At 54.3% G+C, this 115,343-nt stretch carries 103 protein-coding genes and 6 tRNA genes (2 of these 109 running past the window's edge); 57 read left to right on the forward strand and 52 right to left on the reverse strand.

Annotated features, from left to right (window positions below):
• Nucleotides 1-233, reverse strand: partial view of a LysE family translocator gene (locus HCH_RS24560; RefSeq protein WP_238384927.1) — the beginning only. 406 nt of this gene lie to the left of the window's left edge; 233 of the gene's 639 nt are visible here — the first part of the coding sequence; it begins with the start codon at nucleotides 231-233; its stop codon lies off the left edge, out of view.
• 319 nt (nucleotides 234-552) lie between these two features.
• Between HCH_RS24560 and HCH_RS24565 the strand changes: the two genes are divergently transcribed.
• The 3 genes from HCH_RS24565 to HCH_RS24575 are packed head-to-tail and all read left to right on the forward strand — an operon-like array spanning nucleotide 553 to nucleotide 2,044.
• The gene (locus HCH_RS24565; RefSeq protein ID WP_011399199.1) at nucleotides 553-1,200 is read left to right on the forward strand and encodes an SMI1/KNR4 family protein; all 648 of its coding nucleotides are present in this window, start codon (nucleotides 553-555) and stop codon (nucleotides 1,198-1,200) included.
• A gap of 59 nt (nucleotides 1,201-1,259) precedes the next feature.
• Nucleotides 1,260-1,670 (forward strand): GFA family protein, encoded by a 411-nt coding sequence (locus HCH_RS24570; RefSeq protein ID WP_011399200.1) that lies wholly within the window; start codon nucleotides 1,260-1,262, stop codon nucleotides 1,668-1,670.
• 14 nt (nucleotides 1,671-1,684) lie between these two features.
• Complete coding sequence (locus HCH_RS24575) at nucleotides 1,685-2,044, forward strand: hypothetical protein (protein WP_011399201.1); 360 nt, start codon at nucleotides 1,685-1,687, stop codon at nucleotides 2,042-2,044.
• Between the two features lie 54 nt (nucleotides 2,045-2,098).
• Here the strand turns inward: HCH_RS24575 and HCH_RS33960 are convergent, their stop codons facing one another.
• Nucleotides 2,099-2,506: a M35 family metallo-endopeptidase gene (locus tag HCH_RS33960; protein ID WP_148212654.1), complete on the reverse strand. Its 408-nt coding sequence runs from the start codon at nucleotides 2,504-2,506 to the stop codon at nucleotides 2,099-2,101.
• A 158-nt stretch (nucleotides 2,507-2,664) separates the two neighbouring features.
• On the opposite strand from HCH_RS33960, the gene HCH_RS33290 reads away from it, so the two are divergent.
• A protein-coding gene (locus HCH_RS33290; RefSeq protein ID WP_085944396.1) for an IS5-like element ISHch3 family transposase occupies nucleotides 2,665-3,487 on the forward strand; the annotation gives its coding sequence in 2 pieces (ribosomal slippage) (nucleotides 2,665-2,990 and nucleotides 2,989-3,487; 825 coding nt in all).
• Here the strand turns inward: HCH_RS33290 and HCH_RS24590 are convergent.
• From HCH_RS24590 to HCH_RS24615, 6 genes are all read right to left on the reverse strand, one after another.
• Nucleotides 3,470-3,808: a hypothetical protein gene (locus tag HCH_RS24590; protein ID WP_041598909.1), complete on the reverse strand. Its 339-nt coding sequence runs from the start codon at nucleotides 3,806-3,808 to the stop codon at nucleotides 3,470-3,472. The genes HCH_RS33290 and HCH_RS24590 overlap by 18 nt on opposite strands.
• A gap of 243 nt (nucleotides 3,809-4,051) precedes the next feature.
• On the reverse strand, nucleotides 4,052-4,531 hold the full coding sequence (locus tag HCH_RS24595; RefSeq protein WP_011399204.1) for a nuclear transport factor 2 family protein: 480 nt from the start codon (nucleotides 4,529-4,531) through the stop codon (nucleotides 4,052-4,054).
• A gap of 13 nt (nucleotides 4,532-4,544) precedes the next feature.
• Complete coding sequence (locus tag HCH_RS24600; RefSeq protein WP_011399205.1) at nucleotides 4,545-7,688, reverse strand: efflux RND transporter permease subunit; 3,144 nt, start codon at nucleotides 7,686-7,688, stop codon at nucleotides 4,545-4,547.
• The gene (locus HCH_RS24605) at nucleotides 7,685-9,076 is read right to left on the reverse strand and encodes an efflux RND transporter periplasmic adaptor subunit (RefSeq protein ID WP_011399206.1); all 1,392 of its coding nucleotides are present in this window, start codon (nucleotides 9,074-9,076) and stop codon (nucleotides 7,685-7,687) included. The genes HCH_RS24600 and HCH_RS24605 overlap by 4 nt, the downstream gene beginning before the upstream one ends.
• 27 nt (nucleotides 9,077-9,103) lie before the next feature.
• The gene (locus tag HCH_RS32715; RefSeq protein WP_011399207.1) at nucleotides 9,104-9,802 is read right to left on the reverse strand and encodes a TetR/AcrR family transcriptional regulator; all 699 of its coding nucleotides are present in this window, start codon (nucleotides 9,800-9,802) and stop codon (nucleotides 9,104-9,106) included.
• Between the two features lie 125 nt (nucleotides 9,803-9,927).
• Nucleotides 9,928-10,626 (reverse strand): DMT family transporter, encoded by a 699-nt coding sequence (locus HCH_RS24615; RefSeq protein ID WP_337998595.1) that lies wholly within the window; start codon nucleotides 10,624-10,626, stop codon nucleotides 9,928-9,930.
• A gap of 363 nt (nucleotides 10,627-10,989) precedes the next feature.
• Between HCH_RS24615 and HCH_RS24620 the strand changes: the two genes are divergently transcribed.
• Nucleotides 10,990-11,898 (forward strand): LysR family transcriptional regulator, encoded by a 909-nt coding sequence (locus HCH_RS24620; protein ID WP_011399209.1) that lies wholly within the window; start codon nucleotides 10,990-10,992, stop codon nucleotides 11,896-11,898.
• Between the two features lie 98 nt (nucleotides 11,899-11,996).
• Here the strand turns inward: HCH_RS24620 and HCH_RS24625 are convergent, their stop codons facing one another.
• The 3 genes from HCH_RS24625 to HCH_RS24635 all read right to left on the reverse strand — a co-directional run bounded on the left by HCH_RS24625 (nucleotide 11,997) and on the right by HCH_RS24635 (nucleotide 13,556).
• Nucleotides 11,997-12,305, reverse strand: coding sequence for a putative quinol monooxygenase (locus tag HCH_RS24625; protein WP_011399210.1), 309 nt, complete (start codon nucleotides 12,303-12,305; stop codon nucleotides 11,997-11,999).
• Between the two features lie 118 nt (nucleotides 12,306-12,423).
• The gene (locus tag HCH_RS24630) at nucleotides 12,424-12,855 is read right to left on the reverse strand and encodes a hypothetical protein (RefSeq protein ID WP_041598911.1); all 432 of its coding nucleotides are present in this window, start codon (nucleotides 12,853-12,855) and stop codon (nucleotides 12,424-12,426) included.
• 134 nt (nucleotides 12,856-12,989) lie between these two features.
• A complete protein-coding gene (locus HCH_RS24635; protein ID WP_011399212.1) occupies nucleotides 12,990-13,556 on the reverse strand; it encodes a DUF4875 domain-containing protein in 567 nt (188 codons plus the stop codon).
• A gap of 363 nt (nucleotides 13,557-13,919) precedes the next feature.
• Here HCH_RS24635 and HCH_RS24640 point away from each other — a divergent pair, with 363 nt between their 5' ends.
• Complete coding sequence (locus HCH_RS24640) at nucleotides 13,920-14,672, forward strand: substrate-binding periplasmic protein (RefSeq protein ID WP_011399213.1); 753 nt, start codon at nucleotides 13,920-13,922, stop codon at nucleotides 14,670-14,672.
• A gap of 32 nt (nucleotides 14,673-14,704) precedes the next feature.
• On the opposite strand, the gene arcC is transcribed toward HCH_RS24640, so the two are convergent.
• The 6 genes from arcC to HCH_RS24670 form a co-directional block, all read right to left on the reverse strand.
• Nucleotides 14,705-15,634 carry a carbamate kinase gene (arcC, locus tag HCH_RS24645; RefSeq protein WP_011399214.1) on the reverse strand — a complete coding sequence of 310 codons (930 nt, stop codon included), beginning with the start codon at nucleotides 15,632-15,634 and terminating at the stop codon, nucleotides 14,705-14,707.
• A gap of 15 nt (nucleotides 15,635-15,649) precedes the next feature.
• Nucleotides 15,650-16,657: an ornithine carbamoyltransferase gene (locus tag HCH_RS24650; protein WP_011399215.1), complete on the reverse strand. Its 1,008-nt coding sequence runs from the start codon at nucleotides 16,655-16,657 to the stop codon at nucleotides 15,650-15,652.
• A gap of 33 nt (nucleotides 16,658-16,690) precedes the next feature.
• Nucleotides 16,691-17,941 carry an arginine deiminase gene (gene arcA, locus HCH_RS24655; protein WP_011399216.1) on the reverse strand — a complete coding sequence of 417 codons (1,251 nt, stop codon included), beginning with the start codon at nucleotides 17,939-17,941 and terminating at the stop codon, nucleotides 16,691-16,693.
• A gap of 60 nt (nucleotides 17,942-18,001) precedes the next feature.
• Nucleotides 18,002-19,438 (reverse strand): arginine-ornithine antiporter, encoded by a 1,437-nt coding sequence (arcD, locus tag HCH_RS24660; protein WP_085944402.1) that lies wholly within the window; start codon nucleotides 19,436-19,438, stop codon nucleotides 18,002-18,004.
• A 249-nt stretch (nucleotides 19,439-19,687) separates the two neighbouring features.
• A complete protein-coding gene (locus HCH_RS24665; protein WP_011399218.1) occupies nucleotides 19,688-19,885 on the reverse strand; it encodes a CsbD family protein in 198 nt (65 codons plus the stop codon).
• 372 nt (nucleotides 19,886-20,257) lie between these two features.
• Nucleotides 20,258-20,719 (reverse strand): hypothetical protein, encoded by a 462-nt coding sequence (locus HCH_RS24670; protein ID WP_011399220.1) that lies wholly within the window; start codon nucleotides 20,717-20,719, stop codon nucleotides 20,258-20,260.
• Nucleotides 20,720-21,231: 512 nt separating this feature from the next.
• Between HCH_RS24670 and HCH_RS24675 the strand changes: the two genes are divergently transcribed.
• Genes HCH_RS24675 through HCH_RS24685 form a run of 3 tightly spaced genes read left to right on the forward strand, consistent with a single transcriptional unit; the run spans nucleotide 21,232 to nucleotide 30,084 of the window.
• Nucleotides 21,232-24,537: an AAA family ATPase gene (locus HCH_RS24675; protein WP_011399222.1), complete on the forward strand. Its 3,306-nt coding sequence runs from the start codon at nucleotides 21,232-21,234 to the stop codon at nucleotides 24,535-24,537.
• Nucleotides 24,534-27,815 (forward strand): AAA family ATPase, encoded by a 3,282-nt coding sequence (locus HCH_RS24680; RefSeq protein ID WP_011399223.1) that lies wholly within the window; start codon nucleotides 24,534-24,536, stop codon nucleotides 27,813-27,815. Before HCH_RS24675 ends, HCH_RS24680 begins: the two co-directional genes overlap by 4 nt.
• A gap of 4 nt (nucleotides 27,816-27,819) precedes the next feature.
• Nucleotides 27,820-30,084: an AAA family ATPase gene (locus HCH_RS24685; RefSeq protein ID WP_011399224.1), complete on the forward strand. Its 2,265-nt coding sequence runs from the start codon at nucleotides 27,820-27,822 to the stop codon at nucleotides 30,082-30,084.
• 12 nt (nucleotides 30,085-30,096) lie between these two features.
• On the opposite strand, the gene HCH_RS24690 is transcribed toward HCH_RS24685, so the two are convergent.
• Together HCH_RS24690 and rtcR are read right to left on the reverse strand one after the other, a co-directional pair.
• Nucleotides 30,097-32,577, reverse strand: a complete 2,481-nt coding sequence (locus HCH_RS24690; protein ID WP_011399225.1) for an acylase — start codon at nucleotides 32,575-32,577, stop codon at nucleotides 30,097-30,099.
• A 143-nt stretch (nucleotides 32,578-32,720) separates the two neighbouring features.
• A complete protein-coding gene (gene rtcR / locus HCH_RS24695) occupies nucleotides 32,721-34,355 on the reverse strand; it encodes an RNA repair transcriptional activator RtcR (RefSeq protein WP_011399226.1) in 1,635 nt (544 codons plus the stop codon).
• Between the two features lie 209 nt (nucleotides 34,356-34,564).
• Between rtcR and HCH_RS33965 the strand changes: the two genes are divergently transcribed.
• From HCH_RS33965 to HCH_RS24755, 13 genes are all read left to right on the forward strand, one after another.
• Complete coding sequence (locus tag HCH_RS33965; RefSeq protein ID WP_148212656.1) at nucleotides 34,565-34,789, forward strand: hypothetical protein; 225 nt, start codon at nucleotides 34,565-34,567, stop codon at nucleotides 34,787-34,789.
• A 277-nt stretch (nucleotides 34,790-35,066) separates the two neighbouring features.
• A tRNA-Ser gene (locus HCH_RS24700) sits at nucleotides 35,067-35,154 on the forward strand.
• Between the two features lie 28 nt (nucleotides 35,155-35,182).
• Nucleotides 35,183-35,269: transfer RNA gene (locus HCH_RS24705), tRNA-Ser, on the forward strand.
• Between the two features lie 28 nt (nucleotides 35,270-35,297).
• Nucleotides 35,298-35,372: transfer RNA gene (locus tag HCH_RS24710), tRNA-Asp, on the forward strand.
• Nucleotides 35,373-35,393: 21 nt separating this feature from the next.
• Entirely contained in the window at nucleotides 35,394-35,612 is a 219-nt protein-coding gene (locus tag HCH_RS24715; RefSeq protein WP_011399229.1) for a hypothetical protein, read from the forward strand.
• An 8-nt stretch (nucleotides 35,613-35,620) separates the two neighbouring features.
• Nucleotides 35,621-35,707, forward strand: a tRNA-Leu gene (locus HCH_RS24720).
• A gap of 46 nt (nucleotides 35,708-35,753) precedes the next feature.
• A tRNA-Trp gene (locus HCH_RS24725) sits at nucleotides 35,754-35,829 on the forward strand.
• 146 nt (nucleotides 35,830-35,975) lie between these two features.
• Nucleotides 35,976-36,050, forward strand: a tRNA-Gln gene (locus HCH_RS24730).
• Nucleotides 36,051-36,110: 60 nt separating this feature from the next.
• Nucleotides 36,111-36,671 carry an HNH endonuclease gene (locus HCH_RS24735; RefSeq protein WP_011399230.1) on the forward strand — a complete coding sequence of 187 codons (561 nt, stop codon included), beginning with the start codon at nucleotides 36,111-36,113 and terminating at the stop codon, nucleotides 36,669-36,671.
• A gap of 283 nt (nucleotides 36,672-36,954) precedes the next feature.
• Nucleotides 36,955-37,476, forward strand: a complete 522-nt coding sequence (locus HCH_RS24740) for a hypothetical protein (RefSeq protein ID WP_011399231.1) — start codon at nucleotides 36,955-36,957, stop codon at nucleotides 37,474-37,476.
• 383 nt (nucleotides 37,477-37,859) lie between these two features.
• On the forward strand, nucleotides 37,860-40,148 hold the full coding sequence (locus HCH_RS24745) for a PEP/pyruvate-binding domain-containing protein (protein WP_011399233.1): 2,289 nt from the start codon (nucleotides 37,860-37,862) through the stop codon (nucleotides 40,146-40,148).
• Nucleotides 40,105-41,508, forward strand: a complete 1,404-nt coding sequence (locus tag HCH_RS24750) for a PQQ-binding-like beta-propeller repeat protein (protein WP_011399234.1) — start codon at nucleotides 40,105-40,107, stop codon at nucleotides 41,506-41,508. Before HCH_RS24745 ends, HCH_RS24750 begins: the two co-directional genes overlap by 44 nt.
• A gap of 118 nt (nucleotides 41,509-41,626) precedes the next feature.
• Entirely contained in the window at nucleotides 41,627-42,541 is a 915-nt protein-coding gene (locus HCH_RS24755; protein WP_011399235.1) for a pirin family protein, read from the forward strand.
• 22 nt (nucleotides 42,542-42,563) lie between these two features.
• On the opposite strand, the gene HCH_RS24760 is transcribed toward HCH_RS24755, so the two are convergent.
• Both HCH_RS24760 and HCH_RS24765 read right to left on the reverse strand, forming a co-directional pair.
• Nucleotides 42,564-42,983, reverse strand: a complete 420-nt coding sequence (locus HCH_RS24760; RefSeq protein ID WP_011399236.1) for a DUF4274 domain-containing protein — start codon at nucleotides 42,981-42,983, stop codon at nucleotides 42,564-42,566.
• Nucleotides 42,984-43,000: 17 nt separating this feature from the next.
• Nucleotides 43,001-43,735, reverse strand: a complete 735-nt coding sequence (locus HCH_RS24765; protein WP_011399237.1) for a 4'-phosphopantetheinyl transferase family protein — start codon at nucleotides 43,733-43,735, stop codon at nucleotides 43,001-43,003.
• A gap of 281 nt (nucleotides 43,736-44,016) precedes the next feature.
• Here HCH_RS24765 and HCH_RS24770 point away from each other — a divergent pair, with 281 nt between their 5' ends.
• The 11 genes from HCH_RS24770 (at nucleotide 44,017) to HCH_RS24820 (ending at nucleotide 55,060) form a co-directional block, all read left to right on the forward strand.
• Entirely contained in the window at nucleotides 44,017-45,201 is a 1,185-nt protein-coding gene (locus HCH_RS24770; protein WP_041598912.1) for a hypothetical protein, read from the forward strand.
• Nucleotides 45,195-45,887, forward strand: coding sequence for a hypothetical protein (locus HCH_RS24775; RefSeq protein ID WP_011399240.1), 693 nt, complete (start codon nucleotides 45,195-45,197; stop codon nucleotides 45,885-45,887). Before HCH_RS24770 ends, HCH_RS24775 begins: the two co-directional genes overlap by 7 nt.
• Before the next feature lie 235 nt (nucleotides 45,888-46,122).
• The gene (locus HCH_RS24780) at nucleotides 46,123-46,611 is read left to right on the forward strand and encodes an acyl-CoA thioesterase (RefSeq protein ID WP_011399241.1); all 489 of its coding nucleotides are present in this window, start codon (nucleotides 46,123-46,125) and stop codon (nucleotides 46,609-46,611) included.
• A 436-nt stretch (nucleotides 46,612-47,047) separates the two neighbouring features.
• Nucleotides 47,048-48,034, forward strand: coding sequence for a 3-oxoacyl-[acyl-carrier-protein] synthase III C-terminal domain-containing protein (locus HCH_RS24785; RefSeq protein WP_011399244.1), 987 nt, complete (start codon nucleotides 47,048-47,050; stop codon nucleotides 48,032-48,034).
• Nucleotides 48,031-49,011 carry an NAD-dependent epimerase/dehydratase family protein gene (locus tag HCH_RS24790; RefSeq protein ID WP_011399245.1) on the forward strand — a complete coding sequence of 327 codons (981 nt, stop codon included), beginning with the start codon at nucleotides 48,031-48,033 and terminating at the stop codon, nucleotides 49,009-49,011. The genes HCH_RS24785 and HCH_RS24790 overlap by 4 nt, the downstream gene beginning before the upstream one ends.
• Nucleotides 48,980-49,846 (forward strand): MBL fold metallo-hydrolase, encoded by an 867-nt coding sequence (locus HCH_RS24795; protein WP_011399246.1) that lies wholly within the window; start codon nucleotides 48,980-48,982, stop codon nucleotides 49,844-49,846. The genes HCH_RS24790 and HCH_RS24795 overlap by 32 nt, the downstream gene beginning before the upstream one ends.
• A gap of 10 nt (nucleotides 49,847-49,856) precedes the next feature.
• Nucleotides 49,857-51,107 carry a F390 synthetase-related protein gene (locus tag HCH_RS24800; RefSeq protein ID WP_011399247.1) on the forward strand — a complete coding sequence of 417 codons (1,251 nt, stop codon included), beginning with the start codon at nucleotides 49,857-49,859 and terminating at the stop codon, nucleotides 51,105-51,107.
• Nucleotides 51,095-52,255, forward strand: a complete 1,161-nt coding sequence (locus HCH_RS24805; protein WP_011399248.1) for an ATP-grasp domain-containing protein — start codon at nucleotides 51,095-51,097, stop codon at nucleotides 52,253-52,255. The genes HCH_RS24800 and HCH_RS24805 overlap by 13 nt, the downstream gene beginning before the upstream one ends.
• The gene (locus tag HCH_RS24810; protein ID WP_011399249.1) at nucleotides 52,249-53,328 is read left to right on the forward strand and encodes a GNAT family N-acetyltransferase; all 1,080 of its coding nucleotides are present in this window, start codon (nucleotides 52,249-52,251) and stop codon (nucleotides 53,326-53,328) included. Before HCH_RS24805 ends, HCH_RS24810 begins: the two co-directional genes overlap by 7 nt.
• Nucleotides 53,325-54,332: a Rieske 2Fe-2S domain-containing protein gene (locus HCH_RS24815; protein WP_011399250.1), complete on the forward strand. Its 1,008-nt coding sequence runs from the start codon at nucleotides 53,325-53,327 to the stop codon at nucleotides 54,330-54,332. Before HCH_RS24810 ends, HCH_RS24815 begins: the two co-directional genes overlap by 4 nt.
• Nucleotides 54,333-54,448: 116 nt before the next feature.
• Nucleotides 54,449-55,060, forward strand: coding sequence for a C80 family cysteine peptidase (locus HCH_RS24820; RefSeq protein ID WP_011399252.1), 612 nt, complete (start codon nucleotides 54,449-54,451; stop codon nucleotides 55,058-55,060).
• A 20-nt stretch (nucleotides 55,061-55,080) separates the two neighbouring features.
• On the opposite strand, the gene HCH_RS24825 is transcribed toward HCH_RS24820, so the two are convergent.
• The 4 genes from HCH_RS24825 to HCH_RS24840 all read right to left on the reverse strand — a co-directional run bounded on the left by HCH_RS24825 (nucleotide 55,081) and on the right by HCH_RS24840 (nucleotide 57,564).
• Entirely contained in the window at nucleotides 55,081-55,806 is a 726-nt protein-coding gene (locus tag HCH_RS24825) for an SOS response-associated peptidase (RefSeq protein ID WP_011399253.1), read from the reverse strand.
• Nucleotides 55,807-55,896: 90 nt separating this feature from the next.
• Nucleotides 55,897-56,307, reverse strand: a complete 411-nt coding sequence (locus HCH_RS24830; protein ID WP_041598913.1) for a hypothetical protein — start codon at nucleotides 56,305-56,307, stop codon at nucleotides 55,897-55,899.
• Nucleotides 56,308-56,328: 21 nt separating this feature from the next.
• Nucleotides 56,329-56,622, reverse strand: a complete 294-nt coding sequence (locus HCH_RS24835) for a hypothetical protein (RefSeq protein WP_011399254.1) — start codon at nucleotides 56,620-56,622, stop codon at nucleotides 56,329-56,331.
• A 51-nt stretch (nucleotides 56,623-56,673) separates the two neighbouring features.
• Nucleotides 56,674-57,564, reverse strand: a complete 891-nt coding sequence (locus HCH_RS24840; protein ID WP_011399255.1) for a LysR substrate-binding domain-containing protein — start codon at nucleotides 57,562-57,564, stop codon at nucleotides 56,674-56,676.
• Nucleotides 57,565-57,732: 168 nt separating this feature from the next.
• Between HCH_RS24840 and HCH_RS24845 the strand changes: the two genes are divergently transcribed.
• Both HCH_RS24845 and HCH_RS24850 read left to right on the forward strand, forming a co-directional pair.
• Nucleotides 57,733-58,590 carry a PhzF family phenazine biosynthesis protein gene (locus tag HCH_RS24845; protein ID WP_011399256.1) on the forward strand — a complete coding sequence of 286 codons (858 nt, stop codon included), beginning with the start codon at nucleotides 57,733-57,735 and terminating at the stop codon, nucleotides 58,588-58,590.
• Between the two features lie 3 nt (nucleotides 58,591-58,593).
• Nucleotides 58,594-59,226 carry a LysE family translocator gene (locus HCH_RS24850; RefSeq protein WP_011399257.1) on the forward strand — a complete coding sequence of 211 codons (633 nt, stop codon included), beginning with the start codon at nucleotides 58,594-58,596 and terminating at the stop codon, nucleotides 59,224-59,226.
• A gap of 10 nt (nucleotides 59,227-59,236) precedes the next feature.
• Here the strand turns inward: HCH_RS24850 and HCH_RS24855 are convergent, their stop codons facing one another.
• Nucleotides 59,237-59,584, reverse strand: coding sequence for an antibiotic biosynthesis monooxygenase family protein (locus tag HCH_RS24855; protein WP_011399258.1), 348 nt, complete (start codon nucleotides 59,582-59,584; stop codon nucleotides 59,237-59,239).
• Nucleotides 59,585-59,935: an NIPSNAP family protein gene (locus tag HCH_RS24860; RefSeq protein ID WP_011399259.1), complete on the reverse strand. Its 351-nt coding sequence runs from the start codon at nucleotides 59,933-59,935 to the stop codon at nucleotides 59,585-59,587.
• Nucleotides 59,936-60,022: 87 nt separating this feature from the next.
• Between HCH_RS24860 and HCH_RS24865 the strand changes: the two genes are divergently transcribed.
• Together HCH_RS24865 and HCH_RS24870 are read left to right on the forward strand one after the other, a co-directional pair.
• Nucleotides 60,023-60,772, forward strand: coding sequence for an ArsR/SmtB family transcription factor (locus HCH_RS24865; RefSeq protein ID WP_011399260.1), 750 nt, complete (start codon nucleotides 60,023-60,025; stop codon nucleotides 60,770-60,772).
• 74 nt (nucleotides 60,773-60,846) lie between these two features.
• Complete coding sequence (locus HCH_RS24870; RefSeq protein ID WP_011399261.1) at nucleotides 60,847-61,104, forward strand: hypothetical protein; 258 nt, start codon at nucleotides 60,847-60,849, stop codon at nucleotides 61,102-61,104.
• A gap of 123 nt (nucleotides 61,105-61,227) precedes the next feature.
• Here the strand turns inward: HCH_RS24870 and HCH_RS24875 are convergent, their stop codons facing one another.
• From HCH_RS24875 to HCH_RS24885, 3 genes are all read right to left on the reverse strand, one after another.
• Nucleotides 61,228-62,289, reverse strand: a complete 1,062-nt coding sequence (locus tag HCH_RS24875; RefSeq protein WP_011399262.1) for a matrixin family metalloprotease — start codon at nucleotides 62,287-62,289, stop codon at nucleotides 61,228-61,230.
• Nucleotides 62,290-62,360: 71 nt separating this feature from the next.
• Nucleotides 62,361-63,221 carry a hypothetical protein gene (locus HCH_RS24880; protein WP_011399263.1) on the reverse strand — a complete coding sequence of 287 codons (861 nt, stop codon included), beginning with the start codon at nucleotides 63,219-63,221 and terminating at the stop codon, nucleotides 62,361-62,363.
• A 148-nt stretch (nucleotides 63,222-63,369) separates the two neighbouring features.
• Nucleotides 63,370-63,957 (reverse strand): response regulator, encoded by a 588-nt coding sequence (locus HCH_RS24885; RefSeq protein ID WP_011399264.1) that lies wholly within the window; start codon nucleotides 63,955-63,957, stop codon nucleotides 63,370-63,372.
• 394 nt (nucleotides 63,958-64,351) lie between these two features.
• Between HCH_RS24885 and HCH_RS24890 the strand changes: the two genes are divergently transcribed.
• The 4 genes from HCH_RS24890 to HCH_RS32720 all read left to right on the forward strand — a co-directional run bounded on the left by HCH_RS24890 (nucleotide 64,352) and on the right by HCH_RS32720 (nucleotide 71,465).
• Nucleotides 64,352-66,055, forward strand: coding sequence for a molecular chaperone HscC (locus tag HCH_RS24890; RefSeq protein ID WP_011399266.1), 1,704 nt, complete (start codon nucleotides 64,352-64,354; stop codon nucleotides 66,053-66,055).
• Nucleotides 66,052-66,867, forward strand: coding sequence for a molecular chaperone DnaJ (locus HCH_RS24895; protein WP_011399267.1), 816 nt, complete (start codon nucleotides 66,052-66,054; stop codon nucleotides 66,865-66,867). Before HCH_RS24890 ends, HCH_RS24895 begins: the two co-directional genes overlap by 4 nt.
• A gap of 287 nt (nucleotides 66,868-67,154) precedes the next feature.
• Nucleotides 67,155-69,290, forward strand: coding sequence for an RCC1 domain-containing protein (locus HCH_RS24900; protein WP_011399268.1), 2,136 nt, complete (start codon nucleotides 67,155-67,157; stop codon nucleotides 69,288-69,290).
• An 87-nt stretch (nucleotides 69,291-69,377) separates the two neighbouring features.
• On the forward strand, nucleotides 69,378-71,465 hold the full coding sequence (locus HCH_RS32720; RefSeq protein ID WP_202945272.1) for an AbfB domain-containing protein: 2,088 nt from the start codon (nucleotides 69,378-69,380) through the stop codon (nucleotides 71,463-71,465).
• A 76-nt stretch (nucleotides 71,466-71,541) separates the two neighbouring features.
• On the opposite strand, the gene HCH_RS24910 is transcribed toward HCH_RS32720, so the two are convergent.
• The 10 genes from HCH_RS24910 to HCH_RS24955 all read right to left on the reverse strand — a co-directional run bounded on the left by HCH_RS24910 (nucleotide 71,542) and on the right by HCH_RS24955 (nucleotide 80,816).
• Entirely contained in the window at nucleotides 71,542-72,612 is a 1,071-nt protein-coding gene (locus HCH_RS24910; RefSeq protein WP_011399270.1) for an ABC transporter substrate-binding protein, read from the reverse strand.
• 189 nt (nucleotides 72,613-72,801) lie between these two features.
• Nucleotides 72,802-73,407, reverse strand: a complete 606-nt coding sequence (locus HCH_RS24915) for a response regulator transcription factor (protein WP_011399271.1) — start codon at nucleotides 73,405-73,407, stop codon at nucleotides 72,802-72,804.
• A 202-nt stretch (nucleotides 73,408-73,609) separates the two neighbouring features.
• On the reverse strand, nucleotides 73,610-76,012 hold the full coding sequence (locus HCH_RS32725) for an ATP-binding protein (RefSeq protein WP_011399273.1): 2,403 nt from the start codon (nucleotides 76,010-76,012) through the stop codon (nucleotides 73,610-73,612).
• Between the two features lie 381 nt (nucleotides 76,013-76,393).
• Nucleotides 76,394-77,506, reverse strand: coding sequence for a hypothetical protein (locus tag HCH_RS24925; RefSeq protein ID WP_011399275.1), 1,113 nt, complete (start codon nucleotides 77,504-77,506; stop codon nucleotides 76,394-76,396).
• 29 nt (nucleotides 77,507-77,535) lie between these two features.
• Entirely contained in the window at nucleotides 77,536-77,841 is a 306-nt protein-coding gene (locus HCH_RS24930) for a transcriptional regulator (protein ID WP_011399276.1), read from the reverse strand.
• 112 nt (nucleotides 77,842-77,953) lie between these two features.
• Nucleotides 77,954-78,421: a hypothetical protein gene (locus HCH_RS24935; protein ID WP_011399277.1), complete on the reverse strand. Its 468-nt coding sequence runs from the start codon at nucleotides 78,419-78,421 to the stop codon at nucleotides 77,954-77,956.
• Nucleotides 78,422-78,468: 47 nt separating this feature from the next.
• Nucleotides 78,469-79,317, reverse strand: a complete 849-nt coding sequence (locus tag HCH_RS24940) for a hypothetical protein (RefSeq protein ID WP_148212657.1) — start codon at nucleotides 79,315-79,317, stop codon at nucleotides 78,469-78,471.
• A gap of 218 nt (nucleotides 79,318-79,535) precedes the next feature.
• A complete protein-coding gene (locus HCH_RS24945) occupies nucleotides 79,536-79,886 on the reverse strand; it encodes a hypothetical protein (protein WP_041598915.1) in 351 nt (116 codons plus the stop codon).
• A gap of 18 nt (nucleotides 79,887-79,904) precedes the next feature.
• Entirely contained in the window at nucleotides 79,905-80,264 is a 360-nt protein-coding gene (locus HCH_RS24950) for a DUF6559 family protein (RefSeq protein WP_011399281.1), read from the reverse strand.
• Nucleotides 80,265-80,375: 111 nt separating this feature from the next.
• The gene (locus tag HCH_RS24955; RefSeq protein WP_083769822.1) at nucleotides 80,376-80,816 is read right to left on the reverse strand and encodes a type II toxin-antitoxin system RatA family toxin; all 441 of its coding nucleotides are present in this window, start codon (nucleotides 80,814-80,816) and stop codon (nucleotides 80,376-80,378) included.
• Nucleotides 80,817-81,086: 270 nt separating this feature from the next.
• On the opposite strand from HCH_RS24955, the gene HCH_RS24960 reads away from it, so the two are divergent.
• Nucleotides 81,087-81,992, forward strand: coding sequence for an alpha/beta fold hydrolase (locus HCH_RS24960; protein ID WP_011399283.1), 906 nt, complete (start codon nucleotides 81,087-81,089; stop codon nucleotides 81,990-81,992).
• A gap of 42 nt (nucleotides 81,993-82,034) precedes the next feature.
• Here HCH_RS24960 and pap read toward each other — a convergent pair whose 3' ends face one another.
• From pap to HCH_RS24995, 7 genes are all read right to left on the reverse strand, one after another.
• Nucleotides 82,035-83,534, reverse strand: a complete 1,500-nt coding sequence (pap, locus tag HCH_RS24965; RefSeq protein WP_011399284.1) for a polyphosphate:AMP phosphotransferase — start codon at nucleotides 83,532-83,534, stop codon at nucleotides 82,035-82,037.
• A 129-nt stretch (nucleotides 83,535-83,663) separates the two neighbouring features.
• The gene (locus HCH_RS24970; protein WP_011399285.1) at nucleotides 83,664-84,554 is read right to left on the reverse strand and encodes a sterol desaturase family protein; all 891 of its coding nucleotides are present in this window, start codon (nucleotides 84,552-84,554) and stop codon (nucleotides 83,664-83,666) included.
• Nucleotides 84,555-84,725: 171 nt separating this feature from the next.
• Nucleotides 84,726-85,877, reverse strand: coding sequence for a VWA domain-containing protein (locus HCH_RS24975; RefSeq protein WP_011399286.1), 1,152 nt, complete (start codon nucleotides 85,875-85,877; stop codon nucleotides 84,726-84,728).
• Nucleotides 85,874-88,309: a DUF5682 family protein gene (locus tag HCH_RS24980; protein WP_011399287.1), complete on the reverse strand. Its 2,436-nt coding sequence runs from the start codon at nucleotides 88,307-88,309 to the stop codon at nucleotides 85,874-85,876. The genes HCH_RS24975 and HCH_RS24980 overlap by 4 nt, the downstream gene beginning before the upstream one ends.
• Nucleotides 88,310-88,406: 97 nt before the next feature.
• Nucleotides 88,407-89,492: an ATP-binding protein gene (locus HCH_RS24985; RefSeq protein ID WP_011399288.1), complete on the reverse strand. Its 1,086-nt coding sequence runs from the start codon at nucleotides 89,490-89,492 to the stop codon at nucleotides 88,407-88,409.
• On the reverse strand, nucleotides 89,489-90,994 hold the full coding sequence (locus tag HCH_RS24990) for a DUF5691 domain-containing protein (protein ID WP_011399289.1): 1,506 nt from the start codon (nucleotides 90,992-90,994) through the stop codon (nucleotides 89,489-89,491). The genes HCH_RS24985 and HCH_RS24990 overlap by 4 nt, the downstream gene beginning before the upstream one ends.
• 56 nt (nucleotides 90,995-91,050) lie before the next feature.
• Nucleotides 91,051-92,403 carry an SWIM zinc finger family protein gene (locus HCH_RS24995; protein ID WP_041598916.1) on the reverse strand — a complete coding sequence of 451 codons (1,353 nt, stop codon included), beginning with the start codon at nucleotides 92,401-92,403 and terminating at the stop codon, nucleotides 91,051-91,053.
• A gap of 197 nt (nucleotides 92,404-92,600) precedes the next feature.
• Between HCH_RS24995 and HCH_RS25000 the strand changes: the two genes are divergently transcribed.
• Nucleotides 92,601-93,617 (forward strand): AraC family transcriptional regulator, encoded by a 1,017-nt coding sequence (locus HCH_RS25000; RefSeq protein ID WP_011399291.1) that lies wholly within the window; start codon nucleotides 92,601-92,603, stop codon nucleotides 93,615-93,617.
• Nucleotides 93,618-93,629: 12 nt separating this feature from the next.
• Here HCH_RS25000 and HCH_RS25005 read toward each other — a convergent pair whose 3' ends face one another.
• Together HCH_RS25005 and HCH_RS25010 are read right to left on the reverse strand one after the other, a co-directional pair.
• Nucleotides 93,630-93,956 carry a DUF3301 domain-containing protein gene (locus HCH_RS25005; RefSeq protein ID WP_011399292.1) on the reverse strand — a complete coding sequence of 109 codons (327 nt, stop codon included), beginning with the start codon at nucleotides 93,954-93,956 and terminating at the stop codon, nucleotides 93,630-93,632.
• A gap of 134 nt (nucleotides 93,957-94,090) precedes the next feature.
• A complete protein-coding gene (locus HCH_RS25010) occupies nucleotides 94,091-94,534 on the reverse strand; it encodes a GNAT family N-acetyltransferase (RefSeq protein WP_011399293.1) in 444 nt (147 codons plus the stop codon).
• Nucleotides 94,535-94,921: 387 nt separating this feature from the next.
• Between HCH_RS25010 and HCH_RS25015 the strand changes: the two genes are divergently transcribed.
• From HCH_RS25015 to HCH_RS25050, 8 genes are all read left to right on the forward strand, one after another.
• Nucleotides 94,922-95,131 (forward strand): cold-shock protein, encoded by a 210-nt coding sequence (locus HCH_RS25015; RefSeq protein ID WP_011399294.1) that lies wholly within the window; start codon nucleotides 94,922-94,924, stop codon nucleotides 95,129-95,131.
• Nucleotides 95,132-95,449: 318 nt separating this feature from the next.
• Nucleotides 95,450-97,864, forward strand: coding sequence for a ribonuclease R (gene rnr / locus HCH_RS25020; RefSeq protein WP_011399296.1), 2,415 nt, complete (start codon nucleotides 95,450-95,452; stop codon nucleotides 97,862-97,864).
• A 71-nt stretch (nucleotides 97,865-97,935) separates the two neighbouring features.
• On the forward strand, nucleotides 97,936-98,751 hold the full coding sequence (locus tag HCH_RS25025) for an arylamine N-acetyltransferase family protein (RefSeq protein ID WP_011399297.1): 816 nt from the start codon (nucleotides 97,936-97,938) through the stop codon (nucleotides 98,749-98,751).
• A gap of 73 nt (nucleotides 98,752-98,824) precedes the next feature.
• Entirely contained in the window at nucleotides 98,825-99,742 is a 918-nt protein-coding gene (locus tag HCH_RS25030) for a DMT family transporter (RefSeq protein WP_011399298.1), read from the forward strand.
• Between the two features lie 20 nt (nucleotides 99,743-99,762).
• A complete protein-coding gene (locus tag HCH_RS25035) occupies nucleotides 99,763-100,359 on the forward strand; it encodes a Crp/Fnr family transcriptional regulator (protein ID WP_011399299.1) in 597 nt (198 codons plus the stop codon).
• A gap of 125 nt (nucleotides 100,360-100,484) precedes the next feature.
• On the forward strand, nucleotides 100,485-101,561 hold the full coding sequence (gene ada / locus HCH_RS25040; protein ID WP_011399301.1) for a bifunctional DNA-binding transcriptional regulator/O6-methylguanine-DNA methyltransferase Ada: 1,077 nt from the start codon (nucleotides 100,485-100,487) through the stop codon (nucleotides 101,559-101,561).
• Nucleotides 101,558-102,307, forward strand: a complete 750-nt coding sequence (locus tag HCH_RS25045; RefSeq protein WP_011399302.1) for a 2OG-Fe(II) oxygenase — start codon at nucleotides 101,558-101,560, stop codon at nucleotides 102,305-102,307. Before ada ends, HCH_RS25045 begins: the two co-directional genes overlap by 4 nt.
• A gap of 535 nt (nucleotides 102,308-102,842) precedes the next feature.
• Nucleotides 102,843-103,253 carry a hypothetical protein gene (locus HCH_RS25050; protein ID WP_148212658.1) on the forward strand — a complete coding sequence of 137 codons (411 nt, stop codon included), beginning with the start codon at nucleotides 102,843-102,845 and terminating at the stop codon, nucleotides 103,251-103,253.
• A 488-nt stretch (nucleotides 103,254-103,741) separates the two neighbouring features.
• Here the strand turns inward: HCH_RS25050 and HCH_RS25055 are convergent, their stop codons facing one another.
• On the reverse strand, nucleotides 103,742-104,296 hold the full coding sequence (locus tag HCH_RS25055) for a hypothetical protein (RefSeq protein WP_011399306.1): 555 nt from the start codon (nucleotides 104,294-104,296) through the stop codon (nucleotides 103,742-103,744).
• Between the two features lie 177 nt (nucleotides 104,297-104,473).
• Between HCH_RS25055 and HCH_RS25060 the strand changes: the two genes are divergently transcribed.
• Nucleotides 104,474-104,959: a globin gene (locus tag HCH_RS25060; protein ID WP_041598917.1), complete on the forward strand. Its 486-nt coding sequence runs from the start codon at nucleotides 104,474-104,476 to the stop codon at nucleotides 104,957-104,959.
• Between the two features lie 7 nt (nucleotides 104,960-104,966).
• Here the strand turns inward: HCH_RS25060 and HCH_RS25065 are convergent, their stop codons facing one another.
• Nucleotides 104,967-105,617, reverse strand: a complete 651-nt coding sequence (locus HCH_RS25065) for a TetR/AcrR family transcriptional regulator (protein ID WP_011399309.1) — start codon at nucleotides 105,615-105,617, stop codon at nucleotides 104,967-104,969.
• 161 nt (nucleotides 105,618-105,778) lie between these two features.
• On the opposite strand from HCH_RS25065, the gene HCH_RS32730 reads away from it, so the two are divergent.
• The 5 genes from HCH_RS32730 (at nucleotide 105,779) to HCH_RS25090 (ending at nucleotide 113,735) form a co-directional block, all read left to right on the forward strand.
• A complete protein-coding gene (locus HCH_RS32730) occupies nucleotides 105,779-107,296 on the forward strand; it encodes a 2OG-Fe(II) oxygenase (protein WP_011399310.1) in 1,518 nt (505 codons plus the stop codon).
• Between the two features lie 476 nt (nucleotides 107,297-107,772).
• Nucleotides 107,773-110,217 (forward strand): poly-beta-1,6 N-acetyl-D-glucosamine export porin PgaA, encoded by a 2,445-nt coding sequence (pgaA, locus tag HCH_RS25075; protein WP_011399311.1) that lies wholly within the window; start codon nucleotides 107,773-107,775, stop codon nucleotides 110,215-110,217.
• Nucleotides 110,214-112,166 carry a poly-beta-1,6-N-acetyl-D-glucosamine N-deacetylase PgaB gene (gene pgaB / locus HCH_RS25080; protein ID WP_011399312.1) on the forward strand — a complete coding sequence of 651 codons (1,953 nt, stop codon included), beginning with the start codon at nucleotides 110,214-110,216 and terminating at the stop codon, nucleotides 112,164-112,166. The genes pgaA and pgaB overlap by 4 nt, the downstream gene beginning before the upstream one ends.
• Nucleotides 112,163-113,407 (forward strand): poly-beta-1,6-N-acetyl-D-glucosamine synthase, encoded by a 1,245-nt coding sequence (pgaC, locus tag HCH_RS25085; RefSeq protein ID WP_011399313.1) that lies wholly within the window; start codon nucleotides 112,163-112,165, stop codon nucleotides 113,405-113,407. Before pgaB ends, pgaC begins: the two co-directional genes overlap by 4 nt.
• 82 nt (nucleotides 113,408-113,489) lie before the next feature.
• On the forward strand, nucleotides 113,490-113,735 hold the full coding sequence (locus HCH_RS25090) for a hypothetical protein (protein WP_238384928.1): 246 nt from the start codon (nucleotides 113,490-113,492) through the stop codon (nucleotides 113,733-113,735).
• Between the two features lie 122 nt (nucleotides 113,736-113,857).
• Here HCH_RS25090 and HCH_RS25095 read toward each other — a convergent pair whose 3' ends face one another.
• Nucleotides 113,858-115,343: the 3' portion of an alanine/glycine:cation symporter family protein gene (locus HCH_RS25095; RefSeq protein WP_011399315.1), read on the reverse strand. 62 nt of this gene lie beyond the right edge of the window; only the last 1,486 of its 1,548 coding nucleotides appear in the window; the start codon falls outside the window, past its right edge; its stop codon occupies nucleotides 113,858-113,860.

A 115,343-nucleotide genomic window follows, 5' to 3' on the forward strand; every position in this document is an offset into this window, starting at 1 on the left:
ACTTTCATTACGGTGAACCATATCGGAAGCTGCTCAAGGAGCTCTCCTACGCCAATTGCGACAAGGCATACGATCACAAACTGGCAGGATAGATTTCCCAGCACCGTCACAAACGCCGACTGCCATCCATACTGGAAACTGTTCTTAACCACCAGCAGAACATTCGGCCCGGGTGATAATGTAGTGACCAAATAGGCCAACGAAAACATAAGCCAGACATCCAACCCCATCATTCACTCCTTTATCACGCCATCATAGACGTACAACCTAAAAAAACAGGGCGAATCCACGCCGCCGGTCGATCAAGATAGTAGTTATTTCAATTAACTGAATCCAATTGAGTTTTTAGCCTGTATAAATAAAAAAGGCGGCCCTCAAGCTATCGTTTTGAGAAGGAAACTCGCTGTTCTGGTTTGGCCGACAGTAGCCTTGCGGTTAAACTAAAGCTCGCGTTAGCAACTGCTACACATCTAATCAAAAGGCAATCCATCTGTAAATCATTGCTATGCAATACATGACGGCGCCTCCAAGCAAATCTAATAAGTCCTATCAATGCATGACATCTTAAACAAACTAGACAAGCTAAAAGAGCGCGACGCCAGCCTCAACGTGTTTGGAAGCAGCGCCCATAAGTACCTCTTAAATCCACCGCTAGCACTAGCGGATTTTGAATCAATTGAGAGGAAGTATCAGGTTACCTTTCCAGACGACTATAAAAACTTCATCACAACTATTGGAAATGGCGGCGCAGGCCCTTTTTATGGGCTCTTTCCAATAGAAATGCAGGATAAAGGCTTCGACCTTTGTAACTGGGAAGTTGGAGGACTGATTGGGGACCTTCGTCAGCCTTTCCCTCATAGTGAAGCGTGGAATTTGCCACCTTCTTTCTGGGAGGGTGAACCCAATCCAGAGGAGGGGGACAGTGAGGAAATGGAAGATGAGCTATGGGAAGCGTGGGACCAGAAACTCGAAGAGCAGTATTGGGCGGAGGCAATAATGAATGGCGCAATCCCTATCTGCCATGAGGGGTGCGCTATTCGCAACTGGATGGTCATAACCGGGGAACTCAAGGGAACTATTTGGGAAGATCTCAGGTGCGATAACCAAGGGATACGCCCACTAAAAGATGATGAAGGGAATTTTGTTACATTCACAGACTGGTATTTAGGTTGGCTCGAACAGTCATTAGCCGAATGCTGATCACTTAATCGCCCCTAACAAATATCAGCGCTTAACAGCCCAAAAAATCAGGAAACAATATGTACAAAGGAAGCTGCCTTTGCGGTCAGGTAAAAATTGAAATACAGGGGCCGATAGAGTCGATTATTCATTGCCATTGTTCCAAGTGCAGGAAGAGCAGCGGTACGGCTTACGCCACTAATGGGTTTGTGAATACGGCTGATTTGATAGTTCAGGAGGGAGCGGAACACTTGGCCTTTTTTGAAATGGCGCCGGGCCGCAAACGCCACTTTTGCCGGACCTGCGCCTGCCCGGTACTCAGCTCAAATGATGCCGCGCCTGACCGGGTGAGACTACGCTTGGGGATTCTGGATTCAGACATCCTCGAACGCCCTCTCTCCCACAATTTCGTCACATCCAAAGCAAACTGGGACGACCTGGACGCCCAGCTTCCCCGGTATGAAGCGCATGAGCCCGGGCGGGGCGGCTAGCTCAGGTATAGAGAATGGTAAATGATAGTAATGTAGACAATCTAAAAACCGGCTTTATTGTGAGAGAAAAGCCTGAGCTAATAGAGTGGCTAAAAAGTCACTCTATTTCTGAATCAGACTATCACTTTATTCCAATAGTTTTGACTTCGGATATTCTAAACCAGCCGTTAACACCGGGATCAACAATATTTATCCATCAAGACTTAAAAGCCTTTTTCATTCAGCATGAACTACCAACCTTAGTATTTGGACATGAGAACATAGAAAAAATATTTGGCTCATTCGAATGCGAGCTTGATCTGTTTGACCGCTTTTGGAAGCTAGATGAAGTATTGTGTGTTGACGTACCTATAGAATACGAGATCAATCACTAAGCCGAAAAAATAAAAGGGAGCAAAAAGCACTCCCTTTCCGTTAAAATTTATTATTTAATTCGGCAAAGCTCTTAAATTACGGAACTTGTATAAATCCGCCAGAAATAATCCCCAGTTATCCGCATTATTGAGTGGCGTCCGTTTATCAGATCCGAATGTCAGTTTGACGCACTCATACTCGCCATATGCAGTATCTATGGTATCCAGGATTCGGTGGCTAAGTTCGTGGGCGACGCAACGGAATTTGAACCAGAGTTCGTCATTTCTATCATTCAAATCAAAGTTACCACTCAAATAGCCTGGCGTCATGTAAATTCGCAGCCCGCTTTGAACATTGACGTAACCGCAGTTAGCTCTAAACGTGTCGGTAGTTTCTTTGACTGTATACTTCTTGCTTTGCGGCGCGTTGTTATTGAGACGATGAAAGAAGTTATCATTGTTTCTATGGGAAGATTGTCCCAGTTGATTATCAAAGTCGGAATCGTAGGGATTTAGTAACTATCTCATAACCCCCACTTGAATTTTTTAACCTTTGCCGGTTCACTGAGGCGCCACTTCTCTGATAAGGAAACGTCATGTCACAAAAGGACTCAAGCGCCCCGTCCAGTAAATCGAAACCCCTGGACACTCTATGGGAAGTACCGGACGAGCTATGGCTACGAATCGAACCCATTTTAAAAGAAGACTGGCAACCCAGCGCCAAGGGTGGCCGCCCCATCGGCAACTGGAGGGGCTATTTGAACGGGATTATTTTTCGGATGCGTTCAGGCTGTCAGTGGAACCAGTTGCCCCGCCGATTTGGGGATGACGCCACGGTCCATCGCTGGTTTCAGCGCTGGAGTAAAAACGGCGTGATGGAGAAGATCTGGGCGAGTCTATTGCGAGACTGCCAGGAACTGGAAGGGGTGGACTGGGAATGGCAAAGTGCGGACGGCTGGCTGGGGAAAGCCCGCTTTGGGGGGGGAGAATGTGGGGCCGAACCCGACAGACCGAGGCAAGAAGGGAACCAAGAAAAGCCTGCTGGTGGAAGCCGAGGGAGGCCCCTTGGGACTCGTCATCGCCGGAGCCAATGTCAACGACCATAAGCTGCTGGAAGCGACGCTGGAGTCGATTGTGGTAGAGCGTCCGGCTCCAACGGTGGAGGCGCGGCAGCATTTATGCCTGGATAAGGGGTATGACAATGTGGCGAGCGAAGACGTGGCAGCCCGGCATGACTACATACCGCATATCTGCCGAATTGGCGAGGAGGCGCAGCCAGCGGACCGTCATCCAAGTGGAAAGCCCCGGCGTTGGGTAGTGGAGCGCACGTTTGGTTGGCTGTCTAAGTGCCGTGCGTTACTGATTCGCTATGACAAAAAGGACAGCAACTATCTGGGATTGCTGCAATTGGCATGTGGTCTGTTATGGTTTCGGCGGATGTGGCGGCTACAGGGGCGTCAATGAGGTTATGAGATAGTTACTTAGTCCCACTTTAACCATCGGCCTGACCCAGCCAATATAATTTTGGGGGTGCTTGGGCGCAGATACAAAGGTCAGGCTGGCGCACTTCCTTGTTAAATACTTATGCATATTATTTAAGCCTTCGGTAACAGCCTTGATATTACCTGCACCAAACCATTTGTTTATCATGCGGCATTTTGGGACAGCAATAGAGTCCGCCAATACTGACTCCAAAAGTCCCAATGAATTGGTTATTTTTGTCTGTTCGTCATTATTAAAAGGGGTGGAGTCCCCCATGGATTCAAATCTTACTGTGTAAGCCATGATTTAACTCTCCGAGTAGTTCTATATTGTTATAGGTTCCGTACTCGAAGAAGCGACCTAAGCGAACAACACCCTTATAAGCAATAATGCCTAGTCCGCGACCTTTTTCAGCCGCCACGATTATGCCGATTAACTAAATCGTCATAACAGCAAGTATCAGGAGAGGCGCATCGCAACGTCGTCAGCAGAAATAAAAAGCCAAGTCATTGCGCCGCTGGCAAGGACGGCGCAATGCACTCTTATTTATTCCTTATACTCAGGATTTCCCTCAATAAAACGCCGTAAATTTCTATCTGCGGTCGCCTGCACTTTATCCCGCAACATTTGCGACCAGCCCAGCGCCCAGCCAGGTACGCCCAGTGCGTGACGGGACCAGCGCCAGAAGTCGAAGCGATCGCGGTGGCGATATATTTTGCCGTCTTTGAATTCAAACTCGGCGCGCAGCTTGTTGAGCACGTATCGCCCGGTCGTGGAAAAGGTATAGCCCGCGCGCCAGCGGGCGGAGCCGCGCTGCTCGTCGGCTTCGACATGATGATAGTGCAACGACAGGTCCGCCCCGCGTTCGCACAGCATATGCCACATGGCCCCGATTTCCTTGCCCTTGAGGGTGAACACTTCATCCTGAAACTCTGCCTCGTCGTGATAGCAGGCTTGCATGGTTCGATAATCTTTATCCTTAAAAGCGTCATAAAAACGGGTCACCAGTTCGGCGTTAGGGTGCATACCTTTTGTCCTTTTATTCTTGTGTAAGCGGCGGCGGATGTTGCGCCGGCGCAAACTCCTCCTCGGGTTCGCCGGACACCGCCTTGGTCAGACCGAAGTCTTCAAGAATCGTATACACACAAGGGATGACAAACAATACCAAAAGTGTGGATGCGCCCACCCCGAACACAATACTGGTGGCCAAGGGAATCAGAATCTGCGCCTGTAAACTGGTTTCGAACAGCAGCGGCGTCATCCCCGCCATGGTGGTCAGGGAGGTCAGCAATACTGCGCGAAAGCGGTCGTGGCTCGCCTTCGCCGCAGCGTCATGCACATGCATGCCCTGCCGCACGCGCATCTTGACGAACTCCACCAGCAGTATGGAGTCGTTCACCACAATGCCCGCCAGCGACACAAAGCCCAGCAGCGACGGCATGGTGATATCCATTCCCATCACCACATGCCCCACAATGACGCCGATAAACGCCATCGGGATGTTGAGCATGACAATGACCGGCTCCACGTAGGATTTGAACTGGAAGCTCAGCAGGATGAATATTCCCGCCAGCCCCATCAGAAAACCCAGTTTCATCGAACCCTGAGTGGCCGCGCCTTCTTTGATTTCCCCCTCAATGCTCACATGAATATCAGGAAAGCGCTGCTGTAATTGCGGCAAAAACTGCTTCTGCAAATCGCCGATCACCGCCTTGGTGTTGTTCAGGCTGATGTCGACATCGCCGAACACCGTCACCGTACGCTGGCTGTCCACCCGGTTGATGCGCGAATAGCTGCGACTGGGGATAATTTCCGCCACGTTGGAGAGCGGAATCAGCGCCTTGCTGGCGGGATGCACGATGGGAAAGTTATCGAAGTCGGCCAGCTCGTCGCGGGATTCATCATCCAGACGCACCACCACGTCATAGGTTTCCAGACCAACGCTCGACTCCAGCACGGTCACGCCCTGAAACGCGGCCCGCAGTTGCGCCGCAATGGTTTGGGCGTCCAGCCCCAGGTCATAAGCGCCGGACTTCAAGTGCAAGGTAAACTCCGGCTTGCCTGGGCGCAGATCGTCCAACAGGTTAATCACGCCGGGATATCCCGCGAGCCAGTTCTGCAACTCATGGGACGCCAGCGACAACGACTCCAGATCGTCACCGCGCAGACGTATTTCAATCGCGCGCCCGCCCGGCCCGATCGTCGGCTCCTTGAACAGCACCGACCATACATCCGGCGTCTCTCCGGCCAGTTCACGCCAGCGCGAGGTAAAGGCCTGCAAACTGAAATTGCGGCGCTCGGCGGTGAGCAGGTCGACGCTGATGGTGGCTAAATGAGGGCCAGTTTCAAAGGCGTCCGCATTCTGTCCGTAATTCACCGTTACAGCCCCTATCGCCGCTTCATCCTGCTCTTTGTTGAATTCGGAAGCGGTTTGCGTCAAGGCCTGCGTGTAATGCGCCACCATCGCTTCGGTGCGCGCTTGCGATGTCCCCGTAGGCATAATGAGACGCGCCTGCACGATATCCCCTTCAAGATCCGGGAACGCGGAGAACTTGATAACGCCCGAGGCCAGCAGACTGACGCACAGGATAAAGGTCGCGATAACGGCGCCGACAAAGCCGTAACGATGCTTGATCAACACCGACACGCGACGATCAAGGCCTTGCCGGATCTTCTCAAAACGCTGTTCAAACGCCCTGCGAAAGCGGGAGTCCTCCTGCTTCTCCGCATGCGCAAGAGAGTGCTGTAAGTGGTGTGGCAGTATGAAAAACGCTTCGACCAATGAAATGGTGATCACCGAAATCAGCACGATAGGCACGACCACCAATACCTGGCCGATGTCGCCCTCCAGGAACAACAGTCCGGTGAACATGCACAGGGTGGTGAGAAAGGACGAAAACACCCCTTTCGCCACCATCAGCGTACCGTCCACCGCCGCTTGCAGGGGGCGTTTGCCCTTGCGCATCTCCGTGCCGATGCTCTCGCTGATGACGATGGCGTCATCCATAAGAATCCCCAGCGCCAGCAGCAACGCCACCATAGAGAGCATGTTGATGCTCACTCCCATGTGCCCCAGCACAAATGCGCTGGCCAGGAACGACACCGGCAGCCCCATCACCACCCAAAACGCATACCGGGCGCCGAAAAACAACCACATCACCGCGAACACCAGCAGCAGCCCCTGCCAGGCGTTGCTGCTCAACATACTGATGCGGTCCTTGACCACGCTGGTGTAATCCTGGGTCAGACTCAAGGACACTTCCGGCGGCAAACGCCGGCTCTCTTCCGCAATGAAGGTCTCCACTTCCTGCAGAATACGCAGACTGTCATCACGGGTGTTTTTGGATATTTTTAAAAAAGCGGCGGGCTTACCGTCGAAGGTGGACTTACTCTCCTCCAGCTCAAACTCGTCAACAATGCTGGCGATGTCGCCCAGGCGCACTTCCGCCCCATTGCCGCCCCGCAACACCACCAGGTTCTCCAGCTCCGTGACGGTGCGCCTTTCGTCGCTGAAGCGAATCTGATAATCACGGCTGTCTGTCTTTACATCTCCTGCGGGGAGATCCACATCCTGCTTCGCCACCAGATTGGCGATGTCCTGCAAGCTCAGGCCGTACTGACGCAGATTGCTTTCCGGCGCCTGAATCTGAAACTGTCGGTCAGAGAAGCCCTGCACTTCCACCAGAGGGATATCGGGATTGCGCAGGATGCGTTGCTTGACCTCTTCCGCCAGGGTTTTCAGCTCGCTACGGGGCAGGTCCGCCGTCAGGGCGATGGTCAACACGTTTTGCGTGCGTCCCAGCTCCTTGACCACCGGCTCCTCCGACTGATCCGGCAGGGAGCTGATCTCATCCACGGCGCTTTTAACGTCATCGACGAAATCGTCGAAGTCGCCGTCCTCCAGCATTTTCAGAGTCATCAAGCCCAGGGAGTTACGAGCTTCGCAGCGCACCTCCTCCATGAAGCTGACGCCTTCCACGGCTTCTTCCAGCGGCTTGCACACAGACAGCTCGATATCCGTCGGCGTGGCGCCGGGATAAACGACTTTCACCTCGACTTCGTAGCTTTTCACTTCGGGAAAAGTTTCCCGCTTGATTTGCGGCAACGTCATCAAGCCGATGAACAGAAAGAAGCCCATCAGCAGGTTCGCCGCAGTAGGGTGCGTGGCGAAAAAGCGGATCATAGGGCTTGCCTTCCCTGCGCCCACTGCTCGATCAGCGCTTCGGCGTCCTTATCTTCCTGCGGCGTCACCAACATGCCCATTACGGCGGGAAACAGGTCAGTCGTGACGACCCGTTCGCCCTCATGAATCGCCTCGTCTCCCGTATTGTCCTCCTGCCGGATCAACAGCATGGAACCCTGGGTTTTATAATGCGGTTTGATTCGACGCAGGCGGTTATCTTTGTCCACCACATACAACTCATGCTCGCGTAACACATCCCGAGGCAAAACTAAAAACGGCTGCGGCGCGCCTTCCAGCTCGACCTTGGCGTACATTCCTTCTATCAACGGCGGACGTGTTCCGGGGCGGGCGGTGCGATAAGGATTATCAACGCCGACGATGACTCCAAGGGTGCGCGAGGCCGCTTCCAGATTGTTGCTGATGCGCTCCACCCTGGCTTCCCAGCGCGTGTCGCCATCTTCCGCCAGAGCGACGCTGGCGGCGAGGTCCAGCTCGGTGAAAATATTGCTGGCGGCGTCCTGCTCCAGAAATTTCTGAAACAGGTTTTCCAGGTTGTCAAAACCCTCCGCCAGAATGCGGAACTGGCTCAACGGAAACTGGGCGTTGACCAGCACCTTATCAATGGTCTGAGCGCCATACAGCGAGGCGCCCACAGCGACAAACTGATTTTCCTCCACCGCCAGCCGGGTGATGCGGGCGTTGAAAGGCAAGCTGATGCGGGTCCGCTCCAGGTTGCGTTTCTGCGCCTCCACCGCGGCTTCGGCGATATCCTGTTTGGCCTGCAGCACCTGTAACTGATACGGTAAAGTCTGCAGTTGGTTACTCAGCGTCTGGGTTTCCTGCTTCAATTGCAGGACGGCGGACTGCTGCGCATCGTAGTTGGATTGCGAGGCGGAGCCTTTCTGCAGCAACCGTCCAATGCGCTCTTGCTCTTTCTTGGCGATGGCCAGTTTTTCCCGCGCCAGTTCGAGATCCTGTTCGGTGTCCTCCACTGTCAGCCGCATCTCCTCCAGATTAGCGCGGCTGACCGCCAGATCCGCTTCCGCCTGTTTCAGCGCCAGCTGATAATCGCGATCGTCGATGCTGACCACCAGCGTCCCCGCCGGCAATATGGCCCCCTTCTTCAACAGCGGGTGTACGTAGGTCACTTTGCCTGACACTTCCGCCTTGCTGTCCAGCACCACATCCGGCGCCACTTCGCCAAACCCGGTAATGCGCGGCCTGACTTCATAACGCTTGGCGGACACCACCTTCACCGCCGCAGGCAGCTGCGCTTTATCCACATGCTCCATCGCCGGACGACGCTTGATAATCGCCACCGCCACCGCGACGCCAATCGCGACTACCAAGGGCAACGCCCATCGACGCTTCATCCAGGCCAGGCTCATAGTGAGTCCTCTTTATATGTTGTCAGGTTAAGGTTGCGAGTTGGATTGCGGATTGGGTTGTGGACTGCACTTGGGCGCGGCTCCGCAACCCGACATAAACATCCGGTAGACATGCTCAATCCATTCATCGCTGCTCACCAGCTCATCGGACATATCCCAGGCCCGCCTGCGCACGGGCCCGCCGATAAAAGGCGTGATAATCAGATTCACCAGTGAAAACGCCGCCCATTTGGGGTCCACATCCGCACGCAGATTTCCCTTTTTCTGTTCCGACTCCATCAGCTTAGGAAGAAACATGGCCATGCGCCGGGGCATTAGATCAATAAAGCGGTCCTGCAACCTGCCCCGCTCCGACAGCACCTCATCGATGATGAACGTAATCAAAGGCGGACAGTCGACGATTCTGGTAATGGCGGCGCGGATAAACCCACGAATGGGGTCAGGCTGGGAAACCACTTCGACAATGCGGCCGAACTGTTGTTCGCCGAGGCGCTCAATCAAGGCGATGAATAAATCTTCTTTACTGCCGAAGTAATAACTGATCATCGCGGACTTCATGCCCGCTTTTTCGGCGATATCGCGGATGGTGATGCTGCGGTAGCTTTTTTCCCGCAACAGTTCGAAGGCGGCGTCCAGCAGATCGTCTTTACGCTGCCGCTGCAATGCGGGGTCCAATGGTCGCCCGCGCTTGTTTTCAGGCTCTTGAGCCTCAGTTTTCTCACGCATGAAAAGCCAATTAATTTATCAAACGATTAATTTAATCGGATGATAAATTAATTGGTCGATTTCAGGAAGCGATTATTCTGAGAAAGAGATTCTCGCTAACGACGAAGCTTACCTGCCAGGAGGTTTTATTCTGCAATCGCCTGTCGACCGGTCGGCGAGCCAGCGCGCGCCCCCTTGTCCGGCTGCGGCTTGCGCCGAAGAATTGCAGTATTGGCGAGAAGAATCAGTGCGATACCCACTGTTTGAGCCGCACTCAGCTCCATGTCATAGAACAGCATGTCCACGAGCAACGTGGTAATCGGATACAAAAACGACAGGATCGAAAGACGCTCCAGCGTCAAGTGCGAGATCGCAAAATACAAGAGTACGTACTGCGCGATGGAATTAAGCCCTCCAAGCAAACCCACATACTTCCAGTCCACCTGCGACCAATCCGCGCCGTTCCACAACAGCCATGCTCCCAATAGCGGCAGGCAAAAACCTAGCTGCGCCGCCGCCATCGCCGCGGGGGAAACACCGGGCGCCTGACGCGTAAAAATGGTGGCCAGGGCGTAAAAGAACGCAGCTCCCAACGCCAGCCCCATTCCTTGCAAAGCCTCGAATGAGGCGCCGCTAAAGCTGACTTCCGCCGCCAGGAAAACGCCGACGAACGCCATAAGCATCCAACCCCAGGTCGACCATTGCACGTTTTGCCGCAGGAAAATCGCGCACAGCAATAACAGAAAGAAGGGCTGCAGGTTGTAGATGACCGTGGCGACGGAAATATGGATGCTGTCGAATGAGGCGAACAGGAACAGCCAGTTGAGGCGAACAGGAACAGCCAGTTACAGATCAACGCCAGCCCCGCCAGACCAATCCAACCGATATTGCCGCGATTGACGCCACTGGGCGTTCCCCGCAACCGGCAATATAGCCATAGTCCGGCGCCGCCGATAAGGCAGCGGAAAAACACCACGGAGACGCTGTCCATATTGGAATGGTCCACGAACAGACCGATAAAGCTCGCCATCACCATCGCACTGATCATGGATAAAGAGGCTTGCTGTTGGGTGGACGCATTCATCAGTGACTCCTTGCCATAGGGTGAACAAGCTGTTTCAATAATCGAACGAACGCCACCAATTTAATTGGCGTAAATGCCTGAAACCACTGAAATTAATAGAACCAATCATTCATAAATTCGAACAATGAAAGAGCAAGCAGACCTTTTATACACGTTTCAGGCAATCGCACGCTGTGGCGGCGTAACCCAGGCGGCGCAGCAATTAGGCATCGCCAAGTCCACCGTCAGCGGACATTTGAGCAAGCTGGAGCAGATCTATGACGTCAAGCTGGTGCAACGCAGTTCACGTCAGTTCCAGTTGACGGCGGCGGGAGGAAAACTCCTTGAACACAGCCTGGAGCTGGTGCAACTGCTTACCCGCACTCGCACCTGTATGGCGGAATTCACCAAACAGATTAGCGGCGTCGTGCGCATCACTGCGCCGCTGGCCTCCGGCAATATGATCCTGCCGGAACTGTTGCATCAGTTTCGTCGTATTCATCCTGCAGTAACATTTGAATTGACCATGTCCAACGAGCAGCTGGATTTGTTGAAGAACAATATCGATGTAGCGTTTCGCGCCACAGCGTTAAACGACTCATCGCTCATTGGCCGTCGTCTGGGCTGGATTCGCGGCGTCATGGTCGCTTCTCCGGAGTTTTTGCGTCAAAACCCGCTGGGAGAGGAATTACAGAGGCTGAGTGAACTCCCAGTCATCGCCTATCGCTCGGATGAACACTGGCGACTGGTGAATGCGCAAGGACATGAGCGGGAAATCAATATCCGCCCTATCGTCAGAGTGAATGGGCTGGAAAGCGCGCGTCAACTGGCCTTAAAGGGAGTAGGCGTTGCGTTGACGCCGGATTACATCGCCGCACCGGCGCTACAGAGCAGCGAGCTAATTCATCTATTCAGCGACTGGCGCGGCCGCGCAACGCCTTACCACTTGGTCTACCCAAGCCGCCTGACGCCCTCCATCGCCGTCAAACGGTTTATCGATTTTACGTTAGAGGCCTTTGAAAGCGGCTGCATGAAGGATGTGCTGGCGCGTTGAAGTACTATTACTCAGACAGCCAAATAGCTTCCTTCTATTTGTCTGCAGCGACAGGGCCCTGCGCATGTCAGGCTCTGTCTCCCGCGGCTAGCCGCCGCTCAGACGCCTTTTGTCCATACCGGAGTCAGCGATGTGACTTGCGGCGGGCCTGAAAGCAGCGATTCAACTTCTTCCAGATAAGCGGCGTAACTGTCCGTTTTTAAAAACGCCTGCGACGCCTCCGCGCTTACATACTGCTGAAAGGCGTAAATTGAATCCGGCTCGGCATTATCAAAACAATAAAAGTAAGCGGTATGGCCAGGATTGGCGGAAACCGCAGGGGCCATGTGCTTTTCCCAAACCTTACGCACTTCGTCCCGCTTACCTGGTTGAGTCTTGTGCTTGATGATGATTGCAAATGAAGTCATTCCCTTACCTCTGAAGTGTTGATTACTTAGCGCCAGCGGAAGCCTACATTAAAGATTACAACGTCGGGTTTTAATCCCGCATTAAGAGCGGCCCTCAATAGCGGACATTCGGCCGCTATCATTCCGCATATTTGACCACTTTTATATAAATATCCGACACCCAAAAGCCATCCTCAACGCTAGGGACGAATTTTTCAAAGCTGATATCGCCAAGCGCGCACTTTCGGTCTTTTAACTCTTCATTAATTTCTCTAAGGAGGGTGGTGGAAGCCAAAGCCTCTGGTATAACCGACTCCAACGGCTTGATCGTCGAACCTGTTTTTCCCGCGGGTGATTTCAGGTAGGCATCCAGCCTATCTGGATAGTTCTGTCGGTAAAATTCGCGCAATTCGTTCATCGTCTCCGCCGACATTCCGCCAACCAGACGCATATTAAAAGGGCACTTGGGAATTTGCAGCGCCTTAAACGCCGCCTTCACTGGAACGCCATCTTTCTCCATCATGTAGAACTCCAGATAGTGCAAAGCGCCATAGTTTCTTAGCTCATGCACTCTCAACTCCGTCGAGTAGGAGAAAAGCGAGAGTAACAAAAGCCATAGGGCAAGCGTAAATTTCATGTTCATCCCAATCGAGTTTGCAATATAGGAGCGGCATGTTTATCCGTGGCGGGCTTATAACTGCTCCATCACTCAACGTGGTAAGTGTCCACCCAAAGCCCTGAGGTGACGTACTTAGGCTCATGCCCAAGCTGGGATTTAACATATTCATCAAGCTTTTCTGAATAATATAAATCACCAAACTTCTTTTTAAACTCAGGCTTACTTTTCTCGTATAAAACCGTATCTGAGATTTCCTGTTCCGTGACTTTTTTGCCTGTGGTCAATATGTTCCATGTCCAAGCGCCGCGCCCGACCCCCTTCCATCCAGAGCCGTCAGGACTGTAATAGGACACGCCAATCAATCTACCTTCCTGACATAGAGCGCGGTCTGGAGCTAAGTGCAGCGCAATTTTGATATCCGGCGAGACGTTCTGGATATCCATAATCGCCTTCACCATCGTGTGCGCCCTCTCTTCTTTCCCTATCGCTTTAGATGCGACGCAAGAGAATATGTAGTCGTAATCGCCTTCGCTGATTTCTTCTTGGTTAACAACCTCGTAAGTAGCGGCCTTCGAGAAACCAATTGATGGCGGCGCGGCAAATGTAACGGAGGTTAGAAAGGCAGTTAATGTAAAGGCAATTGCTCTATTCATTGTTGTTCCATGGATAAAAGATCAATGACAGGGCCACCAGCTTATAACATGTATCAGAGCGAATGCATTCATCTTGCCCACTGAAAGACAAATAGAGCCGCCAATACCGCGTCTTTAGCCCGCCAAAAACTCTTATTGCCGTCAGATCACACCAGCTTCAAAACGATAGATACATCCGGGTTCCTATAAGCCCACCAATACCTCCCTCACACTCTAACCTTCTCAAAAGCTAAGCTATACTTACTCGATAGGCCCGCTGCGGCGGGTTCAGGCCAATGGAGTGTGACAGGCCTCCGCCGGTGTCGGCGGCGCCAGACGGATTCAGGTTATCGTCCAGCGTCAGACAATTCCCGGAGGCTTTGCGTGCTCCGTTTGTGTGTTTTATTGATATTGTTCTTTCCTCACGCCGTTTGGGCCGAAACGGTGCTCGCCTTTACGCGGCTGGCTCCCTATCACTACAACGAAAACGACACGCCCCGAGGCATCAGCGTGGCGCTGGTGGAAGAGGCGTTCAGGCGTATGGATGAGCCGGTGAAGTTGATCGAGCTGTCCTGGAGCCGGGCGTTGCGCTACTTGGAGAACGGCGGGGTGGACGGCGTATTCGAACTGTTGAAAACGCCGGTGCGGGAGACTTACGCGGACTACTCGTCGCTGGTGTTGATGATGGAGAACGTCTCCCTGTTCGTGCCGGAGAACAGCGCTGTTCAATTCGACGGCGACCTGCAGCAACTGGCTCACTTACGCTTTGGCGGTCTGCAGGATTTCAGCTATGGCGAAAAATTCGATGCATTTCGCAGCACGGAACTGAACACGGAGTTCATCACCGCCGTGAGTCTGAACGACCTGTTTTTACGCCTGATCAACGACAACATAGATATTATTATCGGCGATCAGCGCGGCGTTCTGTTGGAGTACCGGCGCCTGCAAGGCCTGAAAGTGCGCTCTCTGCCGCAGATCAAACGCCTGCAGCCGAATGTGGAGGAAACGCCCAGCTACATCGCCTTCTCCAAAAAATCCCAGCGCGCCAATTTGCGTGAACGCTTCGATCAGGCGCTGGCGAATATGATTGCGGAAGGCGTGTACTCGAAAATCGTCGAGAACTGGGCGAACTACTGAACGCAGTCCACGCGCCCCAAACAAGCCTCAGGCTACTCCAGCGTCCCTGACGCGAACTGCGTACTGATGCGGGCGCCAGCCTCTCCTGCAATCATGGCCTCAATGTCTCGCAGCGAACCAATCACCGCAGGTTTGCCAGTATTGCGGGCGAACTCGCAGGCGGCCTGAACTTTCGGCCCCATGGAGCCGGCGGGAAACGCATCCGGCTGCAAAGCGTCCGGGTGCGCCTTCGCAATCGGGCGGGAGTCAGGCGTTCCCCAATTTTGGTACACCGCGTCCACGTCGGTGGCGATAATCAAAAGATCCGCATCCAGTTGCTGCGCCAGCAAAGAGGAGCAAAGGTCTTTGTCGATCACCGCTTCCACGCCTTGTAACTTGCCTTCGCGGTTATACAGCGTAGGAATGCCGCCGCCACCGGCGCAAATCACCACCGTGTTTTTCTCCAACAGCCATTGAATAGGCCGGATTTCAAAAATTCGACGCGGCCGCGGACAGGGAACAACGCGGCGGAACTTGTCGCCGTCGCGGGCGATGCTCCATCCCTTCTCCGAGGCCAGCGCCTCGGCTTCCTTCTCTTCGTAGACGGGCCCGATAGGTTTGGTGGGATGCTGGAAAGCCGGGTCGTCCGGGTCCACTTCCACCTGGGTGAGAACCGTCGCCAGAGGCGCTTCCGCAGGCAGCAGATTGCCCAGCTCCTGTTCGATCATGTACCCGATCATGCCTTCGGTTTCCGCCCCCAACACATCCAAGGGGTAAGGCGACACTGACGCATAAGCCGCCGCCTGCAGCGCCAGCAACCCGACCTGCGGACCGTTACCGTGAGCGATCACCAACTCATTGCCCGGCGCCACCGCGGCCAGGCGCTCCGCCGCCAAGCGGACGTTGATACGCTGGTTGTCCGCCGTCAGAGGCTCCCCCCGGCGTAACAGGGCGTTGCCGCCCAGAGCCACTACTATCCTCATCGCCGTTTCTCCCGGTCAGACATCCGCCAGAGTGGAGACCAGCACCGCCTTGATGGTGTGCATCCGGTTTTCCGCCTGATCGAACACAATAGATGCTTCCGACTCGAACACATCATCAGTGACTTCCACGCCGTTGTGCAGGCCATATTGCTCGAATATCTGCGCGCCCACCTTGGTCTCCGCGTTGTGGATCGCCGGCAGACAATGCATGAACTTCACACGGGGATTATTGGCCGCCGCCAACAAAGCGGCGTTCACTTGAAACGGCAGCAGCATGTTGATGCGCTCGCCCCACTTCTCCGGCGCTTCACCCATGGACACCCATACGTCCGTGTGTATGAAATCCACGCCGCGGACGGCTTCCCTTGGCTTATCGGTTAACGTCATGCGGGCGCCGGTGCGGGCGGCGATCTCCCGGCACTGCTCGATCAGTTCATCCTTGGGCCATAACTCACGGGGAGCGCCCAGTCGCACGTCCATGCCAAGCTGGCAGCCAATGATCAGCAGGGAGTTGCCCATGTTGTTGCGGGCGTCGCCGACATAAGCGTATGAAATGTCATGCAGCGGCTTGTCGCTGAACTCACGCATGGTCATGACGTCCGCCAGCATCTGCGTGGGATGGTATTCGTCGGTGAGGCCGTTATAAACCGGCACGCCGGCGTACTGCGCCAGCTCTTCCACAGTATGCTGATGGAAGCCGCGGTATTCAATGGCGTCATACATGCGCCCCAGCACCCGCGCGGTGTCTTTCATGGTTTCCTTGTGCCCGATCTGCGATCCGGTCGGGTCGATGTAGGTCACATGCGCACCCTGATCGTAGGCCGCCACTTCGAAAGCGCAACGCGTGCGAGTGGAGGTCTTCTCGAATATCAACGCAATGTTTTTACCCTGAAGATGCTGACGCTCAGTGCCGGTGTACTTGGCCCGCTTCAGGTCCCTGGCCAGATCCAGCAGAAATTTCAGTTGTTGGGGAGTGAAATCCAACATACTGAGAAGACTGCGGTTATGAATGTTACGCGCCATAAGAAATCTCCTTGTTAACTTGAAAATTAACGCCTAAACCGGATCGCGAATAATGGGGCAAGTCATGCAATGGCCGCCGCCTCTGCCGCGTCCCAATTCGCCGGCGGTGATGGTGATAACCTCCACGCCGGCTTTACGCAGCAAAGTATTGGTGTAGGTGTTGCAGTCATAGGCGATGACCACGCCCGGCTCCAGCGCCACCACGTTATTGCCGTCATCCCATTGCTCCCGCTCTTGTTCGTAGCTGTCGCCGCCAGTCTGCACCGTGCGCAGCCTGGGCAAACCCAGCGCTTCTCCAACCACATCTACAAAAGGGGCTTTTTCCGGGCGAATATCCAGACGTCCATCCGCGCCGTTATCGCCGGGCCGGATTGAAAAAGTGTCGATGCGGTTGACCACCTCTGGAAACACCGTCACCAAATCGCGATCGCAGAAAGTGAAAACCGTGTCCAGGTGCATGGCGGAACGCAGCTTGGGCAAGCCTGCGACGATGACTCTTTCCGCCGCGCCATGGCGGAACAGGGACTGCGCCACCAATGCAATCGCCTGTCGTGAAGTGCGCTCTCCCATACCGATCAACACGACGCCATTGCCCACCGGCATAACATCGCCGCCTTCCAGCGTCGCCGCGCCGTGATCTTTTTCCGGATCGCCCCACCAGACTTCGAAGTCCGCATTAGCGAAGTCCAGATGAAATCGATAAATCGAGGCCGCCAGCAGGGTCTCCTGTCTGCGCGCTGGCCAGAACATCGGATTCAGGGTGACGCCGCCGTAAATCCAGCAACTGGTGTCACGGGTGAATATGGAATTGGGCAGCGGAGGAATCACGAATCCGGAGCGTCCCATAAACTCACGGAACAACGCCATTTCCCGGCTATCAAAATCTTCCGGCAGATCACCGCCGACCACGCCGCCCAGCAGTAGTTCAGCCAGAGACGCAGCAGACAGTTCGCTCATCCAGGCGCGCACGTCGTCCGCCAGCCCAACCCCCACGTTTTCGTCAGTGATTTTGCGATCCAGCAGCCACTGACGGGCGTCAGGCAGCGCCATGGTCTGCGCCAGCAAGTCATGCATATCCACGACCTCTACGCCGCGGTCCTGCATCTTGCTGATGAAGTCATAGTGGTCCCGCTTCGCCTGCTGCACCCAGATCACATCATCGTAAAGCAGTTCTTCGCAGTTGCCCGGCGTAAGGCGCAAATGCGCCAGCCCTGGACGACATACCATCACCTTGCGTAACTTGCCCACTTCCGAGAAAACACCCAGGCGCGTTGCAGCAGTCATAGCCTTTCCTTCCTTCGTTTACCCATTGATTTGTAAAGGCGAACTCTATTGATCACGCCGCTACAGCGACAGATATCCCATATACAGCCCAGCTATTCCCGCCAGAGCCGCCATAATTAAGACAACCAGCACCCCGGTTTCAAGGGGAGTAAATACGCGTTCGCCCTGTTCTCTCCTGGCGATGGCGAAAACCACCGCGCCCGGCGCATAAAGAATCGAGCTGAGCAGCAGGTATTTCACGCCACCTGCGTACACCAGCCAAAGGCTGTACAGCACGGCGACCAGCGCGATGGCGAAGTCTTTTCCGCGCACGCGATCATTGTCGCCATAGGTTTCTCCCCGCAGACACAGCATCAAGGCATAAAACGCGGTCCAGAAATAAGGCAGCAGAATCATGGAAGAGCCGAGGTACAGCAGGTCCAGATAGGTGCCCGAAGAGTACAGAGTGATGATGAGAAACAGTTGAATCAGGCTGTTGCTGAGCCATAGCGCGCCCCGTGGCGAACCACGAGAATTGGTGCGCGCCAATGCCTTCGGCATAGCGCCGTCTTTCGCCGCGACGCAGAGAATCTCCGCGCTCAGCATCGTCCAGCTCAACAAAGCGCCGCACAATGAGATGATCAGGCCGACATTGATCAGCTTGGCCCCCCAGGCGCCGACGACCACTTCCAGCACGCCCGCCATGGAGGGGTTTTTCAATCCGGCCAGCTCTGCGCGACTGAGTATGCCCATGGACAGTACATTCACCATCACCAGCAGCGCGAGTACGCCGACAAAGCCAAGCACCGTCGCCTTGCCGACATCTGCGCGATTCTGCGCGCGGGATGAATAAACGCTGGCGCCTTCTATACCGATAAACACCCACACCGTCACCAGCATCATGTTGCGCACCTGGTCCAGTACGGACCCCAGCGCAGGCTCCTCGCCGCCCCAGATGTCAATGCTGAACAGATCCGCCTTGAACCCCACCAGCGCCAGCACGACGAACATAATCAAAGGCACAATTTTGGCGACAGTAGTGATAATGTTGATAAAAGCGGCCTGGCGCACGCCGGAGAGCACCATGGCGTGCACCAGCCAGAGCAATACGGACGCGCAGATCACAGCGGCGGGCGTATTACCCTCGCCGAAAACAGGAAAGAAAAATCCTAAAGAGCTGAACAGCAACACGAAATAACTGACGTTGCCAATCCAGGCGCAAATCCAATATCCCCAGGCGGAGTTGAATCCCATATAAGCGCCGAAGCCCGCCTTGGCGTAGGCGTAAACTCCCGCGTCCAGTTCCGGTTTACGTCGCGACAGCGTCTGAAACACAAACGCCAACGCCAGCATACCGACGCCGGTCACCAACCAGCCCAACAGCACAGCTCCGGCTCCGGCGCTCGTGGCGATGTTCTGCGGTAACGAGAATATCCCCCCGCCGATCATCGACCCCACCACCAATGCGATCAACGCGCCAAGCCTCAGCCGTTGCGGCTGCTTATCCGACACAGTCATTAACCCCTCCCCCTCACGGGCATTAACCTCGCCAAGTGTGGCGACACCAATAGACACAAGCCAGCGCGACCCGCCGGCAAATTGAGGCAGATCATACGGATTTCGGAAACCCGATACAAAAACTCTATAAAATCAGGGGCGTGGGGTGTTTTTTATACAAAAAAGCCCGTCACGGAAGGTGACGGGCAAGCATGTCTGGGGGCGCCGCGCTACTGCGCGGCCACAACCGGGGGGGCTGGGGGACGCCGGTTATAACTTCTTGGCGAAGTCGTCAACTTCACGCTCGGCCTGATCTTTCGCCATGCCGTAACGCTCTTGAATACGGCCGGCAAGTTCGGTGCGGCGACCGCGGATAACATCGAGATCATCGTCCGTCAATTTGCCCCATTTCTGCTGGGCTTTACCTTTAAACTGATCCCATTTGCCTTCAATTTGGTCCCAATTCATAGTCTTTCTCCTTAGCTGGTTCTCGAAAAACCGCTTTGCATATATCTCTGCAAAGCTCTCACCCCTACTACAGCAGAATGCGAGCCAACTCAATCTAATCTATTGATTTATATGAAAACAAACCAAAATAAGAGTAAAAAATAAGCGCCAATATTCAGTGCAGAAAAGGCGCTTTCTACAAAGCTGTTGTAAAAAATACGCCGGAAGTTCAGAGAGGCGAGATCATGAAACCTCGTTGCTTTCCTGTTCGATCAATTTGGCGCAATGCTTCATCAATAGCCAGCTTCCCGTTCCACCCACAATCACAGTGAAAGGAAGCATTTTATTATTAATATGGCAATGATATTGGCATGTTAACAATTCCGGTTCCGGCTATATTTCCATGCTTTGCATTGCGTTCGGAGCATACATCGGGGGAGGTAGCGGGGTAAATTCCAAGGTCGATTCCATATAGGCGGCGAAAGCTCTGTAAGGCGCTTCGAATACGCTGCTCAGGCAACATTCGCTGGTTGCCTGCAGGCCAAATTGGTCGTGAAAGCGTTTATCCGCACCTATATATATACGCCCCGGTCCATCGATAAACTGATCCGCCGTGATATCGACGATCAGCCCTTCCATTTCCAGCCAGGCGTGCGGCTCTTCGCCGCGCAGACCGCTGACGAAGGTCACATTGTCATAACCATGCGCCGTCAACCATGTACCGAGTATGTCGCTCGCCGCGCGGCAGGCGCAGCAGGGAAAGCGTCCCAAATAGATGTCGCTGATTTCCCGGCCATGGGCTTCAAATACGGTTCTGGCTTTACAAACTTGTTCTTTTAATTTTTCTAAGTTCACAGAAACCTCAACAAGCGTTTGCAATAGAGTCATTCAGCTTGCCAGCGGCTTTCCCATTCCTCCTTGAGGCCGACGCTTAGACGCTCTCAGTCAGCGCCCAGCCTCCGGAAAAGCCACGCTCCGTCGTCGCCTGTCCTTACCTCTGGTCAGACGCAACGCTCCATCAACATAACCTGACTCACCCTGTCATTCATCCCGTTTTCATGGGATTTTGCGAAAATGCGCTCTTCGTCATATTTATGCATATCGCGCCGATAAACCGCATCGAAAAACCACTGGAGACAAGCCCCGACATGGGCTGACGCGATCGTTTACAGACAAAGAGGACGGACTCTATGGATCTGCCGGATGAATAGTTTTGACCTCGGACAATAAAGCCTGCGTTAGGCCCGCGCCGAGAATATAACTTTGACTCTCAATTGTTTTCCCAGGCCATATTCGTAAGAATATCCCCTTTTCCATTCGCACCGTCCGGACAGGCGCGTCATTTCCATTGCGCAGATGTTTCAGCCATGAGTAAACAGTTTAGTTTCCCCTTCTATAACACCATTCTCACCCACGAAAGCGGCGTCACACTCACCCTTCCAGGCAATATGACCGAAATTGCATGGCTGAACGCTCCCAGCGCCCATGTGGCCCGCCAGTTTCAAAAGCGTGCGCAGCGTAAACTACTGAAACAGGGCGAATATGTTGAGCTGCTGCACTATCTGCCGGAAGGCGAAACGGAAGTGCGTGAGGTGAAAGTCAAGGTCCCTGCCTCCAGAGAAGGCGGCTATACAGGACATGAGATCACGTTCGAGGCCGTAATCTGGCGCTTGCGCCAAGGGGAAATCCTCGGCGTGGTTCCAGCCTTGGCCGTCGCCTGCCTCTGCTGGGACGAAGAACAGATCATGCAGCGGGTCAGCGAATGCATTCAGCTGGAAATGCTGCGTAATAAGCGCTTCGGCAGCGCACGCTCGCTGATCGCCTGTCAGTGGTATGCGCCCCCCAAAGTCGTGCGTGAGGAGGTGATGCTGGAGTTCTACACGCCAGCCGAACTGGCGGACCTGCGTCGCCAGCAGGACGAGCCGGTGATCGCGAAAACCGCGCGGCGCATGCATCGCAGCCGCGCCAGCGTGTTTGGTCTGGACGCTTATGTCGACACGTTAAATCGCAACCTGCTGGGCGAGTTCCGCCAAAGCGTGCTGGTGGTTGGCCCCAGCGGCTGCGGCAAGACCGCGCTCATCAACGAGTTTGTGAAGCGCCACTTCACCGGCGTAAACAGCAACAAGATTCCCTGGCGCACCACCGCAGCGCAAATGCTGCAAGCTCTGACCCAACAGGGCGGCTGGCGTCACGCTCTGGGCCTGTGGGTGCGAGAAGCCCGCACCAACGGCGAAATCATATACCTGGGCAACCTCAGCGAACTATTTGAAGTTGGACAGTACCAGGGCAATAGCGTCAGTATCGCCGAAGCCCTGCGTGATCCACTATCCCGCAATGAAGTCACTCTCATCGCGGAAGTAACCGAAGAACAGTTGGCCGCCATTGATTTACGCGCTCCCGGCTACAGCCAGTTGTTCCATATCGTGCGTTTCACCGAACGCGGCGAGGAGGAGGAAAACCAGATCGCGCGGCAGGCCATTCAAGCCCAGGCCGACCTTTTCAATATTCGCATCGCCCCCAACGCCATTGAACGCATTATCCTGCTGCAACGCCGCTATGCGCCCTATTCCGGCTATCCAGGCAAGATCATCCGCTTCTTTGAAAACATGATTCTGGCGGCCCGCAAAGACAATGGCGCCATCAGTGAGAATGAAGCCATATCCGCCTCTTGTGAAGAGAGCGGCATGCCGCGTTTTCTGGTGGACCATCAGGCGCGCCTGGACGCGGATAAAGTCCGCGAACATTTCCGTCGCCGCATCGTCGGTCAGACTCAGGCGGTGGAGGCTCTGGTGCGCGCCATCATTACCGTCAAAGCCGGTCTGGCGCCCCGCGGCAAACCCATAGCATCGCTGTTGTTTGTGGGCCCTACCGGCGTCGGCAAAACGGAAATGGCGAAAACCCTGGCGCAGTTTATGTTCGGAGATGAGAAACGCCTGTTGCGCTTCGATATGAGCGAATACAGCGACCCTTACTCCGTCACCCGACTGACCGCCACCGGCGAGGCCAGTCTGGTGACCAAGGTGCGCCAGCAACCCTTCTCCGTATTGCTGTTCGACGAAATAGAAAAAGCCGACCCGGCGTTCTATGACCTGCTACTGCAGGTGCTGGGGGAAGGACGACTTACCGATGACCACGGCGAGTCCGCCAATTTTTGTAGCGCGCTGATTATCATGACTTCCAATCTTGGCGCTCAGCAGTTCATGCAAAACAGCGTCGGCTTCAGCACGGAAGATAAAACTGACGCCGCCGCCCAACGCCATTTCGAACAGACGGCGGCGAAATACTTCCGCCCGGAACTGTTCAACCGCATCGATCAGGTCGCGCCGTTCTTCGCCCTGACGCAAGCAGAACAAATGATCGTGCTGCAGAAAGAAATGCGTCGCTTACAGGGCGCCGCCGGGCTAAGCAATCGTCAGGTCAGTTTAAACTTTGAAGACCCGGTCTGGAGCCATCTGAACAACCTGCCCTCGGACCCGCGCTACGGCGCCCGCTCCGTGCAGCGGCTCTTGCGCAAGCATGTCACCGCCCACCTGGCGCCGGCGCTCAGCGCCCGCCCCCACGAAGATCCCCTGGAGATCACCGCCACCGTCAGCGCAGACGCACTGAGCTTCGACGCCCGCGTCACCCACCAGGAGAAACGCGCCAGAGGCTATTTCATGGAGCTGACCGAGAAGGTCGCCGCCCATCGCCGCGATCTGCAGGCGCTGCAGGAAAGTCCCACCTGGATCTCCTGCCTCAGCGAGCTTGATCAGATGGACGCGCGCAAACGTCGCAAGCGTAATTCGTTTTGGGAGGACCCGGAGCAAACCCGGCGCTATGGTGAGTTGTTCAACCTGCGCGAGGCGCTTACACAACGCATAGACGACGCCTACGCACTGGAAAATGAGTGCCTCGGGCAATTACTCGATCAACACAGCGCCATGCGCGCGGAAGACTATGAAGAGGCGTTGCGCGAACTACAGACGCGCTTTGACGACTTCCTGATCGAAATCGAGAGCACGCTCAACCCGCACTACAATCGACATCTTTTGTTCGTGTACGGCGGCCAGCCTCAACTCGACCGTCTGTCCCTGTGGTACGAACGCTGGTTCGAAAAATTAGACCATGACTACACCCGGGTATGGATCTATTTAGACCCCGACTTGGACGCCAATCCGATAACGGAGGCCGTCCCCCACGGCGAGTTTGTCGAGCTGGTGACGTTGCCGCCCTATAAAGTCAGTAAAGACATGCTCACTCAGGAAGAACTGCCTCTGATCGGTATGGGCTGGGTTTTATCCGGCGCCTGCGTGCAGTATTTCTGGCGTCATGACCACGGCAAAGTGGACTGGGCCACGGAAGAAGACAAAAACGCGCCGATGTACATCGATTTCAACGACGCCAAGCTGGACGAATATGAGGTTCCCGCCGGCATTCACCGCATGAAGTTTTACAAAGACATGAAAGCCCATCGCAAAGTCCGCGAGGAAGAGTATCAGGACGAACGCTTCGGCGATCCGCAGACCTATCAGGACCTTTTCGGGCATTCAGAGCGGGTCAAACACAAAGCCGCCCGCTCCCTGCAGGAAAAGCTGCTGGCCCGACTCGTCATCCGCCAGGAAAAGAAACCGGAAGACAAAAAGCGCGGCGCTAAATCCGCCTATGACGACGCCGCAGGAGGACTGCAGGAATGACCTTACTGCGACTGGAATTTCCCACCCTGGTGGAAAGCCGCAACGGCGAGTTCACCCTGACGCCACTGCTGACGGAGGGCTTTATTGTCAGTCGACGCCGCTATGGAGACGCCCTGCGCAGCTATCAATCCTCGCTCAAAAAAACCTTCGACGATCGACGCCTGGACCGGGACAGCGTGGAGCATTTGCTCTGGCTGTGCTTCCAGCCGGACTATCGGTTCGAGTTGATCCACCTGAGGTTCAAGTCCGGCATGCACTTGGTGGACGGCTTGTTTGCAGTGGCGCAATATCAGGTGCGCGAGCATCGCTACCTCTGTCTTCCCAAGCTGAATTACCAGACGCTGCTCATCCCTGACGACGTGGAGACGCGCCCACAGCTGATTGAATTTCTGGCAGGGAGAATCGGCGTGTATATTCGCAGTCAGCGCAAAGCGGATGAATCCTTCGACATCAAGCGGCTGTATTCTCAGGCCGGCGATTCCGCCACCACCATCGGCGTTTCCGTGAATGTCGAGCAAAGCGACTTTCCCTTCGAACAAAGCGCAGCGTCGCTATTTTCCTTTTTCTCCGCCAGCCGCGAGTTCAGCGGCGCCTACGAACTGAAAAAGACAGCGGAAGATCTCGCCCAATTTTATCCAGATGATCTGGAAGGCTCGCTGCATCGCGAGAGTGAAACCGTCTGGCTGGAACGCGCCCTGTTCTCCGGCAAACCGCAACCCGTAGTTATCGTCGGCGCGCCCGGCGTCGGCAAAAGCAACCTGATCCAGCACACGCTGGCCCAGTACATGGCGAACAGCGACGTCAAAGCGCCGGAGCGACTGCAAAAACTCTGGCTGCTTGATCCATTACGAGTAATCGCCGGGATGAGCGTGGTGGGCGAATGGGAGCGGCGCTTTGAAGCGATTCTCAGCTGGGTTAAAAAGCGCCTGCAGGAGACCTACGGCATCCGCACTCCGGACGTGCTCTACATCGACAATCCCGTGGCGCTATTCCGCATCGGTAAGAGCTCGCAAACCAGCCTTACGCTTAGTCATGTGCTAAAGCCCTATCTGGAGCGCCGGGAAATCGGACTGGTGTTGGAAGCGACGCCCTATGAATGGCGCCGTATTCAACAACTGGACCGCGGCTTCGCCGACCTGTTTCAGGTATTGCGACTGGAGCCGCTGCCAGCGGAAAAGCTGTCGCAAATTTATGTGCGCCGACGCGCGCAATGGGAACGTGAATACAACTGTGAAATCGCCTCCCAGGCGCTGCTTACCCTGCTGGGACTGGAGCCAGGTTTTCGCGGCGACAGCGCCCTGCCCGGCTCGGTATTGAGCGTCCTGCGCGACATCGCCGTGAAGCATCAAGGCAGACGCGCCGACGAGCAGGCAGTGTATGAGGCGTTCCAAACCAACTTCCATTTCCGCAAAACCTTGATCGACAAAAACGCCACGCTACAGGAAAACGAAGTACGCCGTTTCTTCGAACAGCGTCTGGTAGGTCAACCCCAGGCGCAGGACGTGCTGACGGATACCGTGATGACCATCAAGGCGCAACTGACGCCCTTGGGCAAACCGCTCAATACCCTGCTGTTCATCGGCCCCACCGGCGTGGGAAAAACCGAAGCGGCGAAGCTGCTCACACAACGATTATTCAATAACAGCGACTGCCTGGTGCGCATTGACCTGAACGAGTTCGTCGACGCCGGCGCCGTGCATCGCCTGATCGGCGACGGCATGGGCCAGGGCGGTTTACTGACAGAGCGAGTGCGTTATCAGAAAGCCTGCGTGCTGTTGCTGGATGAAATCGAAAAAGCGCATCCCAAGGTCCATGACCTGCTGCTGCAATTGCTGGATGACGGTCGTCTTACCGACGCCATGGGCAAGACCACCGACTTCACCCAGACCGTCGTGATCATGACCTCCAACATCGGCGCCAAAGAGGCCGCGTCGCGGTTTGGCTTCAGCCATCATAGCGACGACAACGCGGCGACTTATCGCAAGAGCGTGGAGCAGTTTTTCCGCCCGGAAATGATCAACCGCATCAACGACATCGTTGTCTTTAACCCACTGCAACACAGCGACATGCAAAGGCTCGCGCAACTGCACATGCAACGCCTGTTGGAGCGGGACGGCTTTATTCGTCGCAGCACGATTTTGAACATAGACCCGGCCTGTCTTAACCGGCTGGCGGACGCAAGCTTTGATCCCCTGTTGGGCGCGCGTGCGCTGAAACGCAATCTGGAGCGGGTTATCACGCATCTGACGGCGCAACGGCTGGCGGAACTGGACAGCCTGGACCCGATCATGCTGACCCTGTTCGACGGCCCGCATAGCGTTGACAGCCGCATTACCCGCTTCCGCCACCAGTCCGTCATAGCGGGCGCATTGCCGCGTCCAGAGCAGGACTACACTCTGCCGGACTACCAAAGAATGGTCGCCGCGCTGCAGGCGCTGGATGAGCGCCTGCACCAGCCACAAAGTCTGCTGCATCCCGGCAGAGACTATGAGGATTACTGGCGCTGGCACCTTAGCGACGCTCTGCGCGAATTGCTGGAGCCCCTGCAAACCTATACCTGGGAAAGCGAGGAGCGCAGCAGAACCCAGCGCCTGCAGGCCAATATGCCTTTCCGCACCTCGGCGCGGCCGCGCGATGGCTGGCGTTCCATACGTCTGGATTTTTCAGCGCTGGCGGCGCAGAACGACCTGCGTGACTACCTCAATGGCCTCTACCAGAAAGCGGAGGATTTCGTCGATTACAACATGGGCGACTGCCTCCAGCTCGGCGTCGATTTCAGCTTCGTGCTGTTTATCGCGCATTCTTATCTGAACCGGGGGCTGGATCAGGGCTGTCTGGTAATCCGCTCCCTGGTGACGGAAAAAGGTCAAATGGGCGTGCGCTTCCTGACTAACGCCTATGAGCAAGCGCTGGGACGGCTGGGCGAGGTGCAGGACAGCCGCATCAGCGACGACTGCGTGGCGCTGGCGCTGCGCGGCCCAGGGCTGCAGCGTTATTTCAGCTATGAACAGGGAGTACACCTCTTTATCGAAGAATCCAATCTGCAAGTGCCCGTGACCGTGGCGTTTTACCCGGGATTATCTGCGGAAGAAGGCCGTCTACGCCGTCTGGAGCAGGACCACCAGGGCGACCTGGATATCCTGCGTCTTTACACCACGCCCACCGCTACCCAGCGAGAATTCGGGGTCACTGATCTGCGCACCGGACTGATGTTGAACGGCTCCCCCATGCTCGCCGATTGGCGCCTATTGATAAGCCCCGCCTGCAAAGGAGACTGACGCCATGGCGATTGAAGAATTTCCCGTAGCCTGCTGGACCTTGGAAAGCGGCGATGTGATCGGCGTGATTCTGGGCACGGAACTGGTAGTGATGGAGTCGCATCCATCCAAGATACGCAACGCCGCGTCAGAGTGTCTGGCCAAGGCCATCAAACAGGGAGAATGCCTGTACAGCCCGGAGATCAGCAGCCCGCAAATCAGCTTCCATACGATTAATGCGTTGTTGTCCTATCGTTCGGATCAGGGCGTGTATCCGCTTTCGGCGCCCAGCGCTTTCCGCATTGCGGCGGTGCATAGCCGCGACCCCAACAGGGGTTTCGGCGAATGCTTTCTGCCGTTTCTACAGCGCTCGTTTTACTACTATGACGAAGTGCAGCTGAAAACGCTGATCGAGCATTTTTCACTGCAAGTGTTGAATAACGTCACGCCGGAAGAAGCCTATCGCTACGTCATGCCTTCCGAACCCTGGCTGGAAGTGGTCAGTTTCGACCGCGGCAAGGTACGTCCTTCTCTACAACAGCATAACAGCGCCGCGATGGAGTACATGCTGACAGTGTCGGATCAGGCGCCATTGCCGAAGCGCGTCAAACGCCAGGTCAGCCGCCTCCCGGAAGTCGCCTGGGAGCGAGGCGAGATGATCCAGCGACTGGCGGAGGAATTACTGGAAGGACGCAGCAGTTGCCTGCTGATCGGCGAACAAGGCGTCGGCAAGAGCGTGCTTTGGCAGGAACCCGTGCGGGTGGCCGCGCGCCTCAGCAAATCAGGCGAAGCGCCCCTCACCTTCTGGCGCTCCACGCCGCAACGCATCATCGCCAAGGCCAAGTATCTTGGGGAGTGGCAGGAAGTGTGCGATGAAGTGGTGGAGTCTCTGGCGCAAGTCAACGGCGTGCTCTGGCTCAATGATTTCATCAGCCTGCTGTCCATCGGCGGCGAAGGCCAGGAAGACTCCATGGCGGCCTACCTGCGCTCCTATCTCGCCAAAGGCCAGATCCGCATTATCGGCGAGCTGCGCCCGCAAGAACTGGAAGCGGCGCGTAATAAGCTGCCGGGGTTCCTGCATTTATTTGAACAGATCAACGTCACGGAACTATCCGGCCGCTCCGCGCAACGGGTGGTGCAGGCTTACGCCAATTACGCCGCCTCCAACTTCGCCATCGACACCCGCGACGATGCGCTGGAGACGGTATCGCAATTAGTCAGACGCTATATCAAATACGAGAGAGCGCCGGGCAATCTGGTGCGCTTTTATCACCACTGCGTCAAAAACGCCTTTGAACAAAAGCAGGCGACCATCACCCGTGATCAGGTCATCGCCGACTTTGTCGCCTACACCGGGTTGCCGGAGCTGTTTCTGCGGGATGAACAGGCGCTGTCTCAGCAAGCGCTACTGGACTACTTCAAAACCCGCATCATCGGTCAGGACAGCATCCTCGAACAGTTATGCCGGGTCATTCAGATCTTCAAAGCGGGCCTCAACGACCCGCAAAAGCCGATAGCGACATTGCTGTTCGCCGGCCCTACCGGCGTTGGCAAGACCGCCGCCACCAAAGCGCTGGCGGATTATTTCTTCAGCGCAGGTCAGAGTAAAAATCCGCTGTTCCGGCTCGATATGAGCGAGTTCCAGCACCCCGGACACATTGAGCGTCTGATAGGCGGCGAGGGTAAACCCAGCCCACTGGTGCAGCATGTGCGCGCCAACCCGTTTTCCGTAGTATTGCTGGATGAGATTGAAAAAGCCGACGACAGCGTCTTTGACGCCCTGCTCTCAACGCTGGATGAAGGTCTGCTGACTGATCGCTTCGGCCGCACCACCGACTTCCGCAACACCATCATCATCATGACCACGAACCTGGGCGTTAATACCGGCGGCGGCGTGGGCTTCTCCGCAACGGAAAAACGCGGGCAGGTCTCGATGAGCGGTATTCGCGACTTCTTCCGTCCCGAGTTCATCAACCGTATCGACGCCATTCTCTGCTTCAATCCGCTTGATCGCGACAGCATCTTAAGCATCGCCCGGCGCGAGCTGGAGTTGCTAAACCAGCGCGAACGCATCCGGGAGCAAAAGCTCAAGCTCAGCTTCAGCGACGCGTTGGTGGCGCATGTCGCAGAGGCGGGATTCAGCGAGCTTTACGGCGCGCGTCCGATTCAACGCGCCATCGAGCAACGGGTCGTGGCGGAGCTGGCGTCATATCTGGTGACGCGGGAACATACGCCGTCGCATATCCACTTGGATGCAATCGACGGCGCAGTGGTCATTCGCGACGAGTAGGCGCCCTACGCTCTAATTGATATCCAGCTTAATGCGCAGCTCCGACTGCGTATTGGCTGCGATATCCTGCTCGCGGAAGCGCAGTGGACGCAATCGCGGCTGCTGCGAATAAAACTCCGTCTGGTCAAGATAATACGGCGACTCTGGATTGGCGGACTGGGAGTATGTCAAAAGCCCTTCCGCGACCGGCCCATTAACGGTAAAGCTTACCGCCATCATCCAGCTCGATCCGTGACTAAGGTGATACCCTATGGCCTCCGCGCTGATTTTTGATCCCGGTAAGTAAGGATAAATATGCCGGGGCAACAGGGTTCCGTCTGATTTAATCCAGGGATTGAACACATTGAAGCCGCCTTCTATGTGGGCGGCGCCGCTCCACGGGAAACGGACGCCGCTCGGTGAACCGTCAAGCGTACTCATTTCGACAAACTGCGCTTCGCCAAGAGTCGTTTCCAGGGACAGTCCCGCCGCCTGCACATATCCTATCGCCGTCGCCAATTGCTCCAGCACCTTATCGTTCGGGTCCAGTCTGTTGGGCGTATTGAGAGGGTCCTGAGGAGAGAATGGCTTGCGCCATTGCGGGTCCTGATCAAACTGCCAGGCGAACTCCCGAAACAATACCCCGCCCCGGCTCTCCGCGTTCATCACGCCATCCCACAAACTCAACGCATAACAGCCCTCACTGATGTCCACCGGTTCGCCGTTGACGATGACCGGCTCATCGCCTCGCGCCCTGCAGGCGGCCAACAGATCCTCCAATATTTCCTCACCTAAATAAGAACGATTGTTCAGGAGCGCTTCTTTCAGTTCAGGCAAAGTGAAACGCCCATCCCAACCAGCGGTGTCGGTCAGCAACCGTTGCCCCATACGTGAACGCCATGACTGTTCATTATCCACCGCCCCATACAAAGTGGAGACGCCCCGTATCGGGCTGGCGGGATTGGTCAACCAATAGCTGTCATTGGAGTTTTGCACAAAATCGAAGCGCATGAGTTTCGGCGCTTTGGAAAAAGGAGACGGTCCCTTAAAGTCATAGACCGAGGCGTCGCCCGGCAGGATGGTGAACTCAAGCTGCTCCCGTAACTTTCTCCACTTGGTGTCAGTAGTCAGCGCGGTCTCGGCTTCAGGGCTCAGCTCGGGAACCGTTGAATCATCAATGTAAAATGCGTCGCCTGCTTCGTCCACCACCATCGTGTTATTGAAGATGACGCCGTCGAACTGCTTGAATACCTTACGGACGTCCGACATGTCGCGGGCCAGGTTCAAGCCCAGCCAGGTATCGATCAGATCGAAATTCGCGCGGTTGGCGTCTTTGATGCTATAGGCTACAAAGCTTCCTTCCGAAGCCTCTCCCCACGGCAACACGTCAGGATGAGCAACCATGGGGCCATAGTCGCTGACATACAGGTCTTTACTCAGCGCAAACACAGCATCTGGAGCCACTTTCACATCAATGACATAACTGCGTTTCCGGATGCGACGACGCTCGCCATCCACAAGGTAGGTCATCCCCGTCGGATCTTCCTGATCCAGCTTCAATTCGTAGACAATAAAATGCTCTGCAGTGGAATAGGTGTGCGTCCAGGCGACATGCTCATTGAAGCCGATGTTCACCACACCCGGCATGCCCGCCACCGACGCGCCCATCACATTCATGGCGCCGGGTATCGTCAGATGCTGTTGCCAGAATCGCAAATTGCCCGTGAATGGAAAATGCGGGTTGGCCAGTAACATGCCCTTGCCATTGGCGGTTTTGCGCTTGCCCAAAGCCCAGCCGTTAGAGCCCAACCCCAATCTGGACTTATTAGGCAGAGCAGCCAGCTCAACAGGAGCGCTATTGTTGGAAGCCCAAGGCGGCGACAGCCCACTGTCCGCCATCTGCGGCAAATAGCTCTCGCCCGGCGGCGCAGCGACATAGATCTGCGTCAAGAAGCCTGAAGAGCTCGACATCAGCGCCAATCCGAGGGAGTAAGTCAGCAAATCCACATCCGAAATAGGACGCACCCAGGGCTGACCTGCGCAAGCAGGGTCGATATGGTCGACGCCCACTTCCGCCAGATACTTGTTGTAGCCGCTGGCGTATCCCGATAACAACGCCCGGCTGGCGTCGCTCATGGCGTCCAGCCCCTCCTCCGCCTGCTTGCGAAGCTCCAGAGCCAGGTAACCGAAATCGTTAATGAGGTTTTGTGAATCGCCGGAGCCTGAAACCTGGTCCGGTCCGAAAAAGCGAGAGCGTTGACTGTTATATTTGATGATCTGGTCAGCCAGGATGCAGATATTATCCTGAGCGAAAGCGTATCCCGAACCAAATGCGAGGCTTTGCAGGTTATCCGCTTCGATGTGCGGCGCGCCGAACTCCGTGCGGCGGATGCGCGCCTCCAGCACCCCATCATCGTCAAAGGCGACGGGTTGTTCGAAACACCCCGTCAGTCCCAGGGCCAGCATCAGTACGACGCCGCGATAACCCCGTGGCCATTTTCCCAAATGCAACATAGAAAACTCCTTTTCTTGTTATAGCGCCCCTGGATAGCTCACAGGCTCTCCCCTTGGCGATGTTCCACTCTCCTTCGCAACACCTTCTATGCTCAGGCTGGACAAGCCATTTATACTCCCGCCGCCGTTAAATGTACACGGCGCTACCAGGCGTTTTTTATCTGGTCGAAATGCAGGCCGTACTTGTCCAGAATCGCCGCCACGCGCTGGCTGTCATTCAAACGCCGCTTCTTCAGACGCGAGGCGGCAAACAACCGCCTACCCGCCTCCGCAGCGGAACTACTGTCCCGGCAAGCGCGCACCACGGCTTCCAATTGCACCTGATCCAGGTGATCCATTTCCTCTATCTGCTCTGGCGACAACAGGTTTTCCAGCAGAATGGCCTCCACCTGCTGAGTGGTTGAGCGCAGCTCCATCCCCCAGAGATACCCCAGACGCTCCATCTCCGACTCCACTAGCGCCACATCGATCTCTCCTGCTTCCGCCAATGTCGCCATGCGCGTAACGCTGGCGTTGAGGTCGCGAAAGTTGCCTTTCCACAACGCACTGAGAGAGCAGGCGAACTTGAGATAGCGCTTGCGGCTTTCCTGACTGAAGCGCACGCGAATCCCGTTTTCACGCTCAAAGCGCTGCAATTCATAGTCGAGATTAGGTTCGATATCTTCATGCCGCTCCGCCAGCCCCGGCAAACGATATGTCCACAGGTTGATGCGCGAGAACAAATCTTCCCGGAAGCGTCCGTCGATAACATCCTTGCGCAAGTCTCTGTTAGTGCCGGCGATGAGTTGAAAGTCGCTGTTTTCTTCTTTATCCGCTCCCAGAGGGAAAAAGCGTTTATCCTCTATGGCCCGTAGCAGCATCGCCTGCTCGTCCAACGGCAGCTCACCGATCTCATCCAGAAACAACACGCCGCCATCGGCCTCCTTCAACAAGCCGTCCCGCTTCTCAACCGCTCCCGTAAAGGCGCCCTTGCGATGCCCAAACAATGCGGACATGGCGTTATCCCCACGCAAGGTGGCGCAGTTGACCTCCACAAAAGCGCCTTTCACATCCTGACGCTTGCGCTTCAGTTCGTAGATACGAGAGCCCAGCCGTGATTTACCGGCGCCGGTCGGTCCCGTAATCAAAATCGGCGCGCGAGTGCGAATCGCCACGGTCTCAATCTGCTTTATCAACTGATTGAAATCCGCATTACGGGTATCGATGCCGGATTTCAAATAATCGGTGTCGCGCTTGCGCGATTGACTGAATATTTCCGCCACGGAGCGCGGCGCGTTATCCAGATCGATCACTTCCACCTTGCTGCCGCCTTCATGATCCCGGCTCGGCGCGGTTTGCAGCAGCTTGCCGGGGAAATAGCGGGCGCCCACAGACAAAAAGATAGATATCTGCTGAATGTGGGAGCCGGTGGTGATATGAAAGAAGTACTCCTCCTTCTCCGTATCAAAGGGGTAGCCATCAATAAACTGATACAGCTTGGGGAATACCTTATGCAGATCCCAGGGCGCATCGAAATCCAGTTGCTGCAGATCCACCTGAAGCTTGGGCGCCACGTCGCCAATATCGGCGATCACTTCGTCCGCCAGTTCGCGATCCTGCGGGTTATATAGCAACACTAAGCGATCGACAGGAAACGCTTCTGGATGTTGCGCAATGGACACGGTAGGCCGCCAGCGTTGCCAGCGCTTTTCGTATTTGCCCCGGCGCCGTGACACGGCGTCCATAGTGGAGCCTAAAAATCCAAACACCACTTTATGTTTACGTTTCCTGATCGCCACGCCGCTCTACCCATTCCGCAATAGACTTAATGGTGGGAATTCTAGATGAAAACTTCTTTTTTTCGAACGCTTGATTCAAAAATAAGAAAATTCTCTTTTCTTAAAGATATCCATCACCATGCAACAAAATCCCCGCTCACACTCCTCAGCCCCCGGAAAATATAGCGAACGTAGATTTCTTCATCGCAAACAAAAAGTTGGCACAACTAGTGCTTACTTACGGGCAACCTAAATTTAACGCCTCCATTGCGGATAACGACATGTTCTTCATGATCAAGCACTTCAATCAACAACCAGGACAGATACTGAGCCAGCCAATAAGTAACGGCTTAGTGGCCTGCCTGCGCCATAACGATTGGTATTGCGGTTATTCCAGCGACTGGAGCAAATCAAACGATCTCGGCGAATCAAAGGCGAACCCCACCCTTCGATGACGTAATCACGTCCGGAGGGAAGCAAACGCCCTCCGGACACTCTCCCCTCACAAGGAACGAGAACCCGGCGGGCGAAAGCTCACCGGGTTTTTTTATGTGTTTTTTTCGAGCAGCGCGGTAAAAACGTCGCGTGACGAAAGAGAGCACATAACAAAGAACGGTTACCTGGAGCGATTGCACAGGCACATCAAGCTCCAACATTTTTGTACTGCGTTCTTTGTATGAAACGCCTGCAATCGGGACTAAGGAGCAAGCAGAGATTGCATGAAAGAACAAAGGTAGGCTGGCCGAATGGTAAGGCAGCGAGTTGCTAACTCGTCGAACCCCTTGGGGTTCTGCAGGTTCGAGTCCTGCGCCTACCGCCACCTTTTAGACATAGGAAGTCATAGAAACGGAGAGTTGCCAGAACGGTAATGGAGCAGTCTTGAAAACTGTGGCTTGGGAACAGGCATGGGGGTTCGAATCCCTCACTCTCCGCCAGATATTTTGACGACGAAAAAACGAACACGGCCTGTTGGTCCAATGGCGAAGACGCCGGGTTGTCTCCCCGGAAACAAGAGTTCAATTCTCTTACAGGCCGCCATTTATAGCGAGGTAAACAAGCATGTACAGCAATCAATTAGCGGAAGGTTTCGCCGCTAATCAGGCGGCTTACCTCAAACAGAGATTAGACCGCCGCCTGGGCCATGACCGGACTCAAATCCGGGTAGATCAAAATGATCTGATCGTGGTTTTGGAAAGAAGCGACTTGATCCGCATCGCCGCCGGCGACATCCCCACACGCATCGGGGAGTTGCGAGTGAAGGCGAAGCTGACAGGTTAATGAATCACGCGTTCGTGATGGAAATGGCAGACATACCTGGCTTAGAACCAGGCGCCGTAATCGGCATGCGAGTTCGAGTCTCGCCGAACGCACCACATTTACTAGCGATCTAAAAAACACTTATCGCTTAAAACGTATTACAGCCCGGTAGCTTAACTGGCAGAGCAGCGGCTTCCAAACCCGCCAGGTGATGGTTCGAATCCGTCCCGGGTTGCCAATTTGATTAACGAAATAGACCAGAAAAGAGGAAAAGGTCATGGAAAACGAGTTCGACGAACGAGTCGTCGTCCCCAGCAACAATTAAAAACCGTCATTCTTACTGGCGATACCGCCTCAAGGATGACCTCGATTTACCCTCACCCCTGCCCCGTAGCTTAATTGGTAAAGCACCGGACTTTGACTCCGGGAACCCTGGTTCGAATCCAGGCGGGGCGGCCAATTTCAACCAGATAAACCTTAAAAAATCAGAACATGTAGACAGATAGAAGAGATGTAGTCATGAGCACCCCTCGCATACTTAGATTAGACAAAACCGGCCAACCCATGCAGTGGATGAGCCAGGAAGAAGCGGCCACGCTAATCTGCAACGACCGCGTACTCTGGAGCGCCGGCGATAACGTCATTGTTTTGCGAGGCGGAACAGGACGTGACGGGCAACGGTCCACCCTTGAAATCCCAACCATCATCGCTTCCGAAGGACGCGACAAACATGTGATGGAAACTCCGCCGCTGACCAACAAATACCTGTTCCGGCGGGATGACAGCACCTGCATGTACTGTGGATTGACGTTCCCTTATGAACTGCTCAGTCGGGATCACATCATGCCGGTGTCGCGGGGTGGTAGGGATATCTGGAAAAACGTCGTTTGCGCCTGCATCCGGTGCAACAACTTCAAAAGAGACCGCACACCGGAAGAAGCCGGCATGCCTCTTCTAGCCGTGCCATTCGTACCCAGCCGGTACGAATATCTGTATCTGGCCAACAGAAACATTCTGGGAGACCAAATGGAGTTTCTACGTAAAGGTTTCAGTCGCCACCTGCTAGCGAGAATAGCCTGAACCACCTCACCCTTAGCGGCCTTCGGGTCGCTTTTTTTCACTCAGATAGAAGCATCAGCAGCAATAAATAAACGAGCCAGATGGGAAGAAAGGCGCCAGGCGGTGTATAGTCTCTATATGTTTATTTTTGCCAAAAAATGCACTCGTACGTTTTTTCTTGAATGAGTTAGCTCGAATTTCCACGTCTTTTACACTAGAGCCAGCGGACTGGAAGACGTATTTCTTCTAAGCTCGGAAACAGAAGTTCACGCGTGCAATATCTAAAGGTTTACGCAAATCCAGAATGAAGATAGCACTCATATTTTTAGCTTTCTTAACACTTGCATCATGCTCAACGCCACCAGACCTTGATGCCATACAAACACGATTCGAGACTGATACCACCCCCTATGAAAAGCTCACAGCGATGGTTACCGAAGATTTTCAAGGAGAGTATTGTTTTAGCGTCGGAGTAAATATTATCGGAGACTTTAGGGAATATTCTGATGGATGGAGTCATACAAAGGACTACGAGAGTAAATTAAGTCTTTCGCAGGTTTTAAAAGACGTCAGTATTTCTGAGAATAGATATAAGTCATATTTAGCGCTGTTTAAAACCACACAAAGCGAACGCATTACTTTTTGTCCGCCATCCAAATACTACATTATGGCCCATCGCTCGGGGCTGGGTATTTCTGGATGTTTATTAGATATAGTGAAAGGCGTCACTCCTCCCGCTGCATATGGTAAGCGGAACAACGGAGAGGACTTCATGGAAGTTAGAGTGTTAAATAATGAATGGTGGATGGAGTATAAATGCACCTGAATCTGAATAACGAATTACTGAACGCTTGCACATACTGCTGCACTTATTGGTTAAACCCAAGAATCACAGCGCTACAAAGCGGCCAGCGCTACCTTTCCCGCCTATATAAACAAGGAAAACAATAACAATGAGGAACGCATATACGCCCCCCAAAATAATAGCAACTTAATACTCCTCACCCCAAAAACTGATATCTTTTCAACAACAAATGTATATTTAATGCATGAATATTTATTTCCACCCTTATAATCATATAACCAACATTAAAACACCCATAAATTAAATAGTAAGTATTTAATACGGATGAAGTTTAAAACAGCCATGGTATGTTGTAGCTCGACAAAATTTAATTAAAATATATTTTGCAATTAAAGGGAGTTATTGTGATTTATTCTTTTTCGTCACTACCAGAAGAAAAAACAGAGGTAGGCGGCAAGGCTTATATGCTGGCGATGATGACGCAAATGGGAATACGCGTCCCCGAAGGTTTTATCTTAGACGCAAAACCCAGCCAGGAAGAGCTTGCAACCATTTACCAAACATTGGGAAATCAGTTTTGCGTCGCCGTGCGCAGTTCCGCAACCGGAGAGGATTCCAAAGAACACAGCTTCGCCGGGCAAAACTCCACGTTTCTATTTATCAGAACTCGGGAAGACCTGGTCAACGCCATTAACAACTGCTTTGACTCTATCCTCAAAGAGTCTTCCACCACTTATCGCAAACACTTCCTCGGCTCCGCCAAAGCCGTCCCCATGAATGTCGTGATCCAGCAAATGATCGACGCCAAATACGCCGGCGTCTTCTTCACCAAAGATCCCAGAGATGAAGACAAAGGCTGGCTGCTGGAATATATCAGCGGCGTCGGGGAAGATCTTGTTTCCGGCAAAAAAACGCCCAGACAAATTCATGAAAACAGCGGCAGCGACGACATCAAACCAGAACAGGTCGAGGAGATCGTCAACGTCTCCCGGCAGCTGGAAGCAAAATACCATCAGGACTTCGATATCGAGTGGGCGATTGACGACAAGGGCGTCGTCTACCTGCTGCAAGCGCGTCCCATCACCGCCAAGAACTCCATCTCGCAGATCAAAAAATTCGGTTTGGAAGAACTGGAGCGTCTGAAAACCCAATACAGCAAAGACACCACTTGGGATGGGCAAACTTTCGCCGAGCTTTCAATCAACCCGAGCATTTTCTCCACGGAGCTTTGGAGCGACTCGTTCAAGAAAAACGCCGCCTTCGACAAAGCGCTGCAGAAGATCGGCTATCTGGGCTTTCGCGACATGAAAGAAGGCGAGTCGATTCTGGATAACGTCTTCGGCAAGAATTACGTCAACCTCACCCGACTGGCGCCGCTCTATTTCGGACCCATGCCCTACTCCATCGAGCCGCTGCCCAGACCGCACCTGAAATTCCATGTCTCCAAGATCAACCTGAAAACCATTCTCTACACTCCCAAGACCGTGTTCAAAATGGTCTCGGCGGGGCTGAGCGTGAACACTCACAGAAAAGAGTTCATCAATCTCGCCAGCAAGGATCTGATAAGTTTTTCCACCGTCATGGACCGGCCCAACGACCTCAGCTATTACCGATCCTGGAGCGACGACGACCTGAAAGGCCGCCTGTTGAAAGAGATGATCGTTTTTACCCGCGACACGCTGGTATGGCCGTACATTCTGATTTCTCTGACAGAAACCACTATCCAAACCCTGCACTCCCTGTTGGCGAATATCTTTAACGATCAGAAAGCCGCAGAGCTGATACGACAGTGGACCGGTAACGGAATCAGAACTGAAACCTTTGAGATGGCTCGCTATTTTAAAAAGGCCTGCGCCAAGCCCGAGTTGCGGGGCATGTTTCTGGAGAAATACGGCCATCGCGGCCCGGGCGAATTAGACCTGATATCCAAACGCTGGATCGAACTGGGCGAGGACGCCTTTTACGATCTCAGCGTGGAGGATTATGAGAAGGGCAAAAACAACCACACCTTTATCGACGTCGAAGAAGAAATAAACCAGTTTAAAACCTTCAAGAAAACGCTGGTTCTTGAAGAATGGCGGCTTCTGAAAGAGCTTCTGGAGCTGCGGGAAAAATGGAAAATGGCGATCCTCAAACCTTTCGCCCATTTCCGCTATATCCTGCTGGAATTCGGCCAGCGTTATGAATTGCCTTCCAACGATATTTTCTGGCTGAACGCGGAAGAAATTATCCACTTCGACAAAGCCGCGTATGCATCGCGAATTGAAGAACGCAAACTCAAATCCAAACTGTTCAAGCATTTCAATTTTTCCGCCGTCACCTCCATTCAGGAAATCGAGAATGTCCTGAATAACCGGCAACCGCAGAACGACAACCTGAAGGGCGAAGGCATTTCTCCCGGGCTGGTCAAAGGAGAAGTGCTGGTTATCAACGATCCGAACAAATGGAAGAACATCAAGTGGCCGGCGAACCCGATTGTGGTGGCGGAGTCCACTGATCCGGGCTGGACGCCGATCTTCATCAAAGCCAAGGGCATTATTGTTTCAAAAGGCGGCGTGCTGTCGCACTGCGCCATCGTTGCGAGAGAAATGGGAATTCCTGCAGTGAGTGGAATCATCAACTGCCATAACAAATTTAAAGGAGGAGAGAATGTTTGGCTTGACGGAAATGATGGAACTATCCGCATCATCTAATACCCTCAGTGAAGGTTATCAATACGCTATAGTTCCAACTGTATTATTGCCCCTGGCCTTTTTGGGAACCGCCCTCAGCGTCGTCGCCACCTTCATTGCAGGGATGTTCGGCGTGAAGCTGAAAGCCGAAGGTCCCAAAAAGCTGCTGGAACTGCTGCTCAAGCCAAAAGTGCTGCTCGCCGCCGTCGCGCTGAATCTGGCGATTTACGGGGGCTATCTTGGCGTTGATTACGTGAAAAACGGTCCAGTGCCGCAGACAGTGCAAAAGCTCGCTAATTCGGACACCACCTACCACCAGAAAGCCATGCAGGGCGACCGGGCGCTTTGGAAGCAATCCCTGGAAGGCGAAGGAATATTCGCACGGGGAACCATCGTCAACGGCGAGCTGTTCTTTGGCACCAATGAGGGTTACCTATACGTCGCCGACGCCGATACCGGCGCACTCAAAAACAAACTGTTCTTCGGCAAATTTCTCTCTCCCAGCCCCACGCTTTATAAGGGCTTTCTGTATTTCGGAGAAGGCTTGCATCAATCTCACAGTATGGGCGTGTATAAATTCGACCCGGAGAAAAAACAGGTTGTTTCGCACTTCAGGACCAACGGCCACACAGAAATTTTTCCCGTATTCACCAATAGCGATGGCAAGGATTACCTGCTGCAGACCGCAGGTGAAGACGGCCTTTACGCCATTAATCCAGACACAATGGAGAAAATCTGGCAGTTCAAAGGCGGTCACATGGACGGTTTCGCGCTGGTGCAAGGCGACTATGTCTATATCGGCAGCGGCATTCCCAGGGAAGGCTTCAGCATAAACAGACCGTTCGCCTACAAATTGAACCTGAAAGACGGATCTATCGTCTGGAAAAAAGAGCTGCCCCTGTCTGCCTGGTACGGCCCCGTTCAAGTACAGGACGATGTCTGCTTTATCCAGGGGGAAATTCATATCGACACCCATGTGGGCGGGCTGTCCTGTTTCACACAAGCCGGTGAAAGAGCGCACTCCCTCGTTATCAATTACCCCGTGGTGGGAAAACCCATCGTTAAAAACGACACCATTTACTTCAACGATTACTACGGCAACCTCTACGCCTGGGACGCCATCAATAACAAACTCAAATGGGAAATCGAATCGGAGATCAAAAAAGGCGCCTACTCCTCCCTGCAATTTTATAACGAGAAGGAAATCATCTACGCCAAACGCACCGGCGGCGTCCTCATCATTAATATGGAAAGCGGCGAAGTCCGGGAAAACATAGACTTCGCCCAAGACGAACTCATCTACGCAGACCCCCTCGTCAAAGAAGACGCTTTCTACCTGTTTGGCATGAAAGGGAGTATTTTTAAGTCGGCGAAGATCTAACCCTCTCTCTGGAGGAGCTTGACCTGCAAGCTCCTTTTGTCTGGCGGCTTGGTTAGTAGCTATCCTGAATAGAGTCCACCCCGCATAACCAAGGTGACACAGACGCCCAGGAGGCGCGATGAGCAATCTGACCAAACAGAACGAATATGAGTGTGACGTCAAAGACTCTTGCGGCGCTATCCAGTTGATCATCGAACCCAGGGAGAAAGATCTCGGCGGCTTTTCGGTGCGCAGGACATTGCCTACCGCCAAACGCAAAATGGTGGGGCCGTGGATTTTCTTCGATCATATGGGGCCGGCCAATTTCCCCGCAGGAGATGGCGTCAACGTCCGCCCACACCCCCATATTGGCATCGCCACCGTGACCTATCTGTTTGATGGCGAAATACTGCACCGGGATTCCCTGGGAAGCGTCCAGCCAATCCAGCCTGGCGATATAAATCTCATGGTCGCAGGACGAGGCATTGTGCATTCAGAGCGTGAAAGACCGGAAATCCGCAATAAGGATCACAGCGTACATGGGCTACAACTTTGGCTGACCCTGCCAGTAGACCAAGAGGAAATCGAGCCGGCTTTTTACCATTATCCCGGCGCAAGCATTCCACAGGTCACCGTTGACGGCGTCGACGTGCGGGTAATGATGGGAAGCGCATGCGGCGTCGCCTCCCCGGTAAAAGTCTTTGCAGAAACCTTATATCTGGAGGCCCACCTGCAACCCGGACAAACCTTCACACTACCACAGACGGAAGAGCGCGCCGTTTATGTGGCGCAGGGCGAACTGAAAGCCAGGGATAACTTGCTTCCACAATACGCCATGGCGTTCTTCTCCAACGAACCCGACGTCACCGTGGAAGCGACTCAGGACACTCGTCTCGTTCTTATCGGCGGCGAGTCATTCAATAAACGCTTCATCGACTGGAACTTTGTTTCCAGCCGCAAAGAGCGTATTGAACTAGCTAAACAAGACTGGAAAAACGGACGTTTTCCGCAGGTTCCAGGGGATGAAGATGATTTTATTCCATTGCCGGAATAGCAAGGGAATAATCTCTGCGGCGTTATAAATTCGCCGCTTTTAACTCATCAGGAATACGCCACTTCGAACCTTCAGGCTCCGCGCTTTCCTGTGGCGGTTGATAGGGGATCAAGTTGGTAGCGAAATCATTATTGAGCAAGCGCTTTTCAATAGCTTTCATTAGCTTAAACGCTTTCTTCTGATGACTGTCGTCGATGTTTTTTTCTGATGCATACTGGGTGAAATAGTCAGGCGCAAACCCCCAATAGATTTGCAAGGCGCTACCGCGATCCAGCTTTTCGTCTTTAATCAGTCTGGCGAGCTTCCTGTAACCCAACTCCTCTTCCGTATCCCAATCAATCTCATCAAGCCGCCCCTGCAAGCCATAACAAGGCTGCGTGTGGAGCCGAATAAGCTCCACGATATCAATCCCAAACTCGTCTCTGAGAATTTCCGCCGCCACAGAGGATTAAACTTACACTACCTCAAACGAATGATTGAAGTCAGCACGCCCATTTGCAGATACTCAAAACCCCCTTCAAAACGCAATCCTTGGCGCAAAGCAGGAGTCAGTTCCTGAGCCAGCTCGACTTGGAAGCTTCCTTCCCTTTCGTCAATAGACACCATATTGGCCGCGTCAAAACCAAAATAATATCCCACGTCGGAATACAGCGATTTAAACAGGCTTTCTTTTGCTGAAAAGATCAGGGTGAGCATGCGCGGGTCTGGATGAGAAGAACTGCCGACAAACTGGTAATCCTCCTCGGTGAGAATAGATCCAACAATATCAGCAGCCACTTTTTCGCTGAGCATATTCTCCACATCAATGCCGACGCTTTTTACTCGATCACTATCAGCCACGGCGCAAATAGCCATGTCCTGCGCATGACTGATTGATCCGGTGAATGACTCAGGCCAAACAGGCGCGCGGTTCTCGCCAATCCCGACAGAAAGATCAGTCGCCCCTAATGTCATTAACGCACGCCGCGCCACATAACGTCCCGCAACAAACTCGGCTCTGCGTTTCGCCACCGCCCTGTTCATTGAGTCAGGCAAATCCGTTCCAAGAAAATGATTCACCATGTCATCTGAATAGCGATCCACGGAAAACTCACATTGAAAGCATACCCCCGGAAACCCGGGAATTTTTCGCTCAGAGAGATGCTTGATATACAGGTCAGTTGAATCGCTCAACACGCGGTCATTCACTTCCATGCCCCTTGGCCATACAAAAGCGCCATGATACTAGCCGGCTTCACTCATAGCGACTTTCGTTAGCGCGACCTGCAAAAAACAAGTTGGCCAAGAATTAATCCATATAGCCTAACCCCCATGCCCAATTTCAGAAATCGGTGAATCGAATAAAATTTCATCCAATTTTCCTTAGGGATGAGGCGCCGAACCTGCCCAGCCAAGAGCTATCACTGCAATCCCCCACGGCTGTCTCATCAACTTGTTAATCTTTTTTTATTGATACTTAACAGGAATGTTTGCAGATGAGTTTTGACAGTCAAGCCCGCTTCGGCATCGCCCCTTTCGCTCCCCAGAAACCCTTGAGACAAGGTGGTCAGCAAGGTGAATTCATAATCTTTAGCAAAGAGACTCAGGGAAAATCAGGCCGAAAGGTTTTCATCAATACAGGCCTAATCCCAGTCTTCATGACCCTTATTAATCCTGACACTTTTGACGGCACAGCAATTACTAAGCAAATAGTCGCGCTTAAAGGAATAGCCGGAGGCTTGCAAAGCTGTAGCAATCTCAAAAGCGCATTTGAGCATATGATCCTAATCAAACACGTCCAAATTTTTTACAAGATAATACAGGATGGGCCTGTTAAAGCTGGCGTTTACATTACAAATATTCGTCCTGCTTACTCTCGAGACACTAACCAAGCCGGACTATATAATGTAAACCCTCTGTCAGGATCATCACACGCATCCATAACTCATTGCCCTAATAGCTACATAGATAGCAAATATAATTTTGCGGCAATAAATGGCGCAAGCGAGGGAATAGAAGAAGCCGCCAACAACATATATAAAACGAATATTCCAAAGACAGACTATGGTGATAAGCAAGGGTTCAGCCTATTTTACAACCCTACACATTTTGTAAACGACCTTGGGGTTTGGATAACTCCAGCCTTAAAAACTCACGACCCTGAGTCTGCAGCCAAGAAACTAGTAGAGGTATTCATAGATACTTCAAAGCACAGACGGATTATGGGAAAAAGTAAAAAGCTAAGTTGGCTTATTTTTGGCAACGGAGTTAAGTTGCTTGAAATGGCCCTAAACAGCATCCCGGCTGGCCTTTCTGAAAGAAAGGATCTGCTTGAACAGCATAAATTTCAAATAGTAGATCCTAGTACAGATCCCGGCTTAGTCCTAAGAAGGCTCAATAAGCTTGGTGCACAATTTGACGACCAACCAGTCCTAGCAACAAGCAAAATGTCTCGCGCAAGCGCCATCAATATGGCCATTTCCAGAAATAATATATCTGGTGAGATCAAAGAGCTTAGTAAAAGTCAAAATAAGGACTATAGTGGAGCAGCACTATCGTTCTTAAACGGCACACACGATGCAAGCAAAACCTTTAGCAAAGCCCACAACTCAATGCACCTGCCAAGACATTACACTTTTGAGGAAATTGTAAAACAAGCAAAAGGAATGTATAAATGGTAAACTTAGGCCCAATTTCAGGCCCAGACTATAAGAATGCGCCAATAACAACTATTGACGCCTCGGATATAGCTATAACGTTTAGACTGCCAGAAAGGCTTTCCAATAGTCACCCATACATTGCATCTCACATTGATTTGTCGTGCGATTCAGATTTTGAAAGTCACGCTAGTATCGGGTTTTCTTCATTAGAGCTAGTAGACGCTAATTGGGAGTATCGTTTCATAAACAGTGACTTATTAGCAGGGAGTTTCATGCTCGGCATGAATCTATGGAAAGTAGATATCAGTCAGCATAACTTGAAAAGTCTATTAGTCCCCCAAGACTACCAAAAGTGGCTATTGAACTATTTTGAAGCTATATTTCAAAGTGCAGGCGAAGGCAGTCCATCTTTTTGGCGCCCCACCAGCGGCGATGATTTAAAGGCATTTAAAAAAGACGGAATGCCTTGGTTGAAAGGGCGATTTGGAAGTCTGGATATTCACCGCCTTTATTACTGGGTAAACACGCCTATCACCAGTGATCTATGCCTCCACTTTACAATCATACTTTCCGGTTTTGTAGAAGACCATATAGCCCCAAAGGAAGAAGTGGACAAAATGCTGGATGGCTATATTGATGACTTCCTCGAGCACTTCCACATCCAATATTCCCCAGAAACTCTGGCGGAGATGGATCAGTATAAGTAACTTCAAACGGCGCATTGCTTGATGCGCCGTTTTCATTCTTCTCTCTCAAACCCGCCCCCCCATCCCAGCTCGCTTAACCTTTAGTCCGACAGGGTTAATGCTTAGATCATATGTCTAATTATCCAGACAGTTAGCGGGCTTTATAGTGTTTCCACAGCTATTATTTAATCAGGCGACTACTACGGATACTTAGAGCATTGCCTGACGTTTTTGAGCAGTTAACAAGGGTAAAGCCATGTCATCGCAAACGACGGATAAACGACAACTGACGCTGCAGTTTCTCGCAGAGCCCACTGACGTCAACTTCGGGGGCAAAGTGCACGGCGGCGTGGTGATGAAATGGATTGACCTCGCCGGCTACGCCTGTGCGGCGGGATGGAGCGGACGTTACTGCGTGACGGCTTATGTGGGCGGCATTCGTTTTATTTGTCCCATCCATATCGGCATGCTGGTGGAAGTGCAAGCCAAGGTGATTTATACCGGCCAGAGCAGCATGCACCTCGCTATCGACGTTTATTGCCGCGACCCCATCGAGCAGGAGCGCAAGAAAGCCACGCACTGCATCATGATCTTCGTCGCCATTGATCGTGACGGCAAACCGGTGAGAGTGCCCACTTGGGAGCCGAAAACCAAGAAGGACGTCAAGCTACGCGACTACGCTCTGAAGCTGATGAGTCTGCGCCAGGAAATCGACGAGGAAATGAAAGATTACTTCAACGAGTAACCCTCCCAAGGCTCCTCAACAGACCGGCCGCCAACCAGCGCTGGTCTCAACGCCTCCCCAACTCCTTCGTCATCTCAACAATCCCTAACACTTTCACTGTAATTTTGCTGTTTCGGCCCCCTCGGTTTTCCACTAATATGCCCGCCCGGGCCACACTCTGTCATAATGTCTGAAACTTGCCGGCCGGCGTGGGATTGGACCTCATTCAGGCTTGCGGCGCAGGAGTTTTGGCGCAACATCTTCAACGTCAATATCGCTTAATTTCTCGACAGTTTCGCAAAAATCAAGTATGGATGAGGACTTATCGGCCAAGCATGGCGGGTGGTCGCCACCGAAACAGGAGTTTAAAGACAAAGGGTACACTGACGCGGAATACCGGATTCGGTAGAAAGGTGTTTGTACGTGGTTTCTCAAAACACTTTGCACGAGATTTAAGATGTCATTTGTTATACGGTCCAGCGCCTGTTATCTCCCTCAGGGCAAGGTTTCAGCGGAAGAACTGGATCAACGTTTAAGCCTGGAGCCTGGAACCTGCCGTAGACGCTACGGCGTGGATTACCGTCATTACGCCTCCCCGAGCGAAACCGCGCTGTTTATGGGAGCGGAAGCCGCCAGGGCGGCCCTGGACAGGGCCGAATTACAATGGGCGGATATCGACTTACTGGTTTGCGCCAGCGGCACCCCGCATCAGGCCCTTCCTTACAACGCCGCGGGCATCCTCGCTGAACTGCAGATTGCTGAGCCTTTAGCCACGATGGACGTCAACGCCAGTTGCCTGTCGTTTCTGGCGGCGCTGGAGTTCAGTCATTGCGCCATCGCCAGCGGCCGCTATCGACGAGTGATGATCGTCTCCAGCGAAGTGGCCAAAATCGGCGTCCAGGACGTCAAACCTGAAACCGCCACCCTGTTCGCAGACGGCGCCGCCGCCTTTGTACTGGAAGCCTCCAAGAACAGCGCAGGGTTGCTAACCAGTCTGTTTCAGACTTACCCAGAGGGATATTCCCTATGCCAGATTCGCGCTGGCGGCAGCGGCTTGCATCCCACCCGCAACCCCATGGAGGCTGTCGCCGAGGGCAGCTACTTCGAAATGCACGGCAAAGCGCTCTACAAAATGGTTTCCAAACTCGCGCCGGACTTCATCCGCCACGGCCTGGGAAAAGCACAGCTCACGCTCTCCGACATCGCCCATATCGTACCGCACCAGGCCAGCCACGCCGGACTGGCGCATTTAGTTCACCGGCTTGGTTTGGATAACGACAAGGTAGTCAACCTGTTTGCGACCATGGGCAACCAGGTCGCTGCGTCTCTACCTATCGCCTTGGACCATCTGCTGCGCAACAAACGCGTCGCCCGCGGTGAGCAGGTGATGTTGTTCGGCTCGGCGGCGGGCCTGTCGCTGGGGCTGGGAGTGCTGAGCCTGTGAAGATTCTGGTGACCGGCGGCACCGGCATGTTAGGCCAGTCTATCGTGCGCAACTATCAGGGCCGTTTCGACATCCGTTTTATGGGCCGGAATCAAACTCTGGGAGCGCGCATCGCCTCGGAGACTGGCGCTATATTTTTCCCTGCGGCCCTGCAACAGCAGGCGCTTCTGCATGAAGCCTGCAAAGGCGTGGACGCAGTGATCCACTGCGCGGCGTTATCGAGCCCCTGGGGAGCGCGCGAGGAGTTCGAAACAGCGAATGTCGACGGAACCATTAATATCCTGGCGGCGGCGGAGGCCAACGGCGTGCGGAAGTTCGTGCACATCTCCACCCCCAGTCTGTATTTTCAGTTCCGCGACGCCCTGAATATTCCGGAAACCCAGCCTCTTGGTCCTCGTTTCTGTAATGACTACGCCGCCACCAAAGCCCGTGCGGAGCATCTTGTTACCGCCAGTCCGCTGCATACTGTCATCCTGCGTCCACGGGGCATATTCGGCCCCCATGACAACGCTATCCTGCCGCGGATTATCGGCGCTGTGCGCAAAGGCGTTCTCTGGCTGCCTTCCGGCCGAAATCCAGAAATAGACCTTACCTATGTAGACAACGTGGCCGACGCCGCGATGCTGGCGTTGCAGCAGCCGGTCGAACGCGGCGCCGTCTTCAACATCAGCAACGGCGAGCCAGTGCGCCTGCTGGATGTGCTGACCCAGCTATTCATCGCCATGGGCCGTCCCACGCCTATCAAAACGCTGCCTTATGGGGCGTTGGCGCCGGTGATCGCCGGCGCGGAGTGGCTGCGCGCCCATCTGCCTGGGCGGCCAGAACCCAAGTTGACCCGCTACAGCGCGGGACTGTTTCACTATCATCAAACCCTGGATATTTCCAAAGCGCGGACCCAGCTTGGCTATGCGCCCGCCGTATCCATTGCTGAAGGAATTGAGCGCTATGTCCACTGGCGTCAGAGTCAGGCTGTTTGAGGCCGGCCATTGCGTCCACCCCGGCTTTATGGTGAAACCGGGACTGGGCTTGGCGCCGCGCAAATTTCCCGCCGGCGTCGCCTTGGTGGAGCACCCCCAGGAAGGCGCACTGCTGTTTGACACCGGCTATCACCAGCGCTTTTCCCAATGCACCCAGCAGTATCCTGAGCGATTCTACGCCCTGGCGACGCCCTGTTCACTGCAACACGGCGAGAGCCTGAAAGAGCAGCTGGCGATTCAAAATATTACTGCCGATCAGGTCAGGCATGTGGTGCTGTCCCACTTTCACGCCGACCACATCGCCGGCGTCTGCGACTTTGAAAAGGCTACCCTGCACTGCCATCCCGCCGGCCATCGCTTTTTGACGCAAACCGGACGACTGCGTCGATTACGCAAAGGCTATTTGAGAGATTTACTTCCCGCCCAGGCGGAAGCGCGCCTGTCATTCACAGAGAGTTTTCCGTTGGATCTGGGCGATATTCTGGACATGCCGACGCGACCTCTCGGGTTGGGCGCCCGCGATCTGTTCGGCGATCAGACGCTGTATCTGGTCGCCCTGCCCGGCCATGCCGCCGGCCAGATGGGATTACTCGTTCGTTTGCAGGACAAGTTCCTGTTTCTGCTCGCGGACGCCTGCTGGCTGGTGGACAACCTTCGCGATGGCGTAGATCAGCATTGGCTGGCGAACATCATCTGCGACGACCGCAAGGCCTATCGCGACACGCTGCAAAAATTGCGTCGCTGCTATCGCGATATGGCGGACAAAGTCATATTCGCGCCGTCCCATTGCCAGGACACGCTTGGCCCGCTGATACAACAAGGCTGGATCAGTTAAAGGCGCGCAGATGGAAAAACTCATCATACTCCGCCACTTTATCGCCAGCCGCTATCGACGCTTTCAGTCCCGAGAGCAGCTGGAGTCCTGGCAGTCGCGACGACTGCGCCGCCATTTGGACTGGGTGTGCCGCCATGCGCCGTTCTATCAGGGGTATTTAGGCAAACCACTGCAGGATTTTCCCATCATGTCCAAAGGGCTGATGATGGACAACTTTGATCAGCTGAATACACGCAGCTTGCAACGGGACCATCTGTTCGATATCGCGCTTGAAGCGGAGCAAAGTCGGGACTTCAGCCGGTCGCAACTGGGCGACGTCACTGTGGGACTGTCTTCTGGAACATCCGGCCGGCGCGGACTGTTTCTGGCTTCCCGTGCAGAGCGTTTGGAATGGGCCGGCGTCATCTTCGCCAAACTCTTGCCAAGCCTGCTGGGACGCCATCGCATCGCCTTGCTGTTACGGGCGGACAGTCCGCTGTATCAGACCGTCGGCCGGGGCCGCATCCAGTTCCACTATGCCGATCTGACGCAACCGCAGGAGCAATGGCTGGCGGCGCTGGAAGCGTTTCGGCCCACCCTGCTGGTGGGCAGCGCCCAGGCGTTGCAGCTATGTGCGCAGTATGGCGACAGGCTGCAGCCGGAATTGATTATCTCCGGCGCGGAAGTGCTCACGCCTTCCGACAGAGGACTGCTGCAACAACGGTTCGCCTGTCCGATCAAAGAGATTTACCAATGTACGGAAGGCTTCCTCGCCTGCACGCAACAGGACGGCGTACTGCGCTGGAACGAGGATTTCGTGCATATCGAGCCGCGCTGGCTGAATCCGGAGAAGACGCACTTTTCACCAATCATTACCGATTTCCGCCGCCGCACGCAGCCCATCATCCGCTACCTGTTGGATGATGTGATTGAAGCTGGCGATGAGCCCGGCGTGTTTCGCGCCATCCGCAGCATCGGCGGCCGTACAGGCGATGTACTGCAACTGCCGGGGGCGACTTCCACGGTGACGGTTTTACCCGATTTATTATATCGCGCCGCCGCGCTGGCCAGCCCGGAGCCCTTGGATTACCGCATCAGCCAGATTGAGGCGGCGCGCTTACGCATAGAAAGCGACCGCCGCCACGGCGAGATCGAGCACGCCATACGCGCCGCGCTGGCAAAGTTGGGCGTGATCGAAGCGCTCAGTTTTGAGCACAGTCCGCGTCCACAATGGACGCCCTCACAGAAGCAACGCAGGGTAGTCAATTTATGGTCGTCCTGATCACTGGCGCCCGCGCCCCCGTCGCGCTGGATTGGGCCCGCATCGCGATAAAATCCGGTCATCAGGTCTGGCTCGCGGATAACCTGCGCTGGCCTTTGGGACGTTACCTGCAAGGGGTGCAGGGCTATTTGCGTCTGCCGCCGCCCAAAGGCGACCTGAGCGCTTACGCCCGCGCGTTGGAGCGTCTGCTGCGGGAACACAAGGTCGATCTGCTGATCCCTACCTGCGAAGAGATTTTTTATCTGGCCCAGGCGCGTCCCCATGTACAGGCTGACGCTCATTGGTTCATGCCGGAAACGGAGCTGTTGTTCCGCCTGCACAGCAAGCTGGACAGTCTGTCGATCATGCATGGGCTTGGCGAAGTGCAAGCGCCGGAAACCTACCTGCGTTGCAGTCCTGATGAAATCGAAAATAATCCCGATACTATTTTAAAACCGGTGTACTCCCGCTTCGGCCGTCAGGTGATCCGCATTCCGCATCAGGCGGCGCTTACGCCCTCACAGATCAGCGCCGCCCGCCCCTGGGTGCAGCAGCGCAAAATTGTCGGTCAGGCCATCTGCAACTACGCGCTTTTCGATCAGGGCAAGCTGATCGCGCATCAGGCTTATCTGCCGGAATACTGCTTTAATCAGGCCGCCGCCAGTTACTTTGAGCCCTATACGGACCCACGTCTGGAAGAATTCGCCCGCCAGTTCGGCCACAACACAGGGTATCACGGACAGGCCGCGTTTGACTTTATTGAGGAGGCCGGGCAGCTCTTCGTGCTGGAGTGCAACCCGCGCGCCACCAGTGGACTGCATTTATTGCGACAAACCCTGCGCATTGATGAGCAGGGACGATTTGCACACACACCGGGTCCAGCTCAACCATTTCGCATCGGCGCCACGCTGCCTCTGTTTTTTGGCGCGTCTTCCCTGCTGCAAGGCAAGTTCGGTCGTTTGCTGCATGACTACCGCCGCGCCCAGGACGCCCTCGCTGATGAACAGACACCGTTGTTGCAACGTGCGCAATGGCTGGCGCTGACGGAGATGTTTTATCGCTCCGCCCGTTTTAGGCGTCCATTAACCGACGCCAGCACTTTCGACATTGAATGGGATGGCCCTGACGCCAACGTCGACGCAGATCCCGCGCAGGACGCCCCATGCTAGAGGCCAATGAGCTGCATCGCCGCTTTGTCGAGCTGATGCAGCAACCCGGACTGATCCGCAATCTCACTACGGATATTATCGCCTACGAACAGAACGGCGTGGTGGCGCCCGCCAGCGTCAACGACTATCACCCGCAGAATTGCTATGTGGTTTCGCCACTGACGCAGATTATCTATTACGCCCGCGACGAGCTGCCGAAAGTGGAATCCGCGCTGTTACGTTATTTCTGCTTCGGCCTCACGCATTTGCTGGAGTGGCCGTTCAGGCTGGCGCGACTGGACCGGCTGCAGGTGCTCAACAATCAATGTCTCTCCACTAATTTTTACAGCGCCAACTGGCGCGAGCTGAACCTATCCGCACTACGCGAGCAGGCCCTGCGTCGCTTTCCCCAACACGCGCTGATGTTACGCTCGCTAAATGCCCGACAGCACCCTGACATCATCGCGCAAGCGCGTCAGGACGACTGGCTGCCGATCATTAGTCGTCAGGTGTATTTGTTTCTTGATCGCGAACACTGGTGGAACCGCAACAACGCCCGCGCAGACGATCGTTTGCTGCGTCAACCGAACTGGTCGTTCAAAGAGTTGGACCCGGATGACGATACCCAGATGGCGCGAGCGGAGCAGCTTTACAATCAGCTCTATCTGGAAAAGTACAGCCTCCATAATGTGCGTTTTAGCGCCAACTATCTGAGCGTATTCAGTCGCAGCGGTTTGCTGAAGCTGTTCGGCCTGTTTCACCAGAATGAACTGTTAGGCGTGGCGGGCCTGTTCGGCGTCGACCAAACCCTGACTGCGCCCGTTGTCGGCTATGACACCCGTTCGCCCGCCAAAATGGCGTTATATCGGCGTCTCATGGCGTTCGTGATCCGCTACGCCATGGATAATAATCTGGAACTCAATCTCAGCTCCGGCGCGCCGGGCTTCAAAAAACTGCGAGGGGCTGAGGCGGCGATCGAATACAGTTATGTCTACGTCGCTCATCTTGGGCCTTATCAGCGCGCAGTTTGGCGCGGCTTGTCTCTGCTGACGGAGAAGCTCTATCGCCCCATTCTGGAGAAGTTCGAGTTATGAGCGCGCCTGAGGGTTTTCCTTATTCCGGCGTCACTGACGGCTGGTTCCCTTTGCTGCCTGCGGCGAAGTTGCGGAACAAGCCGATAGCGGCGAGTTTGCTGGGTGAAGCGTTGGTCCTGGCGCGACTGGAAGGCATGGCCTGCGCATTTCAGGACCGTTGCCCCCATCGTTTGATCCCGTTGTCGCAGGGAAACATCTGCAATAATCGTCTGGCCTGCCGCTATCATGGTTGGGAATTCGACGCGACGGGACGCCTGCGCCACACCCCTGGCGCAGCAGAGTGCGGCGCGCGCGCGACACTGCAAAGCTATGCTCTGCAGGAGCGGGACGGATTGATATGGGGCAGCTTGAAACCTGCGTCAGCCGAATCTCTGGTCGGCTTTTCCGAGCTGCCCGGCTATGTCTGGACCCAGGCTTATCGCCGCATCCACTGCAGCCTGTTTCATACCATTGAGAATTTTCTCGACCCCTGTCATACCCCTTATATCCATCAAGGCTTACTGCGCAGTCAGGGGCCTCAGCAAATGCAGATCGAGCAGACGGTCAGCGCCGATGGTTTTGATACCCATTACAAGCTGACGCAAAAGCAGAATGGCTGGATCAACCGGCTGTTCGACCCCGGGGTGGATCAGAACGTCGCACGCTTCAAACTTCCCGGTCTGGTGGAATTGGACTATCTCAAGAACGGTCGTCTGTTGTTTCGCTCCGCACTTTATTTTGTTCCCCATAGCGCAGAGGTCACGGGAATATTCGTCAGGCTCTACGCACCCCGCTCATGGATGCCCGCCGCCCTGCGTTTTGCGCTGTTCAAGCCCTTCGCTCACATGCTCTATCTCCAGGACAAACAAATACTGGAGCAACAACAACTCGCGCAGCAGACCCATGGCGAGCGCTATCTCTTTTCCCACACTGATGTGGCTGCGCGCGCTCTGTGGGCGTTGCTGCATGGTCAATCGCCCAGCCCCTCCGCACTAAAAGAGTTGAACTTCCAAACGACTCCCTGATCCAAACAAAAGTGGTCATTGAATAAGCTTAACTATCTAATTTCCGCTTGGGATATTAGCCTGAGCAACGCAGTCATAGCGCAAAAACCGGGCGTCAAACAAAGGAGAGGATAAGGATGAACTACGATAAGCAGCTGATTATTGTGTTGTTAACTGAGCCCAAGGATAACCTGCGGTCTTTTGGGAGAAATCTCTATCGGAAACACCCCGACAAATCGGAGCTGGTGGAGTATGACGTGGCGAGCAAAACCCACGTCGTCATCAATAGCGCCGGCTTGGGCGCACTGACGGAGAATTCACGCATCCAGATCGTCGGACACGGCGACTTGAACGGCGTGTCCTGCGCAGGGAAATACGGCAAGGCGCTGGCGACTTTCATCGCCAATAAAGCCGCGCCCGGGCTGAAGCAAATCAAGAAAATCAGTCTGACCGTCTGTTACGCCGCCGGCAACGCCACCCAGCCAAACTTCGATCCCGCCAATAGCTTCGCGGCGGCGTTTCATTATTCGCTAAAACAGGAGCACGGGGTTATAGCGGACGTCACCGCCCGCCCGGCGACTATGATCGTCAACGCGCAGGGACAGAAGGAAACCCGCTTTAACTACGGTGGATTTGGAGAGCGTTACCAGCATCAAGGCGATAACACCAAGTATTTGTTTCACTGGAACGGCAGTTCACAGGTTATCACCAATGTGCGGGAGCCTGTCGATATGATGGAAATATGTTGAGCCGCCTCCGGCTAATCACATCAGAACAGCTCCGCCTGCTCGAACTGATTCAGCTTTTCATCTCTGACGGTTGTGTTGATCGGCTGGATGGCGTCGCTGCTTTTGTTGGCGGCGGCGCCGATTGAAGAATTAATGGGTATGATTTCCCAGTCGCTCAAATCGCGCGGAACCAGCATCGCGCGGACTTCACTCAATGGCGTCGCAGGATCGATCCAGGCGTCGAACTGATCCGGCGATAACAACGCCGGCATTCTGTCATGGAGCCAGCGGATGGAGTCGCTGGCTTCGGTAGTGATAATGGCGCAGGTCTCCAGATAGTGCTCTTCTTTCAACCAGACATCCCAAAGCGCGGCGAAATAGCAGTTCCCCGAGGCGGGTTTTAGATAGTAGGGCTGCTTAACGCCCTTCTCTGTTCGCCACTCGATAAATCCCGACGCAGGAATCACGCCGCGTCGATATTTGAATGGTCCGCTGAACGCCCGACTTTTCTCCAGTGTCTCCGCCCTGGCGTTGAACATGCTGAACTTATTGGAAATTTCCGACGCCCAATGCGGCGTCAACCACCAGCGCATCTCCCGTAAATAGCGCTTGCCACCTTCCTGAATCGCCACCATCACCGCTTCCGTCGGCGCAATATTAAACATATCGCCAAACCAGCGTTTACGCAGCCCGGTGGCGTCAAAACCAAAACTTTCCATCGCCGCAACAATTTCAGCGGAGGCGGTGGCGTTGAATCTGCCGCACATGAGGTACGATCTCCTTGTTGAAACTTTTCGACAATCGCTCTCCTTTGACACTGAGAACCGCATAGATACTTGAGCAGACTGATACCTAAGCTATTTTAGCCAGGGTAATAACAGCATGATAAGTATAAAGACGATAAAACCTATTACAGCTACAGCAAAAACCCAAGGTTTTACAGACGTCTCAGTGTTTTCGACATACTTTATCTCCTTCCCAGAGACACTTTTATCCGGCCCCATCCGCCAAAATACAAACAAAATAATTCCGAAAGAGATTATGAGTAAGTAGGCCTTACTTATATATTTCTCAGCAGCCAGATTGATCCAGGGAATGGTCACGAAATATATCAGCAACGCCATTTTGCGTTTATTGTACTGATGAGGATCAACCACCTTATCTTCTATTCGAAGGTGCGCACGACAAGCTGGACAATGGAATGACATGACTTTCCACCACCTTACTTCGATGTTCGCGCCACATTCTGGACATGGGAGCATTTCCATCAGCCGCTCCTTCTACCTCAACTACAAAGAGCCATTCAATTTAGTCGCCGCCGTCATAAATACTCCCAGAAAATACATATTGCCGAGTTTAAACTCCCGGTCGAGCCCCTTGAGAAACAGCCCGACCAGCACAAGGCATGCGGGAAGAATAACGACCCCCGCCAGGAATTTAGAACCTGCGACGGCAAGTATATAGCTTGCGTCCTCCGCCCCCCAGGCGACCCTGCATGCCCATGCTAAGGGGAGAATATGCACGCCAAGCAATAGGATGATTATGAACAGGGGCACATCTGATTCGAATAGTTTTTTGAGCATTCACATCCTCTATTATTGGTATTGAGGTCGCTGATTGTGATTTTGCGTTATTTATGCCACCAACATCCCCATTAGCCAATCCCGAAACTTCTTCACTTTCGGCCAGTCCGCCCGTTCATAGGGGGTGGCGAAGTAGTAGGTGAAGGGGGCGGGGATTGGGTCTGCGTCCAGGGCGATGAGGCTGCCGTTGGCGATGGCGTCGGCGACGATGTAGGTGCGGCCGAGCGCCACGCCCTGGCCCGCCTGGGCGGCTTGCAGCACCAGTTCAGTCCGGCTGAAATAAATAATATCTTTGCTGACATTGACGCCTGCACGCTGCGACCATTGCTCCCAGCTTTTCATGCAGTTATCGGAGCCGTCATTGGCGGTGGCCAGCAAAGTGGCCTGCTGCAGCATCTGAGCCCCGCTTAAATCGGGATACTGCTGAAATAACAGCGGGCTGCAGACCGGGAAAATCTGTTCCGTTCCCAGCGCCTGACTGTAAAACCCGCTTGGCGGCGCTGACGCGAAACGCAGCATCACATCCGCATCGCTTGATCCGGCGGGACGAATGCTCTCTTCCGTATTCAGGTACACGCGGATGCCGGGATGCAGTTTGTGAAATTCCGGCAAGCGAGGTAATAGCCAGTACATCCCGAAGGTGGCGAAAGTCTCCACTCGCAGCACGCCCTCTTCCCGCTCGCTATGGATCTGGTCCAGCGCGCCTTTGATCTCGCCCAGGGCTTTACGCACGCCAAGCAGCAGGCGCTCGCCCTGGGGCGTAAATCGCATGCGACGGGTGGTTCTCTCCAACAGAGGAAAGCCAAGCTGAGTCTCCATACGCTTGATGCTCTGACTGATGGCGCTCTGGCTGACGCCCATGGCGGAAGCGGCGGCGGTGAAGCTTTGCTGCTCCGCAATCGCCTCCAGATACAGCAGGTCAGCGAGAAGTTGCTTGTCCATCGTGTCAGGCTCCGGGATTTGATCAGTATGTCGCCATTTATTTATAAGCCTTGCTAATAAGTATATCGTTCGATAACGCTATCGGCTCGTCCCATAATCCTCTCAAAACCGCTCCGTAGAGCGCAAACTTTTTATTAATCCTATTTTTTGTATAGCGGAGGCGAACCGATGAATCATTCAGTCAAATTAATAAGTTCCTTCGTCGATAACGGCGTTGGCGGCAATCCCGCCGGCGTCGTGCTGCAAGCGGACGGCATGGCGGAAGCGGAAATGCAACGCCTAGCCAGCATAGCGGGTTATCCGGAAACCGCATTCGTATCACACTCTGATATCGCCACAGTGAAGCTGGACTTTTTCACTCCCACCAAGCGTATCCCCCACTGCGGACACGCCACGGTGGCGGCTTTTTCCGTCCTCGCGCAACAAGGCAAAGTCGGCCAGGGGGCGCATAGCAAAGAGACCATAGACGGGCCTCGCCATATCCGCATCGAAGGCGACAAAGCTTATCTGGAACAGATCCGTCGGCATGTCACGCCTATTACGGCAGAGCAACAGGCGGCGGCAGCCCATGCTCTAGGACTGGAGGCAGAGCAGGTAAACGCACTGGCGACGCCCCATGTAGCCAATGTCGGCGTCTCGTTTCTGGTGATCGCATTGCCGACTATGGGGAATCTGCGCAGTCTCAGACCTGATAGGGAGAGCATCGCCACCTTAAGCGAAGCGCTCGGCGTTATCGGTTTTTATGTTATCAGCCCGGAAACGGAAGTGAGCGGCCGCACCATCAGCGCTCGCATGTTCGCCCCTTATTATGGGATTGATGAGGAATCAGCTACCGGAATGGGCGCCGGCTGCGCTTCGATATATCTGTATGAAGTTCTGGGCCATAAGAGCGAGCATTACCTCATTGAACAGGGCCGCTTGATGACGCCTCGCTCCCCCAGCCTGATAGAGGCCGAACTGGAAGTCACTGACGGCTTGCCGCATCGTCTCTGGATCGGCGGCGTCGCCAAAATACTGGAGGGCTGAGCCATGAGCAATGATTTGCTCTCCGCCGAACTGATTCAGGTCAGCATGATCGCCATTTTTATGGCGATCAGCCCCGGCGCGGACTTCGCCATGGTCACCCGCAACAGCCTGTTCTACTCCCGTCGCGCCGGCCTGTTGGCGGCGCTCGGCGTCGCCAGCGCCACCTGGGTGCATACCGCCTATACCCTCGCCGGACTGGTCGTCTTGATGGCGAGTTCGGTATGGGTGTTTACGGCGGTGAAGTGGATGGGCGGGCTTTATCTGGTTTATATCGGTTGGAAAACCTGGAAAAGCCGCCTGGAAATCCCACAACAGCATGAGCTTTCGAACAGCGCAAAATCAGACTGGGCGTATTTCCGCCAGGGTTTCATCACCAACGCCACGAATCCCAAAACCACCCTTTTCTACCTGAGTATTTTTACCCAGGTAGTGAACCCGGACACCTCATTGGCGGTGCAGCTACTCTATGGACTGATCATCAGCCTGGCGCACGGACTGTGGTTCTCGATCCTGGCAATCGGCATTACGCACCAGCGCGTGTTGGAAAAATTGCGGGCAGGCGGACGCCATATCGGTCGCGCCCTGGGTGGAGCCCTCATGGCGATGGGCGTGGGCCTGATGGCGTCTCACCGGTAAGCCGTCTCTATCAACCCGGGTGGACAGCGCGGCTGTCCTCCGGCGCCTGCGTCCGCTCTGTCATGCCGTAATCTCTGACCACCGCAGCGACCCGCAGTCGATAATCAGAGAATACATCCACCCGACCGCACTGCTGCGCCATGCGGTGCTCCACCTGATTGCGCCAGACTTTCACCGCCTCTTCATCCCGCCAGAAAGACAGGGACAACAGTTTTTCCGGCTGGCTCAGGCTTTGAAAACGCTCAATGGAAATAAAGCCTTCGATCGTCTCCAGCAGCGGCTTGAGGTCTGCGGCGAGGCGCAAATACTGGGCTTTTCTGTCCGGCTTGGGCTCCAACTCGAAGATAACCACAACCATTCAACTCACCTTTTCCCGCGCCCCAGCGCTCAACTTCAATAGGGTATCCGGCGCTGCAGTGAGAAACGTGCGACGCTCCTGCAGGATAAACTTATGTCGCTGTGCGAACTGAAAGTTGTCCCGTCCGGCGGGATCGCTTTTCAGTCGGGTGCGGTAGGCTTCATAGGCGGCCAGACTGTCGAAGCCAATAAGCCCGTAGGCGACATAGTTGGTCCCCTCGTGGGGAAGGAAATAACCGATCAGTTCCCCGCCGCACTCCGGAATAATACGCCCCCAATTTTCCGCATAGGTTCTGAATGCGTCCAACTGGAAAGGATCGATGTTGTATTCAATAAAGCAGATCAGGTTCATCGTCGTTGTCTCTCTTTAGGTTTTCCGGCAGTCTAACCACACCAGAAAGCCATGCTTCGACGCTCATCTAACTGTCAGTGATCCGCTATGTCGAACGACCCTTATTTCAGTCAAGCCCCCAGAATATCCCAAGCTCCTGATATAGCTAGTGTTCCTGATATAACAAAGGTCGCAGCGCTGCTAGGCGAGGCCGCCCGCGCCAACATGCTCATCGCCTTGCTGGGAGGTAAAGCCCTGACGGCGACGGAATTGGCCGCTGAAGCAGACATCACCGCGGCCACCGCCAGCAGTCACCTGAAAAAGCTGACAGACGCCCATTTGGTGATCGCGCAGAAGCAAGGGCGTCATAAATACTTCCAGTTACGCAGCCGCGAAATCGCCGAATTCCTGGAAACGCTGCTGAACGTTTCCGCTACGGTGGAGCACAGTCGCACTCTTACCGGGCCGAAAGATCCAGCACTGCGATATGCCCGCGTCTGTTACGACCACTTGGCGGGAGAGACTGGCGTCCGCCTGCTCGACGGCCTCAAAAGCAATGGCGTATTGATCGAGCAGGATCAGCAACTGCTCCTGTCGCCAAGCGGTCGCAATCTGTTTAACTCACTGGGCGCGGATGTCGGCGGCCTGGAGAAGCTGCGTAGACCAGTATGTAAAAACTGTTTGGACTGGAGCGAACGTCGACATCACCTGGCGGGCTCACTTGGGCAATGGGTTTTACAGGATATTCTCAACCGGGGCTGGGCCCGGAAAGATCTGGATTCACGGGTCATCCGGTTTACGCCCGGTGGCCTGCAGGCACTGCGCAAGCGCTACGCGCTGACAGATCTTCCCGCCTGAATTTTCATCCTGGCATAAAGCTTGTAGCAACTTAATCGATCATCGTTCTCACCTATGACAGATGGAGAAACGCTATGAGTAAGCAATCGAAGGATAACGAAGCGAACGCCACTGCAAGTAAAGAAAAAAAGGAAGAGATCGACGCCGTCGATGAATTATCGGATCAGTCCTTCCCGGCCAGCGATCCGCCCTCTTTCACGCCAGTGGACCACTCCGGCCCGCCACGCCATGAAGAGAAAAAGGAAGAGGTAGAGGTAGATGAGGAAAAGGAAGACAAGTCCCAGAAACGAAACTCCACCTCCCGACCTAAGGCGGATACCGCCAACTCTTGAGCGCTTATCGCGTTGTCGGTTTGTAATTTTTACAAACGAAAATCTGTGACGGATACGTCGAATAACGAGAGACGGACCTCGCAAGGTCCGTCCCGGGAGCCAGGGATACGTGGTTTTTCATAGTCAGTAGATCGTGATGCTTCTGGGCATCTCCATATAGTTATTGCTTTCAACCGCTTCGGATATCGCATTATTCGGATCGACGATAAACCCGAGCCAGTAGGTTCCCGGCGCCACCGTGGTGGGGATATACAACGTACGGCTGAATGTGCCGGTGAAGCCCTCGGAGCCCCAGGCGCCGTAGTTGGAGCCTAGATAAGTGTCTCCTGTGCTGATGTAATCATTGGTGGAAAGATAGAAGCTGATATCAAACGACTTGGTCGCCGTACTTTGATTGCTGAACGTGAACTGGATAGTGACGTTGGTACCGCGATAAGCATATGTGGGGCTGGACACCAGTCCGGATGTGCCTGTGCCGGTGCGTTTAAATGCCGAGCCGGCGATGTCGGTTTCTGTGGTGCTGTCGGGATAGATCACCCTCGATCCAAGACGATCGTCCGCCAAGGGGTCCCATTCCTTATAGTGGCCGAGCGGGCCGCTGTTCGGGTAATAGGAGTTCATGGTGGCCATCCAGCGGTTTTCATGCAGGAGCCCCAGGGCGTGCCCTAACTCATGCAGGGCGACGCTTTCAAAGCTGTATGGCGACCCCAGGTTGGAATAATTCAGGCTGCCCAGGTTCCAACTGATGTTGTTATTGAACCCAATGTCAGTCTCATCAATGCCGTACTGATAACCAAACAGCCAGTAGCAGTGGTAGCGAGTCACCGTCACCGCCAGGACGCCGCCGCCAAGACTGTTATCAAGATAGACTTCATTACGCCCGTTATTATCGTTATGGCTGCCATCCGTATCACGGTTGACGTAATACAAAAACCGGGAGCCTTTTACGTTATTCCAGTGCCACATAGCGTTCTGCAGCCGCGAATCCCAAGTACTGCCCGCCGGGAATGAAGTGGTGCTGATATACATCGTGGTCTGGTTGCCGTTCCATTTGATCGCATTACCGTCGCAAGTGCGGTAGGTGTAGGCTCCTGCGAAAGGCGTCGCAAAGCATAGCGTCGCCAGCAAGACCAGCCGGGCGTCGCTCAGCCCCGATAGAAGTTTGTGAATAGCTTGACGATACATAGAAAGTCCTCCTTCTAAACGTACCTGTCTTCGAATAGCCGCTCGTGACCGGTCAGCGCGTTAACGCATCATCAGTCCCGGTCCATGGACGACCTTGCCCCCTGCTGGGTTCTGCGGGGCAATGCGGAGGCGGCGGATTCATCGCTCATGCTGCTGGCGGACGCGCCTGAGCCTGCATCGCGGCCTTTACGTTCAAGCGCCTGCCCCACTTTCACAGAGCGTAACTCCTGAGCGAATGCGCGCGATTGCGCCTGCTGCCGCAACATGCCAAGAAAGCGGTCCGCACTCATTGGCGCGCCTTTGGCCTCCTGCGGCGCCAACATCGCTGCGCCGCCGTCAGAACGACCGGCGCTGGCTTTCGCCTGAGCGCTGCTGGAATTGGTCAAATGGGCGGAGCTGGCTATCTGCGCGCGTTGAGCGTGGCGATTCGCCTTCAGAATCTCGCCTTTTTCGCCGACGCCATAAACCTCATTACCCACATCGTCGGTGACGATAGCCGCGCCGCGATCATTGTTTTGCAGGCGGAAAACGCCCTGCCCCCAACCAACCAGCGGCACCATGCGCTGGCCGTTGCCTTCGACAAACAAAACCACGCGCTCGCCGGCGCTGAACTCGGGACTGCCTTCAACATGCAGACCATTGCGGCCGTCATAACCGCCGCTCATCATCAGCGTAAGTTCATTGTCGTGATAGACCCCGGCCAGGGTCTCAACGTCCGCCAGGCGGACATAGGTGTACAACTGCCGGTCCTCAGCCCGTTGCGATACCACTTCCTTCACGGTTCCAACCACAATGCCCTGAGCCTCAGCGACCAACGAATTAAAGTCTTTGTAGATTAACGTCGTCGCCTGCGCGCTGGCCGCCAGCATCAATGCGGCGAGCAATGGAAGGAGCAACAGACCCGCACCTGAATGTAGGAGTAATTTCTTCATTTCCAATCTCCTTTTAGAGAAATGAGGTGGGTGTTACTAGCAGAGGGCATGAACGCCCTCAAAGGTGATAATAACTCACGTACAAACCATGAAAAGTGCAAAGATTTTGGCGCCCCCTTAGTGATTGAGGCCGTTCGCCAAGACCCTATCAAAGCTTTTTCAGGTGGTATTGGACTAACTGGCGGGAAATCCCCAAAAGACGCCCCAACCCCTTCTTGGAGCCGGTGATGGCGATCGCCATCTTAAATATCAGCGTCTCAATTTCTGCGGTAAGTTTTTTCAGGTCCAGCTCATCATCATCGCTGTATAACAGCGGGCTGACGATTCTGTTGATGCTGGAAGCCAATGACATAGGAGAGGAAACCGTCTGCAGCACAGCTTGCTCAAATGTACCCAGATCAAAAGGTTTATCGATAACGTAAGAAAAGCCACAGCGCATTGCCTGCACGGTATCGGCGCGGGAGGCGTCGGGGGCGATGCCCAGGACAAAAGGCGCGGCGGGAATCAGCTCCGCATCGCCAAGCAGCGGGACAATGTTACCGCCTTCAAGAACGAAGTCGATCACCGCCAGTACCGGGCGCCACTCCAGTATTTCCCGGCGGGTTTGCTCTACCGATGCGGTGGTGTGTATATCCGCATGAGGCGCCATTTGCACCAGAGTACGCCGCAGCCTGGCGCATAAAGTCGGGCTCTCCTCGGCCAGCAATATTCGATTGATTCGCACGCTCAGCGTCATCCCGGCCGCTCCTGCCAAATGCAATGGACTCAGCGGGAAAAGAAGCGATTCAACCTGTCCCTGCCAACGCCGGGCCTCCCTGTCGCATACGGAGAGCGCCGCACAACTGTATCTCGATCACACAACGCTAAACCAGCGGAGCAGCCTCTCCGTTTCGCAGTCAACTGGAAATCGCTTTCAGGCTTCCCCTGATTTCCAGTCTACGACTGCGCCCCATGCATGGACATCCCGCGTTATGGGTAAACGTTGGTTTAGTCACAGCCTGATGGCGCAGCTACTGGTGACTTGCCGGTTTTGTGCGACATAACGTTATTTACTGCTTCCTGTTCAGAGAATGATCCGTAAAATAGCTGTCTTTTCATTCTTGCGCGCGAATAGAGGTTTTCAGAGCAGCATGAGTCTAATTGGAATAGATCTTGGCACCACCAACAGTCTTATCGCTCATTGGGGCGAGCAAGGCGTGGAAATCATCCCTAACCGACTGGGCGCACGCCTGACGCCTTCAGCAGTCAGCCTCGACGCCGACGGCGCCGTCATCGTCGGCCAGGCTGCGAAAGACCGCCTGGTCACTCACCCGGATTTGAGCGTCGCCTCTTTCAAACGCAGAATGGGAACCAACGCCGCCTACACCCTGGGTAAACAAAGCTTCCGTCCGGAAGAGCTCTCCGCGCTGGTGTTAAAACAACTTAAAGAAGACGCGGAAGCCTATTTGAACGCTCCCGTCACTGAAGCCGTCATCAGCGTTCCCGCCTACTTTAACGACAACCAGCGCTCCGCCACCAAGCGCGCGGCTGAACTGGCCGGCCTGAAAGTAGAGCGCCTGATCAACGAACCGACAGCGGCCGCCGTCGCCTACGGTCTGCATGACCGCGCGGAAGACTGCCATTATCTGATCATCGACCTTGGCGGCGGCACTTTTGACGTATCCGTTCTGGAGTTTTTCGACGGCGTCATGGAAGTGCACGCCTCCGCCGGGGACAACTATCTGGGCGGCGATGACTTTTCGGAAATGCTGGTCAACGACTTCTGTAAGACGCATAACCTCAATATCAAGAAGCTGAGCGGCCAGGAGGTTAATCGCATTGAGTCCGCCATGGACCGCATCAAGCACCGGCTAACCCGCGAGGAAGCCGCCGACGCCGTCATTCAGATCAACGGCAAAGAATTGAGTTACCGGATTACGCGCGCTCAGTTCGAAGATCTGGCGGCGCCGCTGCTGCATCGATTGAGAAAGCCTATCGAGCGCGCCCTGCGCGATTCCAAGTTGACGCCTTCCGACATCAACGAGGTGATTCTGGTGGGCGGCGCCACCCGCATGCCGGTGATCCGCAGTCTGGTGTCGCGTATTTTACGCCGCTTCCCCCTCAGTCATCTGAATCCTGATGAAGTGGTCTGTCATGGCGCCGCCGTCCAGGCTGCGCTGAAGAACAAGCATCAGGCGCTGGACGATGTGGTGCTGACGGACGTAGCGCCCTACACCCTGGGCATCAGCATCTCTATGGCGGTGGAGCGCGGTCAATATGAGAACGGCCACTTTCTGCCCATCATCGAGCGCAACTCAGTGGTGCCTATCAGCCGTATGGAAGTCGTCAATACGCTGCAGGATAAGCAGACCCAGTTGGAAGTTGAGATTTATCAGGGGGAAAGCCGCCTTGTTAAGAACAACATTCTACTCGGTAACCTGATGGTGAAAGTTCCGCCTAAAAAAGCGGGCGAAGAGGCGGTGCAGGTCAGATTCACTTACGACGTAAACGGCATTCTGGAAGTCCTGGTGAAGGTGATGTCTACAGGGGAAGAATATCGAGCCGTCATTGAAAACTCGCCCGGACAAATGTCGGAGAAAGAAATAGAGGCCAGCCTGGAAAAACTAGCTGCGTTGAAAGTCCATCCACGGGATCAGGCGCAGAATATCGCCCTGCTGGCGCGCGCGGAGCGTTTGTACGAAGAGTCTCTGGGCGACTTGCGCCACACCGTCGCGGACTTGGTGAGGCAATTTGAACGCGCGCTCGACACTCAGGACCATAAGCATGCGGAAGAGGCCCGCGAGCAACTGGAAAACATCCTCACCCGCATCGAAGAAGAGGTTAACCCGTTATGAACTGCTGGGCGGTTCTGGGCATAGAAGCCACACAGGACAAGAAAAGCATCAAGCGCGCCTACGCAAAGCTGCTCAAACAGATAGACGTTTCGCAGGAGCCGGATAAATTTCAGCAACTGCGCGAAGCCTATGACTATGCGCTCTATTATGCTGAAAGCGGCGCAGCGGACTTGCGAGCGACACCGGATATGGCGGCGAGTGACGCAGACGAGCGCCGCGCCGACATCCTTCGACAAACGACAGTGGAGGCGCCGGAGCTATCCTACACCACCGTCACCTCAGATAATTTACATACGGCCTCAGCGCAGCCATCGCCAATGTCGCCAGCCCAGGAAGCCGAACCGGAGTTCGACCCCTACCGTGAGGCGCACTTTATCATGGAGCGTGTGGCGGCGGTTTTCGATGACCCACAGGCGCGCAAAGATACGGCGCAATGGCGGGCGGCCTTGAGCGTCGACGCGATTGAAGACTTCGAAGTCCGCGACATTGTGCGCTACGACATGTTTGCCTTCGTCGTATCGAAGCTCGATGTCGGCGACTGGAACGCCATTTCCAAAAAGCCGATCACCAGGGATGTGATTCAATACTTGAATCATGTCTTCCACTGGACTGACTCGGAGCTCGAACTCTCTCAACACTTCGAGCCTCAGGAGATCAACATGGTGATGTACGAAATACACGGTTTCAAAGGTCTGGCGCTGGACAGACAATCCGATGTTGAAAAGCCGCCCCGCCCGATTTGGATGCAGGTTCTCGGCTGGCTGGTCGTCATCAGCTGCTTCACTTCCATTTTCAGCATGTTCACCAAGTAAACCACCATTCCTATGCGCGCTGCCGTCCGCAAGCAACGCCGACGGCGCGTGTATACGCCTCGGCGACACTCACCGACAAGCGTTGAACACGACGCCTTTCGCGCCCGGAAAACCCGGCATACATCCCAGCGTCAATGCATCCTACAACTGTAGGATTATCACGCCGGCGCATGTCAACGAGAATAGTTTCACCTTCGCCTTCATGCAGCGATTGGCGTACGTGAAATAAGCGAAGGGGATAGGACATCCGACAGGAAATTATTCAATATGGAAATAGGGCATATATCATGAATAATAAAACTTTGATCAAGGCATTGACCCTCTCGCTTCCGGCGCTTATCAGCCCCGATGTATTCGGCTTGACCCATTGCGCCAGCGACTTTCAGTTCTCCAAGGATCACAACCTTCCAGATAATGTGGTTTCCCTTCAAATCAGCGCCTCCGAGTTTAGCGCTCTGGCTTCCAAAGACGCGAGAGGCGCGGTGCTTTCAGATATCAACAATAAAGTCTACGAGTGCTTTCAAGACCGTTTTCACTTTATCAATGTAATCAGAAACCTGGATCGAAATGTAAGTGATGGGGCCAATCAGACCAACTACCATCGGCTTGGCGATTCGAACTCTCAACTCGCAACTATTTTTTACCCTAATCGCAGCAACATCGCTTATGGCGCCAGCCTCCATGAAATCGGACATACTTGGTCTAACCGCATAGTTGAAGCCAACGATCTGCAAGGCAAATCCGTAGGCGGGCACTGGGGACTCTCAGACGCTAATGGCGCAGTTGGCGGTTTCGACCCGGACAAACTCACATTCTCATCAGGCGTATATCGCTATGCCGGCTCCAGCATAAACACCCAGTGGGGAACTAACGCCATTCCTTACTCTGAACTTGAGCTTTACATGATGGGCATATCGGAAAAAACCGCCATCGCGCCTCTCAATGTCTACAGAAATCCCCGTGATGTCTCTGTTGGCGCCGACGCCATCACCTTCAAGGCCGACAAGCACGTTTACTCTGTCGAGGACATTGAAGAGTTGGCGTTCAGCAACGTCAATGGATTTACAGGATCAAGCGCCAATACATCGTTCAGGTCCATTCATATCGTCGCCACCACCAGCCCACTGACTCAATCAGAATGGGAAGAAGTCAGCACTCAGGTAAGCTGGTTCACTCATCCCGGGGATGACGGCATATTCGCCGATCAACTGGGTGATAGCGCAGTTGAAAGACTCCATAACTTTTGGGAAGCCACCAAAGGAAAAGGGAGAATTAACGCAGGCGACTTAACGGGTTTTCTGCTTGGCCCGGGTGAGACCAACCTTCCTCGAACGTCTCGCAAACCTGTCAATGTATGCTGGACAGGGAACACGAGTGAATATGACGCCTACATCAATGAATCCCTGAGCGAGTTAAATCAAAACTACAACCAGAGATACGGTTTCAAGCTGGGCTGCGGTCTTGACGGCGACTCATTCGGAGTACTGGAAATCAATGCTGGAGCTTCATTTCAGATATCCCAGGCCACCATGGATAAGGTCAGCATCAACACCAACACAACTAACCCTGGCTGCACTCAAAAATGTTACAAAAATCAGGTGAAAGAACTCATTTTTAAAGGCCTTGCACTTATAGGTTTACTTAAAAATGAAGCGCCTGAAAAAGTAGCCGCCAAGCACTACCACAGTTGCCAGTTAAAAGACGACAACTCTGTTGTGTGCTGGGGAAGCAACTCATTCGGCGGAGCGGATGCGCCTTCAGAGCGCTTCAAGCAGGTGACCGTCGGTAACTTTCACTCTTGCGGAATTAAGTTAAATAACGAAGTGCAATGCTGGGGGTATAACGGTAACGGCCAAACTCAGCCTACTCAGGACGCTTATAAACAAATTACAGGCGGCGACTACGCGACTTGCGGCATTAATAACGATAACGAGACTGTTTGCTGGGGAAGACTAAGTTACCTGCCGCCGCAGAAAACCAAGGTGAAGCAGCTAAAACTGGGCTCTTATCATAGTTGCGCCATTATGTTAGATGACTCTATTCAGTGCTGGGGAAGCAACTCAAGCGGTTCCGCAACGCCACCTGCCGGTAAGTTCTCCAAGCTCAGTACAAACTACTCTCAGAACTGCGCAGTAAGCTTTGAAGGGATAGTCAAATGCTGGGGGCAGAACAATTACGGCCAGACTAACGCCCCAGCCGGAAACTTCGTCGACGTCACCATGGGTTGGGGACACGCATGCGCACTTCGCGCCGACGGCTCCATCAATTGCTGGGGCTTAAATGAACACGGCCAGGCAACGCCGCCAAACCAGAGGTTCGCGGAAATTCATGCGGGCATGCGACACACCTGCGGCGTAACGTCTGAAAACACAGTCCAATGCTGGGGCAGAAATGCTGATGGAGAGACTGACGTTCCGCTTTAGCGCATAAACACCCTCTCACTCAAAAAAGAAGATCAGTTATAGATACGACTGATCTTCTCAAAACAATCCACAATGGAGAACACGAAGTTGCAACTAATACGGAACATTAGCCTGCTTATTGTCGGCGCCACTATCGCTTCGGGATCGATGGCGGCGGAGTTAGGCGATGAAGTGAAACTGGTGGATATCACCAACCAGAACGTTTTCAGGCACAGTGGTTATTGGCTGTGGCAAAATCCTTTGCCGGTCGGCGCCAGCGAATTGGATATTCAGGACGCCACGTTTGTCTTGAGAGCAGGCTTGGCGGAGGAGAGCAACTGCTACTCGTTTGAGTCAAAAAACTATCCTAAACACTTTATCCGCCACACTGGATCAAGGCTGCGCATCGCAGAGAACGATAATTCAGACCTATTCAAAGACGATGCGACATTCTGCTTTGGTTCTGACCAAACGCTTAACTCGTTTAATTATCCCAACAGCAAGTTGACGGTAAACAGCAATAACGAAGTATGGATCTCCGGCGACTACAGCCACAGCACGTTATTGCGACTGCGGGAAAACAGAGAATCGCAAGCCTGTTGGAACGGCGTGACCGGTCAGTTCAACCATGTATCGGGCAATAACGCCCTGCACTTGGCCTGCCAGGCCCAATTTGGCGCAGGCTCCGCAATGACGGCCGCCGGCGCCGCCAGCTACGTCTGCGTCACGCCGGGAGGCGCAACACAGTCGATCAGCTACAAGCCTTGCTCTTCTTCCTTGTCCGACTTTCTCCTGAAAGCGGGATGGCGCACCTACCCATATCTGGATGACATGTCCGAAGGCGACAAGCGCAATACCTTGATCGTGGAGCTGTACAGTCGCAGCGCCGACGATATCGCCAGCCTGCCACAGCGCAGCGACGAGGACCTCATCGCACGTGGGGAAACATATTTGTCCCTGTTAAACAGAGTGGGCTACGGAGAGAAAACAAGAATTGAGCAGCTCTCCACCGATCAACAGTATCAGGAGCTAAACAGCGACAAGGCCGACTATCTCGCACAACATCTGCCGGTGGCGAGAGTATCGCAACTTCCCCTGGCGCAACGTCAGGCGCTGATTCACGATAACCTGCCGATCTGGATACTGCATGGTTCTGAGGATTATTATCCAAAGCCCTTTCAGCAGTATTTATCCGCGGACGTGAAGTTTGGCCGCGCTGAAGGCGCTTATTACAACCTGCGCGCATGGGTGGATAAACGTCATCACGACAAAAACGGTTCCCAAAACTCAGTTAGACCCAGTGAAAATAAAATAACGCCCAGCATTTTCGTAGATCGGATGGGAGATCGAAGCGACGTCAATGTCTCCGCCATGGCGCCTCAGGCTGCGCCTACGTACGCCACCTACTTCGAAACCCAAAGCGGAGAAGTCTGGATCAGATATTTCCTGTTCGCAGGCTACAATGACACCTCCGCCACCAATCCAGGCAGCGTCATCGCAGGCAATCATTTTGCGGACTGGGTGCACGTTTCCGTCAAGTTGACCAATCAGGGCGGGCAATATCTTCCAGCTGAGTACTATTTCTCTGCGCACGCAGGCGGCGAGCGGTTCGCAGCGAATGATGGGCGGCTGACCTTCTACAACGCCAACCTGAACTCTGGCTCACCATCACTGACGGAAGTGGGCTTTGACGCGGCGACTCAGACCGGACAGCACCACGTCGGCGTCTATCTCGCACTGGGAACCCACGAGGCTTACGCGCAGGCGGGAAATCACAGCTTCCTGGACGGAGCCAGCACTTTCTGGGATATCACGCAGTTCGGCTCCCTGGTGATTCCATTCGCCGATACGTTGCCCAATAACTCAAGGTACTCCTATCACCCCTACCCGACCTGGGATATGGGCAGCCCGATGAACAATCCATACTTCCAGTCTCACTCAATGACGCCGGAGCAAGCTCAGGTGCATTGGCTGCAAAAGGTTCCTGAAGTCATCTTCGGATCAAGCGACCCCAATCACCAGGATAGCTTTATGCAGATATTCACGACGAAGTACAAAGCGAATGAAAGCGAGAGCAGCCGCAGAGCCATTCAAAACTGCGGACAGGACGACGGGTTGTTTGAAAATAACGAAAACTTCACAGCTAAGAATCCGATCGCGAAGATTTTTGAATGGGGCGGTAATTTCAACAACTAAGACGTTTTCATAACTCCTTGTTCGCCATTAGCTCCTGAGCCAGCCTTGCAGTGGAGCTAATTGGCGTTTTTTTGGACTACCTTTTCTTCTCCAGCGATGCGACTTCTTGCGTCCAGCGGTCCAACAGGCGCTGTCGGTTTATCCCCGCCCACTCGAAATCCAACGGCAGCAGTGTTACATCCTGCAATTTAATTTGTTGGTTTTGCTCTTTATACAGCTTGCTGTATGTAGGTATGCGATCGCTGCCCGCGTTTTTTATTAACGACTGACCTTCCCAGGAGAGCGCAAAATCGATAAACGCCTGCGCCTTCTGCACATCCTGGCCATCGTGCTTGATGATACTCAACCCGCCAATTTCATACCCTACGCCTTCAGGAGGGACGATAAACGCCACATCGCCGTCCTCGATGGAGTTCACGACCTCATGGTAAAAAGTAATGACAATGCCGATCTGTCCCGTCGAAACGCGATAAGTCTGGCCTTTGCCGTAATACTCCACGTTCTGATGCAATGCTTTGAAGTAATCGAAGGCGGCGTCTTCACCCATCAACGCGATCATGCTGATCAGGGTGGTAAAAGCCGTACCTGAAACCAGAGGGCTTTTCATACCGATCATGTCGCGATACACAGGGTCTGCAAGATCCTTCCATGTCTTGGGAACCGGCGCGCCCCTCTCCTGCAGAAACGGCTTACTCACGACAATTCCCAGAATGCCGCCATACAATCCATTCACCGTTCCCTCCATAAAAGGGCCGCCCAGCAATGGCTCCAGTTTCGTCGTCTGCGGCGAGACATAGGGGACCAAATATCCTTCCGCGCCAGCCTGAATATGCGAGCCCAGACTGCCGCCGAACCAGATATCGCCATTACCGGAACGCCGCTCATACTGCAGTCTGGCCATCGCCGCGCCGCTGCCGCGCATCTCAATGATTTCCACGGGTATCCCCGTTTTTCGGGTGAACGCATAACTCACCACATTCGGGTATTCCGACAGCACGCTATATAAAATCAGAGGCTTAGTCGCCGGACCGGTCTGACTTGCAGCTTCAGCAGGAAGATCAGCGCCTTGTGCAAATGACAGCGGCGCGAGTAAAACAGTGAGGGAAAGCAGTCGCCGAAAATGGCGACATCGGTTGGCGAAATCCATTGCATGACCACGTGTATCGACAGTCGAAACTCAACGCTTCCAGTGAGGTTCCGGAAACAACATCCGCCGCTTTCTGTAATACGAATCAGACAGTTAAGTGCGCGCAACAGAAAGAAATACGGGTATGGAAGGGTAAGGCGCCGGGAAACAGGTTGTCAAAAGAGGAGAAGTGAAAAGGCCAAGCGGTTCTCAGTCGATAATGATGCCGCGCTTTTTCGCCGCCATTACCGCCTGCGTGCGGTTCTCCACGCCCAGGTGATCAATAATGTCGGAAACATACTGTCGAACGGTAATATCGGAAATGCCCAGGTTCTTGGCGATTTCTTTATTTGATAGTCCCTGAGTCAAATACTCCAGGGTTTCGAGATGGCGCGGCGAAAACGACGGCAGTTGATCATGACATTGCGTCACTGTCACCAGCTCACCGCGCAGTATCGCCAATAAGCCTTCCTGCATTTCATGCTTTTTGGCGGATTTGGCGATAAATCCATTCACGCCCAGCGCCATCACGTTCTGCACGTTAGGTCCCATTTCCAACGCTGACACCACCACGATAGGCAACAGCGGATATGCGCTGCGCAACTGCTTCACGCCATCTAGGCGTTGCGTGCCGGGCAGCTGGATATCCAGAATCAACAGAGACAGATCCGGGTGCAATATGAGCTGCTCGCTCGCCGTATAAAAGTCAGACGCCTCCACGATCTTAGCGTCCGGAAAAATCTCCATAACCAAGTGCCGCAGGCCGTCTCGATACAAGTCATGATCTTCGGCGATGAGTATTTTTGAAGCCATCATCAGGAAAGCTCTCGATAGTCCTTTGAATTAGACCAAACATGTAGTCGCCCAGCTGATACCCCCAGCCGGAGTAATGCGCGCAGCCTAGTCAAAACCCCTCTTGGTTCCAATCCTGCAAATGTAGGATATCCCAACGTTGGAAGAGGAATCGGCGGATCATCGACGACATTTCTTATCTCTAATGAGTTCATTGACGCGGCGCTCATACCGTTTCGGACTGCCGCTGGTTTTGCGCATGCATCAACAAGGAACGCAACTGCGCTGGCGCGACAGGTTTGTATAGCATCAGCAATCCCATCTTCGCCGCTTCCTGCATGCGCGCCACGGATGTGTCTCCCGTTATCAAAGCCGGCGTAAACGGCGTTTGCAGCCGCTGCGACATGAGTTCAATGGCGTCCACGCCATTTTCGCCGTTCGCCAGTTCTACGTCCGCCAACAGCAGGTCCGGCGCAGAGGAAAGCTCATCCAGTTTATCGCTTAGCTCCACCAGACTGCGGGCCATCACAACATCACAGCCCCACCCCGTCAGCAGCGCTTCCATCGCTTGTAAAATCTCCTGGTCATCGTCCAGAACGACCACCAACTGTCGCGCCGGAACGCCGGACGCTTCCGCTTGGTATTCCATAAACGCAGCCTCAGGTTTGGCGACTACAGGCGCCTCAAGGGTAAAGATTGACCCCTTGCCGGACTCCGAGCGTAGCCCCAGTGGCAGGCCCAGCAGCTTTGCGGTTTTTTCTACGATCGATAACCCCAACCCCAGGCCATCGCTGCGTTTATCCAACTGTACAAAGGCTTTGAAAACTTCCTGTTGCTGCTCCCGCGTCATTCCGACGCCATTGTCGCATACCTGAATAGACAGTCTGTCTCCCCTGCGCCTGCATCCCAAGAGCACCTTACCGCCTTCGGCATAACGCAGTGCATTGGTAAGCAGGTTGCGCAGCATGCGCTCCAGCAGCAGCGAGTCCGTATGGATATAGGCGCCGCAGTGCGCGACCCGTAGCTTGACACCCTGGGCTTTCGCCTGCGCCCGATACTCGCCCTCCAATGTATTGAGCAGAGTATCCACGCAAAACGTCTCTTTATTCACCGTCACAGCGCAGGCTTCAAGACGAGCCATATCCATCAGGGCGTTAAACAGTTTGGTCAGGGAGTCGTGAGAGGACTTGAGTCTACGCATATGCTTGGCGCCGGTGGCGTCCTCCACATAAGGCTCCAACGCTGAGATAAACAACCCCATAGCGTGTAAGGGCTGACGCAGATCGTGGCTGGCGGCGGCGAGAAAGCGCGACTTCGCCTGATTGGACGCCTCCTCCGACAGCATCGCTTCCCGCATGGCGTAAAAATAGCGCTCTATGCGACGGATTTCATCCTGATGCTCGACGGCGTCTTGCCTCGCGCCCTGCTGCTCCAATAATTCGTCTCCCAGTAACGTCAGCTGCTTTATCGGTTCGGTGATCACGCCGGAGTAGTGCCAGGCGACCGCGCCAATGATCAATACCACACTGATGACGATAGCCAGCCCAATGCCCAGCGTGGCGTACATCTCATTGAATATAGGTTTGCTGGGTATCTCCGTCACCAGCGCCCAGATTTCGCCATATACGTCAACCGGCGAGGAGACAGCCAGCACTTGCGCATCGTCATAGGACGGATACGCCTGTCGCGCGCTCAGTCCCGCCAAGGCCGACTCAACGGCCAGGTTATCAATACTGGCCGGGCGCTCGCTCACCCGCGTCAAGGTAGAGTGCAACCGGTGATCCGGCGCAACCAGATAGGTTTCGCTGAGACCAGCCAGGTGCGAGAACCCGCCAAGCAGGCGGCACACACTTTCGTTGCTGTACTGCATCACCACAACGCCGACCAGCACGCCGAATTCAAACAAGGGCTTGGCGACATAATTCACGAAGTGGTCACGGCCTGGATAGGGATAAAAGCCGGTAAACACGCTGTCAGTGGTCAGTGTCTCGGTATGAGCGGCCACTTTCTCAAACATGCTCGCCAAACCGGCGTCAGCGCCAGATGAGTACCTCCCCGATTTAAGATCTTCACCGAAATAGACGCCTTTATTCACCGAGTAGACCACCCGGCCGCGTCGCTCGATCAGGTACATATCGTCAATGCCGAAACGTTCGCTGAACGAACGCAGCCGGGTATGAAAGTCGGCGTGGATATTATCGTAGTAGGCACGGCGAATAAGGTTGTTTTCAGAACGGGATGACGCCAGCGCACCAGTATGACCAGAAAACAGAGACTGAAGGCTCTCTGCGCGTTCATTGTCCAGTTTGGTCAAATGCATCGCGCCAATACTGAACTCTTTCAGGTAATGCAGCGCAGGCGTGTTATTTTCGGACATAGCATAGCTGGAGACTTCCCCCACAAACACCTGGGCGGTCGCCAAGCGTTCTTTAAACAGCTCCGCCACCTGGTTACGCTTAACGTCTTGAACTGACGCCAAGTGCTCGTACCCCTGCGCCGTCATACTTTCCGAGAAGGTAAACGCCAGGATCGCCGCAAATAACAACAACGGCAGCACACTCAGGCTAAGGCAGAGGATAAGCTTGCTGCGTACGCTCAGGTTCCGCCGAGCAATCAAAGGAAACGCCATCCCAAGCCTACAGCGCCTTGCGCTCCAGACTGGCGCGCGGGATCAGGACTACGGACAAGGGGCGACATCTCTGTACAGATGAAATGAATGGCGTCTCTCAACATCTTAAAACTAATCCATTGTAGTGGTGCGCGCGGTTCCTGCGCTGTTCGACGCAACCAGGATCGACAATCAGGCAGACTGTCAGACCATAGCGCCTATCGAATTGATCTTAATCGTTTTTTCTCGCCTCCGGCAATATATTAATCAGGCAGCCAAATAGCTTCCTTCTATTTGGCTGCAACGCCAGGGCCTGCACAGGTCAGGCCCTGTCTCCCGCGGCTAGCCGCCGCGCAGGCGCATCCATGCGCCTTATTATTAACATGCCAATGGTGTGAACGGTTATGACAAGTACGCTTTATAATTTTGCAGATAGAACGTCGTGATGCAGGAATCCGATACGGGAAAGCGCTCCGCATTCAACGTATACAGGACATCCGCTATAAGAGAAGGCGCGATGGACATGGTGTGGCCGGTGCTGCGGTAGGGTTCCGCACAAATCAGGGAAAGCAATCCTAGCAGACGCTGTTCTGTCGCCTGGCGAGGGACAGGGTTAGCGAAAAAGAGGCCACAGATAGCGGACAGGAACGCGCCCTCTTTTTCAAACAAATTGATGAAGTAGGGTTCGTCCTGATTCTTGCTTTTGTTTTTCACCTCGGCCAGTAGATCGCTGATCACGCCGATTAGTGCGTCATCTATCTGCGGTCGGGCGTCCGCCAGCGCACTTTCATATTTGCAAACCAGATCGGCATGCAAAATCGCTCGATCTGAACCGGTATAAAGGTAGTGGTCGGTAATTTTTCGCAACAACGCATCTAGGTCCGATAGATCCTGCTCTTCCGTCGTGACAACTTGTGAAGGCGGGAACACTTTATCAAATAAATCATCAGCGATGGTTTGTTTGGCCAAAGCCACACTCTGCGCTTCGTCCAGATCCCAACTTGCCGCGACAAACGCCACGAAGTCATCAACCGTGTTCATCGTACGCAACTCTGCGCTTACTTCTTTCAGAACTTCGACGTGCGCCTCAAGGTAGAGATCAGGCAGGAGCGTGAGAAGACGCTCGGCGGTTTCCCGCTCATCCGTTCCTGCATCCGCGTCTTCCGACACATCAAAATAGTCACGACAGAGTTCGTTAAACAATGCGCTGAATTCTCCCAGCTCATCATTGCCTTCCGCCCGAATGGAAAAGTCGTCCACATTGAATTTGCGTCCGCTAAAACCCAGTAAATCTGCGGCGGAGTGACTCTCACTTTCGGTAAAGGACTGATAGCCAGCCAGATTATTTACGCCAACCACACAGTAATAGTGATGTATGCGCACATCGATAATGAACGCGTAGATATTTTCGTTATAGGGCGACTGCTTGATCTTTGCGATCAAGTCCAGCAAATACCCGCGCAGCGCCTGCCGATAGCTTTGTATTGTTTCGCGCAACGTCTGTTCGCTTTGCATGAGTCGCCTCCAAAAGTTTCATCTATGCCCTATCGGGACTTTGCGGAGAATACCGGTTCGTCAATAAACGTGCCTTTGCACTGGGGGCATTTGCCCGGCTTTTTGACTCGGGAACGGTCTTCGAATACGTAGTCGCACTTGCCGCAGCGGGCGGGTTCAATCTTCAGAGATCCCGTCTTCTGCAAGTGCTCCAGGTGATCGTAAATTTCCTTTTCGGATTTTCCTACCAGCTTTGATAATGAGCCGACGGTAAAAGCGCCGCCCTGCAATACCGACAACAGCTCTTGTCTGACGGTTTCCTTGCGCTCCTGGGGGATAGGCGTTTTTGTTTTCATTTGTCCCACTTACTCTTTAGCAAAATAAATGCGCCGGAAATAAGGCGCATTATCCTTTCATATACAGGGTAGCCCGACCGGCTTAAAAGAATAATCCAGGTTAGAGACGCCGCTACTTGGCCTTACCGGCTTCCAATATCGGCAGCCCGGCTTCAGTGGGAATATAAATCCGCTCACCATTCCCGTCCTGCAAGCCTTTAATCCAGACGTAGCGCAGATAGGCTTCATTGTCTTTCAGTGACGCGCCGATGATTTTGTTGGCTTCAGCGGCGGCTTTGGCCCTTTCAATATCCGCCTGACCTTCGGCTTTGGCCCGTGCAATCATCGCCTTGCCTTCCGCTTCGGCCAACGTGACTTGAGCTTTCGCCTGCAAAAGCGACGCCTGTTCCTTGGCCTTGGCCTCTTCAATCAGGATTTTCTTGGTCCATTCCGCTTCCCGCAGCGCGGCTACGCCGTCAGCTTCCATTTTGTAGATTTTGTATTTTGGCCATCCCCATAGCGCCAGAAGAATGAACGCCACAAATGCGACAGCCAAAAATATCAGAGATCCTAACGCCAATGCTTGTCGGTTTTGATACATCTTAAAACTCAAGTTCAAAAAGATTTAGGCGCCATGTTAAACGGGGATCAGTCCTCGGCAAAATTATCCAGCGCCGCATATGTATAATACTTCGCGCCCTCACCGACGCCATCACCATCACTATCCACATTGACCCACACGCCGGCGCCGCCTGAATCGAACTCAATGGTCATGCTAGTGCCTTCAGCGCCACTTACCTTCAAAACGCCGTCTGTCGGCGCCGAACCAAGGATGCCTGTCACTTTTTCACTGGTCGTAACGCTAAAAGTATTGCCTTCAACCAAAGAGCCCGTCACATAATAAGACTGGGTATAGCTATACTCGCCATATTCCAGATCCATTTTCAAACTTAAGCCGCCAATAGAGACATCTTTGCTGGATGAAGCTTCTCTCAGGCTGACGCTTCCCCCCATATTCACATTGCCTCTTTCTCCGCCTCCATAAAGGTTTCCAGACGTGGACAACACACCGTTTATAAAAAAGTCTCCGTCGTCACTGCAGTTGTTGAAGCCGAACTTACCAGAAAATTTGACCGTATCGCCGCCATCATTGGAAGTGCCGGTGATATCGAGATTAAGCGCGCCGCTGGCGTCGCAGGCGATGGTTTCGTTAAACCTCTCCGTCGCATTAGCGGACCGCCCCGCCTCCAGTGCTTCAAAATATTTCTTTTGCTCAGGGATGGCGGACACTTCAGCAGCGTCATCAAAGCCGCTTTCAATGCCTCCAGTGAAATCGGAAGCCACAACAATGGCAGCCACCGCCGGCGCATTCTCGTCATTTATAACCAGAGTATTAGCCGGCTGACTACTACTGGAGCCACCGCCGCCTCCACCACCGCAACCAACCAAAGAAACGGAAAGCGTAAGAAGGCTACATGCCAAGGTTTGGATTTTCATATTGATATCTCTGGGTATTTTGGAATTCATCCACGTTGAAACGAAAGGGAGGTAAGAGATGGATAATTAACGACCAAATCTCACGTTCGGCATTCTAAACAAAAGTTAACTTGGCGGGCAAATTTTATAGTTTAACCCTATTCAGCATACATTCATGTAAGCACTCCCAGTGCCCGACCTCACACAACACCTTCAAGTTGAGTCCTGTTTTTTTTTGTTTAATAAAGGTAAACCGCCAGTCCAAGAAAAAATGAAAGCAGCTTCATCCCAAGAAACCCGAGATACTGCACGATACCGATGCCGCCTCGGGTTTTAATAAGGTAGTAAGGTAAAGTTACCGGCCACAAGAAAAATATGAAGGCGTGAAATTCAAATGGCGCTTTAAACAATTGTCTCTTTGGCTCCTTCGATACCCAAAGGGCGATTAAAGCTGCAAATACAAAACTCCATAACATATCTGTCGAGTTAGAAACATCGAAACCCTGCAGATTCAAATATGCCTGAAACAGCGCGTATAGAATGGATAAGGAAATCAGCAGCGCTAATATCATGTTGTGGATTTTTTTCATTACACTTTCCGCACGCCTTCAATCCGATCCGCCACAGGTGGGCGTTCCTCCCGGAGTATTCCCATTTGGAGAAAAACCTCTGATGTTGACTTTGAAGTCCAAATCGCCAGCGAAAAACCTGTCCGCAATCTCTTTACGCACCCTTTCGTATTCCAGCTCTGGAAAGTGCTCAGTAAAAACCGCCTCTATACTTTCCTGAACGGCAAACAGTGCGACAGCGTAATGGGCATACTTGTCAGACAAGCCATATTTGGAAATCGCTGTCGTAATCTGTCCATATGTATACTGAGGACCGCCGCCATAATCCTCACGCAACACGGATGGAAGCACCCGCAAATATTTATTCAGTGCGCGCGTCTTAAAAAAATTTCTTAACATATTGGTTCCTTGAAAAGGAGCACATCTTAATCGCCGCTCTGTCTAATCCGGACACAGAGAGGCTTTTGCTACAGTCCTAAGCAAGTTGCATCAATTGAACTCTTTCATCTATCACGGGAGTGTTTCAGCATACTGCTTAAGCGCGGACAGTCTGCGCTTGGCGCTACGGCCAAATATAAAATTAATCACTGGCGTCACAATAGGCCGCAACCATGACGGAGCGCCGATGATGTGATATTTGAACGTCACTTTACTGCTGTCGGGCGATATTTGCTGGAACGACCAGGAGCCTGCGAATTTTGCAAACGCCCAGGGACCCTTCACCATTTTTATAGCAACAACGGAGGGGCGTTTGTATGAAACATACTCCACCACCATGGAAAAGCCATTCTTCGCAACGATTTCAAGCTGCAATCCCTTTGCAGGCTGTGTCCCATTTATAAAGCGATAAGATTCTGGAAACGGGTCCCACGCCAGGCGTTTACTGTAATCCTGACTGAGATCAAACAGCATCTCGGGAGACGCCTTTATTTCCAAACTCCGCTCTATCATATTTCACCGCACAAGATTGATGCGTACAGCCCGCTGCTCACCCGTCGCGTCATCGCCTTCCCGGCAATTTTCCTCTGGCCGCAAGCAGCTGTCTCATTTAAAGTAGGAAAGCTTTCCATCATTCCGACAGACTTCCCGGCGACAAGGATTTTCCGCGAGGCGCGCAATTGTTCATCTGATGGATGAGCACCGTACGTATAACTATTAATCCTATAGCTTTCAAGAAGATTACTCCTTTAATCAGGCTAAAATCCGAAAAATGGAGCCGCCATGGACGATCAATGGATAAATAGAGAGGAATACCCTTTCGCATCGCACTATATTGAACTCGGACCAGGACGTATGCATTACGTCGACGAAGGTCAGGGCAAGCCTATTGTCATGCTGCATGGCAACCCCACCTGGTCCTTTCTGTATCGCAACATGATCAAAGGTTTGTCGGGACAGTTTCGCTGCATTGCCCCGGATCATCTCGGCTTTGGCCTATCCGACAAGCCCGGCGACTGGTCCTATCTGCCGCAAGACCACGCCAGGAATCTGGAAATCCTGATCAAGAAGCTGAACCTGCAGGACATTACACTGGTGGTGCAGGACTGGGGCGGGCCTATCGGCCTTTCCTACGCCCTGAACCACCCTCAAAACGTACGCCGCCTGGTGATTATGAACACCTGGATGTGGTCCGCTCATGGCGATGTCAAATACGAGACCTTCAGCACCTTGATGGGGGGACTGTTTGGACGCTTCATGATCAAGCGCTTCAATGTTTTCGTCAGTGTATTGCTCAAGCAGGCAGTGCAGAAAAAGCTGAGCGCGGATATCTACAGACACTACTCCGAGCCGCTGAAAAACCCTGCAGAGCGCAAAGGCTGCTGGGTGTTTCCCAAGCAGATCATCAAAGCGGACGAGTGGCTGGAAGAGCTCTGGGAAAAACGCGCCAACATCGCAGATATTCCAACTTTGCTCCTATGGGGCATGAAGGATTTCGCCTTTCAGGAAAGGGAACTGCGTACATGGATGCAGTTGCTCAACCATCACACCGCCGTCACTTTCGATGACGCCGGACATTTTCTGCCCGAAGACAAAGGCGTGGAAGTGTGTCCGCTCATCGCCGACTTTTTGCAGGACGCGGAGCCGACGTTTCAGCGTGAGGCCAGCGCGCCTGCGCCGGTGGTCTAGCATGGCATACGCAGAAACCGGAGGTCAGGGCGCTCGCCCTGGCTACCCGCGTTTTTCCTGCAACGCTCTCTCTAACCGATCACAGACAGCTTCCAGCACAGTCACACGCGCGTGTCGCTTGCTGTTGGCGGGAACCAGCGTCCAGGGCGCATAATCCGTACTGGTGCGCATGATCATCTCGTGAGCCGCCTGCTCATAGGCGGGCCACTTTTCCCGATTGCGCCAATCTTCGTCCGTAATTTTATAGCGCTTACGGGGCGTCGCTTTCCGTTCCTCAAAACGACTTAGCTGCTCTTCCTGATCGATATGCAGCCAGAACTTCAGCAAGACGTTACCGTGATTGCACAGCTGCTCTTCGAAATCATTAATCTCTGAATAAGCGCGGCGCCATTCGTCTATGCTGGCGTACCCTTCCACCCGCTCAACCAGCACCCGTCCATACCAGCTGCGGTCATAAATCGTGGCGCGTCCCGCCCGCGGCACATGTCGCCAGAAGCGCCACAGATAGTGGTGCGCTTTCTCCTCATCCGTCGGCGCCGCGATGGAGATCACTCTGGCGATACGCGCATCGATGGCCTCCATAATACGTCGTATAGCGCCGCCCTTACCCGCAGCATCCCATCCTTCGAACAACATCACCGTGGAAACGCCCTGGTGATAGGCGCGCCAACTCAGGCTGTTCAGCCGCGTCTGCGCCAGCTCCAATCGGGTTTCGTACTCCTCTCGCGAGAGCTCTGCGCTCAGATCGATCTGGTTCAAGACGGTTTCGGTCGGAAAATCGCCGGGAGGCTTTTTGGCGGAAGCGGACTTCGTGGACTCGACATCTTCTTTCTTCTCCGCCAGCCGATTTTCAAAGGCCTGTAAAATCGTTTTCGCCACCATGATATTGCGGAAGTAGTCGTCCTCGGACTCCACCACAATCCATGGCGCTTCAGGCTGATCGGTCAGGCGCACCGCGCGCTCAGCAGCCTTGATGTAATCGGAATAACGTTCATGTAAGGCTTTATCTAATTCCGACACCTGCCAGCGACCGTGTTTGTCCTTTTTCAGCTCTTTAAACTTGCTCTTTTGATACGCCTTGGAAGTGTGCAGCCAGAACTTTAAAATCAGTGCGCCATCTTGAGCCAGCATGCTTTCGAGGCGATTGATGCGCAGCATATGGCTGTCGAAATCAACCTTGCTCTGCTTTTCCAGGGTGCGTTTGATCAACTCCCCGGTATACCAGGAGCCGTAGAACAGGCCAAAGCTTCCACGGGCGGGAAAGGTGCGCCAGTAGCGCCAGAAGCGGGGCCGCTCCGCTTCCTCGTCCGTTTTCGGTCCGAACCCGGTGACTTCCAGGCCACGGGTGTCCAGCCATTGATTCAGCAGGTTGACCACCTCACCCTTGCATGTGTTGTCAACGCCTTCCAGCAATATGTAAACAGGCGCACCGGCATTAACCAGGGCGAACTGGGCGAACAACAGTTTGTCCCTGTAATACGAGGCCTGCTTTTTGTAGTCCTTCTTGTCCAGCTTACGCCCCAGCTCCACTGCTTCAAACATGCCCCAACCCTCTGATTCCAAAACTCTTTACGACGCATAGCGGCCATCGCCTCGTTGTCCTTTAACTATAGTGGATATAGGCGGCGGGAGACAGGGCCTGACATGTGCAGGCCCTGTCGTTGCAGACAGCTATTTGTCTGCCTGATTAATAGTCTGACTCTCTGATTGCACATCAGATGACGCAGCCTCCGGCGGACCGAACAGCGCCCTTAATCTGTTCCCCAGAGAAAGTCCGGGCGTAAGGGCGTCACGCCACATATCCCGCCATTCATGAAACGTCAGCAAGAGCGGATTATGGCTGCGCACCAGCTTCACCACTCCATACTCGCAAGGCAATTCATCTTTTTCCGCGACAAAAGTGCCGAACAGTTTGTCCCAGATAATAAGAATACCGGCGAAGTTCTTATCGATATATTCCGGATTGCGAGCATGATGCACGCGGTGATGGGAGGGAGTGTTGAACAGGTATTCCAGCCAGCCTAGCCGACGCACCACCTGAGTATGGATAAAAAACTGGAACGCCAGACTCAGCATCACCATCGTCACGGCCTGCTGCGGCGTGAAGCCGACCAATATTATCGGCAGCCAGAACAGCCACATACCCGAAATCGGATAGGTCAGGCTCTGTCGAAATGCGGTCGACAGGTTAAGGCTCTCGGAGGAATGATGTACGACATGAGACGCCCACATCCAGCGAATGCGATGACTTCCGCGGTGAAACCAGTAGTAACAAAAATCCTGCAATAGAAACAACAGGATGAAACTCCACCATACAGTGGGAATATCAAACAGGCGCAATGAAAACACTGCATCGTAAACATATATCAGCACGATGGCGGCTACCGCCTCGGAGCCCTCATGCATCAACGCCAACGCGGCGTTGCTGAGGGTATCCGGCCAGGTGTAACGCGCGGACGGAAACTGCGCCCCTCGTCCTTGCAGATACCAGGCCTCCCAGGCAATAAAACCGAGAAAGACAGGCGCTAACGCAAGTAATAAATATTGAAGTTCAAACTGCATCCGAACACTCCGTTAAGTCCATACATCACCGGCCCTGCGCCAGTGTGGACATTTTCAGTTGCGGAGACAGTTTGATTATAGATGTTTCACGCCCCGGTTATTGGCCTGAGACGACAGCAGGCGATCCCGCTTCGGCGCCTCAGGATGAGAGATGCCTCCGGCAAAGGCGCGCTACCCTTGCCGCTCCATCACAATATCCTGGCTCGCCGTCCAATCCGCGACTGAGCCGCCGCCCAGGGCCACCGCCATCAGATCCGGGAACTGGTCCGGCGTACAGGCGAAAGTGGGCACGTCCAGACTGGCGAACTGTTGCGCCAGACGCTTGTCGAAGTACGGCGCGCCGTCATCATTGAGGGCGAGCAAAGTGATGACGTTAACGCCGGCGTTTTTCAGTTCCGCCACCCGCTGCACCAATTGCTTCTGGTCGCCGCCTTCATACAGGTCCGTGATGAGAATGAACGACGTATCCTGTGGCTTGGTGATTTGCTGCTGGCAATAGGTGACGGCTTTGTTGATATCCGTGCCGCCGCCTAACTGCACGCCAAACAAAACGTCTACCGGGTCCTGCAGTTTTTCCGTCAGATCCACCACCGCCGTATCAAACACCACCAGCTGGGTTTTCAACGCCGGGATGGACGCCATCACCGCCGCAAAAATACTGGCGTAAATCACGCTCGACGCCATAGAGCCGGACTGATCCACACACAGCATGACTTCCTTAAGTGCGCTAGGCTGCTTACGGCCATATCCGATCAGGCGTTCCGGCACAATGGTGCGATATTCCGGTTGATAGTGCTTGAGGTTCGCGCGAATGGTGCGCGCCCAGTCGATATCAGCGTGACGCGGACGCTGCTTGCGCATGGCGCGATTGAGACTGCCGCGAATCGCCTGCTCGGTGCTGCTCTGCAACTTGCGCATCAGCTCTTCGACGATCTTGCGCACGACTTGCCGCGCAGTTTCCTTGGAGCGTTCCGGTATCAAGTGCCCCAGCGACATCAAATTGGCCACCAGATGGATATCCGGCTGCACCGCCTCCAGCATCTCCGGCTCCAGCAACATGCGCTCCAGGTTCAGGCGTTCGAAGGCGTCCTTCTGCATCACCCGCACGACGGAGCTGGGAAAACGTTCGCGAATATCTCCCAGCCAGCGCGCCACTTTCGGCGCGGAGGAGGACAAATCCGCGCCGCGTTCGCCATCGGAGCCATACAGCGCGTTCAGAATCTGATCCAGTTGCATATCTTCGGCGCTCATTGACGCGTTGTCCTGGCCATCGCCGCCGAGCAACAACCGCCAGCGTCTCTCACGTTCGGAAAGCAGAGTCATGAGGATGAGTTCTCCGTGTCGTTATGGGCGCCGAGGCCAAGCATGGTCTCCAGCAAAGGCAGCATGGCGTTCACCCGGCTGTAGTCAAAATCAGGGTCGGCGGCCACCGCGCCTGCTGCTGCGGTAGTGGAACGCGACTTACGTCGCAGGTTCGCCCGCTCGCCGTCGGCGAAGCTGGAGAATGTCCGGCGCAGTAAGGGCAGCAACAGCATGAAACGCTCTTCCGGCAAGGCGCATAAATAGGCGTCCAGCACCGACCACAGTCGGTCGTCATGGATCAGCAGCAGGCCCGAGCCTTCCAGCAGCCCTTCGATCCAGGCCGCCGCGTGAGAAGGTTCTTCCGCCGCAGACAGCGCGAAGGACAGCGCATTCGCCGCTTCGTCGCCGCTGATCTGATCCGCGCCCAACAATAGTCGATAGCAGCGTCCCAGAATCACGCCATTCACATCGGATTGCCGCGCCAGACGGGACAGTTCCCGCCACCACTCAGCGAGTCGCTCAGCATCCGCATAAAGCTTGAGTGCGTCCGTCATATCCGCGATCAACTTGGCGTGCACTTTAGCGGCGTCTTCGTCTACATTGCGACACTGATACACCAGTCCGATATTGATGCGGGCGCAGAAACCCTCGATGACATGATGCAAAATCGAGGTATCCGCGCCGCGCACATCGCCATAACGAACGATATTCACCAGTCGCGGCGCCGCCGCCATCAACTGGTCCACATCGCTGACCGTCGCCGCCTGCTGTTGCAGGACCACAATCGCATCGTGAATGGCTTCAGCCAGGTCCGCCAGCAACAGACGGTCCACCCAGGCGGTGATATCGCTCAATTTGCTGGCGTTGCGCAGTTGCTCCAAGGCGTATCCGGTAGCGGCGGTGGCGATGTTATTGCCCCACAGACTCTGTTCGATCAGGTTCAGCTCGAATTCCGGTTGCCACTGCAGACGCCAGATCTCCTTGAACGTGCCCTTGCCGCTGCGATCGCTGACCAGACGCGCCCACTTCACACCTAGCAAATTGAGCCGATGAAACAAAGCCGAGCGTAGCTTGCCGTTGTCTTTACGCAAATCCAGTTCAAGATCTTCCTCGACCGTGGACACTTTCAGACGCAGAGATTTCTGTTGCGCCTGCAAGTCCGCCTGCAACGGCGTCTTGGGCAGGTTTTCCGGCACCGCGCCGATACGGTCGCCCACCAGCAATTTACGCTGTAGCAACGCCAGAGGGGCGGCGTCGCCGAAGCAGAACAGGGTCTGGATGGTTTCATTCATTTCATCCAGGCTGGGTTGCGGCTTCTCCCGCAACGCCGCCAGCGTGTCGGCCATGCGCACCGCTTCAATAACGCTGGAGGGCGCCACATCAAAGCCTTGCTCACGCAGCTCCCGCGCCGCCCGCGTCAGCCAGGAGGCGGAAATACCGTCGCGCACCGGCTCGCCGTTTTCATCGCTGCGCGCCGCGTAGCGCCAGATATGCTCATACCAGCCCGGCGCGTCCACGCCGGCGCCGTAGCCGCTGCGGTAACTGATCCGATCATAGGTCCAGGGTATCCAGGTGGCGCTCAGTTTGATTTTAGGCAACCCCTTGATCAGCGCATTGTCGTCCTTGATCGCAACTTTTTTCACCAGCGCCGGTACGTGCCAGGCGCCGCAAATCACCGCAATGCGCTGAAAGCCTTCTTTCTCAGCCTTGCGCACCATCGAGCGCATCCAGGCTTCACGACGCGCTTCGCGATCACTGAGCTTCTGTGCGGAGGCTTCCGCGCGCAAGGCGCCCATGGCGTCCGCAATCGCAGCGAACACGTCAGCGCCCTGGCTGTGCTGCTCCACCACGTGCTCCCACCAGCGCTCGCCGTCGGAGAATCCCGCCGCGGCGGCCAACGCGTCCAGCGGATCGCCGCTGAGAGTCAATGAATCGATGCTTGGCTCTCCGTCTTGCTCTGGACAATCGTCCTCGCCGGCATGCTCTTCCGCAGCGGGCGCGACAGTTTCAGCCTCGACCTGACGCGCAGGATTTTCATCCAACGCCTCTTCACTCTGTTCCTGCGCCCTCTCCTGCTCAGCGGCTTCCGCAGCAGCCGCAGCTTCTTGTCGAGCCTGCCGCGCCAGCGCCAGACTGTGCGTCTGCGGCAAATCAAAGAAACGCAAAGGCAGACTATTACGCCGCGCAAAATGCATCGCCTGCCATTCCGGCGAGAATTCCGTAAAGGGATAGAACACACTGTCGCGGTAGTCATCTCCCGCATAAATCAACTGCGCCACTGGCGGCTGTAACTGCTCGCTGTGAAGATGCTCCAACAGCGGCTCCGCTTCCTGCGGCCCTTCCACCAACAGGATGTCCGGCTGGAAATCCGCCAGCGCTTTTAACATGCTGGCGGTGGAGCCGGGCCCATGGTGACGAATGCCCAGATATAGAATTTTGTCGTTGATAAGCATGATTCGCTTGTCGCCCTTTTTTGACGCGCATCGCCGCTCTGCCGCCGCCTCAAACAGCGGCGCGCGCAGCGGACGCGCGTTCGTCAGCCCCGGTGTTTCAGCTCAGTTCGCGACAGGCGCGATACACGTCTTTCCAGTCGTCGCGCTCTTTCACTACCGTTTCCAGGTATTCGCGCCATACCACTGCATCCTGCACCGGATCTTTCACAATAGCCCCGATCAGGCCTGAGGCGAGATCTGATGCGGACAGTTTTCCGTCGCCAAAATGGTGGGCCAGGCTGAGGCCGCTGTTCATCACGGAAATAGCCTCAGCGGTGCTGAGGGTGGCGCTTGGCGTCTTCAACTTCTCTTTGCCGTCCAGGGTTTTACCTTCGCGCAACTCACGGAAAATGGTGACCACGCGCTGAATTTCCGCAATAGCGTTAACTTCCACGGGTAGTTCCAGAGCGCGTCCCATATCGCTGACGCGCCTGGAGACGATGTTCACTTCTTCTTCGATGGTGGCGGGCGTGGGCAGTATCACGGTATTGAAGCGACGCTTGAGAGCGCTGGACAACTCGTTGACGCCACGGTCGCGGTTGTTGGCGGTGGCGATGACATTGAAACCGCGCACCGCCTGCACTTCGTCGTTCAATTCCGCAATGGGGAGATGCTTTTCCGACAGCACGGTGATGAGCGTGTCCTGAACGTCCGATGGAATCCGCGTCAGCTCCTCAATACGACAAATCTTGCCTTGCGACATGGCGCGCATCAGCGGCGACTCCACCAGCGCATCGCGACTGGGTCCGTGAGCCAACAACTGCGCATAGTTCCAACCATAGCGCATGGCTTCCTCGCTGGTGCCGGCCGTGCCCTGCACCACCATAGTGGAATCGCCGGAGACGGCCGCCGCCAGATGCTCGGAAACCCAGGATTTCGCCGTACCGGGCACGCCGTAAAGCAACAGCGCGCGATCCGTGGTCAGAGTGGCCACGGCGATTTCCATAAGCCTGCGGGAGCCAATGTATTTCGGCGTCACTTCGAAACCGTTATCCAGTTTGCCGCCCATTAGATAGGTGCAGACCGCCCAAGGGGACAACGCCCAGTTGGCGGGGCGCTGGCGCTTGTCCACTTCACGCAGCGCTTCCAGTTCCTGCTGGAACAGTTGCTCTGCGTGCTTTCTTAGAATGGCTTGTTCGGTCATGACTGTAGCTCCTTATGGAAATCAACGCGGTTCTTGTACACCGTCAGCAAAGGGTTGGTTCGGTCGTCTTGCAAGGGCTCCAGCAGGGAGCGAATCTTTTCGTAAGACGTCAACGAAAACTGGTACGCCAACTGGTCAATCGTCTGATGGGCGTCGTAATACCAGCTTTCGCCTTCGATAATCTTGGCGCGGATCATGTCCGCTATGGCTTCGGACAGTTTCGGCGTGAGGTGTGCGAAAGCTTTGAGTTGATACAGCACCGGCAGCCAGAACTGGCTGTCTTTCTTCATCGCCGCCTGCAACGCCGGCAATATCAGCGGCTCGATTTTTTCAGCGGGGAAACCGGCTGCCAGTCCGCCCAGGTATTCCGTGCGCTCCACTTCGGTCAGCGCGGGAAACAGCGCTTCAAAATAGGTCACGTCGCCATGCAACATAGCGCCTTCGGACAACGCCTGCAGCGCGGCTTCCGCGTAGTCGCTGCGGCGGTACAAATCTATCGTCTGCTCCAGAGAAGTTTGCAGAATCTCAGCGCTGGCGCGGGGCGGCAGCAAAGCCAGCACTTGATAAAACCAGCCCGCCCGTTTGCCCACCTTGGTGCGATTGGGCAAATGCGTCAGATCTTCTTTAACGCCCCACTTTTCCCAGGCCTTGTCGAACTCTTTGGGCGGCTCAATATTTAATTGGGATTTTTTCAACAGCGCTTTCTTCAACTGCATCGATTTCGCAAGCCACTCGCGCAACGGCGTCAACACAGACGCATCCCCCAGCTGCGCTAAAAACCGGGTCGCCTGATATCTTACTGGCTGACTGCGATCATCGGCGCAGGCAGACAGAAATTCACTGTCCCTGGCATTCAGGCCGACGCTCATTACTTCCAGCAACGCGGCGCGCTCCTTGGCGGGCTCGTCTTTCCAGATCGCGCTCAATTGACTCAACGCTTCGGCTGGGTCCGCCTCGCGCAAACGACGCAACGCGTCCACTCTGGCCAAGCCGCTGAGATGGGGCAGCTCCTCCGACGCGGGAGCGTCGCTGCGCAACGCTTCCCACTTGGGGTTGAGTCCGCATAACCAGCGCCCGCGCTCGCCCATCACGTGGCGCAGACTGACTTGCAAGCGGGGCTGATTCAGCGCCGCATCCAATAGATCCGCCAACGCAGCCGGAGGCGACACACGCCCTGCGTCAGCCAGCGCCGTCAGGTACTCTGACAACAAACGCATATCTTTGCCGCGTAAGGCGGCGCGCAGTAATTCTTCCGCGCGTCCGCCGCACTGATCGACGGTTTCAGGCTGGGCCGGGGCCACAGTCAGAGCGTGTTGATGAGAACGCCCCAGCAAACGCGTGAAGTTGAACATAACGGCGGTCTTCAGCAGTCGGCGCTCCGCCGGCTCCTCCGCCATCTTGTCCAGCGCCGCACCCAACTCCGCTGTTGGCGCGGTCCAGGGCGCATCCTGGGCGTCACAGCCCAATATCAGACGCTTAACGCTATCGTTCCATTCCTGCATGATGATTTCCGACCTGCATGATGTTTTCTGAATAGATCCGACGACTCAGGCGGCGCTTAAGCAGCGAGCGCCTGACGCGAAGTGACATCGAAATACTGGCGTTCAGCCCATACGCCGAGCGGATTGAAACGGTCGCCGCACCACTCGCCTACGACGCGTACGGGGTGGCCGCCACTCACAGCGAGCAGCTTCCACAGATCGCCTGCGCGTTCGGCCAGCGGAACAGCTTTACCGCCAGCGTCAACCAGCCAGAAAGCGTCATCCTGACGCCAGGGAACCACTGCGTCGACGATAAAGGGATAGGGACCAACCCAGGGGTTCCGCGCGAGTAATTGTTCATACTGATTGAACATCGCGTCCAAACTCATCCCGGCAGGGGTCGTATGCGTATCGCCGGCGCGCTCTGGAGACAGTGTGGCGGCGTCCGCAAATATCGCCCGCAGCGGCGAACCGGATGGATAGAAATGGGCTTTGCCCCGAATCAGCTGGCCGCCGCGCCACCCCATCACGAGACTTGATCGTTGCGTTTCATGAGCGAAATTAACCACCTTCGCCATGCGCCCGCTCTCCAATCCCACCAGATGAATCACTTGCATCACCAGGCGGTCTTCCTGAGTCTGACTGTGCGACAACGCCAGCCAGACGTCTTCCACCGGATGGATCGCCAACAGCTCATCCTGACTCCACTGCCAGCCTATCTGCGTGCGAATATCCGCCTGCAGATCCTCCGCCAGTTGCTCCATTCTGTCGTAGGCGTTTAACAACAGGTACAAACGGCTTAGCGACGCAGCCAGTTCCGACATGCGGTCGCCGGTTATGGCGAGAGAGGCCATCTGGCGCACATGATTGGCCAGCCCCGGCGCCTGCGCGTCCACCATGCGCGACTCCAGATTTTTCCAGTACTGATAGTTCTTGTTCTGCAAGTCAGCGAGACCAGTGCGGGCGACGTCTTCCGCCCACAATGTCAACTCTTCCACTCCAGCGCTGACTTTCAGTTCGCGCTGTTCTTTACGCTTTTCCTTCGCGGCGGCGTCAACCGGCTTTTTGTTCTGCGCGCGCTCTACTTTTTTCTGCTCGCGGTCAGCGCGGCTCTCCAGCCACTCGGCAACCCAATCGGGCGCGTCCTGCTGGCGGGTGAAACCATTTTGTTGCTGGGCGTACAGTAGAAACAGCGCGAGCCCATGCTTACAGGGAAATTTTCGGCTCGGGCAAGAGCATTTGAATGCAGGACCCGACAGGTCAATGCGGGACTGGTATGGCTTTGATCCGCTTCCCTGACAGTGCCCCCAGATGGCGTCATCGTTATATTCCAATAACGGCCATTTGCTTGTACTGGTGAGTTTCTGTGCGGCTTTGACTGAGGCGCTGTCCGGCGCCATGGCGATAATTTGTTCTTGATTCCAGGACACGAATTACAACTTTCCAATATGGGTGGTTGATTAGTGACGAGCGGCGGCTTATTTAAAACAGAATCGGCGGTAATTGTATAGAGCAGTCATTCATAATTCATATTTGCGCTTCGCATGCCGGGGCTGGTTAGAATAAGCTCGCCTGCGAACGCAAAATAAACATAATTTCGTTCCAACATGCAGCCCAAAGACGCGCCATGATTATTCGAGACAGTCAGATTTCCGCCGCCTATCTCCGCGGCCTGGTAGATTATCTCACCATAAAACGACAAAATACGTCTTTATTCCTCCAACAATTCCAAATTTCCGAGGCGGTAATCGGCGAACCACAGCAACGACTTCCCACCCGACTATTCAGCGCCATGCTGGAAGCCGCCGGCGTTCAGCTGAATGACGACCACATCGGGCTGCATGTCGGCGAACAAATCAAACCGGGGCAATACGGCGTTCTGGGACTCAGCGTCATGAACTGTAAAACCCTGCGGGAGGCGGTCGCCCGTCACGAACGCTATGAACGACTGGTTTGCGACGTCGGACATACCACTTATCGCCTTTCCAGCGATGACGTGATTCTGAGCTGGGACAGTTGTTCGCCAGACTTGTCGCGACATATCGCGGAAGAGAATATCGCCAGTTGGACCACATTCGCCCGCTGGATTACTGGCGCGTACGTTTCTCCAACGCTCATCCGCTTCCAGCACTCGCGCCCTTCCGACATCCGCGAGCACGAGCGCCTGTTCCAGTGTTCTCTGGAATTCTCCTGCGACAGCATTGAAGTTCACTTCCCCAGCGTCTATCTGGACTTGCCCCTACGCCAACATGACCCCGCCATGCTGGCGCTGCTGGACGAGTATGCCGACCGCCTGTTGCTGCAACTCAATCCTGAGGCGAATTTCAGCGACAAAGTTAAAGCAGCGCTCACCAACCTGCTGCAGGCTGGCGATATCAGTCTGCAAAAAACGGCGCGGACGTTGAACCTTTCTGCAAGGGCGTTGCAACGTCGGCTGCAAGAGGAAGGATGCAGTTATCAACAGATCCTCGACGAGACGCGCCGGGAGTTGGCGCTGCGGCAAATCAGCGATGAGCGTCTGGACCTGTCGGAAATCACTTTCTTTCTCGGATTCGCCGACCAGAGCGCCTTTCAGCGGGCGTTCAAACGCTGGACCGGGCGAACGCCGGGACAGTATCGCCGCGAGCAGGAACTGACGGGTTAGCCGCCCGGGCCGCTAGTGATAGCTGATGCGATGCGCATCCAGGCGCACATCCTTCACCAAGCGCCCCAGGGTGTCTACTTCACCGTTATATCGTTCCTCACCGGTGGAGGAAAACTCAAACGTATAGGTTCGCGCCAGACCCATGGAGCCGCGCGCGTCCCGCCGAAAACTCAACTTGCGCAGCGCTACGCTGCCGTCAAGGAATTGCAGATCAAGCTCCTGGCACTGGCGCCGAGCGGCGACTAAAGCGATCTCCCGCACCTTCAACGCCTCCCACCATCCCCACAAAGCGATGGCGCAAAGCGTCAGCCAGAACAGGTCGATCAGTTGCAGATTCATAGGGTTTCCATCTTTACTATGGAGATAGTTTTCATCATAACGATTCTGCCGTGGGAGACGCCAACAGCCTGCAGCGCTTCTGATAATTTTCACGCGGTTCGAATAACAACGCAGATCACTTCTTTGGGGGCGAGTCAGGCGGTCGTCAAGTGCATCAATAGATATTCGCCAGTAGGCAGATCAACCCCACGTTCGATTTCACACCAGCCCCGATGGCGATAAAAGGCGACCGCCTGCTCGTTTTTGGCGGCGACTTTCAACTGTAACGGCGGCGCATAACGTCGACGACAAAACTCCAACAGCGCCGTACCGACGCCTCTATTTTTATAGGGCTTGTCGACATACAGGTTGTGAATAAAGCTCTCCGGCTTCCAGACAGAAACAAATCCCACCGCTACGCCTTCGTGATCGGCGACATACACTTCTTCGTCTCGCACGCTGCCCAAAAAGTCATGGATAGAAAACATATCGGCTTCAATCCAGTAAAACGTCTCCTTGCGCGACTCAAAAAAAATCCTGCTCAAATCAGGCGTGTCCGCCGCCGTCGCAGCGCGGACGACTAGCTCATTCAGCTTCATCTGATACCAATCATTCAGTCCATTTCCAAACCGACAACATGGTTCCAGAGCCGACAAGCGAATGCAATGTTGGATTACGCGCGCCCATCCTGCGCTCAAGTTTCGCCGCCGGTTTACTCGTAACCCGTTCTATTCAAAACATATCCCTCGACATTTGAGATAACGCCGCCGACATTAATAATATTTTTAATAATTTATTTATTGACAACCAGCATCAAAACTATAGACTCACGGAAAGGTAGAAAGAAAGCCTCTAGTTTTATTTAACACTCCGCTCGATGTTTTAGTCATAATCTTCGTCCTGTAGTTTTAAATTCCAGTCTTGTTTTTCCACTTTAAAACCGCCCGCAAGGCAAATTTTTATTCATTTATTTTCAGGAGATTTTTATGTCCGATACAGTTAAAGGCACTGTTAAATGGTTCAATGAAACTAAAGGTTTTGGTTTTATTCAACAAGAATCAGGCCCAGACGTATTCGCTCATTTCAGCGCTATCGTAAGCAATGGATTCAAAACCCTGACGGAAGGTCAGCAGGTTGAGTTCACTGTCGCCAAAGGTCCAAAAGGGCCACAGGCTGAGAACATTGTTTGCTTATAAGCAGCAATAATCGGAGCTATCGGAAATATTATTTTTGCTAGCCCTTTTTCTCAATGCGAGCGGGGGCGGATATATCGCCGCCCCAGCCGCATGAGCTTAAACTAAATTTGTTCCGCTTTTATCCGCAAAAAGCCACTTGGCCATTCGCCATCGCCTTCCACGAACATATCTTTATAAGCGCTCGTCGCTTATTTCTTAATAAATTAAAGCATTACCAGCCAATATATCTTGTCGAGTTTTATCTGAACTACACTGAAGCCTTCCTTCATATATTATCCAGAGCAAGTTATCGGCTGTCTTTTCCAAAGAGGAAACACCATGAGCACAGCCTCAATAACTGCAATTAGCGCGCATGATGCGCAAAAATACGATAATCCGATCCCCAACCGCGAGTTCATTCTCAATGTGCTCAACCAGCAAGGCGGACGTCTCAACCGTGAACAATTGGCTGAACGCCTCAAGCTGAGTAGCGAGCAGGATTTGGAGGCGCTAAGACGTCGCTTGCGAGCGATGGAGCGTGATGGTCAAATCATGTTCGATCGCGGAGATTATACGCCGATCAAATCGAGTGAACTGATTTGCGGCCGCGTCATCGGTCGTCGTGAAGGGCACGGATTCCTGGCCCGGGATGAAGGGGGCGATGACTTAGTGCTGAACAAAAGCCAAATGCGCAAAGCGCTGGACGGAGACCGTGTGCAGGTTCGCATCAGTGGCGTCGATCACCGTGGCCGCCAGGAAGCTCAGATCGTGAGCGTATTGGAGCGTAATACCACGCAATTGGTAGGCCGCCTGAAACACGAATCCGGCGTCTACACGCTGGTTCCTGATAACGATCGTATCTGCAACGAAATCATCATCACGCCAGAGAGCGTCGGCGACGCGGCAGACGGACAGTATGTGGTGGTAAACATCGTCAAGTACGCCAGAAACCGCTCTCCTATGCTGACAGACGTGGCTGAGGTGCTTGGCGACGCCATGGCGCCCGGCATGGAAATCGATGTTGCGATCCGTAATCACGACATCCCTTTTATCTGGCCTAATGACGCGGTTCAGGCGGCGAAACAACTGGGCGCGGCGGTCTCTGACGAGGATAAACTGCACCGGTACGACCTGCGCAGCGTTCCCCTGGTCACGATCGATGGCGAAGACTCCATGGATTTCGACGACGCACTTTTCTGCCAGCCGCGCAGCAATGGCGGATGGCGTTTATTTGTCGCTATCGCGGACGTCTCTCACTACGTGACGCCAGGCAGTCCGCTGGACCTGGAAGCCCAGAAGCGTGGGACATCCGTCTACTTTCCCGGTCGCGTGGAGCCCATGTTGCCGGAGGCGTTGTCCAACGGACTCTGCTCTCTGAACCCGAATGTGGATCGTCTGGCCATGATCTGCGAAATGTTCATCGACTCTGCGGGCAATCTTGGCAAGTTCCAGTTCTACGAAGGGATCATGCGTTCCCATGCCCGCCTGACCTATACAGAAGTCGGTGCTCTGCTGGAGCAACCGGAATCCAGACTTGGCCAGCAGGTTCAACAGCGCTACAGCGATCTGGTTCCGCACCTGCAGGCATTACATCAGCTGTACGGCGCATTGCGACAGGCTCGCAGCAAACGCGGCGCGATTGACTTTGAAACGACTGAAAGCAAATTTCAATTCGACGACCAGCGTAAGATCCGTCGCATTGATCCCGTCGTGCGCAATGACGCTCACAAGCTGGTGGAGGAATGTATGCTATGCGCCAATGTGGCGACAGCGCGTTTTCTGCAAAAGCTTAAGCTCCCGGCTCTGTATCGGGTTCACCAGGGGCCTCTGCAGAAAAAACTGGAAAACCTGCGTGCGTTCCTCGGCGAGTTGGGACTGTCATTGGGCGGCGGCAAGCAGCCGACGTCCACGCACTATCGCCGCCTGTTGAACAGCATCAGCGAGCGTCCAGACGCGGAAGTCATACAATCCATAATGCTGAGATCCCTTAGCCAGGCTGAGTACAGTCCGGATAACCAGGGGCATTTCGGACTGGCTTACAGCGCTTACGCACATTTCACGTCACCGATCCGACGTTATCCCGACCTGTTGACCCATCGCGCCATTCGATCCGTGATTCGGGGCAATGAGAGCGGCGGCAAATTCAAACGCGCCTTCAAGTCGATAACCGGATTGGGCGCAGATCCCGTGCGCCGCGTTGATAGCGCCGCCTCTTTGACGCCATCGCAGAGTTATCCATATAAAACAGAGGACATGGTGAAACTGGGTGAGCAATGTTCGCTCGCATCCCGTCGGGCGGATATGGCCAGTTGGGATGTAGAAGCCTGGTTGAAATGCGAATACATGCAGGATCGCATTGGCGACACCTTCGCCGGTACGGTCTGCGGAGTAACCAACTTCGGCCTGTTCGTGGAGCTCAAAGGCGTCATGGTTGAAGGCTTGATTCACGTCTCCGCGCTAGAGGGCGACTACTATCAATTCGACGCCGCCAAACAGCGCCTGACGGGCGAACGCAGTAAAAAAAGCTACGGGCTTGGGGACGCGATTCAGGTAAGAGTCGTTCGCGTTGATCTGGAACAGCGCAAAATCGAACTTGAAATGGATGGTCGCGGGCAAGCGCCTGGTAACGGCAAAAACGCCTCCGGCAGTAGACGACGCAGTAATGACAAATCGCCCGGCCGACGCTCAGGAAAGCCGAAGTCCAGCGGTCGGTATGCGAACAAAAAGCCCGCCGTGGCTGAGAGCGCCCACTAAACCCAGGTTAATTACTTACCGCAGGGTTCAGGATAGGCTGACGGAAAATTGATTGAAGAAGGATATATTCAATGACATTGACCGAAATCGCCAACGCTTATTTTACTGACCTGGACGTTAACCCCAACCGCCCCACACTGGATGTGATACGCGATATGCAGAGCCGGCATATCGCCAAGCACAGCTTCAACAACCTGGCGGTGGCGTTGTCCCAGGACATCCAGATAGACAGTGAGTCTGTTTTCAACAAAATTGTGCGTCAGGGCTTCGGCGGCTACTGCTTCGAACACAACAAACTGACATTCGACGCGCTTTCCGCGCTGGACCTGGATGTACGCATTCTGCTGGCGCGCGTGGTGTATAACACCGACAACGACGTTCCCCGCACCCATCGCATCACTTTGCTTTCCCTGGAAGACGCCCAGTACATCGTCGATACCGGCTTCGGACACTTCGGCGCGCGCTTCCCCATCAAGCTTGAAGAAGGTCTGGAACAGGATCTTGGCGACGCAGTCTATCGCATCGTCAAAAATGCGCGGGGAGATTACTGCTACCAGATTATGAAAGAAGGCGAGTTTTTCACTCTTTATACCTTTGATCTGGGGCGCTATACCGAAGCGGACTGCCTGACTGGACATTTCTACTCGCATAAGCACCCCAACGCCGCGTTCCTGCACAATCTGGTGGTGTGCCGGAAGCACTTCAACGACGTGCACTCCTTACGCAACGGCGAGCTCCATCGCATGCGCCAAGGCGAAACCGCCATAGAGCCCGTCGCCGATATCGAGACGCTGCACCGTCATCTGACGCAGACATTTGGGCTAAGCGTAGACACCGCCATCTCGGAATTTCTATTCAATAAATTTATCGCAGAAAAGTCCGCTTAAACGCGGACTCTCTCTCGCGTCGCGCGAACCTCCCGTTTTACCCTGACATTATTCATTCAATTGGATTCGACTTATGCACGCGCTCACGAAAGATACGCTAACGCTGTTGCTATGGGTGGCGCTGATGGCGTCCTCCTTTGTGGTGTCTGCCGACTTGCCTCAGTACGCCAGCCCCATTGCTGGAACGGAGTTGCGCTTTATTCTTGCGACCTTGTTGCTGGCGCCGCTGGCGCTGTCCCGTTACTCCTTATTCAAGGACCTAGGCTTGCTCATACGTTATGGCCTGATCAGCCTGTTCCTGGTGCTGTTCTTTATCGGATTGTTTGAAGCGCTGAAAACCACTACTGCGTTGAATACTTCCGTGATCTACACGCTGGTTCCGTTGATGAGCGTAGTGATCAGCCGGTTGTTCCTCGGCGCACGCGTCAACGGCGCCATGCTATGCGGATTTGTCATTGGCGCCGGCGGCGCGCTATGGGTATTGCTCGCCACCCATGGAGATAGCGCACACACCCTGGCCTGGAACGACGGCGACGCCCTATTCCTGCTCGCCTGCGCCAGCCTTGCGCTGCATGTCACGCTGGTCAAGAAATGGGGCTCCAATACGCCTCCCATTCAGGGCGCTTTCTACATCATGCTGATGGGCGCAATCCTGATGGCGCCGGTTATGATTGTCGCCGGCGATATTGAGCAGGTCGCCTGGGGCGAGTTCGATTTCTGGCGGGTATTGTTGTATCTGACGCTGTTCGCCACCATCGCTACGTTCTATCTGCAACAGCATCTGGTGCAGAAAGTCGGTCCCAACCGCTTGCTGGCGTTCAGTTATCTGATCCCCACATTCGTCGCCACCGGACAGGGTTTCATGCAGGGACCGGGGCTGTGGTACAGTCTGCCAGGCGTCGCTCTGACGCTGCTCGCCCTGCTGCTGATCTCCGGCGCCTGGTCGCCAGCGCCGCGTAAGACGCATGTTGGCGACGCACCGGCAAATTGATGTAGAAATGAGGGGATACAATGAATCAGCGGGAAATCGAACGGAGTTTCCTGGATTTTCTAAAGCAATCATTCAACTTGATTGACGCACTCGAGCTAACGGATCTGGACCTGCAAGGCGAAGTGCGCTGCTACCGTAAGGGCGAGCTGCTGATTCAACAAGGCCGTCCTGCGCCCAAGCTCTTCTATTTCGCCAAAGGCTTCGCCCGTTACGTCTGCGTCTCCCCCGAGGGCAAGGAATTCACCCAGTCCTTCGCCTGCTCGCCCAACATCGCCGGCTCCACGCGGGCTATGGTGCGAAATGCGCCAGCGTTGTTCAGCATTGAAGCGCTGGACGATATTCTCTGTCTGGAGCTTGAGTGGAGCCATTTCAGCCAGAGCCTGCAGCGTCATCCCGGGTTGCTCGCCACCTATACAAAAATGCTGGAGGCCCTGTTCATTGGCAAGGAGGAACGCATATACGGCTTTGTGCAATTGACGGCGGAACAGCGCTATCTCAATTTTCTAGAGCAGAACCCGCAGCTTAAGGACAAAATTCCCCTGCAATACATCGCCTCCTATATCGGCATCACGCCCGTGGCGCTCAGCCGCATCCGCAAAAAACTACGCCTGGACTGAATCAGGCTCATTGTCCGGCGCGTTGGTGGTCGGCGCGAATTTGAAAGCAATCGCCAGAGTGCGGGCAATGGCGCCCATTGCTAAATTCTCCGCCATCAGGTAGACCTTAACCAAGGAGCGCCATCATGAACGCATCGTCAAAACCTACTCAGACCGACGCCACAATGAACGACCCTCGTTGGCGCGCGCTGCAGGAGCGCGACACCCGGGCGGACGGCAGTTTCTATTACTCCGTGAAGACTACCGGGGTTTATTGTCGTCCGTCCTGCGCCGCCAGAACGCCGCGCCCGGAGAATGTGCGTTTTTACGACAGTATTGAAGACGCGGAGCAAGCGGGTTTCCGTCCCTGCCGGCGTTGCCGCCCCGACGCGCCTTCGCTGGCGGCGCGGCAAGCGGAGAAAATCGCTACGGCCTGCCGTTTGATCGCTGGTTCTGAAACCTTTCCCAGCCTGGATGAACTGGCGCAATGCGCTGGCATGAGTAAATTTCACTTTCATCGCGTTTTTAAACAGATCACCGGCCTCACCCCGCGCAGCTACGCCGCGGCGCAGCGTAAACAACGCCTTGACGGTGCGCTGCAGCGCAGCGATACCGTGACGGATGCGATCTATGACGCCGGCTACAACTCCAACGGGCACTTTTATGGAGAGTCCAATCAGATCCTGGGTATGACGCCGGGCGACTATCGCCGCGGGGGCGCCAACGCGGAAATCCGCTTCGCCGTGGGCGAGTGCGCGTTGGGCTCTATCCTCGTGGCGCAGAGCGCACGCGGCGTCTGCGCCATTTTGCTGGGAGACGATCCTGAGGCGCTCGTTCAGGACTTACAGGACCGCTTCGCCAACGCAGAGCTGATCGGCGACGACGCGGATTTCGAGCGCGTAATCGCCAAAGTCGTGGGCTTTGTTGAAGCGCCTCAAGTCGGTATCGACCTGCCTCTGGACATACGCGGCACCGCTTTTCAGCAGCGGGTATGGCGCGCATTACAAGAGATCCCTTCCGGTGCGACGGCGAGCTATGCCGATATCGCCCAGCGCATCGGCTCTCCCAAGTCCGTCCGCGCCGTGGCGCAAGCCTGCGCCGCCAATCTACTGGCCGTGGCGATTCCCTGTCATCGTGTGGTGCGCAGCGATGGCGCTCTGTCAGGTTATCGCTGGGGCGTCGAGCGCAAACAGGCGCTGCTGGAGCGGGAGGCTCAGGAATGAGCGTTTTTACTGACGTGGCCGCAACACGTACGCCCGCGGCAAGCCTGTCCGCGCGCTTGAATAGCTATGACTGGCAACAAACCGCACATGAGTTAGCAACGCGAGGAGCGTCAATCCTTGGCGGATTGCTGAGTGAGCAGGAGTGCGCGGCATTGGTCTCCCTTTACGACGAAGCGGAGCTCTATCGCAGCAAAGTGATCATGGCGCGGCATGGCTTTGGACAAGGGGAATACCAGTACTTCCGCTATCCCCTGCCCCATTTGGTCTCGGAGTTGCGAACGCAGGCTTATCCCTATCTTGCGCCCGTGGCGAATCAATGGAACGCTGCGATGAATCAGGACATTCGCTACCCCGAAGCGCATGAGGATTTTATCGCACGCTGTCACTCCGCCGGGCAGACCCGGCCCACTCCATTGATTCTTAAATACCAGGCGGACGACTACAACTGCCTGCATCAGGATCTATACGGCGAACATGTTTTTCCTCTGCAACTGGCGGTGTTGCTATCCAAACCGGGCGAGGACTTCAGCGGCGGCGAATTTATATTGACGGAACAACGACCTCGCATGCAGTCACGCGCAGAAGTGATTCCGTTACGGCAGGGAGATGCGGTAATCTTCGCAGTGCATCATCGCCCGGCGCAAGGCGTCCGAGGCGTGTATCGGGTCACCATGCGCCACGGCGTGAGCCGGGTGCGTTCCGGCAAGCGATATGCGTTAGGGATGATTTTTCACGACGCCACTTAACTATTAATCAGGCAGACAAATAGCTTCCTTCTATTTGTCTGCTACGACAGAGCCTGCACATGTCAGGCTCTGTCTCCCGCGGCTAGCCGCCGCGCAGGCGCATCCATGCGCATGGTATTAACATGCCCCCTACGAATGCGCATATTCTCACGTACCGTTTTTCGTGAATAAAGCTGTTCAAACTTCCAGTTTTTACTCTGGAATCAATACACTGGAGGAAGTATCTTCGAGGTTTTATAATCAGAAAACGCGCATGCGCGATATACAAAGGTTATTCACAGCAACGGTCGCTCGATAACCAAACCTGCGCTTATTTGGTCGCCGATGAGCTACCCTCCTTGGTCAGGCCGGGATACAGCTATTTCGTAAGCAGCAATAAAAGGGAAGAACAATGCCGTCACATACCCAACATACTCTAATCACATGGATTCCCAACTCCGTCGACGGGGCCCGAGAAGCAAAAAACTTAAACCAACTCTATAGTAATTTTTCAGTACTCCGCCCACCCCAAGCCCTGGGCTCATTGGATGAATTCATGAGTATTATATTAGTTGGTCATCGAAGCGAGCTTTTACACCAACCTATCATACATAGTTTGCTTAGCGTTTTTTCCGGCGAACAGAATCTGGCTAGAGTCGGCGCCGGCGGCTGTAACTGGCTGGTCCTGGCGGTCTGCGATGGTGGCGTAGGCAAGTTTCATGGAGCTTTGCAAAGCAAGAACGAGATCCTATCTCCGGCACGCCAACTGGCTGATCGTCTAAATATAAAGGTTTCATCTACAGTACGCCCACTCCTCTTCGACGAGGTGGGCCAAGGTAAAGCGTTTGCTTTGGCGCAAGGGGAGATCCTGATCCGGTCCAATCCTGATCATAATCCCCTATGGTACGACTTCGAACCCAACAAGGTCTTAGTAGACGAGCTAGCGAATATGTTTAGCAGGATCTGAAGTTCGTACACGACAATGGGAATCAGGAAAACCCAGGTCGTACCTTGATAAGTGAAAGTTGGCCTGCTCCTGATGGGGAATAAGCAGACGTTGAGCGCACGAAGACTTCCCGACCACAATGTTCTGATCTAATACTCCATGAGCAGGATCAAACATCTTCTATCGGGCAATACGCCGTCATATCACGATGGCGTACTCAATCGTAAACTCTCGGCGTCACGCCCATGTCCGACAACATCTATTCCAACTCGCTAAAGAAAGTATGGTCCGGTAACTCTATCGCATCAAATACGCCCCACTCCTGAAGCTGTTCGAGTGACTCATCCTGCTCGCAGATTGCCCTGCCGACAGTAATCTTCCCGATTTTTATGTATCTGCAGATATTTCTGATGATGGTCCCAGTCCGCCCATACCGGTTTTTTGCTCGACACGCGTTCTCCCAAAAGGTAATTCGTTAGTCCATAGATTTAAGAGGAAGGTCTGTGCGCCTAGCTCTGCGGCGCCAAAGTCGCAGTCAACGCTGCTATTTGTTGTTGCAGCATTTGCAGGCGATTGTTCAGTCTCGATACTTCGTTTTCGTTTGGCGTGGTTCCTGCGAGTAGTTGCGCCAGACTCTGATCGATGCGGTGCTGTTCCTTGCGCAGTTCATCGATCCGATCGAGGATTAATCTCTGCGAGCTGTATGATTTCAACCTCTCGTCCCGCTCCTGCAGGGCTGCTTTGTGTTGTCGGAGCATGTCTTCCAGAGCTTTGTTCTGCGACCGCAATTCCGCCACTTCAGAGTGCAGGTTGGAGTTTTCCGAATTAGCGCTTAACAGCATGTTGCGCTCCACCAATGTCATCGCGTATTTACGCTCCAGCTCCCGGTATATCTCCGCGTTGGTCACTTCCGAAATACGGTTTTGCAGCTGAAGCTCCAGCTCCGCATTCTTTAGCTGTAGAGGATGTATCGTCAGGTGCAGGTTGGCGGCGTACACCAATGCGCCGCATGCGGCGGCCAGGGCGAGAGTCAGGGTGATGGACTGCTTTCCATGCTCAGGCATAGCGTCTCCTTTGAGAGTAAAAATGAAACCCACTACAGCCATACTGCGAATCGACGTAGATTACTCCATGTCCATCCGGCAACCAAGCTAATCGCCATCATTACAGGCAAAACGACCAGGATTGCAGCCGCTCTCCGCCACATTGCGCAACTGGGCGAGCGAGACCATACTTTTTCTATGAACAAGAACTCCAGTCTGGTATCCACACACAACTTGAACCTATTTAGAGACAGCTTCTCGCGTTGTTTTTGCGATGTGGGAAGCGATGTGCGCTTTGTTGATGATTTTTATATGCGCCTCAAAGCCTCAGACGCCGATGTCAGCGCCATATTCAACCGACGCCCTATCGAACAGCAGGTCCACGCTGTACGCTCAGCAGTCTACGCCCTGGAGGAATACGCAACCAGCGGCTGCCCCGATAACAGGTTGAAACTAATTGAAGCTTCCCACTCCCATCACAAAATGGGACTGACGCCGTACATGTATGATCTTTGGTTAAGTTGCCTGCTGGAGACCGTTCTTCGCCACGACCACGCCTACGATGACGGGGTATGGCAAGCCTGGGAGCTGACGCTCAGGCCTGGCATTGATTACCTCAAGCACACGCTTACCGCCGAAATCAACGCCGCTGACGGAGAGAGTCAATCAGGCGCCCGGGAATAACGGAAATTCAACGGGCGTCGCCTTTCCTTCTGCGCCCTGGCGGCGCAGGCTTTGCAGTGGAAAACTCTCCGCCGCAGGCTTTGACGATTGTCTCCATCACCATTTCCGCCGCAAAGTTCTTAGGCATAGAGTCGGGATTGGTCACCGCCAGCTGATACGCTCCTTCCATCGTCGCAAGCACCATCGCCGCCAACTTACGGATGTCTTCCGCCGCCAAACGATCGCCTGCAATATTCCACAACAATTGCGCCAGCTCTTTCATTTGCATAGCGATGGCTTCGCAATAGAGCTCTCTGACATCATCCACCCGCACTGCTTCCGCGCCGATCAGCACCCAGGCTTTCACCGCCTCTGGATCAGCGCCTTTACCCAACGCCAGTCTGGCGTCGACAAATGCGCGCAGCTGCTGTTGCGGCGTTTGCGCATCGACGCTAAGCATGCGGTATCGGGTTTCGCCAATGCTGACGACATACTCGACCAGCGCCAGCAGAATTTCCCGTTTGGCTTTGAAGTGATAATGAATCAGTCCCGGCGTAAGCCCTGCTTCCGCCGCGATTGCCTGAATCGTCGCGCCCTCATAGCCCTTTTTCGTCATCACACGCAGCAGCGCATTGACTATCTGCATACGGCGCTCTTCTGTATTGGACTTTCTACCCATTGTCTCCCTCACCTCATCAGGCAGAGTTTTATTTTGGTCATTTAACCAAATTTCTATTGCGGTCGCGACCATTTGCTCTTAACCTATTTTGGTTGGTTGACCAACTTAAACAAAATGCAATTCACTGCGACATTTTGATATCGATGGAGGAAAATGGCCTTATGAAAAGCGTCAGTCGTTTTAACACCTCTCAACACCCGCCAGAAGGCGTCCAACGCATCGATTTAGCGCCGGAATTGAAGAAAGAATGTTTCGTTCTGCGCGGCGTCTTTTCCGAGATCTTTTGCGAACAGCTATTGGCCAGCGCCATCACCCGCGGATTCAGCCCGGCAGACGCGAAATACCCGCCCAGTTATCGCAATAACGCCAGACAGGTGGTGGATGATCCCATGCTGGCGCGGCGTTTGTTTGAGGTCTGCGGCCAGCTCCTGCCCCAAAGCCTGCCTGACGCAGCGAACAGCCCTGCATGGAGCCTGCACTCTCTGAATCCTCGTCTGCGACTTTGCCGCTACAGCGCCGGGCAAAGTTTCTTTCCCCATCAGGACGGGGTTTATGCCTGTCCAGACCGTTCGGAATCAAAGCTGACCTTCCTGCTCTATCTCAATGACGCCACTGAGTTCAGCGGCGGCGACACCCTGTTTTTCAAAGATGCTTCCGCAGCGGAAATAAGCGCTCGATTTACGCCTCGTCGCGGCGACCTGATCGTGTTCGACCATAGCCTCTGGCACAGCGGAGATACCGTCCTGAGCGGAGAAAAGTACATTCTTCGCAGCGACCTGATCTATCGCCCGTCACGCTCAATCGGCTCCATCCCCGCACTATTGAATCCGCATGTTCTGCATGCTCACAACGGTTATATCTGGAAGGTAGCGACGCTTTCAGGCGGACGTTTCGCCACAGCGTCACGGGATAAAACCATCCGCATATGGAGTCCCCAGAAGCAACTGCTGCAGACTCTGTCCCGCCACGCAAACTCCGTCCTGGATTTATGTTCAAACGCCAAAGATGACCTTTTCGCCGTCTCTCGAGATGGGACCCTCAGTAAATGGGAGCAGCGCGAAACGAGCTATTTTCCCGTCAGGAAAATTAACACCTTTTGCCCGACTCCATTGCATGTTTCCCCCTTGGACGAGAACCAAATTGTCACTACCGGTTCAGACGGCGTTATTCGACTCTGGAGTCATGATCTGGAGCCTCAGGGGACGCTGACGGGGCGGCAGGGGTGGGTGTGGGATATCGCCTCATTGGGACAAGGAAATGCCGTCAGCGGAGGAGAAGACGGCTCGTTATCCTTCTGGCGAATAGACGCGCGCGAGCACTGCTTCCGCCTCTCACCCAATACGGGTCCAATTCGTTGTCTGGCCTTATCTGACAAGGCTCGCAGCGTTTTCGCAGGGACCGGAACCGGTCACATATTACACATCGATTTATTACCGGAACCTTATGTGAGAAACATCTGGAAAGCGCATAACGGCATCGTAAGAAGCCTGTTTGTCGAGGGAGAAAACCAGCTTATCAGCGGTGGAGAAGATTGCCTGATTCGCTACTGGAGCTTGGCGGGAGAAGCGCTCAAAGAGGACGTCAGCCACGAAAATTTCGTCACCTCCCTATGCGCATATAGAGATAAGGAATTTCTGTCCGCCTCTTATGACGGACGTGTGACATTTCATTCACTTTGATCAGCGATGAAGACGCTCCCCTTTACTCGCGCCCCTCAAAGTGAAAGCGTTATCTGCGCCCTGCCCCCTTGTGCGACGCGCCTCACAGAAATTTTCGCCTAAGCCGTCTACACTAATTTTCCCTTCTTAAAAAACCAAGTCTCCAGCAGTTTAACTAGTCCTTTTCTGTCGCCTGCCACCACTTTTGTTATAGCCATATCAACCTATTTTTCTGCCCAGGTCTTTTCGGGTTAAATGGCGATGCTCGCAAGCTATTGAATTAATTAGGTTTTATCAATTTTTTGGCGTCAGCTTTTTTTACGACGCCAGCAAACTGCAAATGCAATTGAACCACGTCAATAACTTGACGCGCGAAACGACACTACCACAACTTCAGCAAGCGCCTCCGACCTCTGACAGAAGGATCGTAAAGCAGTTCCTGCGGTTCATTTCTCCCATTGTTTAGAGGGACTTAACGCTTAATGGGCTATTAATCGATGACTCTATTTCCTACGGAGCCGTCTATACGGCTATCCGCGCGCAAACTCGCGCGCCTGGTTGTCAGCGCGGTCGCTCTTTCTCAAGCTATTCCCGCTCTGGCGGCTAGCCCCGTTGATGAAAAACGGGAGCAGTTCGTCATATCCGCCCGCGCCGGACATTTAAAGGAAGCCATCAAAGGCCTCTCCAAACTGTATAAGCAAACTCATGATAAAGCGGTTCTGAATGACCTGATTGCGCTGTACTCCTGGAATGGCGAGCTGGATAGCGCGCTAGCGCTGTGTAATCCATGCTCTCTCAAAGCGCTTAACAACGACAGTCTGGCGATTTTGGCCAAGGCGCAGCGTAATCAAAAAAACTTCGCTACCGCAGCTGAGCTTTACAGACTTCTGACCAAACGCAGCCCTAAAAGCCGGGACGCATGGCTGGGACTGGCTCTGACCAGCGCAGAAATGGGAGAAGACGTTCACGCTCAAAAAGCGATCGCTAATTACAGAGAATTGACTCGTCCCAGCGTCGAGCGTTTTGAGAATGAGCTTTATATCATGACGGTATTGCAGGACAAGGTCGGCGAGATCGGCGTTCTGCAGGACTATTACAGCTTCTCCCCCGACAATCGGGACATCGGACTGCGTCTTTATAAAGCCGCCATCGATCTCGGCGCAGCCACCGCAGCGGACAGAATCGTCAAGGCGCATCCGGACTGGTTCAAAGGCATCGACCATTACTGGCTTGAGTACTACAAGTCCACTCTGAACATACGCAGCGGCGCCAAATCATCCCGCCCGGATATACTGGATAAAGGCATTGCCGATCTGCAGGCGCTATATGACAAAGTTCCTGCGGAGCACTCCCTGCGCGGCAATATCGAGCGGGATATCTTTTACGGACTGGTCGTCGCGAAACGCTTTGATGAAGCCAGCGATATGCTACCGGTCATTGAAACGCGGCAACCGCTTCCAGCCTATATAGAAGAAGCGCGCGCAGACTTATACGCCGCCAACCGGCGTCCCTTCAAAGCGTTGCCGATATTCAAGCAGCTATATGCACAAGCGCCAACATTAGAGCTGGGCAAGAAGCTGTATTACGCCCATATGGACGCAGAGCAATATGAGGAAGGCGGGGCTCTGCTGCAAAAACTGTTGGACGCCCAACCTCCTCGACGCTGGGACTTCACCGGCAGCTTTAAGGTTAGTAACGAAAATTATCAACAATTGCGCGAGCAAAGCATTATTCATCAGGCCTGGAGCGGCGACCTCGATTCAGCGGAAAAGTCGCTGCAAGCCGCCCTGGTGGAAGCGCCCGGCAACCCCTGGTTGTGGATGGACTTGGGCAACGTGCAACGTTGGCAGGGCCGTTTCAGTGACGCGGAATACAGCTATCGTCGCGCCGACTCAATGCTTTCCGGCAACGCTCAAGGCAGCGCCAGGCGCAGCTTATGGCTGACGCAACTGGAGAAAGGCGACTGGCGGGGACTCAACGCCAAACGCGAAGAACTGAACGCCGCATATCCCGCCCACGAGCAGAGAGAAATCAACAAACGCTGGGATGAAGCATCCGCACCTTTCCTTAGCGTCAATGCGAGTCGCGTCAAATCCAGCAACAGCAAGCCGGGGCAAGCGCAAAACTCCAGAGAGTGGCGTTATGACGCACGTTTATATTCGCAGCGCTGGGAGGGGCAACGTATCTTTATCCATGACCAGAAAATGTATGGAGAATGGGAAGAACGCGACCTCTTCGCTCGCTATACCGGCGTTGGCGCCGACCTGAGTTTTTATCCTTTCACATTGGAATTGGAAGCGGGTTCCGGCGGCAAGCTTAACGACAAAGCTTACTTTTGGAGCACCGCCAGCTGGACTCTGTTTGACGATCTGTCATTGCAGGCGAGCTACCGTTATAACCCATCGGAGACGCCATTAAGAGGTCTTTACGATGAGAGTTATATGCGTCAGTGGGGTCTTGGCGCCACATACAGGTTCACACCCCGAATTTCTCTGGGAACTTCCGCTTCACTTAGCAACTTTACCGACGGCAATGACCGTCAAGCCATCAGCGCCTGGCTGGAGACTCAGCTATGGCAAACGCCGCGCTATAAGTTGTCCGGCGTCGTCAGCGCTGGCGGCAGCGACAATGACAAAGTTCCGGCCAGTTACTTTAACCCTACATCCGACCGCAATTATGGCGCAGAGCTGCGCCACAGCTACCGCATCAAAGTGTCTGACGATTGGGACCTGGATCAGTTTCTGGAGACCAGAGTCAACCAATACCGCCAGGAAGGCTACGACCCGGCTATCGGCTGGGAAATCAGCTACAGCCAGCAATGGCGTTGGCGGGATCAGGTCAGCGTCAGGCTGGGAGTCAGTCGCGACAAAGCCACCTACGACGGAGAGCCCGAAAACGGCACGTTGATTTTCGCTAATTTTGAAATGAGGTTCATGCAGTGAGAACTATCGCCCGGATATTTTTCTTAAGCTTGGCGCTGCTCTCGTCATTGGTTTGGGCGCGTCCGGAGAACAGTTACGTGGTGCTGGGCTATCACGACTTTTATGACGTCAAACTCAACCCCACCAAGCGCATCTTCGCCAACACGCTGAGCCGCGACCGCTTTGTCGAGCACCTCAACTGGATCAAGCAAAACAACTATCACCCAGTGAGTTTTCAGCAGATTATCGACGCCAAAGAAGGCAAGTCCAAGCTGCCGGAGAACGCAGTGCTGCTGACCTTTGATGATGGTTATGAGTCGTTCTACACCACCGTATTTCCCTTGCTGAAGCTTTATAACTATCCCGCTGTCATCGCTCTGGTGGGCAAGTGGCTGGAGGTTGAACCGGGCAAGGAGGTGTTGTACGGAAAAACCAACCTGGACCGCAAACACTTTCTGAACTGGGCGCAGATCCGGGAAATGGAAGCATCCGGTTTAGTGGAGTTCGCTTCGCACACCTACAACCTGCATTACGGTATTTACGCCAACCCTTTCGGCAACGAACAGCCCGCCGCCGTTAGTCCTCAATATGACAAAGATCGCGATGTCTATGAGAGTACTGAGAACTACGATCAACGCCTGCGTATAGACTTCAAGGCCAGTAAAAAGCAGATGACCTCCCGGGGTCTGAAGTCGCCCCGCATCATGGTTTGGCCCTATGGCGCTTACAACAGCCACTCCATCGAAATCGCCAAAGAACAAGGTTATCCCTACACCTTTTCTCTGGACGAAGGCGTCAATATGGTCAACGACTCCGGCCTGAACGTTTACCGCTATCTGATGGACCAGGAAATCAGTCTGGAACACTTCGGGCGCATATTGAAAGGCGAGCCCAAGCCGCCGATGGTGAAGCGCATACTGCATGTGGATCTGGATTATGTTTACGATCCCGACCCGAAGGTTATTCAGCAGAACATCGATCTCCTCATAGAAAGGGTTAGCCGCTACAAGGTCAATACCGTCTACCTGCAGGCGTTCGCCGACCCGGATGGCGATGGCGTCGCAGACGCGCTCTACTTCCCCAATCGCCATTTGCCTGTGCGCGCGGACATATTCAACCGCGTCGCGTGGCAGTTACGCTCACGCGCGGGTGTCCGCATGTACGCCTGGATGCCGGTTCTGGCCTTTGATCTGGGCGAAAAATACAGCTACGTCACCGATGTACGCACACAGAAGCCCGCCCCGGAGCAGTATCTGAGACTCTCCCCGTTCAGCGAGAAAAATATAGAAACCATTGGCGATATTTACGAAGACCTGAGTCTGTATGGCAAATTCCATGGCATTCTTTTCCACGATGACGCCTTCCTGGGCGACTTTGAGGACGCCTCTCCCGATGCGCTGAAGCAGTATGCGGAATGGGGGCTTGGCGACTCCATCGAAGCGATTCATGCGGATAAAGACCTCTCCAAGCGCTGGGCGGAACTGAAGACCCAGCACCTGATCGATGTCACCCACCGCCTCGCCAAGCGCAGCGCCCGCTACTTCGCCAGCGATGGGCAACATTTATTGTTGGCGCGCAATATGTACGCCCAGCCAGTGTTAAACGCAAATAGTGAAGCCTGGTTCGCCCAGAATCTGGAAGCCTTCGCCAAAGCCTATGACCACGTAGCGGTCATGGCCATGCCATATATGGAGCAGCAGAAAAATCCCGAGCAGTGGCTGCGCAAGCTGGCGCAAACCGCACTGCAGCGTGTTAATCCGGACAAGCTGGTGTTTGAACTGCAGGCGAAAGACTGGCGCGACGGGTCCGCTATTCCCGCTAGCGTGCTCAAGCGACAGATGCAAATCATCTCTGCGGAAGGGATCAAGAGCTTTGGTTATTACCCTGATGATTTCATCAAGGGAATTCCCGATATCAACATCGTACGCCCCGAGCTCTCGCTCAACTCCACCTTGGAGGCGGCGAAATGACCCTGGATATTCTGCTTCTTTGCATCTATCTCTACCCCAGCGTGATGGCGCTGGTGTGGATCACCGGTGGGGTGTATTACTTTTTTCACTGGGAGCGCCGCTACCTGAAAAATCACCCCGACCACAAACTCAAGCTGCGTCATTATCCCATGGTGTCGGTCATGGTGCCTTGCTATAACGAAGGCGCCAACATCAAGGAAACCATTGATAGTCTGCTGGAACAGGACTATCCGAATTACGAAATCATCGCCATTAATGACGGCAGCAAAGACGATACTGGCGCGCGTCTGGATGAAATCGCCAAAGAGCATTCCAGATTGCGCGTCATCCATCAGGAGAACCAAGGCAAAGCCGCCGCCCTGAACAATGCGCTGGAGCATGCCAAGGGCGACTGTCTTGTCTGCATCGACGGAGACGCCCTGCTCGACCGCAATGCGCTGGTATGGATGGTGCGTCACTTCCTCAGTGAAAACGGCGTCGGCGCCGTCACAGGCAATCCGAGAGTGCGCACCCGCTCCACCATTATCGGCAAAATCCAGACTGGCGAATTCTCATCCATTATCGGCCTGATCAAACGGGCGCAACGTATCTACGGCACCCTGTTCACTATCTCCGGCGTGGTGTGCGCGTTCCGAAAAAGCGCCTTGCAGCAAATTGGCGGCTGGAACACCAGCATGGTGACTGAAGACATCGACGTCAGCTGGCGCCTGCAAATGGCCGGTTGGAATATTCGCTATGAACCCATGGCGCGCTGCTGGGTACTCATGCCCGAAACCATTCGTGGTCTTTATAAACAGCGGCTGCGTTGGGCGCAAGGCGGCGCGGAGGTCTGTCTGAAATACGGCTGGCGTTGTCTGTTTCAAGGCAAGCTGCGGTTCTGGCCGCTACTGCTGGAGTATCTCGCCAGCGTTTACTGGAGCTACAGCGTGATCGGCCTGCTTGCCTGGCGCTTACTCACATTCTCAGAAGCTCCCACTGCGGAGCAGGTGCTGACTTTTGAAGTCTGCGCCGTACTGATGATTTTTTTATGTCTGTTGCAGTTCCTGGTCAGCATCCTGATCGACCGTCATTACGACCAGGGACTACTCAAAAACTTTCTGTGGTGTATTTGGTATCCGTTGTTCTATTGGATACTCAATATCGCCACGGTAACCATCGCAGTGCCCAAGGCCCTGTTCAGAAAGCGCAATCAACATGCAGTTTGGGAAAGTCCGGATAGAGGAGAAATTTTTCGTGGCTGAATCGACACAAAGGACACTTATTTACACACAGGCGTCACGGCGCACCAAGGGTCTATGGTTAAGGGACGGGGCGATATCGCTCATGACCTGGATGCTGTGGGGATACCTGCTGTTACATCCTGTGTACTACTTCTTTTTCAGTGATGGAGAGCTTATATCTCCCCTGTTAAAGCTTTCCCTTATCGATATATTGGCCTGGGCCGGCGGCATTCTTGCGGTGACGCTGTCGCTGTATCACCTGTGGTCGAGGGCGCATCACTGTAAATGGTGGTGGCGACGCAGGAACCTGCTCAAGCAGGCGGAGATGGAAATGCTGGGAGAGGGGTAACCTCTCTTCCGCATAAAACAAACCGCTGTTACTGAGAAGCTGACGCAAAAAAGCCGGACATTTAGTCCGGCTTTTTATTTGGCTGTTTCCGTCAATACGCTGGAAACATGCTCATGGAGCTATCAGGCGACGCCCGGTTTACGCGCTTTGGCGGGCTCAGCTTGGCCTGCTTTGGCACGCGCTTCGGTTGCAGCTTTCTTGGTCCAGTAATCAGCGTTTTCGATGCCCAGCTTTTCAGGATCGAAAGTGTACTCGGTCACGCCTTTCTTCTGTTGATCTTCGTAGTCACGCAGCGCTCTCAAAGCCGGTTTGGCCATGAAGAAAATCACCACGATACCCACGATGTTCAACCACGCCATCAAGCCTACGCCGATGTCGCCCATGCCCCAGGCCAGATCTGCAGTTTTCACCGCGCCGTAGAAAGTGGACGCCATGATGGCGACTTTCAGGATGAAGACCATGCCAGGAATATTCACGGTGCGCTTGATGTACGCCACATTGGTTTCCGCAATGTAGTAGTACGCCAGAATGGTGGTGAATGAGAAGAAGAACAACGCGAATGCGATGAACGGCTTGCCTACGCCAGGCAAGGTGCTTTCAATCGCCATCTGGGTGAATACAGGGCCGTTAGCCGCAATTTCCGACGCCACATTCTGAACGAGGAAAGCACCCTCTGTAGCGCCATGAACGTTGTATGCGCCAGTGATCAGAATCATGAACGCAGTCGCGGAGCAGACGAACAGAGTATCGATGTAGATAGAGAAAGACTGCACCAGACCTTGCTGAGCCGGATGCTGAACTTCCGCCGCCGCCGCCGCGTGAGGACCGCTGCCCTGACCTGCTTCGTTAGAATAAACGCCGCGTTTTACGCCCCAGCCGATCGCCGCGCCGAAGCCTGCCATTGGGGAGAATGCGTCGCCCACGATCAGGCCGATGATGGAAGGCAGTTGGTCGATGTTCAGCCCCACGATAACGCAAGCGATGATGATGTAAGCCAACGCCATGAACGGAACTACAATTTCAGTGAACTTGGCGATACGTCTTACGCCGCCAAAGATAATGAAGCCCAGAATCAGAACGACGACAACGCCGGAAACCAGCTTCGCAAAGCTTACTTCACCAAAGAAAGAAGTGTTGATGATAGAACCGGCGCCGAATGCAGTCTCAACCGCGCTGCCGATGTTATTGGACTGAACGCCCGGCAGGAACAGCCCGCAAGCAATGATGGTCGCAATGGCGAAAATCCAGGCATACCACTTCTGGCCCATGGCCTTTTCAAAATAGTAAGCAGGACCGCCGCGATATTGGCCTTCATCTTCTTCTTTGTAAATCTGCGCCAGAGTGGATTCGATATAAGCAGTAGCCGCGCCTAAGAAAGCGACCATCCACATCCAGAAGACTGCGCCGGGACCGCCAAAACCGATAGCGGCGGCGACGCCTGCGATGTTGCCGGTGCCGACCCGGCCAGAGAGAGAGACCGCAAGGGCCTGGAAGGAGGAAATCCCTTTGTCAGAGCTGGTGCCCGAGAGGAGCAATCGCCACATTTCACCGAAATGCCTGACCTGGACAAACCTTGTCAACACAGAATAAAACAGACCCGCTCCCAGA

The organism is Hahella chejuensis KCTC 2396 (assembly GCF_000012985.1).
GTDB lineage: Bacteria > Pseudomonadota > Gammaproteobacteria > Pseudomonadales > Oleiphilaceae > Hahella > Hahella chejuensis.

Bases quoted from the DNA above. Each gene is read 5' to 3' on its own strand.
- HCH_RS24590 (WP_041598909.1), bottom strand. From the start codon at position 3,808: ATGGCTTACACAGTAAGATTTGAATCCATGGGGGACTCCACCCCTTTT.
- HCH_RS24865 (WP_011399260.1), top strand. From the start codon at position 60,023: ATGTCGAACGACCCTTATTTCAGTCAAGCCCCCAGAATATCCCAAGCT.
- HCH_RS24915 (WP_011399271.1), bottom strand. From the start codon at position 73,407: ATGATGGCTTCAAAAATACTCATCGCCGAAGATCATGACTTGTATCGA.
- arcD (WP_085944402.1), bottom strand. From the start codon at position 19,438: ATGACTGTGTCGGATAAGCAGCCGCAACGGCTGAGGCTTGGCGCGTTG.
- HCH_RS24830 (WP_041598913.1), bottom strand. From the start codon at position 56,307: ATGGAAATGCTCCCATGTCCAGAATGTGGCGCGAACATCGAAGTAAGG.
- HCH_RS25055 (WP_011399306.1), bottom strand. From the start codon at position 104,296: ATGCCTGAGCATGGAAAGCAGTCCATCACCCTGACTCTCGCCCTGGCC.
- HCH_RS24895 (WP_011399267.1), top strand. From the start codon at position 66,052: ATGAACTGCTGGGCGGTTCTGGGCATAGAAGCCACACAGGACAAGAAA.
- HCH_RS24735 (WP_011399230.1), top strand. From the start codon at position 36,111: ATGAGCACCCCTCGCATACTTAGATTAGACAAAACCGGCCAACCCATG.
- HCH_RS25035 (WP_011399299.1), top strand. From the start codon at position 99,763: ATGAATCAGCGGGAAATCGAACGGAGTTTCCTGGATTTTCTAAAGCAA.
- HCH_RS24845 (WP_011399256.1), top strand. From the start codon at position 57,733: ATGAATCATTCAGTCAAATTAATAAGTTCCTTCGTCGATAACGGCGTT.
- HCH_RS24565 (WP_011399199.1), top strand. From the start codon at position 553: ATGCATGACATCTTAAACAAACTAGACAAGCTAAAAGAGCGCGACGCC.
- HCH_RS24955 (WP_083769822.1), bottom strand. From the start codon at position 80,816: ATGATAGAGCGGAGTTTGGAAATAAAGGCGTCTCCCGAGATGCTGTTT.
- HCH_RS24930 (WP_011399276.1), bottom strand. From the start codon at position 77,841: ATGAAAACAAAAACGCCTATCCCCCAGGAGCGCAAGGAAACCGTCAGA.
- HCH_RS24985 (WP_011399288.1), bottom strand. From the start codon at position 89,492: ATGACCGAACAAGCCATTCTAAGAAAGCACGCAGAGCAACTGTTCCAG.
- HCH_RS24975 (WP_011399286.1), bottom strand. From the start codon at position 85,877: ATGACTCTGCTTTCCGAACGTGAGAGACGCTGGCGGTTGTTGCTCGGC.
- HCH_RS25050 (WP_148212658.1), top strand. From the start codon at position 102,843: ATGAGTATTATATTAGTTGGTCATCGAAGCGAGCTTTTACACCAACCT.
- HCH_RS24925 (WP_011399275.1), bottom strand. From the start codon at position 77,506: ATGCAAAGCGAACAGACGTTGCGCGAAACAATACAAAGCTATCGGCAG.
- arcA (WP_011399216.1), bottom strand. From the start codon at position 17,941: ATGACTGCTGCAACGCGCCTGGGTGTTTTCTCGGAAGTGGGCAAGTTA.
- HCH_RS24825 (WP_011399253.1), bottom strand. From the start codon at position 55,806: ATGTGCGGCAGATTCAACGCCACCGCCTCCGCTGAAATTGTTGCGGCG.
- HCH_RS24990 (WP_011399289.1), bottom strand. From the start codon at position 90,994: ATGCAGGAATGGAACGATAGCGTTAAGCGTCTGATATTGGGCTGTGAC.
- HCH_RS25030 (WP_011399298.1), top strand. From the start codon at position 98,825: ATGCACGCGCTCACGAAAGATACGCTAACGCTGTTGCTATGGGTGGCG.
- HCH_RS24570 (WP_011399200.1), top strand. From the start codon at position 1,260: ATGTACAAAGGAAGCTGCCTTTGCGGTCAGGTAAAAATTGAAATACAG.
- HCH_RS24650 (WP_011399215.1), bottom strand. From the start codon at position 16,657: ATGGCGCGTAACATTCATAACCGCAGTCTTCTCAGTATGTTGGATTTC.
- HCH_RS25025 (WP_011399297.1), top strand. From the start codon at position 97,936: ATGACATTGACCGAAATCGCCAACGCTTATTTTACTGACCTGGACGTT.
- HCH_RS24945 (WP_041598915.1), bottom strand. From the start codon at position 79,886: ATGAAAAAAATCCACAACATGATATTAGCGCTGCTGATTTCCTTATCC.
- HCH_RS24960 (WP_011399283.1), top strand. From the start codon at position 81,087: ATGGACGATCAATGGATAAATAGAGAGGAATACCCTTTCGCATCGCAC.
- HCH_RS24805 (WP_011399248.1), top strand. From the start codon at position 51,095: ATGGTCGTCCTGATCACTGGCGCCCGCGCCCCCGTCGCGCTGGATTGG.
- HCH_RS24885 (WP_011399264.1), bottom strand. From the start codon at position 63,957: ATGACGCTGAGCGTGCGAATCAATCGAATATTGCTGGCCGAGGAGAGC.
- arcC (WP_011399214.1), bottom strand. From the start codon at position 15,634: ATGAGGATAGTAGTGGCTCTGGGCGGCAACGCCCTGTTACGCCGGGGG.
- pap (WP_011399284.1), bottom strand. From the start codon at position 83,534: ATGTTTGAAGCAGTGGAGCTGGGGCGTAAGCTGGACAAGAAGGACTAC.
- HCH_RS24715 (WP_011399229.1), top strand. From the start codon at position 35,394: ATGTACAGCAATCAATTAGCGGAAGGTTTCGCCGCTAATCAGGCGGCT.
- pgaA (WP_011399311.1), top strand. From the start codon at position 107,773: ATGACTCTATTTCCTACGGAGCCGTCTATACGGCTATCCGCGCGCAAA.
- HCH_RS24755 (WP_011399235.1), top strand. From the start codon at position 41,627: ATGAGCAATCTGACCAAACAGAACGAATATGAGTGTGACGTCAAAGAC.
- HCH_RS24675 (WP_011399222.1), top strand. From the start codon at position 21,232: ATGAGTAAACAGTTTAGTTTCCCCTTCTATAACACCATTCTCACCCAC.
- HCH_RS24815 (WP_011399250.1), top strand. From the start codon at position 53,325: ATGAGCGCGCCTGAGGGTTTTCCTTATTCCGGCGTCACTGACGGCTGG.
- HCH_RS24850 (WP_011399257.1), top strand. From the start codon at position 58,594: ATGAGCAATGATTTGCTCTCCGCCGAACTGATTCAGGTCAGCATGATC.
- HCH_RS24950 (WP_011399281.1), bottom strand. From the start codon at position 80,264: ATGTTAAGAAATTTTTTTAAGACGCGCGCACTGAATAAATATTTGCGG.
- HCH_RS32725 (WP_011399273.1), bottom strand. From the start codon at position 76,012: ATGGCGTTTCCTTTGATTGCTCGGCGGAACCTGAGCGTACGCAGCAAG.
- HCH_RS25010 (WP_011399293.1), bottom strand. From the start codon at position 94,534: ATGAAGCTGAATGAGCTAGTCGTCCGCGCTGCGACGGCGGCGGACACG.
- HCH_RS24635 (WP_011399212.1), bottom strand. From the start codon at position 13,556: ATGAATAGAGCAATTGCCTTTACATTAACTGCCTTTCTAACCTCCGTT.
- HCH_RS24820 (WP_011399252.1), top strand. From the start codon at position 54,449: ATGAACTACGATAAGCAGCTGATTATTGTGTTGTTAACTGAGCCCAAG.
- HCH_RS24685 (WP_011399224.1), top strand. From the start codon at position 27,820: ATGGCGATTGAAGAATTTCCCGTAGCCTGCTGGACCTTGGAAAGCGGC.
- HCH_RS24890 (WP_011399266.1), top strand. From the start codon at position 64,352: ATGAGTCTAATTGGAATAGATCTTGGCACCACCAACAGTCTTATCGCT.
- HCH_RS24665 (WP_011399218.1), bottom strand. From the start codon at position 19,885: ATGAATTGGGACCAAATTGAAGGCAAATGGGATCAGTTTAAAGGTAAA.
- ada (WP_011399301.1), top strand. From the start codon at position 100,485: ATGAACGCATCGTCAAAACCTACTCAGACCGACGCCACAATGAACGAC.
- HCH_RS24765 (WP_011399237.1), bottom strand. From the start codon at position 43,735: ATGGAAGTGAATGACCGCGTGTTGAGCGATTCAACTGACCTGTATATC.
- HCH_RS25045 (WP_011399302.1), top strand. From the start codon at position 101,558: ATGAGCGTTTTTACTGACGTGGCCGCAACACGTACGCCCGCGGCAAGC.
- HCH_RS24795 (WP_011399246.1), top strand. From the start codon at position 48,980: ATGTCCACTGGCGTCAGAGTCAGGCTGTTTGAGGCCGGCCATTGCGTC.
- HCH_RS24605 (WP_011399206.1), bottom strand. From the start codon at position 9,076: ATGAGCCTGGCCTGGATGAAGCGTCGATGGGCGTTGCCCTTGGTAGTC.
- HCH_RS24775 (WP_011399240.1), top strand. From the start codon at position 45,195: ATGGTAAACTTAGGCCCAATTTCAGGCCCAGACTATAAGAATGCGCCA.
- HCH_RS24835 (WP_011399254.1), bottom strand. From the start codon at position 56,622: ATGCTCAAAAAACTATTCGAATCAGATGTGCCCCTGTTCATAATCATC.
- HCH_RS24810 (WP_011399249.1), top strand. From the start codon at position 52,249: ATGCTAGAGGCCAATGAGCTGCATCGCCGCTTTGTCGAGCTGATGCAG.
- rnr (WP_011399296.1), top strand. From the start codon at position 95,450: ATGAGCACAGCCTCAATAACTGCAATTAGCGCGCATGATGCGCAAAAA.
- pgaC (WP_011399313.1), top strand. From the start codon at position 112,163: ATGACCCTGGATATTCTGCTTCTTTGCATCTATCTCTACCCCAGCGTG.
- HCH_RS24600 (WP_011399205.1), bottom strand. From the start codon at position 7,688: ATGATCCGCTTTTTCGCCACGCACCCTACTGCGGCGAACCTGCTGATG.
- HCH_RS25005 (WP_011399292.1), bottom strand. From the start codon at position 93,956: ATGAATCTGCAACTGATCGACCTGTTCTGGCTGACGCTTTGCGCCATC.
- HCH_RS24875 (WP_011399262.1), bottom strand. From the start codon at position 62,289: ATGTATCGTCAAGCTATTCACAAACTTCTATCGGGGCTGAGCGACGCC.
- HCH_RS24935 (WP_011399277.1), bottom strand. From the start codon at position 78,421: ATGTATCAAAACCGACAAGCATTGGCGTTAGGATCTCTGATATTTTTG.
- HCH_RS24595 (WP_011399204.1), bottom strand. From the start codon at position 4,531: ATGCACCCTAACGCCGAACTGGTGACCCGTTTTTATGACGCTTTTAAG.
- HCH_RS24780 (WP_011399241.1), top strand. From the start codon at position 46,123: ATGTCATCGCAAACGACGGATAAACGACAACTGACGCTGCAGTTTCTC.
- HCH_RS25015 (WP_011399294.1), top strand. From the start codon at position 94,922: ATGTCCGATACAGTTAAAGGCACTGTTAAATGGTTCAATGAAACTAAA.
- HCH_RS24870 (WP_011399261.1), top strand. From the start codon at position 60,847: ATGAGTAAGCAATCGAAGGATAACGAAGCGAACGCCACTGCAAGTAAA.
- HCH_RS24740 (WP_011399231.1), top strand. From the start codon at position 36,955: ATGAAGATAGCACTCATATTTTTAGCTTTCTTAACACTTGCATCATGC.
- HCH_RS24980 (WP_011399287.1), bottom strand. From the start codon at position 88,309: ATGCTTATCAACGACAAAATTCTATATCTGGGCATTCGTCACCATGGG.
- HCH_RS24855 (WP_011399258.1), bottom strand. From the start codon at position 59,584: ATGGTTGTGGTTATCTTCGAGTTGGAGCCCAAGCCGGACAGAAAAGCC.
- HCH_RS24970 (WP_011399285.1), bottom strand. From the start codon at position 84,554: ATGCAGTTTGAACTTCAATATTTATTACTTGCGTTAGCGCCTGTCTTT.
- HCH_RS25000 (WP_011399291.1), top strand. From the start codon at position 92,601: ATGATTATTCGAGACAGTCAGATTTCCGCCGCCTATCTCCGCGGCCTG.
- HCH_RS24750 (WP_011399234.1), top strand. From the start codon at position 40,105: ATGTTTGGCTTGACGGAAATGATGGAACTATCCGCATCATCTAATACC.
- HCH_RS25060 (WP_041598917.1), top strand. From the start codon at position 104,474: ATGAACAAGAACTCCAGTCTGGTATCCACACACAACTTGAACCTATTT.
- HCH_RS24940 (WP_148212657.1), bottom strand. From the start codon at position 79,317: ATGAAAATCCAAACCTTGGCATGTAGCCTTCTTACGCTTTCCGTTTCT.
- HCH_RS25065 (WP_011399309.1), bottom strand. From the start codon at position 105,617: ATGGGTAGAAAGTCCAATACAGAAGAGCGCCGTATGCAGATAGTCAAT.
- HCH_RS24900 (WP_011399268.1), top strand. From the start codon at position 67,155: ATGAATAATAAAACTTTGATCAAGGCATTGACCCTCTCGCTTCCGGCG.
- HCH_RS24770 (WP_041598912.1), top strand. From the start codon at position 44,017: ATGAGTTTTGACAGTCAAGCCCGCTTCGGCATCGCCCCTTTCGCTCCC.
- HCH_RS24880 (WP_011399263.1), bottom strand. From the start codon at position 63,221: ATGAAGAAATTACTCCTACATTCAGGTGCGGGTCTGTTGCTCCTTCCA.
- HCH_RS24620 (WP_011399209.1), top strand. From the start codon at position 10,990: ATGAAAGAGCAAGCAGACCTTTTATACACGTTTCAGGCAATCGCACGC.
- HCH_RS24860 (WP_011399259.1), bottom strand. From the start codon at position 59,935: ATGAACCTGATCTGCTTTATTGAATACAACATCGATCCTTTCCAGTTG.
- HCH_RS24785 (WP_011399244.1), top strand. From the start codon at position 47,048: ATGTCATTTGTTATACGGTCCAGCGCCTGTTATCTCCCTCAGGGCAAG.
- HCH_RS24800 (WP_011399247.1), top strand. From the start codon at position 49,857: ATGGAAAAACTCATCATACTCCGCCACTTTATCGCCAGCCGCTATCGA.
- HCH_RS32715 (WP_011399207.1), bottom strand. From the start codon at position 9,802: ATGCGTGAGAAAACTGAGGCTCAAGAGCCTGAAAACAAGCGCGGGCGA.
- HCH_RS24840 (WP_011399255.1), bottom strand. From the start codon at position 57,564: ATGGACAAGCAACTTCTCGCTGACCTGCTGTATCTGGAGGCGATTGCG.
- HCH_RS24910 (WP_011399270.1), bottom strand. From the start codon at position 72,612: ATGGATTTCGCCAACCGATGTCGCCATTTTCGGCGACTGCTTTCCCTC.
- HCH_RS24680 (WP_011399223.1), top strand. From the start codon at position 24,534: ATGACCTTACTGCGACTGGAATTTCCCACCCTGGTGGAAAGCCGCAAC.
- HCH_RS25090 (WP_238384928.1), top strand. From the start codon at position 113,490: ATGACCTGGATGCTGTGGGGATACCTGCTGTTACATCCTGTGTACTAC.
- HCH_RS24625 (WP_011399210.1), bottom strand. From the start codon at position 12,305: ATGACTTCATTTGCAATCATCATCAAGCACAAGACTCAACCAGGTAAG.
- HCH_RS32730 (WP_011399310.1), top strand. From the start codon at position 105,779: ATGAAAAGCGTCAGTCGTTTTAACACCTCTCAACACCCGCCAGAAGGC.
- HCH_RS24575 (WP_011399201.1), top strand. From the start codon at position 1,685: ATGGTAAATGATAGTAATGTAGACAATCTAAAAACCGGCTTTATTGTG.
- HCH_RS24690 (WP_011399225.1), bottom strand. From the start codon at position 32,577: ATGTTGCATTTGGGAAAATGGCCACGGGGTTATCGCGGCGTCGTACTG.